The sequence below is a fragment of the Pseudonocardia nematodicida genome (assembly GCF_040105385.1).
Lineage (GTDB): Bacteria > Actinomycetota > Actinomycetes > Mycobacteriales > Pseudonocardiaceae > Pseudonocardia > Pseudonocardia nematodicida.
Genome location: NZ_JBEDNQ010000012.1, coordinates 1 through 115343 on the forward strand (window position 1 = coordinate 1; position 115343 = coordinate 115343).

Below are 115343 nucleotides of genomic sequence, written 5' to 3' on the forward strand. Positions count from 1 at the left end.
GGCAACGAACCGTCAAACAATCTGGCATAAAAACGCCAAACATAGCTCGACACACTGTTGAGTTCTCAAAGGACACCCACACCACATCACCGACCGATAAGCCGGATCCGAAGGTGGATCACCTTGGTACGCCCACGACCATAGTCGCACCGGAATGAACCGGCGTGACCGGGGGGTCGCACTGTCCGCGGGGCCTGTTGACCGGGCCTCCAGGGCCCGTTCTGTCCGGCTCACTCGCTGACAAGAAATAAGTTACAGCAGTGATCCGCCCCCGTTCACAGGGGGGGTCCCTCTTCGGCATCCGCGCAGGTCAGACGTTGATCTTGGCCGCACGGTCCGTCGAGTCCGGTCGCCCGGCCACCCGGCTTCGCCGGACCCGGTGCGCCACGTCGGGTCAGGCCGACCGGACGGTCACTGCCTAACGGTAACCGTGTCCGTTATCGTTCGCATGATGTCGACTCGTCCGGGCCCCTCCACCTCCCCCACCCCCCTGCTGTGTGTGCGCGGGCTGTCCGTGGTGATCGGCGCTCGCCCGGTCGTCGGCGGCGTCGATCTGGATCTCGGCCCCGGTGAGCGGGTGGCGCTGTGCGGGCCGTCGGGATCCGGGAAGTCGTTGACCGCGGCGGCGGTGCTCGGCCGGCTCCCCCCGGGCGCCGTCGCGGACGGGATCGTGGAGATCGGTGCGACGCCCGTGCTGCGGATCCCGGCGGCCCTGCGCCCCGGCTCCCCGCGGGTCGCCGCGATCGGACAGGACTCGCGTACCGCGCTGAACCCCCTGGTCCGGGTGGGCCGTCAGCTGCGGGCGTCGGTGCGCTCCACCGGTGGGGACGACTCGGACGGCTCGTTGCGCGCGCTGCTCGCCGACACCGGGCTCGAGGATCCGGCGCGCGTGCTGGCCGGTCACCCCGGTGAGCTCTCCGGCGGGCAGCGCCAGCGCGTACAGCTCGCGATGGCGCTGGCGGGCCGCCCGGACCTGCTGGTCGCCGACGAGCCGACGACCGCGCTCGACCCGGTCAGTCGCCGTCGGGTGCTCGACCTGCTGACCGAGCGGCTCGCCGGGACCGCGCTGCTGTTCATCAGTCACGACCTGGCCGCCGCACGGGAGCTGTGCGCCCGGATCGTGCGGATCCGCGCTGGCCGCACCGTGGCCGCCGGGCACCGACCCGACACCGGGATACCGGATCGGAACGAGGACGGGCGGGGTCCCACCGCCACCCGGGCCCGGTCCGTGGCCGTCGAGCTGCCGCGTGGCCCCGGTGCGGACGGTCCTGTCCGAGCGGACACCGCGGCGACGTCGCGAGCCGCGGACGGCGCGCCCGCTCCGGCGTTCCTCGCCGCACGCGGGCTGCACCGTGTCCATCCCGACCCACGCCCGCGCCGACCCTGGTCGCGCGCGCCGCGCCGTCCGGTGCACGCCCTGCGCGGAGCCGACCTCGCGGTGCACGCCGGGGAGCGGGTCGGGCTCGCCGGAGCCTCGGGCGCTGGCAAGTCGACCCTGCTGCGGATCCTGCTCGCCCTCGAGCGTGCCGACGACGGCACCGTGACCGTCGACGGTCACCCGGTGCGCCCCGGCCCGGTGCGCGGCCTGCGCTGGTACCGGCGCGCCGTCCAGTACGTCCCGCAGGACCCGGCGAGTGCCCTCGACCCCCGGGCGTCCGCGGGCGACCTGGTCGCCGAGCCGCTCGCCCGGCTGGCCGTTCCCGGTGACCACGCCGCGGCCGTCGCGACCGCCCTCGACCGGGTCGGGCTCGCCGGCACCGTGGCGGGGCGCCGGCCGGGTGAGCTCTCCGGCGGGCAGGCGCAGCGTGTCGCGCTGGCCCGCGCGCTGGCCGTCGGGCCGCGGCTGCTGATCGCGGACGAACCGCTGAGCGGGCTCGACCCCGAGCTGCGGAGCCGGATCGTCGAGCTGATCACCGGCACCTGCGCCGAGGACGGCACCGGCCTGCTCCTGGTCGCCCACGACCTCGCGCTGCTCGCCGCGCTGTGCCCGCGCGCCGTCGTCCTGCACGACGGCGCCGTCGTCGAGGACCGGCCGACCGCCGACCTGCTGGCGGCCCCGCGGCATCCCGCGGCGGCCGAGCTGGTGCGCGCGTCCGGTGCCGCGCCCGTCCGCCTGCCCGCCTGAACCGATCCACCCGGCCCCGAGACACCCGGCCCCGAGACCCCCAGAACGACCGGAGGAGACCCGTGTTCCCGATCCGCCGCGCGAGTGCCGCGCTGGCCCTCGGTACGTCCGTCCTGCTGCTGAGCGGCTGCTTCGCCGCGTCCGGGACCGCGGAGGGCGGCGGCGACGCGGGTGACCGCGTGTCCGTCGCGATGCTGCTCCCGCCCCGCTCCGGGCTGAGCCCGTTCAGCGACGACGCGTTCAAGCTCTCCCGCTGGCGGACCGCCGAGACCCTCGTGCAGCTCGACGCCGCGGGGGACGCGCAGCCGATGCTGGCCACCGGCTGGTCCCGTGTGGACCCGACCACCTGGCGCTTCGAGCTCCGCGACGACGTCACCTTCCACGACGGCACGCCGTTGTCGGCCGGACAGGTCGCCGACGTCCTCACCCGCGCGACGCGGGCGTCGCCGCCACCGCGGATCCTGGACGGCGTCGAGCTGACCGCCACCCCGGACGGCGAGGACGCCGTGCTGGTCTCCACCGCCGTCGCCGATCCGCTGGTCCCGCAACGGCTGTCCAGCCCGCAGCTGTCGGTGCTGGCCCCGGACGCCTACGGCCCGGACGGACGGGTCGACCCGGCCGGGCACGGCACCGGACCGTTCCGGCTCACCGACGTCCAGGGCACCGCCGGCGCCACCCTGGACCGCTACGACGGCTACTGGGGCGAGCCCGCCGGCGTCGCAGGCATCGACGTCTCCTTCGTCCCGGACGGCACCGCCCGCACCGCCGCACTGCGGACCGGCACCGCCGACGTCGTCGAGGCCATCCCGCCGGGACAGGCCCCGCTGGTCGACGACGAGCTGGTGCACGAGGTGCCGATGCCGCGGACCAACACCCTCTACCTGAACACCGACCGCGGGCCGTTCGCCGACCCGGCGGTGCGGGCGGCGGCGCGCGAGGCGCTGGACCGGGCGGCGCTCGTCGCCGGGGCCTACGAGGGGCGGGCGGACGCCGCGGAGGGCCTGCTCGGCCCGGCGCTGCCCTGGGCCGCCGGCCTGCGTGACGACCCCGCCTACACCGCGGCGCTGGAGAACCGTCCCGAGCCCGCGCCGGTCGACGGGGTCCCGATCACGCTGGGGACCTTCACCGACCGCGCCGAGCTCCCCGAGGTCGCGGTGCTGCTCGAACAGCAGCTGGAGGCCGCCGGGTTCGTCGTCACCCAGGACGTCCGCGAGTACTCCGCGATCGAGGCCGACGCGCTCGACGGCGCGTTCGACGCGTTCATCCTGTCCCGGGCCACCGTGCTGGACTCCGGGGACCCGGTCGCGTACCTGGCCAGCGACTTCGGCTGCGCGGGCGGGTTCAACCTCTCCCAGTTCTGCGACCCGGGCGTGCAGGCCGCGCTCGACGAGGCCGCCGGGCTGGAGGCCGGGCCGGAGCGCCGGGCCGCGACGAGCCGCGCGGAGGCCGCGGTGCTCGGCGCCGACGCCGCCGTCCCGCTGCTGCACGAGCGGGTGATCCAGGGCGAGTCGGCCCGCGTCGACGGCGTCGCCCGCGACCCGCGCGAGCGCGACCTGATCACGACCGGCACCGGGGTCGGCGCGCCGTGACGACCGGCGCCGGGATCACCGCGCTGTCCCGGGTGGTGGCCGGGGCGGGGGTGGTGTTCGTCGTCGGCGTCCTGCCCTGGCTGTCGCGGCGCTCCCCCGAGCTGGCCGTGCTGCGGGCGCGGTCGGCCGAGCAGGAGGCCACCCCGGCGGCGCTCGCGTCGGTCCGGGCCGAGCTCGGGTTCGACGACGGCCCGTGGGCGGTGTTCGGGCGCTGGCTCGCCGGTGCACTGACCGGCGACCTCGGGACGTCCTGGGTGTCCGGCGCCCCGGTGCTGCCGGCGGTGCTGGCCGGGCTCGGTGTCTCGCTGACGCTGATGGCCTTCGCCCTCGCCGTCGCCGCCGGGATCTCGGCGCTGCTGGTGGCACCGGTGCTGCGGCGGGTGCTGCGCGGCGGCGGTGCCGGCACGACCGGCGGCTCCGGCGCGACCGCCGCGGCGCTCACCGCGCTGCCGGAGTTCCTGCTGGCGGCGTTCCTGCTGGTGATCGTCGCGGTGTGGCTGGGCTGGGCGCCGCCGTACGGGTGGGCGGGTCCGCAGCACGCCGTCCTGCCTGCGCTCGCGCTCGGCGTGCCCGCCGGCGGCCTGGTCGGACGCCTGCTGGCCGAGTCCGTCGCCGCCGCCGCGACCGAGCCGTGGGTCGGGACCTGGCAGACCGCGCGGTTGTCCCGGGCGCGGACCGCGGCCGCCGTCGTGCGCCGCGCGCTGCCCGGGGTGCTGCCCCAGATCGGCCTGGTCCTGGTCGGGCTGACCGGGGCGGCGGTCGCGGTGGAGGAGGTCTTCGCCATCCCCGGTCTGGGCCGGACCACGCTGGGCGCGGCGTCCACCCTGGACCTGCCGCTGTTGCAGGGCGGCGCGCTGGCGTTGCTGGCGGTGGCCGCCGTCGCGGGGTCGTGCGCGGCGGCGGCCCGGCGCCTGGTGCTGGGTGCGGCGCTGCGGACCGGGGACGTCCCCGTCCCGTCGGTGCAGACGTCCGCGCGGCGCGGCCGGTTCGTCGTGCCCGGGACGGCCGGCGCGCTGCTGCTCGCCGTCGTCGTCGCCGGGCTGGGGCGGGACCCGTACACCTCGGCGCACCCTCGGCTGGCCCCGCCGTCGGCGTCGCTGCCGCTGGGCAGCGACGCGGTCGGCCGGGACCTGCTGGCCCGGGTCGCGCACGGCGCGCTGCCCACGGTCGGGGTCGCGCTGGCCGTGCTCGCGGCGACGCTGGCCGTCGGGGTGCTGCTCGGGCTCGCGCCGCGCGTCTCGACGGGACTCGCCGAGGTCGCCAACGCGGCCCCGCCGGTGCTCGCCGGACTGGTCGTCGCCGCGGTGCTCGGCCCGTCGGCCGGCGGCGCCGCGCTGGGCGTCGCGCTGGTCGGCTGGGCCCCGTTCGCGGCGCACACCGCGGCGCTGGTCTCCGAGATCCGGGCCCAGCCGCACGTCCGGCTGCTCCCCGTCCTCGGGGTCGGGCCCGTCCGGACGTTGTTCCGGCACGTCCTGCCCGCGGCCGCCGGACCGCTGGTCCGGCACGCCGCCCTGCGCCTGCCCGGGACCGCGCTGGCCCTGGCCGCACTCGGTTTCCTCGGCCTCGGGACGCAACCGCCGAGCCCCGAGTGGGGCCGGCTGCTGGCCGACGGGATGCCCTACGTCGAACGGGCCCCCTGGGCGGTGCTGGCTCCCGCGGGGATGCTGGTGCTGATCGCGGTCCTGGCGGTGTCTCTGGCGGCGGCCACCCGCGCCCGCCGACCCGGAAGCCGGCCCTCCTGCCCGGATTCGGGCAGGAAACTGGCCGAAACCGCCGCCCGCACCCCATGATCGGGCCGTGGATCCGGATCTCGTGCGGCACGTGGCCGCCACCACCGGGCTCCCCGGGGCGGTGGCGGCCCGGGTGGTCGCCGACATCGTCGCGCACTTCGGCGAGACCACCGAGGAGTTCGTCCGGCGGCGGCACCGCGAGCTGAAGAACGCGGACCGGCGCAACGACGAGATCTGGCCGCGGATCGCCGCCGAGCTGGAGGACCGGGTCGTCGCCCCCGGTGAGGTCTCGCTGCGCCGGCTGCGCCGGATCGTCTACGGCTGAACCGTCCACTGCGGAGGGAAACACAGGACATGTGCGGGATCGTGGGATACGTCGGGCCGCGGGAGGCCGCGGGCGTGCTGGTCGAGGGCCTGTCCCGGCTGGAGTACCGGGGCTACGACTCGGCCGGGCTGGCCGTCGCGCACCGGAGGAAGGTGACGGTGCGGCGTACCGCGGGCCGGGTGGACGACCTGCGCGAGCTGCTCGGGGACTCCCCGCCGCGCGGCACGACCGGCATCGCGCACACCCGGTGGGCCACGCACGGCGAGCCGACCGGGACCAATGCGCACCCGCACACCGACGCGTCCGGGCGGATCGCCGTGGTGCACAACGGGATCATCGAGAACGCGGACGTGCTGCGGGCCGAGCTGACCGCGCGCGGTGTCCGGCTGGCCTCGGACACCGACACCGAGGTGCTGCCGCACCTGATCGCCGAGGCCCTGGACGGCGGCGCCGGGTCGCCGGCCGAGGCCGTCCGGGCGGCGCTGTCCCGGGTCGAGGGCACCTACGGCCTGGCCGTGCTCGACGCCCGCACCCCGGGCGAGCTCGTCGTCGCCCGCAACGGCAGCCCGATCGTGCTGGGTGTCGGCGACGGCGAGATGGTCGTCGCCTCCGACCTGGCCGCGGTCGTGCGGCACACCCGGCAGGTGGTCTTCCTCGACGACGGCGAGCTGGTCACCGTCCGCGCCGACGGCATCGAGGGCTCCGCGAGGATCACCCCCACCACCGTCGACGTCGAGGGGGCCGACTACGCGCTCGGCGGGCACCCGGACTTCCTCGCCAAGGAGATCGCCGACCAGCCCGACGCCGTGCGCCGCGCCCTGGCCGGGCGCCTCGACACCCGCTTCTCCACCACCCGGCTCGGCGGCCTGGAGCTGGACCCGCGCGACCTGCGCGGGGTGCGCCGGGTGCTGTTCCTGGGCTGCGGGTCGGCGTACTACGCCGGCGAGATCGGCGCCGGACTCGTCGAGGAGCTCGCCCGGATCCCGGCCGGCGCCGAACCGGCCGGCGAGTTCCGCTACCGCAACCCGGTCGTCGACCCCGACTGCCTCTACGTCGCCGTCAGCCAGTCCGGCGAGACCGCCGACACCCTCGCCGCGGTGCAGGAGCTGCGCCGCAAGGGTGGCCGGGTGATCGGCGCGGTGAACGTGATCGGCTCGGCGATCGCCCGTGAGTGCGGGTCCGGGGTGTTCCTCCACTCCGGTCCGGAGGTCTCGGTCGCCTCCACCAAGGCCGTCACGAACATGACGGTGTCGTTCGCGATGCTGGCGGTGCTGCTCGGGCGGGTCCGGGACCTGTCGGTCGCCGACGGCCGCCGGATGCTCGACGGCCTGCAGGCACTCCCCCGGCACATCGACGCCGTGCTGGAGTCCGACGCCGCGATCGGCGAGGTCGCCAAGCGCTACGCGGACGCGTCGTCGATGTTCTTCGTCGGCCGCACCCGGTTCAGCCCGGTGGCCCGGGAGGGCGCGCAGAAGCTCAAGGAGATCTCCTACGTGCACGCCGAGGCCTACCCGGCCTCCGAGCTCAAGCACGGCCCGCTCGCGCTGGTCGACCCGGCGATGCCGAGTGTCGTCCTGGTGCCCGACGACGAGCTGCTGGCCAAGACCGTCGGCACCATCGAGCAGATCCGGGCCCGCGGCGGTCCGGTGATCGCGGTGACCGACGCCGAACTGCCGGACGGCCTGGCCGACGCCGTCCTCCGGGTCCCCCGCACCGAGCCCGAGCTCGCGCCGGCCCTGTTCGGCGTGCCGCTGCAGCTGTTCGCCCGGCACGTCGCCGTCGCGCTCGGCCGTGACGTCGACCGGCCGCGCAATCTCGCCAAGTCGGTCACCGTGGAGTAGGTGGAACCGGATCACTGTGGAGTGACACCACCGGTCACCGAACGACCGCGACCGGTCACCGCGGGTCGTCCCACGACACGCCGGATGTCGTTAACGATGGGCCCCGGGGGTCCGACTCCGCACCCGGACCACGACCGGGGGAGGACCCATCAGCATGCCCGTCGAGACCTTCTGGGACGGCCTGGAGCGACGTCTCGCCGGTGACGGCGGCATCGGAGACCTCCCCCTCCCGGAGGGCGTCACGGCGGTCGCGCTGCGGCGGGTGCTGGACTCCGAGGCGCACCACCTGCGCCACCCGGATTTGCACGGGAGGCCCGCGACGGCGGCCCAGCAGGTGCTCGCCGGCGCCGTCGCGGCCGGGGAGGACGCGCTGGCCGCCGCCGCGCGGGACCGGATCTCCGACCGCGGCCTGCGCGCGCTGGCCGGGCGCTGGCGGACCCGTCCGGCGTCGCCGGGACTGCGCCGTGCGCTCGACGGGCACGGCGACGCCGTCACCGGCCTCGCGCTGGACGCGGACGGCCGGCTGCTGTCGGTCGACGCCTCCGGCCAGACCGGGGCCTGGGACACCGCGACCGGCCTGCCCGCCGCGACCGATCCGCTCGCCGGCGGCACCGGCCCGGAGCGCGCCGTCGCCGGCCCACGGGCCCGTGCCGTCACCGTCTCCGGCGACGGCGGGCTGATCGGGGTCGCCGGGCCGGACCACGTCGTGCGCGTCCTGGCCGTCGGCGGGATCACCGTGGCCGGCCTCCGGGGTCACTCCGCCGAGGTCACCGTCCTGGCCTTCGCCACGACCGCCTCCGGGGCGACCCGGCTGGTGAGCGGGTCCGTGGACGGCACCCTGCGGATCTGGGACGTCGCCACCGGCACGGCGGTCGCGGTCACGGCCGGGCACGCCGGCCCGGTCCGGGCGCTCACCACCACCGGCCCGGGGACGGTCGTCTCCGCCGGTGCCGACGGCACCCTGCGGACCTGGGACGCCGGCTCCGGCGCGCTGCTCGCGGTGCTGGAGGGGGACGTGCCGGTCACGGGCGTGACCGCCGCCGGCCCGGAGACCCTGGTCGCCGGCACCGCCGACGGGGCCGTGCACGCGTTCACCGTCACCGGCGGGCTGCCGCACGACCCGGTCCGGACCCGGTCCTCCGCCGCCGGGGTCACCGGGGTGGTCGCGGCCGGGGCGGGCCGGGTGCTCGTGACCCGCGACGACGGGGCCGTCGAGGTCCTGCACACCGGCGACGACGGGAGCTGCGCCACCGTCCTGACCGGGCACCGCGCACCCGTACGGGCCGCCGCCGTCGCGCGGGTCGGGGACTCCGACGTCGCGATCACCGGCGACGACCACGGTCGCATCCTGGTCTGGGACCTCGGCGTCGCGACCGCCGCGGAGGACCGTCCGGGGCTGGCCTCCCCGGTGGCGGCGGTCGCCGTCACCCGCGGGCTCGTCGTCTCCGCCGCGCGCGGCGGCGCCCTCGTCGCGCACGACCGGGTGTCCGGCGACGAGCGCTGGCGCAGCCCGGACACCGCGGCCACCCACCTGTGGTGCACCAGCGGCGGGGGCCGGCTGTTCACCGCGGCGGCCGGGATCGTCACCGAACGGCACGCCGTCAGCGGCGTCGTGGCCGGGTCCGCGGCGGTGACCGGCACCGTGCTGGCCGGGCGGGGCACGCTCGTCGTGCTCGCCGACGGCGACCGGGTCGCGGTCGCGGACGCCCGGTCCGGCCGGGTCCTGCGCTCGGCCCGGCTGCCGACGCCGGCCCGCCGGGCGGCGCTGACGCCCGGCGGGAGCACCGTGCTGCTGGGCACGCACGACGCGCTGACCGCGTGGCGGCCCGCCGCCGGCGAGCTGAGCACCGTGGCGCTGCCTCCCGCGCTGCTGACCGGGGTCGCCCTCGACGACGACGGCTGCCACGCGCTCGCCGCCGACGCCGACGGCCGCGCCCACCTCTGGACGGTCGGGACGGACACCGTGACCACCCGGCGGGCCGACCCGGTGGGCGTCCGCGCGGCGACGGCGGCGGCCGGGCACCGCGCCGTGACCGCCGGCGCCGGCGGCACCGTCGCGCTGTGGGAGCTGGCGGACGCGGCCCTGCTGGCGCGGGCACCGCTGGACGCGCCGCTCACCGCGCTGGCCGTGGGGAACGCCTCCGTCGTCGTCGGCGACGGGGGTGGGGACACCCACGTCCTCGACCTGCTCGACGGCGCCCCGGTGCCGCTGCCGGCCGGCGCGATCCCGGCGCAGGGCACCCCGGTGCCCGCCGTGCCGGCCCAGGCCGTCGCCGCCGACCGTGCGTCCACACCGGACACGCAGCTCACCGTGGGGTCGCTGCCGGAGCCGCGCTCCGGGACGCCGCTGCTGCGCCGCCTCCTCGGTGGGTGAGGCGGCGCGGCCGGGCCGTCAGGTCGGCAGCGCGTAGGCGTCGAACCGCTCCCGCAGCGTCTTCTTGGAGAACTTGCCGACGCTGGTCTTCGGTACCTCGTCGATGAACTCGACCGCGTCGGGCAGCCACCAGCTCGCGACCCGGCCGGTGAGGAACGTGATCAGCTCCTCCGCGGTGAGCTGCTCGCCGTCGGCGACGACCACACAGGCCAGCGGCCGCTCGACCCACTTCTCGTGCGGCACGGCGATCACCGCGGCCTCGGCGACCTTCGGATGGGCCATGATCTCGTTCTCCAGGTCCACCGAGCTGATCCACTCGCCACCGGACTTCACCAGGTCCTTGGTCCGGTCGACGATCTTGACGTAGCCGTGGGCGTCGACGACGCCGACGTCGCCGGTGCGCAGCCAGCCGTCGGCGGTGAAGCGCTCGCCGTCGCCGTCGCCGCCGTGGTAACCGCGGGCGATCCACGGTCCGGCGGCCTGCACCTCGCCGGTCGCGACGCCGTCCCACGGCTGGTCCTCGCCGGTGTCCGGATCGGTGATCCGCAGCTCGACCAGCGGGACGGCCGGGCCCTGCAGGGCGCGGACGTCGGCCTTCGCGTCGTCGGACAGGTCCTCGTGCACGCTGCGCACGACACCGAGGGTGGCGACCGGGGAGGTCTCGGTCATCCCCCAGCCCTGCAGCACCGGTACGCCCAGCGCCTTCCGGAAGCCCTCGGCCATCGACTTCGGCACCGCCGAACCACCACAGAGGACGGACCGGATGGCCGAGAGGTCGTACTCGCCGAGCAGCGGCAGCATGCCCATCCAGATCGTCGGGACCCCGGCGGTGACGGTGACCCGGTGCTCGGCCAGCCGGGACAGGATGCCGCGCGGCGTCATGTCCGGGCCGGGGAGCACCATCGACGTGCCGGCGAGCAGGCAGCCGTAGGGCAGGCCCCAGGCGTTGGCGTGGAACATCGGCACGACGGGCAGGACCACATCGGACTCGCGCAGCCCGACGCCGTCGGCGAACAGCGTGGACAGCGAGTGCAGGACCGTCGAGCGGTGGCTGTAGACGACGCCCTTCGGGTTGCCGGTGGTGCCGGAGGTGTAGCACATCGCGGCGGCGGTGTTCTCGTCGTCCACGGTGAACCGTCCCGTGTGCGGCTCGGCGGCGGCGAGCAGCTCCTCGTAGTCCCGGATCCGCGGGTCGTCGGGGATGTCGGGACCGGCGCCGTCGTCGATCACGACGACGTGCCGGACGTCCGGCATCCGGTCGACGTGCGGCCAGAACACCCCCAGCAGGGACCGCTCGACGAACACCGCCTCGTCCCCGGCGTGGGTGACGACGTGGACCAGCTGGTCGGGGAACAGCCGCAGGTTCAGCGTGTGCAGCACCCGCCCGGTGCACGGCACGGCGAGGTAGAGCTCGAGGTGGCGGGCGGTGTTCCAGCAGAAGGTGCCGACCCTGGCGTCGGCGGAGAGTCCGAGCCCCTCCAGCGCGCCCGCGAGCCGGCGCACCCGCACCGCCCAGTCCGCGACGGTCGTGGTCGTCGTGTCCCCGGCCGGGGTGCCGGTGATCAGCTGCTTGTGCCCGAAGTACTGCTCCGCGCGGTGAAAGATGTGCGGCAGGGACAGCGGGCGGTCCTGCATGAGTCCGAGCATCGTCGTTCCTCCGGGCCGAGACGGTGAGACGCAGGCCACACACGGTACCGGCGGGACGGCCCGGACCGGGAGGTTCCGGACATCGGCGAGGAGGGCGCAGGTGATCGTCCGTCCGGATCAACACCGGCACCCGCCGCCGGTGCGGCTCACCCGCTCGCCTACTCTCTGCCCTGCGCGCACGGGATCTCCCGGGGCTGCGCCGAGCAGGGTCAAGCAACCGGCCCGCGTCCCCGGTCCGCCGGGGAACGATTCCGTCAGTGCACGTCAGCGCTGCCGGACGCGCCGGGACCCGGCACCGCGCCCGCGCGGTGCCTCCGTACTCCGCCGCCGTCCGCAGCGGCGGAGGTCGAGATGCTTTCCGGGTCTTGTGGGTCCTCGGACGCGCGCGTCCTGCGTGCCTGCCGCGACGATCTCGCGTTCCGTGCCACGCGCTCGCCCTACCTGCTCCTGGACCGGGACCTGCGGATGATCGGCGCCAACCCGGCCTACCTCGTGGCCACCCTGCGGACGCCCGACGAGCTCGACGAGCGGTCGCTGTTCGACGTCTTCCCGGACAACCCGGCCCTGACCGGTGCGGACGGGGTGGCGAACCTGGGCGCGTCGCTGGCGCGGGTGCTGCGGACCGGCCGGCGTGACCACATGCCGGTCCAGCGCTACGACGTGCCGGCCCCGGCCGGCGGGCCGGGGTTCGTCCAGCGTGTGTGGGTGCCGGTGAACTCGCCGGTCCGGGACCCGGACGGCCGGCTGGTCGGCGTCCTGCACCACGTGGAGGACGTGACCGGCCTGCTCGTGGCGGAGCCGGCTCCCGCCGAGGACCCCGGAGGGACGGCCGCCGCCGTGCTGGCGCGGACACTGGGCACCGAGAACCTGGCGCTGCGCAGCCGGTTCGACCGGCACGCGAGCATCGAGCAGGCCAAGGGCGTACTGATGGCGCAGCGCGGCTGCTCGGCCGACGAGGCCTTCACCCTGCTGCGGACGCTCTCCCACGACACCAACACCAAACTGCACCTGGTCGCGGAGGCACTGCTGGCGGACATGGCGGCGCGACGCGCCGAACCGTGATCGCTCGATCACGCGCGGCACGCGATCCTGCGGCACGATGAGCGGCCACCGACGTCGATCATCGGAGGCGACATGGCGTACGCGCGCACGATCGGGACCGGACCGGCCGGGGGGACCTTCACCGGTCGTTACCTGGTGGTCCTCGGCGACGACCTGCTGGGTGACGACGACGGCCCCGCCCGCGCCGCGGTCGCGGAGCTGACCGGGCTCGCCGACGTCACCAGCAGCCGGGACCTGAGTGGACCGCCCGGCGCCGACGGTGTGCACCCGACGCTGCTGGCCGAGCTCGGCGTCGCCGTCGCCGAGCTCGACGACGAGCACCTGCGCAACGCCCGCGCCGACCCGCGGGTGCTGGCCGTCGAGCCGGAGCGGGTGCAGCGGGCGCTGACCGGATCACCGACGTCCGGGCCGGGGCTGTCGGTCGACTACCTGCGCGGCTTCGCCGACGCCGCGGCGTTCCTGCGCGACCAGGCCATCGGGAACGGGGCCGGGACCGCGGTCACCGCCCGGTTCGCCGACACCGACGCGCTCACCTGGGGGCTGCAGGCCACCGGGGTGGACGCCGCGTCCGAGACCGGCGCCGGGATCGTCGTCGCGGTGCTGGACACCGGCCTGGACCTGACCCACCCCGACTTCGCCGGCCGGCAGATCGAGGCCCGCTCGTTCGTCGACGGCCAGGAGCCGCAGGACGCCCAGGGGCACGGCACGCACTGCACCGGCACCGCGGCCGGCCCGCTCACGCCGGGCTCGGGCCGCCGCTACGGCGTCGCGCACGAGGCGACGATCCTGATCGGGAAGGTGCTCGGCGACGACGGCTCCGGCACCGACGCCGGCATCCTCGAGGGCATCGAGTGGGCGATCACCAGCGGCGCGCACATCGTGTCGATGTCGCTGGGCGCGGACGTCGAGGAGGTCTCCCCCGCCTACGAGAACGCCGGCCGCCGGGCGCTGGACGCGGGCGTGCTGATCATCGCCGCGGCCGGGAACAACGCCGAGCGCAGCGCCGGGAACGTGGGCTTCGTCGGCACCCCGGCGAACAGCCCGTCGATCATGGCGGTCGGCGCCGTCGACGCGGACCTGGCGATCGCCGACTTCTCCGCGGCCAGTTCGTCGGTCGAGGGCGGCCAGGTGGACCTGGTCGGGCCGGGCGTCGACGTGTACTCGGCCTGGCCGATGCCCCAGCGCACCGACTCGATCTCCGGGACCTCGATGGCCTGCCCGCACGCGTCCGGGATCGCGGCGCTGTGGTCGCAGCGCACCGGGGCCCGCGGGCGCGAGCTGTGGACGCAGCTGACCGACTCCGCGCAGTCGCTGCCGCTGCCCACCGGTGACGTCGGCGCCGGCCTGGTCCGCGCTCCGGGAGAATGAGCGCCATGGCCTCCTCCGAGCGTGTGCTGGTGTCGGTCGCCGACGGGCACGAGATCGACGACGTCGTCGCGGCCTGCACCTCGGCCGGGATGCGGGTGGAGAAGGTGCTGCGGGCGGTCGGTGTCGTCGTCGGGACCTGCGACGGCGACCGCACCACGGCGCTGTCGGAGGTGACCGGCGTCGGCTCCGTCGAACCGGACCGCGAGGTCCGCCTCCCCCCACCCGACTCCGACGTCCAGTAAGCGCCCTTCCCTCCCACCCCCACCCCCACTCATGACGCTTTAGTTCGGCCAAACCGGACTAAAGCGTCATGAGTGGGGCTCCGGAGGCCCCGGGGGGCGCCGGCGGGCCGGCGCGGGTTTGGGGGGTCAGTTCCAGGGCTCGTCGCGCCAGAGCGGGTCCGGGCGCTCGTCGCGCACCTCGAAGACGATCTCCTCGGTGCCGGTGCGGCCGTGCCGGTCGGTGTGGGTGACGGTCGCGACGTGCGTCCCGACCTCGAGGTCGGTGGGTAACGGCAGCCGCCACAGGTGCTGGTTGCGGTTCGCGACGGCGTCCTGCTTCACGGCGCCGGGCGGCCCGGGGCCGAACTGCGCCCCGCGCAACGACTCGTAGCCCTGCGCGCGCTCGTCGCCGGAGGTGGACCGCTGTCCGAAGCGGGTGATCTGCAGCTGGCGCACCACCGAGAACGGGTCGGAGAACTCGACGCCGCGTTCGAGCTGCTCGCCCTGCAGCGGCTGGGTGTGCTCCATCGGCACCGGGTCGGCGTCGCCGAGCGTGGCGGTGACCGTCGACGCGGTCGAACCGTTCCACACGTTCGCCGACAGCGACACCCCTTCCCGGAGCTCGGCGGGGGTGAACAGCTTGGTGTCGCCGAGATCGTTCACGTTCACCGGCGGGACCGCGCCGTTGCCCGCGTCACCGGCGTGGAAGTCGGTCAGCGCGGTGTACCAGTCGCGGTAGGCGGGCGTGTCGAACGAGAGCCACATCTGCCGGTCGGTGCGGTGCCCGGAGGCGTAATAGGTCTCGGTCACCTCGGGGCCGTCGAAGTCGAGCACGTAGTAGCCGCGGGGCTCCCCGAACTGGGCGAGCGCCATCGGGATGCCGTCCACGTCGAGATCGCCCTCGAACCACAGCCCGCTCGGGGCACCGGCGATGAGGTGCGGGAACGCGGGCGTCTCGACGCCGACGGTGTCCGGCCACGAGCCGAGCCGGTCACCGGGCAGCAGGTTCTCGATGGAGTGCGTGTGCCCGGACAACGACAGCGCCGGACGGTCGCCCACGATCTCGTACAACCGTGCGACGTCGGCGGTCTGGTGCGTGGCCGAGTTCCCGTCCAGTGTGGACAGCAGTGGGATGTGGTGGCTGAGCACGATCAACGTGTCCTCGGGCACCGTCGCCAGGTCGGCCTCGAGCCAGGCGAGCTGCTGCTCGCCGATCGCGCCGGTGTAGGCCGGGGCGCCCTCGGGGTCGTCGCAGTGCGGACGGGTGCCGTCCGGGTTCTCGGCGGGCGTGCACGGGTAGACGACGTTGTCGAGGGTCACGAAGTGCACCCGGCCGACGTCGAACGAGTAGTAGGTCGGCCCGTAGAGGTTGCGCCAGCTGTCGGCCTTGTCGGCGTTCGAGGGCGCGTCGATGTCGAAGTCGTGGTTGCCGTGCGCGTAGTACTGCGGCAGGCCGATGCTCGACATCATCTCCATGAACCGCGGGAGCAGGCCGAGGTCGTCGCCGATCGCGTCGCCCAGCAGCAGCATGCACGCCATGTCGTCGGTGCCGCGGCGGGCCATGTCGGTCGCGATGCTGTCCCGGATGTAGCCGACCTCGGTGTTCGAGTAGGTCTGGGTGTCGCCCATCGCCAGGCACCGGAACTGATCGGTGACCGGCGCGGAGACCGTCGGGAAGTTGATCGCCGCGGGGAGCGGGCCGGTCGGGGGGAGCCCGCCGAAGCGGAACTCCTCCGGCGAACCGGCGGGCTTGTGCGCGTAGGCGAACTGCGGGACGAGGTTCTCGTCGAGCGGGACCGCCCGGTCGTTCGGCTTGGTGACGAACACCGTCATGTCGTCGCGGACCGGCAGGGTGTACCGCCCGTCGTCGTCGGTGCGGACGACCTCGCGTCCGTTGGAGACGGTCACGCCCGGCACGCCGGCCTCGCCGTCGTCGTGCACGCCGTCGCGGTTGACGTCGTCGAACACGACGCCGGTCACGGTGTCCCGCGGCGCCCCGTCGCCCGGGACCACCTCGATCGAGGCGATGTAGGAGTCGTCGACGACCGCCTGGTCGTCGCGGGCCGCGCTCGTCCCGGCGGCGACCGCCGCGACGAGCAGCACCCCGAGCGCGACCGGTCCCAGCAGTCGCACGGTGGTGCGGTGTCTCATCCGTCGGCTCCTACAAGATCGGGGAAGCAAGATCGGGGAAGGGCTCGTCGGGACGTTCGGATCACCCGGTTCCTCCGGATCGCGGAGAATCACCGAGGGCGCGGGTGACGGGACGGCCGGACACCCGCCTGTCATGATCGGCGGATGAGCGAGCGATCCGTGTCCGGTGGTGAGGCCGCCGCGGCCGAGTCACCCGACCTGACCCGCCCGAACGCCGCCCGTGCCTACGACCACCTGCTCGGCGGATCGCACAACTTCGCGATCGACCGGGAGTTCGCCGACCGGGTCGCGACGGCGTACCCGGGGGCGGTGTCGCTGGCCCGGGCCCACCGGCGGTTCCTGCAGATCGCGGTCCGGCACTGCGTGGACTCCGGCATCGACCAGTTCCTCGACCTGGGGTCCGGCCTGCCCACCGTCGGGAGCGTCCACGAGACGGCGTGGGAGCGGAACCCGGCCGCCCGGGTCGCCTACGTCGACGCCGAACCGGTCGCCGCCGCCTACGGCCGGGACCTGCTCGGCGACACCGAGCTCGCGACCGTCACCCGTGCCGACCTGCGCCGGCCGGACGACGTGCTGGCCGCCCCGGGCGTCGCCGGGCTGCTGGACTTCGAGCGGCCGATCGCGCTGATGCTGATCGGCGTGCTGCACTTCGTCTCCGGCGATGACGACCCGGCCGGCATCATCGCCCGCTACACCGCGGCGCTGGCCGAGGGCAGCGTGCTGATCCTCGCGCAGTCCAGTGCGGACCACCCCGAGCACCCGGAGCTGGCACGGGCGGTCACCGAGGCCAACGCCCGCTACGCCGGCACCAGTACACCCGGGTACCTGCGCAGCCGGGCCGAGATCACAGCCCTGTTCGACGGCTGGGAGCTGGCCGAGCCCGGCCTGCTCGACGTGGGCCGGTGGCCGGCCGAGCAGCGCGACGGCGACCCGCTCGGCGGGTACGGCGGGATCACCCGCCCGCTCGTCCGCGGCTGAGGCACCGCGGAGCCGACCGGGTCACCGGGTGCGGGCGGGTGCCCCGGCATCGCTCATCCGCAGGATCGCCTCCGCCTGGGGCTGATCGACGACGAGCTCGGTGACCAGCCCCGCCCGGACCGCGGCGATGGTCGACCGGGCGCGGTACTCCCCGAAGCTGGTCGCGATCCGCCGGGGCACCGCACGCAGCTGCTCGACGGTGATCCCGACGACCAGCTCGTCGAGACCGGCGTCGACGGGGCCGCCGTGCTCGTCGAACACCCGCCCGCTGATGTCGCCCACTCCCCCGCCGGCCGCGACCCGCTCGGCCAGTGCAGCGGGTACGAGCGGGTACACCGCCGAACCGTGCTCGCTCCAGTACCCGACCGAGACGACCGCGACGTCGAGCCGCGCGACGCGGTCCAGGCAGCGGGCGATCTCCGGCTGCCGGCGCAGGGCCTCCGCGGCACCCGGGTCGTCCACCACCAGCGGGGCGTAGAAGGGGAACGCGGTCCCGCCGGCGATCCGGGCGACCTCGCGGACCACCTCGACCGACCCGAGCCGGTCGCCGGGGAAGGTCAGCGCGCCCGCGAGCTGGACCACCTGGCACGGCGCGAGCCGGCGCAGCCGGCGCGGCAGTCGCTCGATCACCCTGCTCCAGGTCAGGCCGACCGACCGGCCCTCCTCCACGGTGGAGGCCAGCAGCTCGGCCAGCGCCTCGGTCACGGCGTCGAGGCCGGGCTCGTCCCCCGGGGTCACCGTGGCCGGGACCACCACGGCCCGGTCGACACCCAGGACCCGGACGAGCTCGGCCCCCACCTCGGCGCTCTCGACGGCCGGGTCCCCCACCTGGATCCGCACCACGCCGGACTCCCGCGCCTCGGCGAGCAGCCGGGCCACCTGCCACCGGCTCAGACCGGTCCGCTTCGCGATCTCCACCTTGGACAGGTCGTCGAGGTAGTAGGCGCGGGCGACCTCCAGAACGACGTGCGGTGCGATCGGCGCGGACCTGCCGTCCGGGACGCCACCGCTCAGATGAGCGTTCATGGGAACTCCGTCGAGAGGTATTGAGCCGACTGATTGCCTGGTGTTACGGTCCGCGCACCAGTGAGCGATCACTATCTCACAGATGAGGGATACGAGCAAACCTATGACGGACACAGCGACGACGACGCCGCGACAGTCCTGGAGGGCGGTTCGCGCCGCCTTCGGCGGCAGCTTCATCGAGTGGTACGACTTCTACCTCTTCGGCACCGCGGCCGCGCTGATCTTCCCGCGGCTCTTCTTCCCCGGCGACGACGGCACCGTCGGCCTGATCGAGTCCTTCGGCGCGTTCGCGGCGGGATTCCTCACCCGCCCGCTCGGCGCGCTGATCTTCGGTCACTTCGGTGACCGGATCGGCCGCAAGCCGATGTTGATGATCACGGTCCTGCTGATCGGCGTCGTCACCTTCGTCATCGGGCTGCTGCCGACCTACGAGACGATCGGGGTCTGGGCCGCGGTCGCGCTGATCGGCCTGCGGCTGCTGCAGGGCTTCGGGATCGGCGGTGAGTTCGGCGGCGGCTCGTTGCTCGCGCTGGAGTCGGCGCCCACCGGCAAGCGCGGGTACATGGGCAGCTTCCACCAGATGGGCACCCCGGCGGGCCTGCTGGTCTCCACCGGCATGGTGAGCCTGGTCAGCATGCTGCCCGACGAGCAGTTCTACACGTGGGGCTGGCGGATCCCGTTCCTGCTCAGCGGGGTGTTCGTGGTGATCGCGCTGATCGTGCGCGCCCGGATCCCGGAGACCCCGATCTTCCAGATCCGCAAGCAGAAGGCCGCCCGCGTCCCGCTCGCGGCGCTGCTCCGGGGCGAGTGGCGGCACCTGCTGCTCGGCATCGGCGCCCGGCTCGCCGACGCGGTCACGTTCAACGTCATCAACGTCTTCGCGATCTCCTTCGCCACCGTCCAGCTCGGACTCCCCGCGTCGATGATCCTCAACGGGTTCGTGCTGGCCGCCGCCGTCGAGCTGGTCCTCGTGCCCTTCATCGGGAAGCTCTCGGACCGGATCGGCCGCCGGCCCGTGTACCTGGCGGGGATCGTCGTCTGCGGAGTGGGCGGGCTGCTGTACTTCCCGGCCCTGGCGACCGGCAACGTCTACATCGTCTGGACGGCCATCGTGGTCATGGTCGCCGTCGGCACCGGCCTGATGTTCGCGATCCAGGGCGCGTTCTTCGCCGAGCTGTTCAGCACGAACACCCGCTACACCGGGCTCGGCGTCGTCTACCAGGGCTCGGCCCTGATCGGCGGCGCCCCGACCCCGGCCATCGCGCTCGCGCTCGTCGCGGCCTTCGGCTACTCGTACTGGCCGGCGGCGATCTATCTGGTCACGCTCTGCGCGATCAGTGCGGTCTGCGTGCTGCTGATCCGCGAGACCTACCGCGACGAGCTCGCCGACTCCTGATCCCCGACCCGTTCCCGACCGCTCGACCCCGGAGGACCCCGCCGTGCCCGACGGCCGCCCGAACATCGTCCTGATCATCACCGACCAGCAGCGCTTCGACTCGATCGCGGCGCTCGGCCACACCCACGTCGACACCCCGAACCTGGACCGGCTCGCCCGCGAGGGCACCGCACTGACCAACGCCTACGTCGCCTCGCCGTCCTGCGCGCCGTCCCGGGCGAGCCTGTTCACCGGGCTGTACCCGCACAGCTCGGGGGTGCTGCGCAACGACGACCCTTGGTCGCACTCCTGGGTCGAGGACCTGACCGCGGCGGGCTACCGCTGCACCAGCGTCGGGAAGATGCACACCTACCCCTACGAGGCGCCGGTCGGGTTCGCGGAGCGCCACGTGGTGGAGAACAAGGACCGGGCGCACCCGAGCCTGCCGTACTTCCTCGACCAGTGGGACAAGGCACTGTGGATCCGGGGCCACGAGAAGCCCAGCCGGGTCACCTACCGCCGCCGCGAGGACTACGCCGACCGGCTCGGCGCCTTCGAGTGGGAGCTGCCCGAGGACCTGCACGCCGACGTCTTCGTCGGCGGTCTCGCCCGGCACTGGCTCGACACCTACCCCGACGACGGCGCGCCGTTCTTCCTGCAGGTCGGCTTCCCCGGCCCGCACCCGCCCTACGACCCGCCCGCCCGGCACCTGGAGCCCTACCGGGATCGGGAGATGCCGGCCGCGCACAACTCCCGGAGCGACGTCGAGGCGCAGCCGGAGCCGCTGCAGGAGCTGCGGCGCAACCACATGGAGACCGACCACGACGCCGTCGTGCACCTCGACGAGCCGACCGCCGAGCAGGAGCAGCGCCGCCGCCGGCACTACTACGCCAACGTGTCGCTGATCGACGAACAGGTCGGCGCCCTGCTGGACGCGCTGGAGGCGCGCGGGGTGGGGGACGACACCGTCGTGGTGTTCACCTCCGACCACGGCGACGCGCTCGGCGACCACGGCCACAGTCAGAAGTGGACGATGTACGAGCCGAGCGTGCACGTCCCGCTGCTGATCATGGGACCGGGCGTGCGGCCCGGGCAGCGGCTCGACGGCCTGGTGTCGCTGATGGACGTCGGGCCGACGGTGCTGGAGCTGGCCGGGCTGACCCCGCCGCGGTGGATGGAGGCGGAGTCGCTGCTGCCCGCGCTGCGCGGCGAGGCGTGGTCCGGGCGCGAGGAGGTGTTCTCCGAGCACGCCCGCGACCTCATCCTGACCGGGACCGAGCTGATGACGATGGTGCGCGACCAGCGCTTCAAGCTCGTCGAGTTCGTCGACCACCCGCGCGGGCAGCTGTTCGACCTGGAGGCCGACCCGCACGAGGAGCACGACCTCTGGGACTCCGCGGACCACCGGGAGGTCCGCGAGCACCTGCTGGGCCGGATCCGGGAGTGGCGGGCGCGCAGCGCGATGCACACCGCGACCTGGGCCGCCGCGTACCGCTGAGCGTCCGCGAGGAGTACATCAGCGCCTGACGATCATGAGCAGGGAGCGCTGGTGTGCCCCTCACGGCGTGCGCGGCTACTCCACCGCCACGCCCAGGCGCTCGATCGAGGCGGCGAGGGCGTCGGCGTCGAACCGCGGGAAACGGGCCCGGAACTTCTCGTCGTGGACGCCGCTCCAGTCGTAGGTCTGGGTCACCTCGGTCCCGCCGCCGGGCGCGGGCGCCAGCGACCAGGTGTAGCTGTGGCCGGTGGCCTTCATGTCGCCGTTGACCGCGGTGTAGCCGTCGAGCGGGTACAGCTCGGGCGCCCAGCCGATCACCCGGTCCGGCTCGTAGGCGACGACGGTGTTGCGCATCCGGTAGTCGCCGAGCCGCTCGTTGTGCATGTCCATGACGAAGACGTCGCCGACCGCGCGCAGCACGCCACCCTCGGCCACTCCGCGTACGAACCCGGAGTCGTCGAACTCGATGTGTCGGCGCGGGTCGGCGAGCACGGCGAAGAGCGCGGCGGGATCGACGTCGACGGTGCGTGTCACCACGAGCTGGTCGGTCATGACCGCGATCCTCGCGTTCCCGGTGTCCCTCGTCCACCTCGGTGGCTCTCAGCCCTCCAGGCGCATCGAGAGCGGGAACTCCGGGCGCGTCCAGCTGCGCGCGTACTCCACCGCCGTCGACGACTGGTCGTGGGTGGTGCGGACCGAGGCGATCAGCGGGGCGCCGCGGCGGACGTCGAGCACCTTCGCCTGTTCCGTCGTGGCCGCGGCCGCCGACACCTCCATGTCGGCCCAGCTCAGCCGCAGGCCGTAGTGCTCGCGGATGGTGCGGTAGAGCGATCCGCCGGTGAGCTCGACCCGGGCCAGCAACGGCACCAGCGCGTAGGGCAGCCAGCTGACCTGCAGCGCGGCCGGCCGGTCGTCGATCAGCCGCAGCCGCTCGATCCGGATCGTCTCCCGCCCGGTGGGGAGCCCGAGGTGCTCGCGGACCTCCTCAGGCGCCACCGTGGTCTCCCGGGCACGGAGCTCGGTGCGGACCTGCGACTCGTCGGCCCCCATCTCCTGGGCGAACGAGCCGAGCCGGTTGAGCCGGCGGCGCTGGGCGTTCGGCCGGGTCACGAACGTGCCGGCTCCGCGCCGGCGGATCAGCAGGTGCTCGTCCTGCAGCTGGCGGACGGCCTGGCGGACGGTCATCCGGCTGACGCCGTAGCGCTGCGCGAGGTCGGCCTCGCTGGGGAGCTGCACGTCGGGGGCCAGCGCCCCGGAGGAGATCTGCGACGACAGGTCCTCGTAGATGACCTGGTAGCGCGGGATTCGGCTCACGTCCCCCTCATCCTCCGCCTGGTCGACGACGTCCGGCGCGCGTGATCGCGTCGGAGGAGAGCGTAACGGTTCGGACGCGCGCGTCCGGTTCGTCGCGTCCCGGGCCGCGCGTCGGAGCGATCCGGTCCGCGGCGCGCCGCGTCCCCGGCCACCGGGTCGCGGGTGACCGGGCCGGAGGTCACCGGGTCGCGCCGGGCACGGCCGCCGGTTCCGGGCGGTGCGCCGGTTCGTCCGGGGCGATCCGGGCGCGGGCCTCGAGCCAGGCCGGGTACAGCTCGCCGTAGCGGGCGGCCCGGGCGGGGTCCGGGTCGATGCGGTGCAGGCGGGGCCGCAGGTCCTCGAGCGCCCGGTCGAGATCCTGCCCCGCACCCGCGCGGGCCAGGGCCGCGGCGCCGAGCAGGGTGACGTCGGGGTCGTCGCAGACCAGGACCGGCCGGCCCAGCACGTCGGCGCGCAGCCGGGCGACCGCCGCCGAGCGGGCCGCGCCACCGGCGAGCATCACCGTCGTCGAGCCGGGCGGGTCCCCGGCGTCGAGCAGGTCGACGCCCTCGCGCACGGTGAAGGCCGCGCCCTCGCGGGCGGCGCGCAGCAGGTGCGCCGGTCCGTGGTCGGGCGACTGACCGAGCACGGCGCCGCGGGCGGCGGGGCGCCAGCGCGGGAACCGCTCGCCGGACAGGGCCGGGATCATCTGCAGCCCGTCCGCGCCCGGCTCGACGGCGTCGACGACGTCCTCGTCGACCTTCCCGGCGAGCTCGCGCCAGCGGGCGACCGCTCCCCCGGTGAGCCCGGTGGGGCCGCCGGCCACCCAGCGCCGGTCGCCCAGCGCGGGGTTGAGCAGGACCCCGCCGGCGGTCCCGGCCGGGTCGGTGCGCAGCCGGCCCAGCACGTCGGTGGTGCCGGCGACGTCGGCGATCAGGTCGGTGCGCCCGCCGAGCAGCAGCCCGATCCCGGCCGACCCGTCCGGCCCACCGGCGACGACCGGGAGCCCGGCGGGCAGCCCGGTCGCGGCGGCGACGTCGTCGCGCAGCCCGCCGACCACCTCCGCCGGACCGGCCGCCGCGGGCCACCAGTGCGCAGGCAGACCCAGCTCGGCGACGAGGTCGAGGTCCCAGGTGCGGGTGCGCACGTCGAACAGCAGCGTGTAGGCGGCGTCGACGGTGTCGGTGACCGGGGTGCCGATGCAGCGCGCGACGAGGAAGTCCTTCGGGGACAGCAGCGCGTGCACCCGGTCCACCAGCTCCGGGTGCCGGGCGTGCAGGTCCAGCGCGTGCGCGAGCCCGCCGGCCCCGGGCACCGGGCGGCCGCTGGTCTCCCGGATCCGGTCCAGGACCGGCCCGGGCAGCGCGGCGACCAGGTCCGCGCCGCGGGAGTCGGCCCACCCGGTGGCGGGCCCGACCGGGCAGAGGTCCCGGTCGACCGCCACCGTCCCGATGTGCCCGGCGATCCCCAGCGCGGACACGGCCCCCGGGGCGTCCGCGCGGGCCCGGCCCAGCGCGGTGACCACATCGGACCAGAGCTGCTCGGCGTCGAAGTGCTCGCCGCCGACACCGCCGGAGCGCGGCACCCGCACGCCTGCCTCGACCGTGCCGTCGCCGGCGACGACGGCGGCGCGCACCGCCGAGGTCCCGACGTCGACGGCGACGACCCGCGTCCCGCTCACACCGCTCCGGACGAGCGCAGCCGCTCCAGCTCCGCGTCGTCCATCCCGAGGATCGTGCGGTAGACGTGCTCGTTGTCCTCGCCGACCGTCGGCGGGGCCTTGCGCACGGTCGGCGGGGACTTCTCCATCTTGATCGGGTTGCCGGGCATCCGGATCGTGCCGAGCTTCGGGTGCTCGGAGGTCACCACCATGTCCCGGGCGGCGATCTGCTCGGACTCGGCGACCTCGGGCACCGTCGCCACCTTCGCGAACGGGATGCCGGCCGTCTCCAGGACGGTGCTGATCTCCTCGGCGGTCCGCTCGCGGGCCCAGTCCGCGACGACGGCCTCCAGCTCCGGGACGTGCGCCATCCGCCCGGGCACGGTCCGGTACCGCTCGTCGACGGCCAGCTCGTCGCGCCCGATGGCGTGGCAGAGCTTGGGCCACAGCGAGTTCGTCCCGGCCTGGATGTACATCTGCGCGTCGGCGCAGGCATAGACGTTGACCGGCGCGGTCAGCAGGTCCCGCGAGCCGTTGCGCGGCATCTCGGCGCCCAGCATCAGGTGGCTGATCAGCCGGGTGCCCAGGGTGGCGAACATCGAGTCCAGGCTGGCGACGTCAACCCGCTGGCCCTCGCCGGTCCGCTCCTTGTGCATGAGCGCGGCGAACGTGCCCAGCGCGGCCTGGTAGCCGGTGACGTAGTCGGCGATGTAGGTGCCGGTCAGGGTGGGCGGGCCGTCGGCCTCGCCGGTGGTGTCCATCAGCCCGGACGACGCTTGGGCGATCGCGTCGAACAGCGCCCGCCGCGACAGCGGCCCGGTCTGACCGAACCCGGAGATCGAGGTGAGGATGATGTCCGGCTTCAGCTCGGTCATCCGCTCGTAGCCGATGCCCATCTTCTCGATGGTGCCCGGCCGGTAGTTCTCGACCACCACGTCGGCCCACCGGATGAGCTGCTCGAGGATCCCGAGCGCGTCGGGGTGCCGGGTGTCGAGCGTGGCGCCGAACTTGTTGCGGTTGTAGAGCATCGTGTAGACGCTCTCGCCCTCGTAGTACGGCTCGTGGTGGCGCGCGTCCTCGCCGTCGGGACGCTCGACCTTGACCACCTCGGCGCCGAAGTCGGCGAGCATCTGCGCGCAGCTCGGGCCGGCGATGAACCGGGACAGGTCGAGGACGCGGACCCCGTCCAGCGGGCCGGGGGCGTGCGGGGCGGACTGCACTGTCTGTTCCCTTCCGGTGACCGGCCGCCGCCGCCCCGGGCGGGGCGGCGGCGATCCGGGCGATCGTTCGCGCCTCAGCCTGCCTGATGGGGCAGGAAGGCCTCGTAGGTCCACGCGTTGGCGGCACGGTCGAGGACGACGTCGACCAGGGCCGGGCGCCCGCTCGCGAACGCCTGCTTGACCGCGTCGACGAGCTCGTCGACGGTCGTCGCCCGCCGGCCGGGCACGCCCATCCCCTCGGCGACCTTGGCGAAGTCGACCTCGTCGAAGTCGACGCCGATGGTGCGGCCGTCGAAGTGCAGCTCCTGCTCCTGGCGGATGTTGCCGTAGCTGGAGTCGTTGAGCACGACGATGCAGACCGGGCCGCCGGTGCGGGCCAGGGTCTCGATCTCGCCGAGGCTCATGCCCAGCGAGCCGTCCCCGATCAGCGCGAGCACCGGGCGCTCCGGATCGTCGGCGACCGAGGCGATCGCCGCCGGCAGCGCGAAGCCCATGTTCCCGAAGCCGACCGGCTTGATGTAGCGGTAGGGCCGGGGCATCTCCCAGAGGAACGACCAGACACCGGGGTTGCCGGCGTCCGGGATCAGCACGGCCTCGGGGGGGGTGACCTCACGCAGCGCCCGCACGACGACGGCCGGGGACACGGTGCCCGGGGTCTCGGGCTCGCGGGACTCCGTGAGCGCCCACCACCTGCTCTCGGCCTCCCCCAGTTCGGCGACCCAGCCGGTCCGGGACTCCCGGGCCGCGGCGGCGCCACCGGCGGTCGCCTCGATCATCGAGGTGCAGAACGCGCCGAGGTCCCCGACCACGCCGGTGGTCGTCTCGGAGTAGTAGCGCCCGATCATGGTCGGGTCGACGTCGACCTGGACGACCGGCGGCAGCGGGGTCTTCCACCGCCTGGTGGAGACGGCGTTGAGGCTGTTGCCCAGCGCCAGCACCAGGTCGGACTCGGCGAGCACCCGGGAGGTGAGCGCGGTGCCCATCCGGGACAGCGCCCCGAACACCAGCGGGTGGTCGGTCGGGACCGCCCCCATACCGTTGAACGTGGTGATGACCGGGATGTTGAGCGCGTCGGCCAGCGCCAGCACGTCGTCGGCGGCCTTGGCGCGGTTGCCGCCGTTGCCGACCCAGATCACCGGGCGCTCGGCGGCCAGCACCCGCTCGGCGACCTCGGCGATCGCGGACGGAGCGGGGACCGGGCGGGTGCCGACCCAGTCCCGCGACGGGTGCGTCGCGGGTACCGCGGGCGGGGCGTCGACGACGTTCTCGATGGTGTCCCGGGCGAAGTCCAGGTGCACCGGACCGGGGTTGCCGGTCATGGCCGCGACGTAGGCCTCCTCCATCGCCTGCTTGATCGACGAGGCGTGCGCGACGAGCCGGCTGAACTTGGTGAACGGCTCGAAGATCTTGACGTGGTCGGCGTTCTGGGCGTCGTCCTTGTGGATGTTCTCGCCGTTGTTGTTGCAGGTGATGATGATCGCCGGGCTGGAGTCGCGGAACGCGCCGCCGACACCGGTGAGCAGGTTGGTGGCGCCGGGGCCGGTAGTCGCGATCGCGACCGCCGGGGTGCCGGTGAGACGTCCGTAGGCGTCGGCCATCACCGCGGCGGCGTTCTCGTGCCGGGTGTGGACCATCTCGATGCCGGGGGTGTCGATGATCGCGTCGGTGATCGCGAGTGTCTGCCCGCCGACGACGCCGAAGACGCGCCGGACGCCGAGCGACTCGAGCATCTTCACGACCAGCTGGCCGCCGGTCATCTTCTCCGACATGGGGAGTGTCCTTCCGTGGTACGGATGCGGTGGGGGGATCAGGAGGAGGTGCCGGCGGGCCGGTCGGCGGTGGCCGGGTCGACGATGTCGCTGCGGTGGGTCTCCTTGGACAGCACCGCGCACCAGGCGCCGACACCGAGCATCGCGATGGTGATCAGCACGACCGGCCAGGGATCTCCGTCGGTGGCGATGAGCAGCGACGTCGCGACGTAGGGCCAGACCCCGACGACCATGCTCGGCAACTGCGCGGCCATCGAGATGCCGGTGTAGCGGGTCCGGGTGCTGAACAACTCGGAGAACATCGCCGGCTGCACGCCGTAGAGCGCGCCGATGCCGATCGAGTAGGCCACCACCATCATGAGGACGACCAGCGGGAACGAGTTCGTGTCCAGGATCAGGAAGATCGGCCAGGTCATCACCGCGGCCACACCGGCACCGAGCAGGTAGACCGGGCGCCGCCCGATCCGGTCCGAGAGCCGGCCCATGAAGTAGTAGGTGAAGATCGCGACGCCGGCCGCGATGCAGCTCGCCCAGAGCACGTCCGAGCGGTCGAGGTCGGTGTAGTTCGCGGCGTAGGTCAGCACGAACGTCAGCAGGACGTAGCCGAAGATCCCCTCGCCGAGCCGCAGGCCCATCGCGATCAGCAGCGGGCGGCGCTCGAGGCGCAGCAGCCGGCGCAGCGGGATCTGCTCCTCCTCGGCCGGGGCGGCGCCATCGGCCTTCGCGGCCGCGGCCGCCTCCTGCGCGGCGACGAAGGCGGGGGTCTCGGTCAGCTTCAGCCGGATGAACAGCCCGACCGCGACCAGCACGATGCTGATCAGGAACGGGATCCGCCAGCCCCAGCTGAACAGCTGCTCGTCGGGCAGCAGGGCGACCAGGGCGAAGATGCCGGTCGCGGCGACCAGGCCGATCGCGTTGCCGATCTGGGGGGCGCTGCCGTAGGCCCCGCGCTTGCCCTCCGGGGCGTACTCGACGGCGACCAGCGCGGCGCCGCCCCACTCGCCGCCGACGCCGAAGCCCTGGATGATCCGCAGGAGCACCAGCAGGATCGGGGCCAGCACGCCGATCTGGGCCGTCGTGGGGAGCAGGCCCATGAGGAACGTGGCGATCCCCATCATCATCAGCGTGGTGACCAGGGCGCCCTTGCGGCCGAGCCGGTCACCGATGTGGCCGAAGACGATTCCGCCGAGCGGCCGGGCGAAGAACCCGACGCCGAAGACGGCGAACGCGGCCAGGGTGCCGGCGAGCGGGTCCTCGCTGGGGAAGAACAGTGCGCCGAAGACCAGCACCGACGCGGTGCCGAAGATGAAGTAGTCGTACCACTCGATCGCCGTGCCGACGAGGCTGGCGGTGGCGGCGCGACGCGCGAGGGCGGTGCGTTCCGCCTCGGTCTGCGGTGGCCGCGCGGCCGCGGGTGTGGTGCTCACACTGACTCCGTTGTCGTGAGGGGTCGGGGGCGCCGGGAGTCCGGCGAAGTTGTCTAGATCGCTAGACTTACCGAGAACAACACACCGGCCCATCACCGTCAAGGCCCGGGCCTCCGGGTGCCCGGCACCGGACCCCTTGACGGATCACAGTGTGGCGTGACTCAATCCAATTGAGTAGACGTCTAGCCTTTTGCGACGAGGAGGTCGCCGTGGCAGTGGACCATCAGTCACCCGGCGCGTTGGACGGCCTGCGGGTGCTGGACCTCTCCCGGTTCATCGCCGGGCCGCTGTGCTGCCAGATCCTCGGCGACATGGGCGCCGAGGTCGTCAAGGTCGAGCGCCCCGGTGGCGAGGACGGCCGGCGGCACCGGCCGTTCCACCGGGGGCACAGCCTCTACACGATGATGTTCAACCGGAACAAGCACGGGATCACCCTCGACACCCGCCATCCCGAGGCGCTCGGGATCCTCGAGGGGCTCGTGGCGCGCAGCGACGTGGTCGTCGAGAACTTCCGGCCGGGCACGCTGGAGAAGATGGGCATCGGCTGGGAGCGGATCCACGAGATCAACCCGCGCACCGTGCTCGTGTCGATCTCCGGGTACGGGCAGACCGGGCCGAACCGGGACCGCGCGCTGTTCGACGCGATCGCCCAGGCCGGGTCCGGGCTGATGAGCATGACCGGGTCCCCGGACGGCGAACCGACGATGGCCGGCGCGTTCCTGGCCGACCACACCGCGGGCTTCCACGGCGTGATGGGCACGATGATGGCGCTGGCCGCGCGCGAGCGCACCGGGCTCGGCCAGCACGTCGACATCGCCTGCATGGACGCGCTGTTCGCCTGCATGGGCACCCTGCCCAGTGCCTGGGCGATGCTCGGCGAGACCAGCGGGCGCACCGGCAACCGGGACCAGATCACCGTGCCCGCCAACACCTTCCCCACTGCCGACGGGTACGTGTACCTGCACGCGGGCACCGACGCGCTGTTCCCCCGGCTCGCCGCGGCGATGGAGGATCCCGGCCTCGCCGACGACCCGCGCTTCCGCGGCCAGGCCGACCGGCTGACGCACGTCGAGGCCCTGGAGGACATCGTGCGCGGCTGGACCCGCCGGGAATCCACCACGACGATCTGCGACCGGCTCGCCGCGGCCGGGATCCCGTCGTCGCCGGTCGCCACGGTCGCCGAGGTGACCGACTCGGAGCAGGTGAAGGCCCGCGAGATGATGATCGAGGTCGAGCACCCCGAGCTGGGCACGCTCGTCCTGCCGGGCATGCCGATCAAGCTGGGTGCGACGCCCGCGCGGGCCCGCAAGGCTCCCCCGACGGCCGGTGAGGACAACGCCGTGGTCTACGGCCGCCTCCTCGGGTACTCCGACGAGCGGGTCCGCGCGCTGGCCGACGCCGGCGCGATCTGACACTTCCCCACCCCCGAATCCGAGCACGCCCCCGAATCCGAGCACGCCCCCGAATCCGAGCACGAGGAGCACCGCCATGACCTGGCGCGACCTGACCGACCCCCGCGTGGTCGCGGACGGCGTCGACCCCGAGGCAGGCCTGAAGGAGCCGATCTTCGAGAACCTGGAGATCCCCGAGGCGCTCGGCCCGGTGACGCTCGTCGTCGACGACCACAAGATCAAGCGCTACGCCTTCACCCAGGACGACCACCACCCCTGGCACCTGCACGACAGCCCGTTCGGCGGCCGGATCGCGCACGCCGGGCTGCTGTCCAACGATCTCGTGCAGCTGTTCACCACCCGCTACGCGGCGAGCCGGACCGTCGGTCTGCACACCGAGGAGCAGCTCTGGTTCGACAGCCCGGCGTTCCTCGGTGACGAGATCACGCTTGCCGGCACCTACACCGAGAGCTACACCCGGCGCGGCCAGGACTACGTCGTGATGGAGGCGACCGCTTCCGGGCCGGGCGGGCGCAGCGTCCTGCGCCACCGCGGGGTGGAGATCCTGCGGACCCGGCCCGGCGACGTCGCCGGCCGGGGCTCCACCGGCGACGGCGGCTCCGGCGGCCCCGGCCGGATCTCCGGCACGGCCGACCCGGACCTGCCGGTCGCCCGGCTCGGCACCGACACCGTGGTGCCCGGCGCGGCGCTGCCGGAGCTGGAGTTCACGATCACCCAGGAGCAGGCCTCGGTCTTCTCCCGGTGCGGCGAGTACGTCCGCAACGTGCACTCCGACCTCGCCGTCGCCCGCGACGGCGGCCTGCGCATCCCGATCGTCCAGGGCCAGCAGCAGTGCGGCCTGGTGACGGCGATGCTGACCCGCTTCTTCGGCGAGTCGCTGTTCACCGGCGGCCGGCTGCGGGTCAAGTTCGTCGCCCCGGTCGAGGTCTTCGAGCCGCTGACGGTCACCGGCGTCGTCACGGCGGTCACCCCGTCGGACTCCGGCAGCCTCGTCGAGACCGAGGTGTGGGTCCGGCGCGCCGACGGCCGGCTGTCCACCGTCGGCTGGGCCAGCGCCACCGTGCCCGCCGGCGCGACCGGCGCCGAGCCGTCCACATCCACCCACCCGTGAGTGGATGTCGTGGTCAGAGCCACGACAACCACTCACGACCCGCTCCCGCAGGAGGATCCATGACGACCACCGAGCAGCAGCCCGCACTCATCGGCGGCACCACGACGCCCTGGTGGACGGGCACCAAGCCGGCCCTGTTCGAGAACATCGAGATCGGCGAGCAGTTCGGCCCGTTCGAGATCACCGTCGACGACCGGCTGGTCAAGAACTACGTCTTCGCCCAGGACGACCCGGCCGCCGGTGCGCTGACGCACGACGGCGCGCCGGCCGCGCACCCGGCGCTGCTCTGCAACGAGCTGCTGTTCCTCTTCTACGCCAACTTCGACGGCAACACCGCCGAGGGCCTGCACACCCACGAGAACATCAGCTTCCACTCCCCGATCCGGATCGGGGAGAAGGTGACGATCGGTGGCCGCTACGTCGAGACCTACGAGCGCCGCGGTCAGGGCTACGTGGTGATGGAGGCCGAGGCGCACGGCGAGGACGGCCGCCCGCTGGTCACCCGGCGCGGCACCGAGATCATGCACACCCGGGCGGCCGACGTCGTCGGCGGCTCGCGCGCCCCCGCCCCGGCCCGCGCGGTGACCGGCGAGGCGCTCGACGTCACCCCGGCCGAGCGGGCGTCGTTCGACCTGGCCGAGCGCACCCCGCTCGCCCCGGCCGCGACCCGGATCTCGCAGGAGCAGATGTACGTCTTCTCCTGGGGCGGCCGCGGCTTCTCCAACATCCACACCGACGCCGCCGGCGCGAAGAAGGTCGGGATGGACCGGACCGTCGCGCAGGCCATGCAGCAGGTCGGCTACCTGAGCCGGATGTGCACCGCCTTCCACGGCCCGTCCTTCGTGACCGGTGGGCACCTGTCGGTCAAGTTCGTCAACCCGTTCTACGTCGACGACCTGGTCACCGCGCGCGGCGCGGTGCTCGGCACGGTCGACCACGACGGCGCCCGGCACCTCGAGAGCGAGGTCTGGGTGGAGAACGAGGCCGGCCGCAAGACCGCCGTCGGCTGGGCGCACGCCCCGGTCGCCGAGGGCTGAGGCCCCATGTCCGGGACCACCGAGCCGGCCGGCTCCGCGCAGGCCGAGTCCGAGCAGAAGGCCGCACCGAGCACCATCCGCCGGGTCGCCACCGCCAGCCTCGTCGGAACCATGGTCGAGTGGTACGACTACTTCATCTTCGGCACGGCGTCGGCGATCGTGTTCAACCGGATCTTCTTCCCGGACCTGGACCCGGCCGTCGGGACGCTCGCCGCGTTCGCGACGCTCGGCGTCGGGTTCCTGGCGCGCCCGCTCGGCGCGGTGGTCATCGGGCACTACGGCGACCGGATCGGCCGCAAGTCGATGCTGGTGCTGACGCTGCTGGTGATGGGCGTCGCGACCTTCGCCATCGGCCTGCTGCCGACCTACGAGACCATCGGGATCTGGGCCCCGGTGCTGCTGGTGTTCCTGCGGCTGGTGCAGGGCTTCGGCGTCGGCGGTGAGTGGGGCGGCGCCGTGCTCATGGTCGTCGAGCACTCACCGCCGAGGCAGCGCGGCTTCTGGGGCACCTTCCCGCAGATCGGCAACGCGCTCGGCCTCATCGCCGCGACCGGGATCTTCGCGCTGTTCGCGCTGCTGCCCGAGGAGCAGTTCCTGTCCTGGGGCTGGCGGATCCCGTTCCTGCTCAGCGCGGTGATGCTCGCGGTCGGCCTCTACATCCGGCTCGCGGTCGCCGAGTCGCCGTCGTTCGAGAAGCTCAAGCGCGAGCAGCAGCAGGTGAAGCTGCCGGTCGTCGAGGTGTTCCGCACCCAGTGGCGCAGCATCCTGACCACGATCGGCCTGCGCAGCTCCGAGGGCGTGTTCTCCTACATCATCCTGACCTTCGCGCTGTCCTACGCGACCGGGAACCTGGACCTGCCCCGCACCCCGATCCTGCTGGCGACGACGGTCGCGGCCGCCTTCATCGCGATCGCCTACCCGCTGTTCGGGCTGCTGTCGGACCGGGTGGGACGACGCCCGGTGTACCTGTTCGGCGCCGTGTTCACCCTGCTGTTCGCGTTCCCCTTCACCTGGCTGCTGGAGAGCGGCTCGATGGTGCTGCTGTGGCTGGCGATGATCGTCGGCTACGTGTTCGCGATCGGCTCGACGTACGCGGTGCAGCCGGCGCTGTTCTCCGAGCTGTTCAGCACGAAGGTGCGCTACACCGGCATCTCGGTCGGCCAGCAGCTCGCCTCGGTCGTCACCAGCGGGCTCGCCCCGACGGTCGCGGCCGCGCTGACCATCTGGGCCGGCGGTGCACTGTGGCCGGTCGCGGTCTACGTCGCGGCCTCGGCGGTGATCACCATCGTGACGGTCGCCTGCACCCGCGAGACCTACCGCGGCACGGTCTGAGCCGCCCCCTCCCCGACCCGCCCGACACATCCGGGAGTCCCCCCGTGCACGACGACGACGTCGCGACCGCCGCGCCACCCGGCCGCGCGCACCTCCTGATCGACCGCTACCACCGGATCGTCCCCGTCCTGGACCGGGTCACGATCGGCGCCGCCGTCGCGCTGGTCACGACCGGTGTCGCGGTCACCGCGCTGGCCGTGGCCGCCCGCAAGATCCCCGCCCTGCCCTCGATGTCGTGGGCGTCCGAGCTGACGACCTTCTGCCTGGTCGCGGCCGTGCTGCTGGTGGTGCCGCAGGGCCTGCGGCAGAACACCCAGATGGCGGTCACGGTGCTCACCGACCGGCTCGGCGACCGCGGCTTCCAGGCCCTGACGGCGGTCAACCAGGTGCTCTCGGCCTGCCTGTTCGGGGTGCTGGCCTGGTTCGGCACCGAGACGGTGCTGATCCAGCAGGCCAGCCACACCCCGCAGCTCGGGCTGTCGATGGCCGTGCCGTACCTGGTCCTGGCCGTCGCCGCGGCGCTGATGCTGCTCGAGACCGTCGTCCGGTTCGCCGAGGCGCTGCTGGGCCGCGCACCGCGCGGCCCGGTGGGCGCCGACACTCCGGTGGAGGTCTGAGATGGAGATGCTGCTCCTGTTCGGGCTCCTGATCGGCTTCCTGGTGCTCGGCATGCCGGTCGCGGTGGCGATCGGCCTGTCCGCGCTGGCGGTGATCGTGCTGGCCGACCTGGCCGTCCCGCTGACGCTGGTGCCGCACCAGATCTTCGCCGGGATGAACAGCTACGCGCTGATGGCCGTCCCGTTCTTCATCCTCGCCGGCGAGATGATGAACGCCTCCGGGGTGACGCAGCGGATCATCCGGCTGGCGCTCGCGCTGGTCGGGCACGTGCGCGGAAGCCTGGCCCAGGTCAACACGGTCGGCTCGATCATGATGGCCGGCGTCTCCGGCTCCGGGGCCGCCGACACCGCGGCGCTGGGCAGCGTGCTGATCCCGGAGATGGAGAAGAAGGGCTACGACCGCGCCTACTCCGCGGCGATCACCGCGGCCACCGCCACGGTCGGCCCGATCATCCCGCCGTCGGTGCTGTTCGTGGTCTACGGCTCGCTCACCAACACCTCGGTCGGCAGCCTGTTCCTGGCCGGGATCCTGCCCGGGCTGGTGATGGGCGTGATCCTCATGGCGGTCGCCTACGTCACCGCCCGGCGGCGCGGCTTCCAGCAGGACCCCGAGCCCTTCAGCCTCGCCGCGCTCGGCGGCGCGGCGCTGGGCGGGCTCGCCGCGGCACTGGTCCCGGCGATCATCGTGGCCGCGATCCTCACCGGGTTCGCCACCGCGACCGAGGTCGGCGTGGTCGCCGTGCTCGTCGCCCTGCTGCTCGGGCTGGTGGCCTTCGGCCGGCTGCGCGGGTGGCGCGAGCTCACCGGCGTCGTCACCGCGGCCACCCGCACCAGCGCGGCGATCCTGTTCATCATCGCCACCTCCGGCCTGTTCGCGAACGTGCTGACCCGGCTGCGGTTCCAGGACTCCCTGCTCGGCGCGGTCTCGGGCATCTCGACGGACCCGATCGTCGTCCTGGTCCTGATCGTGCTCGCGCTGCTGCTGTTCGGGATGTTCATCGACGTCACCCCGCTGCTGATCATGTTCGCCGCGCCGGTCGCGGTGATCGGTGGCGAGCTCGGGCTCGACCCGCTGCACCTCGGCGTCGTCGTGGTGCTGACCGCCACCATCGGCGCGGTCACCCCGCCGGTCGGCGGCTACCTGATCATCGCCGGTGGCATCGCCCGGGTCCCGCTCACCGCGATGGTCCGGCCCCTGGTGCCGTTCTGGGGCGCGCTCGTCCTGAGCCTCGCCGTGCTGATCTCGTTCCCCGCACTGGCCACCGCGATCCCGTCGCTCGTCGGCGGATGAGGGAGTCGACATGACACGCGCCCGTGCCCTGCCGGCCGCGCTGCTGGCAGCGATCTGCCTGGTGCTCACCGCCTGCGGCTCCCCGGCGGGCGGTGAGGAACCTCTGGTGATCCGCTACGGCAACATCTACCCGGCGTCGACGACGTTCGGGAAGGCCGTCGACCGGATGGCCGAGCTCGTGGAGGAGCGCAGCGACGGCGCCGTCCGGATGGACGTGTTCCACAGTGGAGCGCTCGGCAGCGAGCAGGTCCACATCGAGGGCGTCCGCGAGGGCTCGCTGGAGATGGCGCACACCGGGACCGCCGGGATCGCGCTGTTCGTCCCGGAGACCGCGCTGTTCGAGCAGTGGTACGCCTTCGACGACCTCGACCAGCTCGCGCGGGCGTTCGACGACGCGACCCCGCTGCTGGAGCGGATGTACGCCGACAAGGGCTTCACCCTGCTCGGCACGTTCTACAACGGACCGCGCACGCTGATCTCGACCAGCCCGATCCGCTCGCTCGACGACGTGCAGGGCAAGCAGCTCCGGGTCCCGGGCAGCGATCTCTACGTCCGGATGGCCAACGGTCTCGGCGCCCGCGGAGTGTCGATGCCGCTCGGCGACGCCTTCACCGGCCTGCAGACCGGCACCATCGACGCGCTGGAGGGCTCGCCGGACGACCTGCGCAGCGGCGGCTACGGCTCGGTCGCGCCCTACCTCACCCTCGACGAGCACGTCTACCACCCGCTGTCGATCGTATACGGCCGCGACGCGTGGGAGGCGCTCGCGCCCGAGCAGCGCGAGCTGGTCCAGGCCGCCGTCGACGAGGTCTCCGCCGAGCAGCGCGCCGCGCTGGAGCAGGCCAATGTGGACGCCCTCACGGAGCTCGAGGAGGACGGCGTCGAGATCATCGAGATCACCGACCGGGAGGCCTGGGCGGACCGCGTCGCACCGACCTCGGCCGGGTTCGCGCAGCGCTTCGGCCCGGACGGGCAGCGCATCGTCGAGATCCTCGACGCCGCCGGCCGGCCCTGAGTACCCCGCAGTCGAAGGAGAGGACGATCGCCATGCCAGAACCCGCCGGAGCGCTCGACGGGATCCGCGTGCTGGACCTGTCCCGGTTCATCGCCGGGCCGTTGTGCGCGCAGATCCTCGGCGACCTGGGCGCCGACGTGATCAAGGTGGAGCGCCCCGGCGGCGAGGACGCCCGCGGGCTGGGCCCGTTCCTCGACGGCGAGAGCCTCTACGTCGCCACCTACAACCGCAACAAGCGGGCGATCACGGTCGACACCCGGCACCCGGACGGTGTGGCACTGCTCGCCGATCTGGTCACCCGCTGCGACGTCCTCGTCGAGAACTACCGGCCCGGGACGATGGCGGCGATGGGTCTGTCCCACGAGCGGCTGGCCGAGCTCAACCCGCGCCTGGTCGTCGTCTCGCTGTCCGGGTTCGGGCAGGACGGCCCGATGGCCGGCCGGGCGCTGTTCGACGCGATCGCGCAGGCCATGTCCGGGCTGATGAGCCGCACCGGGCGGGCGGAGGACCCGCCGCTGCCGGCCGGGACGTTCGTCGCCGACCACCTGACCGGCGTCTACGGCGCGCTCGGCGCGGTCACCGCGCTGCACCACCGGACGAGCACCGGGCGCGGGCAGGTGGTCGACGTCGCGTCGCTGGACGCGCTGTTCTCCTGCCTCGGCACGACGTCGGTGGCCGCCGCGAACGGTGTCGCCCCGGCCGAGCGCACCGGGTCCCGGGACCCGCTGAGCGGACCCGCGAACACCTTCCCCACCTCCGATGGGTGGATCTACCTGCACGCCGGGACCGACCCGCTGTTCCCCCGGCTGTGCGAGGCCATGGGACGGCCGTCCCTGGCGGACGGGACGTGGCGCGACGTGGCCGGCCGGATGGCCGACATCGAGGCCGTCGAGGCCGAGGTGAGCGCCTGGACCCGGGAGCTGTCCACCGACGAGGTCTCCGCGCTGCTGGACGCGCAGCGGATCCCGTTCGGACCGGTGCTGACCGTGGACGAGGCCGCCGCGCTCCCCCAGCTCGCCGCCCGCGGGATGCTCGTCGAGGGCGGGCACTCGGTGCTCGGGTCGATCACCCAGCTCGGGATGCCGGCCAAGCTCAGCGACGCACCGGGGACCGTGCGCCGGGGTGTGCCGGCGGTCGGTGAGCACACCGGTGAGGTGCTCACCGAGCTGCTCGGCCTCGACGACGCCGGGGTGGAGAAGCTGCGCGCGGCCGGGGCGGTCTGAACACCGGACAGTTCGCCGAGCGAACCGTCTAACAAATACGGAAATTCGCCTTGCGAACGGTTGTGTCGTCGGCGGTCATCACGTAGTTTCGTGACGCGATGACGGGCTGGTGACGCTCCTGACGAGCCCGTCAGCAGCAGGAACCGGTGCCACCGCACCGGTTCCGCTCCCCTGACGGATCGATATCACGAGGTCACCGCCGACCATGAGCGATTCCGAAAGACGGCTCAGCCGACGCCAGATGGTCGGCCTGCTCGGCGTCGTCGGCGCCGGTGCCGCCGCCCTCCCGCTACGGCACGCGTACGGCGCGCTCGCCGGCGGGCCGGCCGACGCCTCGGCCGGGGCGTACCCGACGGGCACGGTCGAGATCCTCGTCGGGTTCTCCCCCGGTGGGCTCACCGACACCGTCGCGCGGATGACCGCCGACTACCTCGGCCGGCAGTTCGGCTCCCCGGTCGTCGTGCTCAACAAGCCCGGCGCCGGGGGTGCGCTGGCGCTCAACGAGCTGGCCGGTGCCGCCCCGGACGGCCACACCCTGATGATCTCGTCGGTCGGCCAGATCGCGGTCCTGCCGCACACCTCGTCCGGGCTGCGGGTCGATCCCCGGACCGAGCTGAGCAACATCTCGCTGATCGGCGAGGGCGACTTCGTGTTCACCGTCCACCCCAGCCTCCCGATCCACACGGTCGACGAGCTCCGCGCGCACGTCCGCCGCGAGCCGCGCTCGCTGATCTACGGGACCTCGGGGGCCGGCGGGAACCTGCACCTCGGGACCGAGTACTTCCTGCAGCTCGCCGGGATCGAGATGGACGGTGTGCACTACCCGGGCTCGGCGACCCTCATCCCGGACCTGCTCAACGGCCAGGTGCAGTTCGCGATCAACGTCTACCCCGCCGTCGCCGACTACATCGAGCAGGGCGCACTGCGCCCGATCCTGGTGACCGGCCGGGACCGGGAGGTCGGCATCCCGGACATCCCCGCCTCGCCCGAGGTCGGCGTCGGGCCGCTCGCGGACTGCCAGAACTGGTTCGGCCTGCACGCCCCGCCCGGGACACCGGCGCCGGTCGTCGAGCTCCTCGCCGGGCACGTGGCCCGGGCGGTCGGGGCGCCACCGCTGAGCGAACGCCTGGTCCGCGGTGGCTTGCGCCCGCGCCCGCTCGGACCGGCGGAGTTCCAGCAACGGATCGAGCAGGACTACGTCCGGTTCGGCGACGTAGCCCGCCAGTCCGGCATGGCGGCGGTCTGATCGGGGTGCGAGCGCAGTCAGAGGTCCACACGAGACGGAAGGTGACCGGCACGATGGCGGAGACACTGCGGGTGGGGGTCGTTGGCTGCGGCATGATCAGCCGAGACCACCTCGTCGCCTGGCGGAACGAGCCGCGTGCGGAAGTCGTCGCGCTGTGCGATCCCGACCCCGCCCGCACGGCCGACCGGGGCGCGGAGTTCGGGATCGCCCGGCACTACACCGACGCCGCACGGATGCTCGACGCCGAGGACCTCGACGCCCTCGACGTGATCACCCCGCGACAGACCCACCGCGACCTCGTCCTGCTCGCCGCGGAACACGGCGTCCCGGTGCTGTGCGAGAAGCCGCTGTGCCCGACGCTCGCCGAGGCCGAGGCACTGGTCGCCGAGGTCGGCGGCCGCACCCGGGTGATGGTGAACGAGAACTGGCGGTTCCGGCCGTACTTCCGGCAGCTGCGGGAGTGGATCGACGCCGGCCACGTCGGCACGATCACCTCGGCGCGGATGTCGCTGACCCGCTCGAACCTCCTGGCCGACGCCGACGGCTCGATCCCGGCGCTGCGCCGCCAGCCGTTCTTCGCCGCCGAGGAGCGGCTGCTCGTCGCGGAGTCGCTGATCCACGAGCTGGACACCTTGCGGTACCTCCTCGGGGAGACCCGGGTCGTCGGCGCCGTCACCCGCCGGACCTCCCCCGACGTCGTCGGCGAGGACAGCGCGGCGATCCTGCTGACCACCGGCGACGGGCTCCCGGTCGTCGTCACCGGCTGCATGGTGGCCGCCGGGCACCACTACCGGGAGGGTGACCACCTCGTCCTGACCGGGACGCGGAGCAGTGTCACCCTCGACCGCTCGGTGCTGACGATCACCGGCGCACACGGGAAGACCGTCGAGTACGACGAGGCCACCGCCCGGCAGGACTCGTTCGACCACTCGGTCCGGCACTTCGTCGACCGGGTCCGCGACGGCGGCGAGTTCGACACCTCGATGGCCGACCAGCTCGCGACGCTCGCGCTCGTCGAGGACGTCTACCGCAGGGCCGGGTGACACCGGTGCCCGACATCGGGACGACCGGCTCCACCCGGACGATCACGGCTGCCCTCCCCGGGGCGCTGCTCGGCCTGCTCGGCGCGCTCGTCGTCGCGACGGCGCTCGGCACCTGGTTCACCGGCGGCGGCGAGACCACCCCCGGACTCGTCCCGCTGGTCACCGGGCTGCTGCTGCTCGGCGCCGGGTGCGCCGTCGCGGCCGGGGACATCCGGTCGCGGCCCGGCGCCGATACCGCGGCGGCGGGACCGGTGGCCGGCGAGGTCACCGACGTCGTCGTCGTGATCGGCTCGGTTCTGGTGTTCGCCGCGTTCGTCGGCGGGCTCGGGCTGCTGCTCACCGTGCCCGCGGTGGTCTACGTCCTCGCCACCCGGCTCGACTTCCGCACCGGCCGGGGCCTGGCCGCGACGATGGCGGGCCTGCTCGTGCTCGTCGTCGGCGCCTTCGTCCTGGGGCTGCGCCTCCCCCTCCCGATCCTGCCGACGGTGCCCTGACATGGACGACGTACTCCTCGGTCTCACCGCGGTCCTGCAGCCGCAGCTGCTGCTGTTCTGCCTGCTCGGCGTCACGCTCGGCACGCTGGTGGGGGTGATGCCCGGCATCGGCTCGCTCGCCGCGGTCTCCCTGCTGATCCCGATCAGCTTCCACGTCCCCCCGGACGCCGCGCTGATCCTGCTCGCCGGCGTGTACTACGGCACCCTCTACGGCGGCTCGACCGCGTCGATCCTGCTCAACCTGCCCGGCAGCCCGTCCTCGGCGGTGGCCTGTTTCGACGGATACCCGATGGCGAAGCAGGGCCGGGCCGGCCTCGCGCTGAGCATGACGACGATCGGCTCCTTCGTCGGCGCCGCCGCCGGGATCGTCCTGATGATCGCGCTGGCCCCGACGATCGCGGGCATCGGCCTGATGATGACCGCCGCGGACTACTTCGCGCTGCTGGTCGTCGGGCTGGTCGCCTCGCTGACGCTGGCGTCGGGGTCGAAGGTCAAGGGCCTGGCGATGATGCTCGTCGGGATCATGCTGGGCTTCGTCGGCACCGACTCGCAGACCGGCCAGGAGCGCTTCACCTTCGGCTCGCTGTACCTGGCCGACGGGATCAACCTGGTCGCGCTCTCGATCGGCCTCTTCGGACTCTCGGAGGTCATCGCGGGGCTCACCCGCGGGTCGGTGCCGGTGGTCCCGGCCGACCTGCGGCTCCGTTCGCTGCTGCCCACCCGTTCCGACCTGCGCCGTTCGGTCGCGCCGATGGGTCGCGGGACCGCGCTCGGCGCGTTCGTCGGGGCGCTGCCCGGCGCCGGGACGAACGTGGCGTCGTTCATGTCCTACGTGGTCGAGAAGCGGGTGTCGAAGACCCCCGAGCGGTTCGGGAAGGGCGCGCTCGAGGGCGTCGTCGCGCCGGAGACCTCGAACAACGCGGCGGCGCAGACGGCGTTCATCCCGACCATGACGCTCGGCGTGCCCGGCGACGCCACGATGGCGCTGCTGCTCGGCGTGCTGATCATGCACGGCATCCAGCCCGGGCCGACGTTCGTGGCCGAGGAACCGGAGATGTTCTGGGCGCTGATCATGAGCTTCTGGATCGGCAACCTGCTGCTGGTGGTGCTGAACCTGCCGCTGATCGGGGTGTGGGTCCGGATCCTCGCGGTGCCCCGGCGGGTGCTGATGCCGACGATCGTGGTGCTGATGTGCGTCGGGGTGTACTCGATCAACAACAGCGCCCTCGACATCGTGACCATGGCGTTCTTCGGGGCGATCGGCTACCTGCTGCTGCGGCGGGGCTTCGAGGTCGCGCCGCTGGTGCTGGGCTTCATCCTGGGCCCGCTGACCGAGGAGTACCTGCGCCGGGCGCTGACCCTGGCGCGCGGTGACGTGACGGCGATGGTCTCGCGGCCCAGCACCGCCGCGATCCTCGGTGTGGCCGCCGTGCTCCTGGTGGTCACCCTCGCCCGCGGGGCCCGCCCCCGGACGCGGCTCCCAGCCGGCACCGGGGGCGCCCCGTGATCGTCACACCGGACGAGGTGGCGCTGGGATACCTGACCCTGGCCGTCACCCCCGAGGAGACCGTGCGCGCGGCCGCCGCGGCCGGGTTCGCCGACTGCGGCGTACGGCTCACCCCCCGCAGCGCCGGCGGGCCCGGGGACCTCGAGGGTCTGCGGCCCGCTGCGGTGGCGGACCTGGCCGCGCAGGCCCGCGCGACCGGGGTGGGCATCTCCAACGTGACCTGCTTCCAGCTCAACCCGGCGCTGACCGGGGACGCCATGCGTGCCGTCGTCGACGCCGTGCACGGCCTCGGCGCACCCGTCCTCGTCGTCAACGCGTTCGACCTCGAACCCGGCCGGGCCGTCGAGATGTTCGCGCGATACTGCGAGCTGGCCGAACCCGCGGACGTACGGGTGGCGCTCGAGTTCATCCCGTACAGCTCGCTGACCTGCCTGGACGACGCGGTGGCCGCGGTCCGGCAGGCCGGGTCCCCGAGCGCGGCGATCACCCTCGACCTGCTCCACCTGCGCCGCTGCGGCGCCGGACCCGACGACGTGCGGCGGCTCGATCCGGGCGCGGTCGCGCTCGTCCAGCTGTGCGACGCCCCGGCCGACCCGACGGCGGGCGGCCTCGACGCGCTGCGCGAGGAGGCCCGCACCGCCCGGCTCCCGCTGGGCGCGGGCGGCCTGCCGGTGCGCGAGGTCGTCGCCGCCGTGCCCGGGACCTGCGACGTCGAGTACGAGGTGCCTTACGCCCCGCACGCCCGGCTGCCGCCGGAGGACAGGGCGCGCGCCGCGCGCCGCGACATCGACGACCATCTCGGGTGAGGAGAACGACCGAAGTGCATGCGCAGGGATCCGTGTCGATCGCGATCTGGAACGACATCGACACGGACTTCGACGACGAGTTCAACGAGTGGCACACCCGCGAGCACATGCCGGAACGCGTGAGCATCCCCGGATTCCTCCGCGGCCGGCGCTACGAGGCCATCGACGCCGACATCGCCTACTTCACCTACTACGAGCTGGCCGGGCCGGAGGTCCTCACCGGAGGCGACTACCGCGCGAAGCTCGACGCGCCGACCGACTGGTCGCTGAAGGCGACCCAGCGGTTCCGCAACAACATCCGCGGGGTCTGCGACGACCTGCTCGTCACCGGGGTGCAGCAGGGTGGGCACCTCGTCACCGCCCGGATCGACCTCGAACCCGGCACCGCGCCGTCCCCGGCGGCGACCGACCGGCTGGCCGCGCTGACCGAGGTCCCCGGCGTCGCCGGGGTCCGGCTGATCCGGTGCAACCCCGAGCTCAGCGGGACCCGGACCGCGCTGCAGAAGAGCCGGCAGATCGCGCTGCCCGAGACCGCCGTCTTCCTCGACTGCTACCGGCGGGAGCGGGCCGGCGACGTGGCGAAGCTCCTCACCGACACCGTCGCCGAGGTCTTCCCGGACCGGCCCGCCGTGGTCGGCACCTACCAGCTGCAGTGCGAGCTGACCGGGTCGTGACCACGCCGGACACCATCCTGCTGACCCACCGCACGACCGCCCGCGAGATGTGGTTCGGCGACGCGGCGGTGGCCGCGTTGCGCGCGTCCGGGCCGGTGCGGACCAACCCGGCGGACACGCCGTACGACGGGCCCGGGCTGGTCGAGGCCGCCCGCGGGTGCCCGGTCGTCGTCCTGGACCGGGAGACCGCGCTGCCCCGCGAGGTCCTCGCCGAGCTGCCCGACCTGGTCGCCGTGGCGCGCAGCGGGGTCGACTGCAGCCGGGTGGACGTCGAGGCGGCGAGCGCGGCGGGCGTGCTCGTCGTCCCCGCCGAGCCCGGGTACGTCGAGTCGACCGCCGAGCTGGTGCTGGCACTGCTCCTGTCGGCGGCCCGTGGGATCCCGCGCTACGCCCGCGCCTACGCCGTGGGCGCGCCCGCGGCGCCGGAGCTGGGCAGCGAGCTCGCGTCCTCGACCGTCGGGGTCGTCGGTCACGGCCGGGTCGGGCGCCGGGTCGCCCGGTTGCTGGACGCGTTCGGCGCGGACGTGCTGGTCACCGACCCGTTTCTCTCCGAAGTGGACGGCCGGTCGGTCGTGCCGTTGGAGGATCTCGCGTCCCGGTCGGACTTCGTCGTGCTGCTCACCGCGGCGACCGAACAGACCCGGCACCTGGTCTGCGAACCCGTCCTGCGGGCGATGCGGCCGGACGCCTGGCTGGTCAACTGCTCCCGCGGCCAGGTCGTCGACGAGGACGCCCTGCACCGGGCGCTGGAGCGGGGCGGGATCGCGGGCGTCGCGATGGATGTCGGCAGCGGGCACGATGAGATGCCGCACCCGCGCTTCCAGGGCCGCGACGACGTCATCGCCACCCCGCACATCGGCAACCTGACCGGGGCCGGGCTCGGCCGGCAGCCGATGAACACCGCGCACCACGTGGCCGAGCTGCTGGCCGGGCGGATCCCGGCGACGACGCTCGACCCGTCGGCCGACGCGCGCCTGCGCGCCCGCCACCCGCGCTGATCCTGCGACATCGATGGTCGACGGTTCCGGAGCGGAGCAACCGCCTGGCGAACGCTCCGCTCCGGAACCGGTGATCACCCACAGTCGTTCATCCGCCACCGCGCGACGGAGCCGCTGCGCTCCCGGCCGGCGCGCCGCTCACGATCTCGACACTGTCCCGGAACCCGGGACGGCAGGCCTTCAGCCACACCGGGACGTCCTCCGGCGGCGGGGTCGCGGCGCAGAGCAGGAGCCAGTGGCGGCCGTCCTGCGCGGGCATGCCGACGGCCTCCTCGACGGCGCTGTTCGGTGCCGCAGCGCCGTCCACCGGCTGGTCGACTGTCCACACGACCCGGGCGCCGGGAGTCGCGGAGACCAGCGCACCGCCCGCGCCCGGTGCCGGCGGCTCGACGACCTCCCAGCGGCCCCACGGCCGCCACGACGCGGCGAGGTCGTCCTCGTCCTGCTCGGCGAGATCGCCACAGGCTTCCAGCCACCCCTCGACGGCCGCCCGGAACCGGGCGAGCGTGCCACCGTGCGCGGGATCGGAGGCCAGGTTGTGCAGCTCGTGCGGATCCTCGGCGAGGTCGTAGAGCTCCTCCGCGGCGGGCTTGTGCTGGGCCACGACGACCCGCTGCCCGGGCGTGAGCAGGCTGCGGGGCTCGCCGACGGCCCGCTGGGCGGCCTCCGCGGACGCCAGCCGCCGCAGGTCCCGCCAGGTGTCGAGGGCGTCGGTGTACTCGCAGTGCGGCATCGGCGAGCGGTCGGGGTGGAAGTGGCGGACGTACCGGTAGCGGTCGTCGCGGGCGCTGCGGCTGCGGTCCTCGATCTCGATCAAGCGGTCCCGGCCGGCGAACACGTAGTCGTGCGGGTGCTCGACCACGGTCCCGTCCCGGGTGAGCAGCGGGACGCCGTGCATCGACGCCGGCACGTCGACCCCGCAGACCTCCAGCATCGTCGGGGCGAGGTCCATCAGGTGCACCGGGTCGGTGTGCACCGACCCGGCCGGCACCCGCCCGGGCCAGCGCACGACGAGCGGCACGTGCAGTCCGGAGTCGTTGAGCCAGCGCTTCGCCCGGGGCATGCCCAGGCCGTGGTCGCTCCAGAACACCACGATCGTCGAGTCGGTCAGCCCGTCCTCGTCGAGCTGGGCAAGCAGCTCACCGACCTGGTGGTCCATCTCGGTGATCAGATCGTGGTAGCGGGCCCACGCGGTGCGGAACGCCGGCGTGTCCGGGTGGTACGGCGGCAGCTCGACCCCGGCCGGATCATGCCGCTCGTGCGGGGCGACGTGCGGGATCCGCGCGGCGAACTCGTCGTCGTCACCGTAGAGCTGCGACTCGTGGGTGACCAGCCCGTGGAACGCGGCGAAGAAGGGGGTGTCCGTACTCGGCCGGTCACGCCAGTGCGCGGTCGCGGAGCAGTCATCGAACGCCGACGCGGGCACCGAGGTCTGGAAGTCGGTGAACCGGTTGTTCGTGGCGTGGTAGCCGGCTTCGCGGAGGTACTCGGTGAACAGCCGTACGTCCGGGGGCAGCACCGCCTTGGTGCGCATGTGCATCGTCCCGATCGCGGCCGGGTGGCAGCCCGTCATGATCGCCGAGCGGGACGGGCCGCACACCGGCGCGGCGGCGAAGGCGCGGTCGAACCGCATCCCCTCCGACGCCAGCCGGTCCAGGTGCGGTGTGCGGGCCTGCTCCGCACCCGGGTGCACCCCGGCGTAGCAACTCAGATGCGGGTTGATGTCGTGGGTGGAGATCCACAGGATGTTCGGCCGCCCCGTCGCGGCCCGCGGTGCGGTCACCGGGCCGCGGCCTCCCGTCGCTGCGCGCGCCGCTCGGCCTGCCGGTCCGGGTCCGGCACCGGTGAGGCGAGCAGCAACCTGCGCGTGTACTCGTGCCGGGGATCCCGGGTGACCTGCTCGGCATCGCCCTGCTCGACCAGCTCTCCCCGATAGAGCACCGCGACCCGGTGGCTGACCACCCGCACGACGTCGAGGTCGTGCGAGACGAACAGGTACGAGACCCCGGTGGTCTCCTGCAGCTCCAGGAACAGGTCGAGCACCCGGGCCTGGGTCGACAGGTCCAGTGCGCTGACCGGCTCGTCGCAGACGATCAGCTTGGGGCGCAGGGCCAGCGCCCGGGCGATGGCGATCCGCTGGCGCTGCCCGCCGGAGAACTCGCGGGGCATCCGGTGCATCGCGTCCTGCGGGAGGTGCACCCGGTCGAGCAGCGTCGAGATCCGGGAGCGGGCCTCCGCGCCGTCGATCCCCTGGACCAGCAACGGCTCGGAGAGCGTGTCGCCCACGGTCCGCGCGGGGTTGAGCGAGCTGTAGGGATCCTGGAACACGACCTGCAGGTCCCGGCTCAGCGCCTTGCGGGTCGACCGGTTCGCGGCCGCGATGTCCTGGCCGTCGAACCGGATCCGGCCCTCGGTCACCGGGGCCAGGCCGAGGACCGCGCGGCCGATCGTGCTCTTGCCCGATCCGGACTCGCCGACCAGCCCGAGCGTCTCGCCCGCTCCGACGTGCAGCGAGACCCCGTGCAGGGCCCGGAACGTGCGGCCGAACCGCTTCGCCCGGAACTCCACGACGAGGTCCTCGACAGCGAGCAGCGCGGATCCGGCCGCCTGGTCGCTCGGTGCACCCGCGGTGCCGGCGGGCTGGGCGTCGCTGATGGTGCCGGTCATCGTGTCGTCTCCAGGTTCTCCCCCGACGGGTTCGGGGTGGCCGGTGCGGCGAGCGCCTTGGCACGGCCCGGCTTGTCGGCGAGCATCGCGTCGAGCAGCGTCCGCGTGTAGTCCTCCTGCGGCTCACGCAGGATCGAGCGGACCTCGCCCTGCTCGACCACGGAGCCTTCCCGCATGACCACGACCCGGTCGCACAGGTCGGCGACCACGCCGAAGTTGTGGGTGACGAGCAGGACCGCCAGCCCCATCCGTGCCTGCAGGTCGCGCAGGACGTCGAGGACCTCGGCCTGGACGGTCACGTCCAGCGCGGTGGTCGGCTCGTCGGCGATCACCAGGTCCGGCTCGCACGAGATCGCACCGGCGATCAGGACCCGCTGGGCCATGCCACCGGACACCTCGTGCGGGAAGGACCGCATGACCCGCGCCGGGTCGGTGATCCCGACGCTGCGCAGGAGGTCCTCGGCCCGGCGTCCGGCCTCCTCGCGGGAGATCCCGAGCAGGTGCGTCATGGGTCGGACCAGCTGGTAGCCGATGCTGAAGGCCGGGTCCAGGTTGCTCATGGGCTCCTGCGGGATGTAGCCGATGCGCTTGCCGCGCAAGGGGCGCAGCCGTGCCTGGTCGACGGCCGTGTCGCCGGGGGCGACCGTGTGGGCGTCGTCGATCCGGATCGTCCCGCCGGTGATCAGGGCGTCTCCCGGCAGCAGGCCGAGGACCGAGAACGCGGTCTGGGACTTGCCCGAGCCGGACTCGCCGACCACGCCGAGCACCTCGCCGCGGTCGAGCGTCAGCGAGACCCCCGAGACGACCTCCTTGACCGTTCCGTCCGCCTGCGGGTACCCGACCCGCAGATCACGTACCTCGAGCAGGTGACCACCGGTGGAGCTGTCCGGCTCGTCCGCTCCGGCGCGGCGCCGCTCGGCGACCGCGGCCGCCGCGGCGGCACGGGCGCCACCGGACCCCGGCCCGGTCGGGTCGTCCAGCGCGTCGCGCAGCGCGTTGCCGAGCAGCACCAGGGCGCTGGTGGCCAGTGCGATCGCCAGCACCGGGAAGAAGAGGTTGAGCGGGGCGTCGTACATGCTGCGGAAGCCCTCGTTGAGCATCACACCCCAGGTGGGTACGGCCGAGTCGCCGAGGCCCAGGAACTCCAGCCCGGACTGGACGGCGATCGCCACACCGCACACCAGCGCGCCCTGGATGATCAGCGGGGCACGGACGACCGAGAGCACGTGCCGCCGCAGGATGCGCGCGTCGGACAGCCCCGAGACCTTGGCGGCGTCGATGTAGAGCTCGCTGCGCACGGACCGCACGGCGGTGCGGGCCAGGCGGAAGAACCCGGGCGACAGGATGAGCCCGAACGCGATCATCGACACCCAGACCGACGGCCCGACCGCGGCCCTCACGGCCAGCAGCACGATCATGCCCGGCAGCGCGAGGACGATGTTGGTGACCCAGGCGCCCGCCCCGTCGACGAGCCCGCCGTAGTAGCCGGCGAGCATCCCGGTGGGCAGCCCGACCACGATCGCGACGCCGGCGCACAGCAGCGCTGCGAGCAGCGTCGTCTGCCCGCCGACGAGCAGACGGCTCAGGATGTCGCGACCACCGCCGTCGGTCCCCAGTGGATGTTCGAGATCCGGAGTGGACAGGATGTTGCGGATGTCGGCGTAGTTCGGATCGAACGGGGCGATCACGTCCGCGAGCAGGACGGCCACGGCGATCACGCCCAGGAGGACGACGGCCGTCAGCCCCAGCGGGTTGCCCAGCAGGCGCCGCAGTGTCTCGCCACCGCGGCGTCGCGGGGCCGGACCGGTCGGCGTGGGCGGGACGGACGAGATCGAGTGCTCGCTCATGCGACACGCACCTTCGGGTTGAGCCAGCCGTTGGCCAGGTCGACGAGCAGGTTGACGACGACGACGATCACCGTCGTGTAGGCCACGACCCCCATGACCAGCGGGAGGTCGCCGGTGGTGGTCGCCTGGACGGCGAGCGTTCCGACCCCGGGGAGCGCGAAGACCTGTTCCAGCACGACGACGGCGCTGAGCATCCCGATGAACTGCAGGCTCAGCACGGTCAGCCCGGCCGGGGCGGCGCTGCGCAGCACGTGCCGGAAGAGGATCTCCCGTTCGGGCAGGCCGCGGCTGCGCAGGGTGCGCACGTGGTCACGGGAGAGCTGGGTGAGCACCGCACCGCGGACCTGCTGGGCCGACGCGGCCACACCGTTGATCAGCAGCGCGATCATCGGCAGCGTCAGCGAGGCCACCCACGCGCTCACCCCGGACCCCGGCGCGATGACGCTCACGGCGGGGAACCAGGGCAGCGCGACGACGAAGATGCTGACCAGGATCAGGCCGATCATGAAGCTGGGCAGGGCGTCGCCGATGGCGGCGCCGGTCTGCACGGCGCGGTCGGCCCAGCCGCGCCGGACCGCGGCGGTCATGCCGAGCGTCGTGGCGAGTACGCCGATCGCGAGGATCGCCACGGCCACCACGGTGAGTGTGACGGGCAGCCGGGCGGCGAGGGCGCCGACCACCGTCTCGTTGTTGAACCAGGACGATCCGAAGTCACCGCTCAGGACCGCCACCCACCAGTCGGCGAGTCGCTGCAGCAGCGGTTGGTCGAGGCCGAGCTCGGCGTTCTTGGCGGCGATCTGTTCGGGGGTCGCCTGCTCCCCGAGGATGTTGACGGCGACGTCGTCGGTGGAGAAGAACAGCAGCAGGAACGCCAGGCAGCAGACGGCGACGAGCACGACCGCACCCGACGCGAGCCGGCGGATCAGGAAGGGCAGCACGGCAGCCTCCGAGAGATGTCGAGGGCGGCGCTCAGCCGACCGGGTGGTAGTTGTAGATCGACGGGACGGCCTGGCCGATCTGCGGCTCCATCCGCACCTTGTCGGGGTCGACCGCGTTGGTGACGCCCATCCGGGCCCACGGGGCGAACCAGGCCTGCTCGGTCACGTAGCGGGCCATCTCCCGGGGGGCTTCCACGTCGTCCGGGTCGGCGGTGCGGATCCGGTCCAGGATCGCGGTCAGCTCGGGGTCCTCGGAGCGGAACGGGTTGTAGAGCGTCTCCGGCACCAGCAGCTGCTCGACCGCGACCCAGGTCGGCCCCTGGAAGATCTGGAAGTAGGCCGCCGGGTACCGGGCGCTACCGAGCTCGGCCTGGGAGTTCTGTGGCGGCACCGTCGTGATCCGGGCGGTGATCCCGATGTCGGCGAGCGGCTGGGCGATGAACGGGATGTTCTCGTTCATGCTGGCCGGCAGCGGCAGCGTCATGGTGAAGCCGTCGGGGTAGCCGGCCTCGGCGAGTAGCTCGCGGGCCCGCTGCGGGTCGTAGGGGTAGTAGTCGTCGAGCGCGGGGTCGTAGGCCGTGCTCGCCTCGCCGAACACCTGGCTGGTCGGGGTGCCGTACCCGTTGAGCACGCCGTCCACGGCGACCTGCCGGTCGAAGGCCATGTTGATCGCCTGGCGGACCCGTACGTCGGCCAGCTCCGGTGCGACGGCGCCGTCCCGGTCGAGCAGCAGGAGGCCCGCCCAGTTGGCGTCCCAGTTCACGATCTCGCGGCCCGCGTTCTCCGCCTGGGCGGTGTTGCGCGGGATGAGCTGGGTCGCGTCGATCTGTCCCGAGATCAGCGCGTTGACCCGCGCCGTCGAGTCGCTCAGGACCTTGAGCACGATCTCGTCCCATTGCTGCAGGTCCGGCGACCAGTAGTCGGGCCGGGCCCGAAATACGTAGCGGTCGCCGGCCACCGATCGGGCGGGGTCCATCACGTAGGGACCGGAGCCGACCGGGGTGCGGTCGGTCTCGGGCTTCCCCAGCGCCTCCGGGCTGGCCATCATGCCCGCGGCCTGGCTGAGGTAGAACTCCAGCGCCGGGTTCGGCCGCTCGAGCTCGACCTCGAGACGCTGCGGTCCGGTGACCCGCACCTCGGCGACGTCGGCGAGCTGGACGGCCTGCGGGCCGTTCGCGGTGCGGAAGTGCTCCATGTTCGCCTTGACCGCCTCGGCGTCCAGCGCGGCGCCGTCGCTGAAGGTGACGCCGTCGCGGATCTCCAGTTCCATCGTCGTCCGGCCGGCGTCGGTGTAGTCCCACGCGGTCGCGAGCATCGGGACGAGTGTGCCGTCGGGCTCGCGGCGGATCAGGGTGTCGTAGGCGGGCTGGAACGCGACCAGCCGGTGTCCGTTGTGACCCTGTCCGACGTCCCAGGTGATGACATCCTGGACGATTCCGATGTTCAGGACGCCGGGCGGCGCGGTGGACGCGCCGGCTGCGGCACAGCCGGATGCCATGAGCAGCCCGGCGACGGCGAGAACTGCAGAAAGAATCCTGCGGCCTGACTTCATCGTCAAAAACCTCGTGTGGTTGCTGAGGGCTCGGGGGCCCGCGACCTGCGCATCCTCGCGAATGCGCGTGCATGGATTACGACACGAGGGGGCGACTCACACCAATGTGTTGCCACGAGTTGCAAGGGGGGCGAGACCGTTCGAACAGCAATATTGCGTGACGCAACAATGAAACCACGGATACCCGCCGGATTCCGGGCGGGTACGCCCGGAATGCCGGAGTCGGGAGTCCGGTGGATCAGTCCGATCGGCGGTACCGGGGTGTCACAGCCAGCGCGGCAGGGCGGGGCGCTCCCCGGCGGCCAGCCGCCCGGTGAGCCACCCGGCGAGCCCGGCGGCAGGACCGCTCTCCCGGTGTGTCGCCTCCCCCACCCCGAGGGTCCAGGTGCGGTCCCGGTCGTCCGGGGCCAGCGTCAGCGCCGGGCAGCCGTCCTTCCCGGACAGCGCGCCGGTGACGTCGTCGAGCAGCAGGTCGACGACGCCGGCGGGCAGGTCCTCCACCGACGCGCCGGTGCCGAGGTCGACGGCGTGCAGCCAGACCTCGCGGATGCGCATCCACGGCAGCTCGGCGGCCGGGATGGCACGGCCGAGCGCGCTGCGCACCCCGGCCCGCCACTGGTCGCCGGTGAGCCCGGACAGGGCGTCGTCGAGGTCGGCGGCGGTAGCGGCCAGCTCGGCGCGCAGCGTCGACGGCGGCCGGCCGGCCGACTCCTCGATCTCCGCGGCCCGCTGCGCCGGGTCGGCGTACATCGGGGTCTCGACGCCGGTCCGCGCCCAGGCGGTGAGCCGCCCCAGAGCCTCGGCGTTGCGGGCCACGTGCCCGATCACGTGCGCCCGGGTCCAGCCGGGCAGCGTGCTCGGAGCGGTGAGCTCGTCGTCGGACAGCTTCTCGACGACGGCGAGCAGGTGCGTGGTGCCCGCGCGCATCCAGGGCAGCGTCGCCGTCGTGTCGTGCCGGGTGGTCACGCCGGGACCTCCGCTTCCATCCGCGCCGCGATGTCCGCGCGCAGCAGCTTCTTGTCGATCTTGCCTACCTTGGTGGCCGGGATCTCGTCGACCAGCACCAGCCGTTCCGGCAGCGTGTACCGGGCGACCCCGGCGGCCTCCATCGCCGTCCGGATCTCCGCCAGGGTGACCACGGTGCCGGATCGGGCGACGACGTAGACACACACCCGCTCGCCGAGCTCGGGGTCCGGCATCGCCACCGCGGCGACCTGGGCCACGGCGGGCAGCTGGTAGACGAGGTTCTCGACCAGCTCCGCGGAGATCTTCTCGCCACCCCGGTTGATCATGTCCTTGTCCCGGCCCTCGACGACCAGGTTCCCCTCCGGGGTGCGCCGGCAGATGTCGCCGGAGCGGTACCAGCCGTCGTCGGTGAAGGCGCGGGCGTTCTGCTCGGCGGCCTTGTAGTAGCCGCGCGGGGTGTACGGGCCGCGGGTGAGCAGCGAGCCGGGCTCGCCCTCGACCACGTCGTCGCCGGTCTCGTCGACGAGGCGGACCTCGTCGTCGGGACACATCGGACGGCCCTGGGTGCCGCACACGACGTCGTCCGGGTCGTCGAGCCGGGTGTAGTTGAGCAGGCCCTCGGCCATCCCGAAGACCTGCTGCAGCGTGGCGCCGAGCACCGGGCGGACCCGGCGGGCCAGCTCGTCGGCCAGCCGGGCCCCGCCGACCTGCAGCACCCGCAGCGGGGCGAGCTCGCCCGCGCCGTGCTCGGCCGCGTGGTCCAGCCACCGCCCGGCGACGGCCGGGACGACGGCGGTGTGCGTGACCCGCTCGGCGGCGATGGTGGCGAAGGCCCGGACCGGTTCGGGCGAGGGCAGCATGACGACCGTGCCCCCGGCCAGCAGGGTGCCGAGGATGCCCGGGCAGGCGAGCGGGAAGTTGTGCCCGGCGGGCAGGCTCACCAGGTACACCGTGCCCGAGTCCACACCGGACACCTCGGCGCTGCGGCGGGCGTTGTAGGCGTAGTCGTCGTGCGTGCGGGCGATCAGCTTCGGCAGCCCGGTGGTGCCGCCGGAGAGCAGGAACACCGCGACGTCGCCCGGGTCGGGTCCGTCGCCCGGCGCCGCGGGCCCGGGCCCGCAGAGCGCCCGCAGGTCGACGCCGCCGGGAGCGACGTCGGTCCCCGCGACGAGGACGTGCCAGGGGCCGCCGGTGCTCCCGGTCACCTCGTCGGCGAGGTCGTGCGCGAGCTGCTGGTGGTCGAAGTCCCGGATCCGGTCGGGGACGGCGATCGCGGTCGCCTCGGCGTGGGTGGCCAGGTGGGTGAGCTCGGCGCGGCGGTGCGCGGGCAGCGCCATCACCGGGACGATCCCGGTGCGCAGGCAGGCCAGCAGCAGCACGGCGAACTCGTAGCCGTTGCCGAGCTGCACGACGATCCGGTCGCCGCGGCGCAGCCCGAGCTCGCGGAGCCGGGCGCCGGCGGCGCCGGCCCGCCCGGTGAGCTCGCGGTGGGTCAGCCGCAGGCCGGCGAACGGGTCGACCAGCGCGAGCGCGTCCGGGGTCCGGTCGGCCACCTCCCGGAGCAGATCACCGAGTCCGACGCCGGCCCAGTAGCCCCGCTCGACGTACCGGGCCGCGGTATCGGCCGGCCAGGGAGTCGTGTGGTCACTGATCGGGGTGGGCATCGTCGGCCTCCCTGTCCTCGGGGGTGTGCGCGGCGGTGAGCACGACGGCGTCGAGGGCGACGAGGCCGCCGTCGGTCAGCCGGAGCGGGTTGATCTCGATCTCGTCCAGGCCGGGGTTCGCGACGAGCAGGTCACCGAGCCGCGCGGCGACCCGGCCGAGCTCGGCCGGGTCCAGGACGGGGCCGCCGCGCCAGCCGTCGAGCAGCGCGGCTCCGGCGAGCTCGGCGGGCATCGCGGCGGCGTCGGCGGCGGTCAGCGGGGCCGGGCGGATCGCGACGTCGGCGAGCGCCTCGGCCGTCGTCCCGCCCAGCCCCAGCAGCAGGATCGGGCCGAACACCGGGTCGCGGCGGACCCCGAGCACGAGGTCCACACCGGACGGGGCCATGGCCTCGACCAGGAGCCGGGTCGCACCGACCGCGGACAGCCGCTCCAGCGCGGCGTCCAGGCCGGCCGGGTCGGTGACGCCCAGGTGCACCCCGCCGATCTCGGTCTTGTGCAGCACGGCGGCGTCGAGGATCTTCACCGCGACCGGTCCGCCGAGCTCGGCCAGCGCGGCGTGCGCGGCGGCCCGGTCGGTACCGGCACACACCCGCCGCGCCGGGGTCGCGATGCCGAGAGACTCGAGCAGGGACTTCGCCCGGTCCTCGTCGTGCGGTCCGGTGATCCCGGCCGGGACGTCCGCCGGGGCGGCCGGTTCCGCGGCCGGGGACCGGGCCTCGGCCACCAGCGCGCCGACCGCCGCGGCGACCCCGCGCGGGTCGGCGGCGGTGGCGATCCCGGCGTCGAGCAGCGCCCGCCGGGTCGCGACGGCCGCCTCCCCGGTCCCGCCGACGCCGAGCACGACCGGCACGTCCGGGCGGTGGCCCTCCCGGGCGGCGGCGACGAGGTCGACGGCGTCCGGCTCGTACAGCGCGTAGCCGGCGACCAGGTCGACGCCCGGGTCGTCGGCGACGGCGCGCAGCACCCGCCCGGTCTCGGGGCCGGGACGGCCGGTGTCGACCGGGTTGGCCTGGTAGGTCAGCGGCGGCAGCAGCGCCGACAGCGCGTCCCGGGTGCCCGGCGCGAGGTCCGGGATCCGCATCCGGCGTCCGCGCAGGTCGTCGAGCAGCAGCAGCCCCGGTCCGGCCTGCGCGGTGACCACACCGACGCCGGCATCCGGTGTGGACCGCAGCCGGGTGACCGACAGCGCGCCGACCGCGTCGACGAGCTCGCGCTCGTCGTCGACCAGGACCGCGCCGGCGGCCGCCAGCACGGCCCGGGTGGTGCGCCACGAGGTCGCGAGCGCGCCGGTGTGCGAGGCGGCGAACGCGCCGACGTCGTGCCGGCCGACGACGAGCGCCACCACCGGTTTCACCGCGGCGCACCGGCGGAGGGCCGCGGCCAGCCGGGGCCCGTCGGCGACCGACTCGACGTGCAGCGCGACGGCGGCGGTGTCCGGGTCGTCGGCGAGGTGGTCGAGCACGTCGGGGGCGGTCACGTCGACCCCGTTGCCGATGCCGACGGCGAGGCTGATCCCGTGCCCGGCCTCGGTGAGCAGGAACGACAGCGCGTGGTTGACCCCGCCGCTGGCGGCGACGACGGCGACCCGGCCGGGCCGGACCTGCGCGACGCCGGGCACGAAGCTGGCGGTGAGCCCGGCGGGTGGGGCGAGGAAGCCGCTGGTGTTGGGGCCGAGCAGCCGGATGCCGGTGTCGGCGACGATCCCGGCGAGCGCGGCCTGCAGCGCGACGCCGTCGCCGCCGGCCTCGGCGAACCCGCCGCCGCAGATCACCGCGGCGCGGGCGCCCGCCCCGGCCGCCTCGGCGAGCACGGCGGGACACGCCTGGGCCGGCACGCAGATCATCGCGAGGTCGACGGGGCCCGTCGCGGCGGCGGCCGCGACGCTCGGGTGCATGGTCTCGTCGCGTGGGTTGACGAGCGCGAGGTGGCCGCCGCGGCCGGCGAAACCGTCGAGCGAGCGGGTCAGTGCGTTGCCGAGCTTGCCGGGGCTGCGGGAGGCACCGACGACGGCGATCCCGCGCGGCGCGAACAGTGGGGCGAGCGCGGCTCCGGCACCGGCGCGGTCGCCGGCCGGGCGCGGTACACCGGCGGCCCGGTCCGGGACCCCGGCGGCCCGGTCCGGCGCACCGGCAGCCCGGTCCGGGGCTCCGCCGGCGCAGGCTCCGTCGGGCACCTCGGCGGAGCCTGCCGGGACCTGCGGTCCCGCCGGACCGCTCGGCTGCGGGGCGCCGGTGGTGGAGCCGGCCGGATCCGGAACCGTGGCCGTCATGCCGGCACCCCCACCAGGTCGGACCGTCCGGACAGGACGGTCGTCAGCGCGCGGTCCCGGGTGGCCTCGTCCCCGGCGACCGCGTCCGGGTCGACCAGCAGCGCGGGTAGCCCGGCACCGAGCCGGGCCTGCTCGCAGACCAGGGTCCGGGTCAGCGCGGTCCCGCCGTGCACGACGACGACCGCGGGCGGCTCGGCGAGCCCGGCGAGCTCCGCGAGCCGCTGCTCCGCAGCGGGCAGGCCCGCCTCGCCGTCCGGGGCGCGGAGCACCGCACCCCACGCACCGCTCCCCGCCTCCCCCAGCGGCAGCGGCACGGCGCCGGTCACCTCGACGGGCACCCCGTCGTGCTGCCGCACCTCGGCGAGCCGGCCCTCGGACCGCCAGCCGTGCCGCTCGAACGGCGTGCCGAGCGGCTCGGTGCCGTGCAGGCCGGTCCAGCCGCGGTGGCTGTCGGCGACGAACTCCGGTGCGCGGCGGGCGATCCGGGAGTCGGTGATGCTGCGGGACAGGAAGTGGTAGGCGAACTGCCAGGGCTCGAACGCGTCGTGGTAGCGCCCGAAGTGCTCCCACCAGGCCAGGCTGGGCCGGGCGGAGTCCTGGATCCGCTCCACCGACGGCCGGGCCGCCTCCTCGTAGACGGCGAGCGCCGCGTCGAGCCCGCCGGAGCGTCCGGTGAGCGCGGCCGACAGCGCGATCGCGTCCTCCATCGCCATCTTGGTGCCGGAGCCGACCGAGAAGTGCGCGGTGTGCACCGCGTCGCCGAGGAACGCGATCGGCGGGGTCCCGCCGGCGGCGGGGACGTGCCAGCGCTTGGTGCGCCGGGTGCGGAAGTTGCCCCAGCGCGAGTTGTTGGTCAGCAGCCCCCGGCCGGCGATCTGGCCGGCGAACAGCTCCTCGAGGTAGGCCTTGCTGACCAGGTCGCTCGCGCCGGGCGGCTGCGTGACGTCGAAGCCGTCGAGGCCGGCGCGGCGCCAGGTCTGCTCGTCGGTCTCGACGATGAACGTCGACGCCTCCGCCGAGATCGGGTAGCCGTGCACCGCGAACACCCCGTGCGGGCCGCGTTCGTGCACGAACGTCAGCCCGTCGAACAGGAAGTCGGTGCCGAACCAGATGAACTTCGCCGACGCGGTCTCGGCCTCGGTGCCGAGGTCCGCGCCGCACTGCTCGCGGATCCGTGACCCGGTCCCGTCCGCGGCGACGACCAGGTCGTGGCCGCGCAGGTCGTCGAGCCCGACCTCGGTGGAGAACCGCAGCTCGGCGCCGGCCTCGCGGGCCCGGTCCTGCATCAGCGACAGCAGCGTGCCGCGCACGATCGCCGCCATGCCGTTGCCGCCACAGCGCAGCCGCTCGCCCTTGAGCCGTACCTCGATGTCGTCCCAGTGCCGGCCGTGCCGGTCGAGTGCCTCGCGCAGCACCGGGTCGGCGTCGTGGATGCCGGCCAGGGTCCGGTCGGAGAAGACCACGCCGAAGCCGAACGTGTCGTCGGCCCGGTTCCGCTCGAAGACGGTGACCTCGATCGACGGGTCGGCCCGCCGGAGCAGGGTGGCGAGGAACAGCCCTCCGGGGCCGCCCCCCGCGACGGCGACGCGCATCGCTCAGCCCCCTGCGACCAGGGTGTTGCGCTGCTCCCCCAGTCCCTCGACCCGCGTGAGGAGCCGGGAACCCGCGGACAGGTAGCGCGCGGGCTTGCGGGCGTGCCCGACCCCGCCCGGGGTGCCGGTGAGGATCAGGTCGCCGGGGGCCAGCGTGATCAGACCGGAGATGTAGGCGACCAGGTCGGCGGGCGAGAACACCAGGTCGGCGGTGTCGGCCTTCTGGACGACGTCGCCGTCGACCTCGCAGGAGATCTCCCCCGGCGTGCCCCCGTCGACGACCAGCCACGGGCCGACCGGGGTGCTGCGCTCGAAGGTCTTGCCCTGCAGCCACTGCACCGAGCGGTACTGGAAGTCGCGGCCGGTCACGTCGTTGGCGACGGTGTAGCCGGCGATCGCCGCGGCGGCCTGCTCGGGCGTGGCGTGCCGGACCTCGGTGCCGATCACGACGGCCAGCTCGGCCTCCCAGTCCACCTGCCCGGAGCCCGCCGGGAGCTCGACGTCGTCGTACGCGCCGACCAGCGCCCGGGCGAACTTCGCGAACAGCGTCGGGTACTGCGGCAGCTCGCGGCCCATCTCCAGGATGTGGCTGCGGTAGTTCAGCCCGACGCAGAACACCTTCTCCGGACGCGGCACGACCGGCGCGTAGTCGAGCCCGGCGAGCTCGTGGCGCGGGCCGTCGGCGGCGGCCGCCCCGGCCTTCCAGCCCGGCCGGGCCAGGAACGCACCCAGGTCGGGCGCGCCGAGCTCGACGGCCGCGTCGTCGTCGACGCGGACGGCGGCGGTTCCGGTTCCGGTGCGGATGGTCGCGAGCTTCACGCGCGGTCCTCTCGGGTGGTGCGGCCCAGGCCCAGGGCCTCGAGCACGGGTTCGTCGGAGAAGCGGAAGGCGTCCAGCCCGGTGTCGGTGTCGAACGCCAGGCCGGCCCAGGAGGGGACGCAGAACAGGTCGCCCGTGCCGACCTCGTAGCGCTCGTCGCCGACGGTCACGACGCCGGAGCCGGTGAAGACCTGCCAGACCGCGGAGCCGGCGGTGCGGGTCAGCGGGGTCGAGGTGCCCGGCCGCAGCCGGTGCATCTCGCAGCGCATGGTGGACAGGCAGTCCCCGGCCGTCGCCGGGTTGGTGAACCGGACGACCGCGTGCCCCGGGGACACGACGCCCGGGTGCCCCTCGGTCTCGAGCTCCAGCTGGGCGGTCAGCGCCGCGTCGGTGTGCTCCCAGCGGTAGGCCATCAACGGCGACGCCTTCGGGGCCGGCGCGCCGACCGGGGCCAGCCCGGGGTGGCCCCACAGCCGCTCGTTGCGCGAGGCGGCCGGGGTCTCCCTGGTGGCCAGCTCGTCCGGCCCGAACTCGAAGAACCCGGCGTCGATCGTGCGGACCAGCGGGATGTCCAGGCCGTCGATCCAGGCCATCGGGCGGTCGGTGGTGTTGTGGTGCTCGTGGAAGTGCATGCCCGGGGTGAGCAGCAGGTCACCCCGGCGCATCGCGACCGGGTCACCCTCCACGTTGGTCCAGACGCCCTCGCCGTCGACGACGAACCGGAACGCGGTCTGGGTGTGCCGGTGGGCGGGCGCCTCCTCGCGCGGGCCGAGGTACTGGATCGCGGCCCACAGCGTCGGGGTGGCGTAGGCGGTGCCGGGCAGCCCCGGGTTGGCCAGCGCGATCGCCCGCCGCTCCCCGCCGCGCCCGACCGGCACCAGCTCCCCGGCCCGCTCGGCCAGCGGCAGCAGGGTCGACCAGCGCCAGAGCATCGGCACCGAGTCGGACTTCGGGGTGACCGGCATCAGCCCGCCGATCTGCGTCCACAGTGGCGTCATGTGGGCGGCGGAGAAGGCGGCGTAGAGCTCGTCGAGCTGCCGCTGTTCCTCGGGCGTGATGTCGGTACTTCCCTGCGGGACGGTGGAGGTCATGCCCTCGTCTCCTTCGTCGGAGCGGCCGTCGCGGGACGGCGGTGCCGTGCGGTGCCACCGTGGCGGCCGCACACCGGAAACATACAACGCTTAATTGACGACCGTCCAGAAAACGTATCTACGACGTCAGCCGGCCTGCTCCTCCGGCGCCGCGGCCGACCCGGTCAGCTCGTCCACGCACGCCTCGGCCGGTGCCCGCAGCAGCGAGTGCGCCTCGAGGAACACCTCGTGCGCGACCCGCCCGTGCCAGCCCTCCGGCAGCAGCTCCGGCGGCAGGTCCGGGTCCCGGAACGGGAAGCGCCGGTAGTCGTGCACGAGCGTCATCCGCTCCCGCAGCGCCGCCACGCCCTCGTAGGCACCGGACCGGTAGGCGGCCAGCCGGGGCCGGTAGGTCGAGAGCCACCCGGCGTAGTCCCGGTCGAGCTCGCCGAGGTCCCAGGACCGGGCGGCGACGTCCCGGTCGTGCGCCGGGTTCTCGGACCGGGAGCGGAACACGTCGAGCCGGGCCGCCGGCTCGTCGGCGAAGGCCCGGCGGACCAGGCCGGCACGGTCGTGCGGGCTGAGCCAGACCGACGAGTTCAGCGGCCCGAAGCCGAACCAGGCGAGCTTCTTGCGCAGCTGCTCGCGCAGCGCCCGCTCCGACTCCGGGACCGAGTAGAGGACCATGTGCCACTGCCCGTCCCACGGGACCCGGACCCGGTCGAAGATCCGCTCGCGGCCCTCGTCGAGCAGCGCCCACGCGGTGGGAGTGAGGGCGTAGACCGTCTCCCGCCCCTCGCGGCGACTCGACAGCCAGCCCTCCTTGCGCAGCCGGGCGGCGACCACCCGGACCGTCGCCTCGGACACGTCGAAGCAGCCCATCAGCGACACCAGGGCCCGCAACCGCACCTCGCCGCCCCGGTACCGCAGGTGGTCACCGAACAGGTCGAAGACCAGCGACCGCGCCTTCACCGCTCCACCTCCACGGGCCGCCCCTGGTCGGTGGTCGGAATCCGGACGGCCGTCGCGGGATCGTCCCGGATCGCCGTCAGGTCCACAACCGGTCGGAGGCGATCCGGGCGCCCTCGGCGAGCGCGTCGAACTTGGCCCACATGACCCGCGGGTCGACCTCGGGACGGTAGGTCGCCTGCGAGGAGAACCCGCAGTCGGCACCGGCGACGACGTTCTCCCGGCCGACCAGCCGGGCGTAGCGCTCGAGGCGCTCCGCGATCAGCTCCGGGTGCTCGACGATGTTGGACGCGTGCGTGATCATCCCCGGCATGAGGACCTTGCCCTCGGGCAGCGCCACGTCCTCCCACAGGTGGTACTCGTGCTCGTGCCGCGGGTTCGCCGCCTCGAACGAGTAGACCCGCGCGTTCACCCGCAGGACCAGGTCGACGGTGTCGGCGAACGGGACGTCGAAGACCCGCGGTCCCTCGTTGATCGAGTAGCAGGTGTGGAACCGGACCCGCTCCGGGTCGATGCCGCGCAGACCGTGGTTGATCGCCTCGACGTACATCTCGCCGCGGCGCCGGCGGTCGGTCGACGACATGTCGGTGAAGGAGAAGATCTCGGTGAGGAACGGGTCGTCGACCTGCAGCTGGAACCCGGCGTCGACGATCGCCCGGTACTCCGTCGCCATCGCCTCGGCGACGGCGAAGAAGTACTCCTCCTCGCTGCCGTAGTGCTCGTTGACCCCGACCCCGCTCGGCGCGATCGAGGGCAGGAACGCCGAGGACCGGTCCACCCCGGCCGCGTCGCACGCGGCGGCGAGGTTGTCCAGGTCCCGGCGCAGCGCGTCCTCGCCCTGGTAGGTCAGCGGGCCGGTGCACACCAGCGGTTCCAGCGGGGCGACCGTCCCGCCGATCATCGCCTCGGCGAAGTAGCGCTCGTAGTACTCCGGGAAGGCCTTCTCCTCCGCCTCGAAGGTGAACGGGAACCCGGCACCCGGCTTCACCTCCAGCCCGCCCAGCCGCTCACGGACGTAGGCGAAGAAGCCGGGCTTGCTCATCTCACCGTCGGTGACGACGTCGATCCCGTGCTCGCGCTGGCGGGCGACGATGTCGGCGACGGCACCGCGCACGCGCTCCTGGATGACGCCCGGTTGCCGGTGCCCAGCAGCAGGTACGCGGGATAGGCGACGACCGCGGTGCCGACCGAGCCGGCCAGGATGACCGGCCGCCGCCCGATCCGGTCGGACAGGTGGCCGAACAGCGGGATGCTGACCGAGCCGAGGAAGGTGGCGAGCAGGATCGCCGGGAAGGCGACGCCCGGCGGGTACTCGAGCACCGCGGTCAGGTAGCTGACCACGAACGCGAGCACGGTGTAGGAGCAGACCGCGAAGCCCACGGTGATCCCGAACAGCGAGAACAGGCCGCGCCGCTGGGTGCGGACGGGACGGCGCTGCCGGCCGCGGATCCGGAAGCCGTGCGGGTTCCGCACGCAGCGGCCGGCGGTGTCGAACTCTGCGGCACGTGTGTCACCGGGGTGCTCGGCGGGGCCGTCGACCACCGGACAGCTTCCTCACCGACGACGAGCGCGACTGCGGCGACCGGATGTGCGTGTGCGTCTCCCGCGGCGCCGGAGCGGAACTGCGCCTCGATCTCTGAGACACCGATGAGTCCGGCGGCGGGCGGTGGTCCCCCCTGCGTACGCAGCAGACGCGACCGAGGGAGACGCCATGCCCACCACCACCGCCCTGCCGCCCGTCACCGACGCCGCGACCTGGCAGCGCGAGCTCGACGAGCTGCGCGCCCGGGAGAAGGCCGCGACCCGCGAGCTCGACGCGATCGCGGCGCAGCGGCGCCGGCTGCCGATGGTCGAGATGCCCGACTACGTCCTGGAGGGTGAGGACGGCCCGGTCCGGCTCGCCGACGTGTTCGACGGCCGGCCGCAGCTGATCGTCTACAACCACATGTGGTTCCCCGGCGAGACCTGGCAGTGCCCGGGCTGCACCGGGTTCACCAGCCAGTTCGCCCGGCTGGACCTGCTGGACGACTTCGACGCCCGGTTCGTGATCGTCACCCAGGGCCCGATCGACGAGGCGCTGGCCTACAAGCGCCGGGTCGGCAACGCGATGACCTGGTACTCGACCGCGAACAGCTCGTTCGGCACCGACGTCGGAGCACCGCCCGGCGGCGGGTTCGCCGTCAACGTGTTCCTGCGCGACGGCGACACCGTGTACCGCACCTGGCACACCGACGGGCGGGGCACCGAGCAGCTCTCCTACGGCTTCGCGCTGCTCGACCTGCTGCCCTACGGGCGCCAGGAGGAGTGGCAGGACTCGCCGGAGGGCTGGCCGCAGTCGCCGACCTACAGCCGGTGGCAGGGGTCGGAGAAGATCGCCGAGCTGTACGGGGACCCGCAGGCCTGACCCCGCCCGCGCCGCGAGCGGGCGCCGGCAGCGGCGCCGACCTCGTTCGCGGACCTCGTTCGCGGACCCCGGAGCCGTCGACCGCGTATGACGTGCGCCATCGACGGTGCGACGGAACGCGCGTCGCAGCTGGGCTCGACCATGCCGGTACGGCACGGTGGGAGGTGGTCGGTGCCGGTGTCAGGCGCACCGGTGAGTCGAGACGAGGTGACGGTCGTGGCCTGGAGCACCCGTGAGATCGCCGAACTCGCAGGTACGAGCCTGCGGGCGGTGCGGCACTACCACGAGGTGGGCCTGCTGGAGGAGCCCGAGCGGCGCTCCAACGGCTACAAACAGTACGGCGTCGCCCACCTCGTGCGCGTGCTGCGGATCAAGCGGCTGACCGACCTCGGGTTCTCGCTGTCCCAGATCGAGGCGATGGGCGACGACGACGAGCACCCGGAGGACGCTCTGCGCACGCTCGACGCCGAGCTGGCCGCGACCATCGAGCGACTGCAGCGGGCCCGGGTCGAGCTCGGGGTCATCCTGCGCCGGTCAGTGCCGGCCGACCTGCCCAGCGAGCTCGCCCCGGCGACCGCGGCCGACCCGGAGATGTCCGATGCCGACCGGTCGCTGGTCACCGTCATGAGCCGGGTGGTGGGACCGGACCGGATCGAGGCGCTGGCGACGATGCTGCGCGAGACGCCGCGCAACCCGACCGACCGGGAGCTGGACACGCTCCCCGCCGACGCCGACGAGGCCACCCGCCAGGACCTCGCCGAACGCATGGCACCGCACACCGCCGCGCTGTTCGAGGCCCACCCCGACGCGATCGCGCTGCACACCGGCGCCCCGCGCGGCGAGCGGTTCGCGGTGCAGACCGTGCAGACCGCGATGGCGGAGCTCTACAACCCGGCGCAGCTCGACGTCCTGAAGCGGGTCGGGACGCTGCTCCGGCTCCAGGAGAAGGCCGCCGGGGAGCAGAAGGCCACCGGGGAGCCGTGACGGAATCGTCCTGATCCGGCAGTGTGTCCTCCGACCGCGACGAGGCGGTCGGCGGCAGCCGGGGGGCTCGATGACGACCGGACACCAGCGCGACGGCTTCCTTCCCACCGGCCAGGGGGCACAGGCCTCCAACGCCGGCCGCGTCCTGCTCCTGCTGTTCGCGGCGAACACCTTCAACTTCTACGACCGGGCGATCCCGGCGATCCTGGCCGAACCCATCAAGGTCGAGTTCGCACTCTCCGACCTGCAGATCGGGATCCTCGCGGCGGCGTTCACCGTGGTGTACGCGCTGTGCGGGCTGCCGCTGGGCCGGCTCGCCGACCGCTGGTCCCGGGCACGGATCATGGGCTGGGGCATCGTCGCCTGGAGCATCCTGACCGCGGCCAGTGGCGCCGCCTGGAACTACTGGTCGCTGCTCCTGCTGCGGATCGGCGTCGGGGTCGGCGAGGCGAGCTACGCGCCGGCGGCCAACTCGACGATCGCCGACCTCTACCCGGCCGAGCGGCGGGCACGGGCGTTCGGGCTGTTCCAGCTGGGCCTGCCCGTCGGCCTCATCCTCGCCTACTTCTCGGTGGGCGCCGTCGCGGAGGCGTTCGACTCGTGGCGGGCGCCGTTCGTGCTGGCCGCGATCCCCGGCCTGCTGATCGCGATCGGCTTCTTCCGGGTCCGCGAACCGCGCCGCGGCGCGTCCGAGCCGGCGGCCACCGGGAGCGCGCCGGCCGGGCAGGAGCGCGTCGACCGGCCGTTCCGCCGCGTCGTGGCGGTGCCGACGATGTGGTGGCTCATCGTCGCGGGAATCGGCGCCAACCTCGCCGCCTACTCGGTGAACACCTTCACCGTGCCGCTGTTCCAGCGCTACTTCGGCGCCTCCCTCACCGGCGCCGCGGTGCTGACCGGGGTCGTCGTGGGGGTGACCGGGCTGGTCGGGCTCGTCGTCGGGGGCCGGCTCTCGGACCGGGCCGCGCGCCGGTCCCCCGGCGCACGCGTGCTCGTCGGCGCCGTGGCCACGCTGGTCTCGGTGCCGCTCACCCTGCTGGCCCTCACCGTCGGCCCGGAGGCGACCGGGACCTTCGTGCTGCTCTTCGGTGTCGGGTGGCTGCTGCAGTACCTCTACTACACCGCGGCCTACCCGGCGGTCGCCGACGTCGTCCCGCCGCGTCTGCGGGCGACCGCGACGGCGGTCTTCTTCGCGGCCTTCTACCTGCTCGGCGGCGCGATCGGCCCGGTGATCGCCGGTGCGCTGTCGGACTCCTTCGCCGCGGCCGCGCTGGCCGCGGGCGCCGGGCAGGCGGAGGCGGCCGCGGAGGGCCTGCGGCAGGCGCTGGCCGTGATCGTCCCGATCTCGATGGCGATCACCGCCGTCGGGCTGTTCCTCGCCGCCGGGACGGTGGGCGGGGACCGGGAGCGGATGCGGGCGGCGACGGTCGCGGGCTGACCCCGGCCCGGACGGTCGGCGGGAACATCCCGACCGTCGCCGGCGTCCGAATCCGACACACGTCGCACCCGGGCTTGACCATGCCGTGACGGCACGGTGTGAGGTGGTCCCCGCCGGCGCGAGGTGCGCCGGTGAGTCGAGACGAGGTGACGGTCGTGGCCTGGAGCACCCGTGAGATCGCCGAACTGGCGGGTACGAGCCTGCGGGCGGTGCGGCACTACCACGAGGTGGGCCTGCTGGAGGAGCCCGAGCGGCGCTCCAACGGCTACAAACAGTACGGCGTCGCCCACCTCGTGCGCGTGCTGCGGATCAAGCGGCTGACCGACCTCGGGTTCTCGCTGTCCCAGATCGCCGCCATGGGCGACGACGACGACCACCCGGAGGAAGCCTTGCGCGCCCTCGACGCCGAACTGGCCGCGACCATCGAACGCCTGCAGCGGGCCCGGGTCGAGCTCGGCCTGATCCTCCGCGAGTCCGTCCCGACCGATCTGCCCAGCGAGCTCGCGCCGGCCGCCGACGCGGAGATGTCCGAGACCGACCGCTCGCTCGTCGTCGTGATGAGCCGTGTGGTCGGCCCCGAGCGGCTGAAGGCCTATGCGGACATGCTGCAGAACATGCCGTCGGACCCCACCGACCAGGAGCTCGACGAGCTGCCGGCCGACGCCGACGAGGCCACCCGCCAGGACCTCGCCGAGCGCATGGCGCCCTTCGTCCGACGGATCAACGACGAGCACCCCGGCCTGCAGGACACCGGGACGGAGAGCCCGAGACGGTCCCGCTTCGCGGCGACGACGATGGCCAGGGCCATGCAGGACCTGTACAACCCGGCCCAGCTCGACGTCTTGCAGCGGGTCGGGAAGATGATGGCCGAGCAGGAGGAGCCGGCGGAGGACTGAGCCCGCGCCGGGTTCAGCGGAACGGCGCCGCCCACGACGCGGTCGCCATCTCGCTGTGCGCCCGCCACCGGGCGATCCGGAGCAGTAGCTCGTCGCGGGTCGCGCGGTGCGCCGGGTCGTCGAACAGGTCGTGCTCCTCGTGCGGGTCCGCGTCGAGGTCGAACAGCTGACCCTCGTCGGGGTCGAGGTACTCGACGAGCTTCCACCGCCCGTCGCAGACCATCGTCATCAACGCGGTGCCGGACAGGATGCGGTCCCGCGCGTGCTCGGAGAAGACCAGCTCGCGGCCCGGCCAGTCGCCCTCGCGCAGCGCGGGGACCAGCGACTCGGCCTCCATCCACTGCGGAGGCACGCACCCCGCCGTCTCCAGGATCGTCGGCCCGACGTCCATCAGGGAGGTGAGCCCGTCCCGCCGCACCCCGGCGGCCGTCACCCCGGCGCCCGGGCCCCACACGATCAGCGGCACGTGCACGCTGGGCTCGTACATCGTCCACTTCTGACTGTGGCCGTGATCGCCCAGGCAGTCGCCGTGGTCGGAGGTGAACACGATCAGCGTGCGGTCCAGCACGCCCCGGCGCCCGAGGGCCTCGACGATCGCACCGACCTGCTCGTCGATCATCGTGACGTTCGCGGCGTAGTGCCGGCGCCGGCGGGCCTCCTGCTCGGGCGTGGTGTCGATGCGGTGCACGACCGCGTCGTGGTCGACGGTCAGGTGCTGCTCGCGCAGCCGCTGCAGCGCGTGCGGCTGCGCGGCGATGTCCTCTGGAGTGTGGTGCGGCATCGGGACCTCGCGGTCCCGGTACGGGTCGAGCGCCTCCGGGGTCGGGTCGTAGGGCGGGTGCGGCCCGGGGAACCCGACCTGCAGGAAGAACGGCCCGTCACCACGCCAGCGGTCCAGCCACATCGACGCGAGCCCGCCGACGAACACGTCGGCGTGCAGGTCGGCCGGGGGCTCCCACTCGAAGGCGCCGAGCCGGTCGGCGTAGTCGTCGCGCTCGGCGTAGGTCACCCGGCTCGGCTTGCGGACCCCGCGGGCCCACAGCGCCTTGTCCCAGGTGTCGAGGTAGAACGGCAGCCTCGGGGTGTCCCGGTCCTTGTTCTCGACGACGTGCCGCTCGTGGAAACCGACCGAGGCCTCGTAGGGATAGGTGTGCATCTTGCCGACGTTCGCGCAGCGGTACCCGGCGTCGGCCAGCTGCTCGACCCACGAGTGGTGCCACGGTTCGTCGTTGCGCAGCACCCCGGTGGTGTGCGGGTAGAGCCCGGAGAACAGGCTGGCCCGCGACGGCGCGCAGGACGGCGAGGTCACGTACGTGCGGGTGAACGACACCCCCTCGGCGACGAGCCGGTCCAGGTGCGGGGTGTCGACGTGGTCGTGGCCGAGCGCGGCGATCGTGTCGAAGCGCTGCTGGTCGGTCATGATCAGCACGACGTTCGGGCGGTCGTCGGGCTGTGCGGTGGGACGGGCCGGGATGCGGCTCGCGGACAACGGAACTCCTCGGGACGTACGGGAAATGCAGGCGGGTCAGGCGGCCGGGACGCCGCTCACCTCGCGGACGAAGCGCTCGTGCAGCGGGTCGCCGTCGCGTGCCATCCAGGAACGCATCCGCGACCGGTAGTCCTCGAGCACCGTCCGGTACGCCGGGTCGGCCGCGAGGTCGGTCAGCGAGTGCGGGTCGGCGCGCAGGTCGTAGAGCTCCTCGGGGGCGCGGCGCAGGTAGAACTCGCGACGGCGGACGACCTCGGGGTCGTCGGAGTCCTGCATCGCGGGCCAGGACAGCCCGTCCATGTTCTCCGCGCGGTACTCGCGCTCGCCGTCGGACCAGGCGTTCCAGAGGTAGCCGAAGGAGGAGTCCTGGGCGCAGCGCATCTCGTAGCGCCCCTTGGCGGAGGTCTCGTGGAAGACGGTGAACGCGGTCTCGTCCGGCGTCCGCTCCCCCATCACGGCGGAGCGAAGGCTCGCACCCGTGGCCCCCTCGGGCACGGCGATCCCGGCCGCGTCGCAGAAGGTCGGCACCAGGTCGAGCATCGTGATCCGGGCGGTGTCCTGCACCGTGCCGGCCGTGGTGACGCCGGGCCAGACCAGGACGAACGGGGTCCGGGTGCTCTGCAGGTAGCAGTTCGCCTTGGCGAACGGGAACGCCATCCCGTTGTCGGACAGGAACGCGATCACCGTGTCGCGGGTGCCGCCGGACTCGCGCACCGCGTCCAGCACGGCGCCGACGACCTGGTCGCAGCGGCGCACCGAGGCGAGGTACTGGGCGTACTCGGTGCGGACACCGTCGATGTCGGGCAGGAAACCGGGTACCGGGTACTCGCCGGGGGCCGGGACCACGTCCGGGGCCGGGTACTGGGTGCCGACCGCTCCGCCGAACTTCTCGGTCTCCGCGGCGCTGCCGTGGAACGGGCGGTGCGGGTCGTGCATGTTGGCCATGAGGAACCACGGCCGGTCCGCGGCGACGGCGCCGGTCAGGAACTCGACCGCCGAGTCGCGGTAGCGCTGCGGGTCCCGGCCCTTCCCCAGGTCGTCCATGTCCCGCTGGTGGTCCCAGCCGAACCGCTCGACCGGGGCGAGGTGGGTGACCTTGCCCAGGATGCCCAGCGCGTACCCGGCGGCACGCAGCCCGTCGGTCAGGACAGGGACACCGTCGTGGATCGGTTCGAAGCCCTCCGCACCGTTCGCATGCGGGTAGCGCCCGGTCATGATCGCCGACCGGCTCGGCTGGCAGACCGCGGCCACGACGTGCGCATCGGTGAAGCGGGTTCCGGAGTCGGCCAGCGTGTCGATGTGCGGTGTGAGGCCCGGTGGGCCGCCGAACCGTCCCGGGCTGCGCGCGTCCATGTCGTCGACGGTGATCAGCAGGATGTTCGGTCGCTGGGCCGGCGTGCTCATGAGAAGTGTGAGACCTCCAGTGCCAGGGTGGCCGCGCCGCGGACGCTGGCCTCCTCGCTGCGATGTGCGGGTTCGAGCCGGAAGTCCTCGCGCAACAGCGGGAAGATCCGCTCCCGGATGAGCTCCCGCATGCGGGTGATGGTCGCCTCCGGAGCCTCGGCGACCATCCCGCCGACGAGGACGAGGTCCGGCGTGAAGAGATTGACGACGGTGGCGAGCGCGCCGGCGAGGTTCCGCACGACGTCGGTCTCGATCTCCACCGCGGCCGGGTCGCCCTGGGCTGCGAGCCGGCGCAGGCCCTCCAGCACCGGCCGGTCGGCACGCAGCACGTCCGCGTGGCCGGCGCGTTCCAGGCGGGCGCGCAGGTACGGCTCGGCGACGACGGTCTCCAGGCAGCCGCGGGCGCCGCACCGGCACAGCTCGCCGTCCTCGACGACCCGGGTGTGCCCGAGGTACGCCTCCCCCGCGGGCCCGACGGCGTAGCGCCCGCGCCCGGCCGGCGCGACGCCCAGGCCGACCCCGCGCCGCACGTACAGGTAGGCGATCCCGCTGCGCACCCGGTCGTCGAGGCGTGCCTCGGCCAGCGCCATCAGCCGGACGTGGTGGTCGACGACGACCGGGACCCCGAGCAGCCGCTCCAGGTGCTCGGCCACCGGCACGTCCCGCCAGCCGAGGTTGATCGTCAGCCGGTTGATCCGCCGGTTCTCGTCGACCGCCCCGGGGATCCCGACCGCGACGCCGACGCACGGGGCGCCGGTGTCCGCGTCGACCAGCCGCCGGACCTCGGTGGCCACCAGGTCGAGGACCTCCGACGGGGGCGCGGTCACGTCGAACGGCGCGGTACGCAGGGTGCGGATCCGGGACTCGGCGTCGGTCAGGCCGAGCCGGATGGTCCCGTACTCGATCTGGACGCCACAGACGGTCACTGCCTCCGGGGCCGGGACGAGGGTGACCGCCGGCCGGCCCATCCGCGGCTCGGCGACGGCGCCCTCGCGCAGCAGGCCCTTGTCGACCATCGCCGACACGGCCTTGCTGATCGTGGCCGCCGAGAGCCCGGTGATCTCACCGATCCGGGTGCGCGAGGCCGGTCCGGACTCGCGGAGGGTGCGCAGCAGGACCGCCTCGTAGGACCCGCGTTCCAGATCGCGACTCAGCGTGGCCAAGCCCGGCTCCTTCCGTTCGCACCGTAGCGACGAGTGGACCTTAGCAGCCGGATACTTCACAGCAAGAAAAAACATCCACGCAGTACAGAAGCACTCTCTTGCTCGATTCCGTGGCGGAGTCGACCTTGACTCGACTCGAACGGCGGGATTACTTTCCAGCTCGCAGAAAGTCTCCCCACCACCTCGACCTCAACGACGAGGAGCCTCATGCCAGCCCGTCCACGATCGCGCCGACCCGCCGTCCGGTGGCGGCTGATCGTCGCGATCGTCGCCCTCGTGGCGACCGCCGGTGCCTGCACCTCGGCGCGGAACCTGCAGAACACCCAGGGTGAACGCATCGAGGGCGGCACCCTCACCTATGCGATCGCGCTCGACGCCCGCCCGGCCGGGCTGTTCCAGACCCTGGCGCGCAACAACCCGTGGGTGGAGAACGTCTTCCAGCCGCTGGTCCGCCTCGACGCGACGACCCGCGCCGTCGAGCCCGTGCTCGCCACGAGCGTCGACATCTCCCCGGACGGCCGCACGGTCCGGATCGCGCTCCGCGAGGGGGTCACCTTCCACGACGGCCGGCCCTTCACCGCCGACGACGTGAAGTTCACGTTCGAGACGACGGCCGGCAAGGAGGCCGGCTCGAACCTCGGCAACGTCCCGCGGGCGTTCACCTCGATCGTCGTCGAGGACCCGACCCACCTGACGGTGACCGCGGACGCGCCGCTCGGCGACGCGCTGTTCGACTACCTGAACCAGACCCCGATCGTCGACCCGGCGACCTACGACCAGGTCGCCGACGGTTCGGAGCTCAACGGCACCGGTCCGTTCCGGTTCACCCACTGGCAGCCGGGCGCGGGCTTCACCCTGGAGCGCTACGACGGCTACTGGAACCGGGACGCGGTCCAGCTGCAGCGCATCGAGTTCGTGGTCACCGCCGACGCGACCGCCCTGCTCTCCGCGCTGCGCAGCGGCCGGGCCCAGCTGGCCTGGGGACTGACCCCCTCCGACGCGCGCCCCTACTTCGGCGACGACCGGTACACGATCATCGACGCAGGCGGCACGGTGTACCCGCTGGGCCTGGACACCACGGTCGCCCCGTTCGACGACGAGCGGGTCCGGCAGGCCGTCGGCTACGCGCTGGACCGCCAGCGGATCCGCGACCAGATCTTCGCGGGGACCGGCGCGGTCTCCTCGCTGCCGTTCCCGGTCGGCGCCGAGGGCGTGCCGCAGGCCCAGGTCGACCACTACGACTACGACCCGGACCGGGCCCGCGAGATGATCCGCGAGGCCGGTGCCGAGGGCGCCCGGGTCCCGATCTCCTACGGCGCCAACCCGACCGTGCGGGCGATCTTCGAGGTCGTCGCCAACAACCTCCGGGCGATCGGGCTCGACCCGGTCGGCGTGACGCTGGACCAGCCGACCTTCCAGACCGGGCAGAACCAGGGTGAGCTCGGCGCGGCGTGGATCTCGCTGCACTCGCAGATCACCCTCGCCCCGTCGACGATCATCGACTCGATCCCGGTACTGCGCGACGGGAACCCCTCCAAGGTCGACAGCCCGGAGTTCGAGTCGCTCAAGGCGGCGCTGCGGACGGCGACCCCCGGCTCACCGGAGGCGGACGCCGCGGTCGCCGCACTCGGCGAGTACCTGATCGACCAGGCCTTCCTGCACCCGGTGGTGCAGGCCCCGGAGATCCTGGTCGCCACCAACAAGACCGGCGACGTCGGCGTCACCATGCGGGGCGTCACGCTGCTCGAGAACGCCTACGTGACGGGCTGAGTGATGATCCGCTTCCTGATCGGCAAGATGCCGTCGTTCCTGCTGGTCGCGTTCGTCAGCTCGGTGATCGCGTTCGTCCTGCCCCGGCTGGCGCCGGGGGACGCGGCCGTCGAGCTCGCCGGACCGGACGCCACCCCCGAGCTCGTCGAGGGCATCCGAGCCGAGCTCGGCCTCGACCAGCCGTTGTGGCAGCAGTACCTGATCTGGATGGGCGGGGTGTTCCGGGGCGACCTCGGGCAGTCTTACATCCTCGGCCGCCCGGTCACCGAGCTGATCGGCGGCCGGCTGGAGAGCACCGTCGAGCTGGCCGTGCTCGCGACGATCATCATGATCGTCGTCGGGCTGGTGCTCGGCGTGCTCGGCGGTTCGCCGCGCTCCACGGCGGCCCGCTCGGTGATCGACGGGTTCAACACCGTGTTCCTGGCGATCCCGCCGTTCCTGACCGGTCTGCTGCTCATCCTGCTGCTCGGCCTGGCGATCCCGCTGCTGCCGGTCAGCGGCGAGATCGCGCTGTTCGACGACCCCGAGCTCGGCATCCAGTACCTGATCCTGCCGGCGGTCGCACTCGCCCTGCCGCAGGCCGCGGTCGTGGCCCGGCTGCTGCAGACCTCGATGCTGACCGCCCGCGGCGAGGACTTCGTCGACCTGGCCAGGGCCAAGGGCGCCCGGCCCAGCCGGGTCACCCGCAAGCACGTGCTGCGCAACAGCTTCGGCACCGTCGTGGTGGTCATCGGACTGCGCATCGGCGACCTGCTCGGGGGCGCGATCGTCGTCGAGGCGATCTTCGCCCGGAACGGGCTCGGCACGCTCGCGGTGACGGCGGTCCAGTCCCGCGACTACCTCGTGGTCCAGGCCCTGATCCTCGGGGCGGTGCTCATCGCGGTCGTGATGCAGCTGCTGTCCGAGATCGTCCTGGCCGCCCTCGACCCCCGCGTCCGGCTGGGAGGCTGACCGATGACGACCACGGACCCCACCACCCCCGTCCTGAGCGCCGAGGAGCCGGACACCGGTCGCCGCCGTATCCCGGGCGCGCGCTACCTGCAGGCGTTCCGCACCCCCCGCGGGATGGTCGCCGCCGTCCTCGTCCTGGGCCTGGCGCTGCTCGCCGGACTGGCTCCGGTGCTGTTCCCCGGCGGCTACGACGAGCAGACCCCGGACGCGCTGCTCCCGGTCTCGCTCGCGCACCCGTTCGGCACCGACGAGCTGGGCCGCGACATCTTCGTGCGCAGCATCTACGGGCTGCGCACCGACCTGGCCCTGGTCCTCTACGCGGTCCCGGCCGCGATGGTGATCGGCACGATCCTCGGCCTGCTCGGCGCCGTCGCCGGCTGGCTCGGGACGCTCGTGCAGCGGATGCTCGACATCATCGTCGGGTTCCCGGGCCTGATCCTGGGTATCTCGGTCGTGCTCGTGGTCGGCACCGGGTTCTGGGGCCTGGTGATCTCGATCGTCCTGATCGGACTGCCGACGTTCGGCCGGCTGGCCCGCCAGGTCCTGCTGACCCAGCAGAACCGCGAGTACGTGCTGGCCGCCCGCACCCTCGGGATCGGCCGCTGGCGGATCATGGTCCGGCACATCCTGCCCAACACGCTGGACCCGATCCTGGTCCAGGGATCGGTGTTCATCGTGCAGGCGGTGTTCCTCGAAGCCGGCCTGTCCATCGTCGGCCTGGGCATCCAGCCCCCGGAGCCCTCGCTCGGCTCGCTGCTCAACCTGGGCATGCGCTACGTCGAGCAGGCCCCCACCTACATCATCGGGCCGATCGTGGTCCTGCTCCTGCTGGCGCTCGCGTTCAGCCTGCTGACCGACGCCCTGAACGAGGCGGTGAACCGCAAGTGACCAGCACCCCCACCGCGACCCGGACCCTGATCGACGTCCGTGGCCTGACCGTCGCCTTCCCCACCGACCGCGGCGTCGTCCGCGCGGTGAACGACGTGTCCTGGCAGCTGCGCGAGGGCGAGATCCTCGGCATCGTCGGCGAGTCCGGCTCGGGTAAGTCGGTGACCGCCCGGGCGATCATGGGCATGCTCCGCTCCCCCGGACGGATCGACTCCGGCACCGTCGAGCTCGCCGGACGCGACCTGCTGCCGCTCGGCGAGCTCGCGATGTGCGCGGTCCGCGGCCAGGAGATGGCCATGGTCTTCCAGGACCCGCAGGCCGCGCTCAACCCGGTGATGCGGGTCGGCGACCAGATCGCCGAGGCGCTGCTGGTGCACGGGGTCGCCAAGGAGACCGCGCGCGCCCGGGCCGCCGAGCTGCTGGCCCAGGTCGGCATCCCGGACGTCGAGCGCACCATCGACCTCTACCCGCACGAGTTCTCCGGCGGCATGCGCCAGCGGGTGGTCATCGCGATCGCCCTCGCCAACAAGCCCCGCCTGCTCATCGCCGACGAGCCCACCACCGCCCTCGACGTCACCATCCAGGCGCAGATCCTGGAGCTGCTCGTCGAGCTGCGCCGCGACCTCGGCATCGCGATCGTGATGATCACCCACGACATGGGCGTGGTCGCCGAGCTGTGCGACCGGATGCTGGTGATGTACGGCGGGCGGGTCGTCGAGTCCGGCCCGGTCGCCGAGGTCTTCGCCGCGACGCGGCACCCCTACACACACGCCCTGCTCAACGCGGTCCCGCGCGCCGACGCCGGCACCGAGGCGCTCCCGGCGATCCCCGGCGCACCGCCGGACCCGGCCCGGCTCCCCACCGGCTGCGCCTTCCATCCCCGGTGCGCGGTGGCCCAGGACGTGTGCGCCGCCGAGCGTCCCGAGCTCTCCGCGCGGGGCGACGGCCGGGTCGCCGCCTGCTGGGTCAGCGAGCGCGGCGGCACCGTCACGGTGCTGCCCACGCCGACCGTGCGGTCGCGGTCCGTCCCGGCCAGCAGCACCCCGATCCTCGAGGTGACCGACCTGGTCACCGACGTGGGTTCCCGCTCGCGCGGGCTGTTCGGCCGCACCCCGCCGGTGTACGCCGTCAACGGGATCTCGCTGCAGGTCGCCCCCGGCGAGACGCTCGGGCTGGTCGGCGAGTCGGGCTGCGGGAAGTCCACCCTGTCCCGCACGATCGTCGGCATCAACCGGCCCGCCTCGGGACGGGTCGTCGTCGACGGCCGGGACGTCACCGCGATGGACCGCGCGGCACTGGCCCAGGTCACCTCCACCGTCCAGTACGTCTTCCAGGACCCCTATGCCTCACTCAACCCGCGGCGCACGATCGGCCAGTCCCTGACCGAGGCCCTCGGCGTCGCCGGTGTCACCGGGCAGGCCGCCCGCACCCGGGCCGCCGAGCTGATGGACCGGGTCGGGCTCAACCGCGGGCATCTCGACCGCTACCCGTTCGCCTTCTCCGGCGGGCAGCGCCAGCGCGTCGGCATCGCCCGCGCGCTCGCCGCCGAGCCGAAGATGCTGATCTGCGACGAGCCGGTGTCCGCACTCGACGTCTCGATCCAGGCGCAGATCATCAACCTGCTCGAGGACCTGCGCAACGACCTCGGGCTGGGCTACCTGTTCATCGCGCACGACCTCGGCGTCGTGCGGCACCTGTCGGACCGGGTCGCGGTCATGTACCTGGGCCGGATCGTCGAGACCGGCCCGGCCGAACAGGTCTACGGCTCCCCGCAGCACCCCTACACCCGGGCGCTGCTGTCCTCGACCCCGGAGCCGGAGACCGGCGCCCGGGACCGCGAGCGCATCGTGCTGTTCGGGGACATGCCGAGCCCGGCGAACCCGCCCAGCGGGTGCGCGTTCCGGACCCGCTGCCCGATCGGGCCGCTGCACCGCTCCGGCCGGGAGATCTGCTCGCGGACCACCCCCGAGCTCGGCGTCACCCCCGCCGGGCAGCTCGCCGCCTGCCACTACCCCGGGGAGCTGTGAGCCGGTGACCAGACCCGACATCCTCGTCGTCCTGGCCGACGACCTCGGCTACTCCGACCTCGGCTGCTACGGCGGGGAGATCGACACCCCGCACCTGGACGCGCTGGCGCGGGACGGCGTGCGCATGTCGTCGTTCTACAACACCGCCCGGTGCAGCCCGTCCCGCGCCAGCCTGCTGACCGGCCGGGACCCGCACGGGACCGGGATCGGGATCCTGACCGACGACCAGCGCCCGCACGGCTACCCCGGTTCGCTGGACCCGGCGGTGCCGACGATCGCCGAGCACCTGGCGGCGACCGGGTACCGCACCTGTCTGTCCGGCAAGTGGCATCTCTCGGCCGACACCGCGACGCCGAACGACACCTGGCCGACCCGGCGCGGGTTCGACGAGTTCTACGGCATCCTCGGCGGCGCCGACGACTACTTCCACCCGCGCGGGCTGTTCCACGGCGAGCAACGCCAGGAGATCCCGGGCGAGGGCTACTACGTCACGGATGCGGTGAGCGACCACGCCGCGGAGTTCGTCCGGACCGCCGGCGACGACCCGTTCCTCCTCTACCTGGCCTACACCGCACCGCACTGGCCGCTGCACGCCCCCGAGGAGGTCGTCCGGCGGTACGAGGAGCGCTACCTCGCCGGGTGGGACGCGCTGCGCGAGCGTCGGCTGACCCGGCTGCGGGCCGCCGGCCTGCTCGGCGACGAGGCGCCGCTCAGCCCGCGGGACCCGCGCGAACAGGCCTGGGACGACACGGGCGACAAGGAGTGGCAGGCCCGGCGGATGGCCGTCTACGCCGCCCAGGTCGAGATCATGGACGCCGGCATCGGGCGGGTCGTGAGCGCGCTGCGGGAGTCCGGCCGGCTGGAGAACACGCTGATCGTGTTCCTCGCCGACAACGGCGGCTGTGCCGAGGAGCTGCCGCCGCCGGACGCACCGCACTTCCGGACGCGACAGCCGTCGCACACCCCGGACGGGCGGCCGATGCAGCTCGGCAACGAGCCGGCGATCGTGCCGGGCCCGGCCGACACCTTCGCCAGCTACCGCCGGGCCTGGGCGAACCTGTCCAACACCCCGTTCCGGCACTACAAGCGCTGGGTGCACGAGGGCGGCATCGCCACCCCGATGATCGTGCACTGGCCGGGCGGCGACCTCGCCGACGGCACCGTCCGCGGCGCGCCGTTCCAGCTCGTCGACGTCGCGCCGACACTCGCCGAGGCCGCCGGCGCGGAGCCGGTCGAGTCCCGCGGGGTGTCGATGCTGGACACCTGGCGGGGCGGCGAGCCGCCCGCGGACCGGGCGTTGTGCTGGGAGCACATCGGCAACGGCGCGATCCGGGTCGGTGCGCTGAAGCTGGTCCGCCTCGCGGGCGGGGACTGGGAGCTCTACGACCTGGACCACGACCGCTCGGAGCTGCACGACCTCGCCGCCGACCGGCCGGACGACGTCGCCCGGCTCGCCGCACGCTGGCAGGACTGGGCCGGCGGCGCCGGCGTCCTGCCCTGGCCCCTCTCCACCCCCCGGAAGGACCGATGAGCACGACCGCCCGGCGACCGAACGTCGTCATGATCCTCACCGACGACCACGCCTCGCACTCCATCGGTGCGTACGGGTCGCTGGTGAACAGCACCCCGCGGATCGACGAGATCGGCCGCGACGGCGTCCGGTTCGACCACTGCTTCGCGACCAACGCGCTGTGCTCGCCGAGCCGGGCCAGCATCCTGACCGGCACGTACAGCCACGTGAACGGGGTGTCCACTCTCGTCACCCCGATCGACGCGAGCCAGCCGACCTTCGTCTCCGCGCTGCGGGACGCGGGCTACCGCACCGCGATGATCGGCAAGTGGCACATGGGCGACGGCGACGGCCACGACCCGCAGAACTTCGACTACTGGGACGTGGTCATCGAGCAGGGCGAGTACTGGAACCCGCGGTTCCTCTCCCCCGAGGGCCTGCGCACGGTCGAGGGCTACGCCACCGACATCATCACCGACCTCGCGTGCGAGTGGGTCGAGTCGCTGCCCGGCGACGACCCGTGGTGCGTGCTGATCTACCACAAGGCCCCGCACCGGCCGTGGGAGCCGAAGCCCGAGCACGCGGAGCTCTACCGCGCCCCCGTCCCGCTGCCGGACACCTTCCACGACGACCTGTCCACCCGCAGCTCGTCGGCCCGGCGTGCGCTGATGCGGCTGGCGGACAACCTCAACACCGAGGACCTCAAGGTCGGTCCGCCGGAAGGGCTGAGCTACGAGCAGCTGGCCGTCTGGAAGTACCAGCGGTTCATGGAGGACTACCTGGCCTGCGTGCACAGCGTCGACGAGAACGTCGGCCGGGTGATCGACTTCCTGAAGGCCCGCGGCGAGCACGACGACACGCTGCTGATGTACGCCTCCGACCAGGGCTTCTTCCTGGGCGACCACGGCTGGTTCGACAAGCGCTTCATGTACGAGGAGTCGCTGCGGATGCCGATGCTGCTCAGCTACCCGGCCCGCGTTCCGGCCGGCGGGGTACACGACGGCATCGTGACCAACGTTGACTTCGCGCAGACGATCCTCGAGGCCGCCGGCGTCGCGCCGCACGAGCGGATGCAGGGCCGCAGCTTCTGGAACGACCTCTCCGGCGAGGCACCCGCGCCCCCGCCCGCCGAGGGCATGTACTACCGGTACTGGGAGCACGACGACGTCTTCCACCACGCCCCGGCGCACTACGGGTACCGGGACTCCCGCTACAAGATCATCTACTACTACAACGACGGGCTCGGGATCGCCGGGACCGGACCGTTCCGCTACCCCGGCGAGTGGGAGCTGTTCGACCTGGAGACCGACCCGCAGGAGCTGCGCAACGTCCACGACGATCCGGCCTACGCCGAGGTACGGGACCGGCTGAAGATCGCACTGTGGCGGGAGCAGCACCGGCTCGGCGACGTCGCGCACCCGAGCCAGCCGGCGCCCGGGGGCGTCACCGGCGTCACCGCGGTCGGTGCGTGAACCGATGTTCGTGCTCACCCGCTGACTGCCCGGCGTCCCGCACGCCTAGTGTCGGAGGCGCCCCGGCATGCCCGCCCGTCACCGAAGGAGCCATCGAGATGCCCGGCTGCTGCCCGCCCGGGCGGTCACCTCTCCCGGACGACGCCGCGACGGCCGTCCCGCCCGGACCGGTCGACCCCGAGCCCGGTGGAGGGCTCGTCACGCTGCCTGGTGGGACGTTCCGGATGGGCACCGACGACGCCGACGGGTTCCCGGCCGACCACGAGGGCCCGGTCCGCGAGGTGACGGTCGAGCCGTTCGCGATCGACGCCTGCGCCGTCACGAACACCCGCTTCGCCCGGTTCGTCGAGGCCACCGGCTACCGCACCGACGCGGAGCGGTTCGGGTGGAGCTACGTCTTCGCCGCGTTCCTGCCGGCCGTACTGCGGCGCGGAGCGCCGCGGCCCCAGCAGGCGCCCTGGTGGTGCGGCGTCCAGGACGTGACCTGGTCCCGTCCCGAGGGGCCCGGCAGCGACCTCGACGACCGGTGGGACCACCCCGTCGTCCACGTGTCCTGGAACGACGCCGAGGCCTACTGCCGGTGGGCCGGCCGGCGGCTGCCCACCGAGGCCGAGTGGGAGTACGCCGCCCGCGGCGGCCTCGACCAGGCCCGCTACCCCTGGGGCGACGAGCTCACCCCGGACGGCGAGCACCGCTGCAACATCTGGCAGGGCAGCTTCCCGGTGCGCAACACCGCCGAGGACGGGTACGCCGGCACCGCACCCGTCGGCAGCTTCCCCGCCAACGGGTACGGGCTCCACGACGTCTCGGGCAACGTGTGGGAGTGGTGCGCCGACTGGTTCGACCCGGCCCGCGCGAACCGCAGCATGCGCGGCGGCTCCTACCTCTGCCACGACTCCTACTGCAACCGCTACCGGGTCGCGGCCCGCACCGCCAACACCCCGGACAGCTCCAGCGGCAACACCGGCTTCCGCACCGTCGCCGACCTCTGAGCACCGGCGCCGGTCCCCCGGGGCCGACCTATGCTCGTCCGGTGCCACCCCTGGAGATCGCCGGGTCGCTGACCGCGTCGGCGACGGAGTCCGGCCCGCAGCACCTGCTCCTCACCGTGCTCGGCGACTACTGGTTCCCGCACGCCCACCCGGCCCCGTCCGGCGTCCTGGTCGGCCTGCTGGGCGAGTTCGGGATGTCGGAGGCGAACACCCGTGCGGCGCTGAGCCGGATGTCGCGCCGCGGGCTGCTCGACACCGGCCGGCAGGGCCGGCGCACGACGTACGCGCTGAGCGACTCCGCCCTGCGCACCCTGCAGGACGGCACCCGGCGGATCTTCACCTTCGGCGACCGGGACGAGACCTGGGACGGCACCTGGACGATCGTCCTGTTCTCGGTCCCCGAGTCCGACCGCGCGGTCCGCTCCGCGCTCCGGGTCCGCCTGGGGTGGGAGGGCTTCGCGCCCATGTTCGACGGCGTCTGGGTCGCCCCGGGCGTGCGGGACGGCCAGGCCGCGGCCCTGCTCGCCGAGCTCGAGGTGACCACCGCGTCGGTCGTCGTCGGACACTCCTCGACGCACTTCCCCACCGGCAACCCGGCCCGGGCCTGGGATCTCACCGACATCCACGACCGGTACTCCCGGTTCGCCGCGACCTTCGCACCGCTCGACGACCCCGCCGTGCTGGCCCGCCTCGGGCCCCGGGAGGCGTTCCTCGCCCGGACCGTCCTGATGGACACCTGGCGCGAGTTCCCGGCCGCGGACCCGGAGCTGCCCCGCGCGCTGCTGCCCGACGACTGGCCGCTGGCCGAGGCGCACGACCGCTTCACCCGGATCTACGACGCCCTGGGCCCGGCGGCGGAGGGCCACGTCCGCTCGCTGCTGGCGGCCCACGACGACGACCTCGGCGCGACCGTCTCCCACCACACCTCCCGGACGGCTCTCACGCTCTGCTGACGATCGCACACGCTACTTGTTCGCAATGCAAAGCTAGACGCGACCATTGACGGTCGTCGTCATTACGGTCTAGCTTTGGTCGCGGCACGACGAAGGCAGGTGGCGATGACGCACGCAGACGTCCGTGAGCAGTACCGGCTGGCGAACCAGTACAAGGCGCTGGCTTTCCAGGACCGGCCCTACCTCGGGTCCCCCGGCGCCCCGGCGCAGGACGAGACGAACACCAGCAGCACCTGGGCCCACCTCAACGGCGGGTTCCTGGTCGGCTACGAGTACACCCGCTGGTGGCGGGAGAACCGCGCCCTGCGCACCGCCGCCGTGATCGGCGACTGGAGCTGGCTCAACAAGGTCCGGATCACCGGTCCGGACGCGGAGACCTTCCTCGACCGCATCTCGGTGAAGGACCCCACCCGGACCGAGGTCGGGCACACCCTGTTCACGCCGATGACCGGCACGGACGGCCGGATCGCGATCGAGGGCCTCGCGCTGCGCCTCGGCGAGCAGGACTTCCTGTTCACCCAGTCCGGCGCCCAGTACTGGCTGGCCGTGCAGCACGAGCGCCTCGGCCTCGACGTCACGCTGGAGGACCAGACCGCGGACTGGTCCTGCTTCGCGGTACAGGGACCGCGCTCGCCGGAGGTCCTCGAGGTCGCCCTCGGCGAGTCGTTCCGCGACCTGCGCTTCTCCCGCTGGCGGCGCACCGAGTTCGCCGGCTGCGAGCTGATCGTGCAGCGCCAGGGCGTCACCGGCGAGATCGGCTACGAGCTGCTCATGGACACCTCCCGGGGCGCGGCACACGAGCTGTGGCGCGCGGTGCGGGAGGCCGGGGCCGCCGTCGGGCTGCGCGAGCTGGGCTTCAAGGCGCAGCTCATCGGCCACACCGAGTCCAACATGCCGACGATCATCCGGGACTTCCTCCCCGACCGGTTCGACCGCGCGAAGCTGTCCCGGTTCGCCCGGCTGTGGATCACCCCGGAGGAGTTCGACGTCCTGGACCAGGACCTCACCGAGCACCTCGTGACCCCGGCCGAGGTCGGCTGGGGCTACACCGTCGACCTGGACCGCGACGGCCGGGCGCGCGCGTTCCCGGGCCGCGACGAGCTGGCCCGCGAGGCCGGCCACGGCGGACCGGCGTGGACCTTCCGTGGACTGGTCTGGAACCCCGACGACGTCGGCGAGCTGTTCGCCGACCAGTTCCGCGACGCACCCGCACCTCCCCCACCGGACCTGCCCTGGGGCCAGTTCCGGATGTCGTTCCTGCGCGCCCGCACCGGCGACGACCAGGTCGGCTGGGCCAGCGCCTGGGCCTACAGCCCGACGCTGCGGCGGCTGATCAGCAACGCCCGGCTGGACCGGGAGATCCCGCTCGGCGCCGAGGTGACGGTGGACTGGGGCGGACCGGGCGCGGGCGGTGTCCCCGGCGAACCGACCCGCCGGATCCGGGCGACCGTCGCCGAGCAGCCCTTCATCCCGCACCACCGCCGGGACGACGTCCCCGTCGGTTCGCCGGGGACGCCGACGTGAACGAGCTGACGATCGCGGCGATGCTGCGGCGCGCCGTGCAGTGCTCCCCGGACCGGGAGATCGTCTCCCGGAACGCCGACGGCTCGCTGCACCGCACCACCTGGGCCGGCATCGACGCGCGTTCCCGCCGGCTGGCCTCGGCGCTGCTCGGCCTGGGCCTGTCCCCCGGCGCCCGGGTCGCGACGCTGTGCGTGAGCCACCACCGGCACCTGGAGCTGTACTTCGCCGCCCCGCTCGCCGGGCTGGTGCTGCACCCGCTCAACCACCGGCTGCACGACGACGACATCGCCTACATCGCCACGCACGCCGGCGACGAGGTGCTCGTGGTCGACGAGGCGTTCCTGCCGCTGGTCGAGCGGATCCGGGACCGGACGCCGCTCCGGCACGTCGTCGTGGTGGCCGAGAACCCCGACCCGGCCGACGGGTACGAGGGCTTCCTCGCCGGTGGGGACCCCGCCTGGCAGCCCGGCGACCTCGACGAGCACGCCGTCGCGCTGGTCGCCTTCACCAGCGGCACCACCGGCCGCCCCAAGGGGGTGGAGGTCACCCACCGGGCGATCGCGCTGCATGCCCTGTCCACCTCGCTGCCCGGCTATCTCGGGATGCGCGACACCGACGTCGTCCTGCCCGTGGTGCCGATGTTCCACGCGCTGGCCTGGGGCTGGCCCTACACGGCCGCGCTGCTCGGCGCGACACTCGTGCTGCCCGGGAACCGGCTCGACCCGGCCGGGCTGCTCGAACTGATCGACGGCGAGCGGGTCACCCTGACCGGCGGCGTGCCGACCGTCTGGCTGGGCGTGCTGCGCACCCTCGACGCCGACCCCGGCGCGTTCGACGTGTCCTCGCTGCGGATGGTGCTGTCCGGCGGGTCCACCGCCCCGCCGGCGATGATCGACGGCTTCGCGCGGCGGCACGGCGTCCCGCTGGTGCACACCTGGGGGATGACCGAGCTGCTGATGGGCGCGGTCGCCGAGCTGTCGGCCGACCTGCTGGACGCCGACGCCGAGGAGCAGCACCGGTACCGGCTGACACAGGGCCGGCCGATGCCCCTCACCGAGATCCAGGCCCGCACCGACGCCGGCGGCCTCGCCCCCTGGGACGGCCACACCCCCGGCGAGCTCGAGATCCGCGGCCCCTGGGTGGCCGGCTCCTACCTCGACGCGCCCGAGGCGAGCGCCGAGCGCTGGACCGGCGACGGCTGGTTCCGCACCGGCGACATCGTCACCATCGCCCCGGGCGGCTACCTGGAGATCACCGACCGGGCGAAGGACGTCGTCAAGTCCGGCGGAGAGTGGATCTCCACGCCGGCCCTGGAGAGTGCTCTGATGGCTCACCCGGCGGTCGCCGAGGCCGCGGTGATCGGGGTCGCCGACGACCGCTGGGGCGAGCGTCCGCTGGCCGTCGTCGCCGCCCACTGCGGGAGCGTCGTCACCGCCGCCGAGCTGCGCGAGTTCCTCGGCGGCCGGGTGGCGCGGTTCTGGATCCCCGAACGGGTCGAGTTCGTGGCCTCGGTGCCGAAGACCGCCGTCGGCAAGTTCGACAAGGTCGCGCTGCGCCGCGACCACGTCGTCGGGGACGGGGCCGGCACGCACGGGGCAGGCACGTGAGCGCCCCGGCCGACGACTTCCGGCCGCTGCACGTCGAACCCGTGCGCGTCGCGTGGGTGGACACCGACGCCGGGGGCCGCATCCACTGGTCGGTGGTGTTCCGCTGGGCGGAGCTGGCCGAGCACGCGTTGCTGCGCAAGCTCGGCCGGGACGCCGACGACGCCGGCCCGTACCCGCGCCGCTCGGCCGGCGTCGTCTACCACCGCGCCCTGAGGTTCGACGACGAGCTCGAGGTCCGTCTCGGGATCGGGCGGGCCGGGCGCACGTCGGTGACCTTCGCGTGGCAGCTGGCCCGGGGCGACGAGCTGTGCGTCGAGGGCCACCACACCGTCGTGCACGTCGACGACACCGGCCGGCCCGCCCCGTGGCCCGGCCGGCTGCGCAGCGGCCTCGGGATCGACTGACCCCGGGCACAGGAGCTCTCCGCTCCCCAGCGGACACCGGCCGGCGTCGCCGACCGGTGTCCCGTCCCCGTGGGCAGGGGTCACCCGACCCCTGCCCGCGGGCAGCACCGCCACCACACCCCCCGTGCACGTCCTGGACAAGGGAGTCCCGATGTCAACCGCACCCATCGACGCGGTCGTGGGCAGGGCGCCCCTCAACGCGTTCCACGCCTGGGTCGTCGTGATCGCCGCCCTGCTGATGGTGATCGACGGCTACGACCTCGTCTCCTTCGGATCCGCACTGCCGCACATCATCGCCGACTGGGACGCCGACCCCGTCCTGATGGGGCTGGTCGCCTCCTCGGCGCTGCTCGGGGTCTTCGTGGGCGGCCTGGTCGTCGCCCCGCTCGCGGACCGGCACGGGCGCCGCCCGGTCATCGCGGCCACGATCCTGGCCGCCAGCGTCGCGTCGTTCCTCTGCGGCTTCGTGCACGACCCGTACACCCTCGCGGCGCTGCGGTTCGTGGTCGGACTCGCGATCGGCGGGCTGATGCCGAACTTCATGGCGCTGACGGCCGAGGTCTCCCCGCTCCGGTACAAGTCGGTCTTCGTCGCGCTGGTGTCGGCGTTCTACGCGATCGGCGGGCTGATCGCCGCGTTCGTCGGGATCCTGCTGGAGCCGGTCTTCGGCTGGCGGGTGATCTTCTTCGTGGCCGGCGCCGGGGTGCTCATGGTGCCCGTCGTGCTGCGGCTGCTCCCGGAGTCACCGGAGTACCTGCTCGTCGTCGGGGACCGGGAGCGGCTGCGCGCGGTCGTCGGCCGGATCGTCCCCGGCTTCGCGCCCGGCGACATCGACGCGATCTCGGTGCCGATCCGGTCCCCGCGCTCCCCCGTCGCCCGGATCCTGTCCCGCCGCAACGCGCTCGCGACCGTGCTCATCTGGGTCTTCTTCGTGATGACGATGGTGCTGAGCTACGCGCTGCTGACCTGGCTGCCGGTGCTGATGCGGGGTGCCGGGTTCGCGCTGTCGTCGGCGATCTGGACGCTGGTGGTGCTCAACCTGGGCGGCTTCGTCGGCTCGGTGCTGGGCGGCTGGCTGGCCGTGCGGTTCACCTTCCGCCGCACGCTCGTCGGCTACTTCACCGCCGCGGTGACGGCCTTCGTCGGGCTGTCGTTCAACCCGCCGGCCGCCGTGCTCTACGCGTGGCTGTTCGTCGCGGGCGCCGCGGTGATCGGCATCCTCGCGATCATCCACGCCTTCGCCGTCGAGTTCTACCCGGCGTCCGTGCGCAGCACCGGGGTCGGCTGGGCGACCGGCGTCGGGCGGATCGGGGCGATCGCGGGGCCGATCATCGGGGGCATGCTCGTCGCGGCCCAGCTGCCGCTGCAGGTCAGCTTCCTGGTGTTCGTCGTGCCGGCGGCGATCGGCTGTCTCGCGGTGATCCTGGTGGCCCGGCGGTCCTTCGTCGGCGACGGGACCGACGCGTCCCCGCGGGTCACGACCCGCTGAGCCGGCCGGGCGGGTTCGGCCACTCCCTCACGGTGGTCCGGCGCCGAACCCGTCCGGGTAGTGCCGCTCCCCGCCGAGCTCCCGCCCGAGCGCCAGGGCGGTGCCGGCCAGCGCCCGGAACGCCGCGGGCGCCTCGGGCACCGGCAGGGTCCGGGCCGTGCCGATCAGCGCGATCGTCGCGCACAGCCCCGACTCGTCGAAGACCGGTGCGCCCGCCGCGGTGATGTCGGAGTCGGCGAGGTGCGTGGTGGCCAGCCCCGTCCGGCGCACCCGCGTGACCCGGCGGGCCAGGTCGCCGCCGTCGTCGTCGTCCTCGTCGAGGATCCGCGACGCCCGCGCCCGGTCGCCCATGAAGGCCAGGAACACCTGGTTCTGCGCCGAGTCCACCGGGAGCTGGTGCCCGACCCGCACCGACACGACGACGGTGTTGGTGCTGTCCTCCTCCACCCGGGCCACCACCGGGCCGGCCGAGCCCCACAGGCTCAGCGCCGCGGACAGGCCGGTCCGCCGCGCGAGCCCGGCCAGGTGGGCCGGCGCGAGGTCGACGACCGCCCGGCGGCCGAGCGCGAACGTGCCCAGCTGGACCAGCAGACCGCCCGGCCCGTAGGTCTGGCCGTCCCGGCCGCGCTCGAGCATCCCGGCCGACACCAGCGTCGCGAAGTAGCGGTGCGTGGTCGTGCGGTTGAGCCCGAGCTCCAGCGCCGCGGAGGCCACCGTCAGGTGCGGCCGGCCGGGCCGGAACAGGGCGAGGATCTGGCTCGCCCGGGTCACGGCCTGGATGTCGGTCGTCCCCTCGGTGCCACGACGCGCCGTCTCGCTCACGAGGCCTCCCCGGCTCGGCTTGACGCCATTGTTGCGCAGTGCAACCCTCGTCGCATCACGAAATCCGTTTTCACGATGTGAACACCCTCGCTGCGAGGGGGCAGCATGAGCTACGAGTCGAACGATCCGCGGTCGGCGCTGGCGTCGAGCCCACCGGCGCCCGCACGGGCCAACATCCCGGCGCAGTACCTGGACTTCTCCGCGCTGCCGCCGGACGAGATCAGTCCACTGGGGAGCCGGACCTGGTGGGCCCGCGCGCAGAACGTCGTCGTCGGGCACTCGCTGGTCCGCGCCGGGGAGCACCTGGAACGCGCCGGTCAGCCCGACGAGTACCTGGTGCTGTTCCCGGACGCCTCGGCGGCGGCCGAGGTGGTCTGGACGGGATCCGGTTCGGACAAGGCGCGGGTGACCGGCCGGTCGGTCGTCGTGGTCCCGCCCGGGGACAGCCGGATCGAGGTGCAGGCCGACACGAGCGTCGTACGGCTGTTCTCGCCCCGCGCGACCGACCTGGCCGCCCGGTGCCGCAACCGGTGCGCCTACACCGAGCCGGACCCGAACGTGGCCGCGTTCGCGCCCTGGCCGGACCCGGTCGACGGGTTCCGGATCCGGGTCCACCCGATCGACGAGTTCCCCTACGAGCAGGGCCGGTTCGGCCGGATCTTCCGGTGCAGCACGATCATGGTGAACGTCTTCGACCCGGACTACGGGCCGCGCGACACCGCGCACCTCTCGCCGCACCACCACGACGACTTCGAGCAGGTCTCGCTGGCCCTCGACGGCCGGTACACCCACCACATCCGGACGCCGTGGACCCCGGACCTCGCTGCCTGGCGCGCCGACGAGCACGTCGAGGTGGGGAGCCCGTCGGTCACCGTCATCCCGCCGCCGGCGGTGCACACCAGCAACGCGGTCGGGCAGGAGCGCAACCAGCTCGTCGACGTGTTCTGCCCGCCCCGGCTGGACTTCTCGCAGCGGCCCGGCTGGGTGCTGGCCGCCGAGGAGTACCCCGTTCCCGGTGCCGCGTCGTGACCGTCGCGGCGTCAGGGTTCCGCGACCTGCTGTCCGGGGGGCAGCAGGTCGTCGGGACCTGGATCAAGCTGCCGGTGACCGACAGCGTGGAGCTGGCCGCGGCGGCGGGCTTCGACTTCCTGGTCGTCGACACCGAGCACGCGCCGCTGGACCTGCTCACGGTGCACCAGCTGCTCGGGGCGGCCCGCGGGTGCGGGGTCCCGGCGCTGGTCCGCGTCCCCGACTCCTCGGCGACGACGATCGGCCGGGTCCTCGACTCCGGCGCGGCCGGCGTGCTGGTCCCGCACGTCGACTCGCCGGCCGACGCCCGCGTGGCCGTCGGGCACGGCCGGTTCCCGCCGCACGGCACCCGCGGCTACGGGCCGACGGTGCGGGCCGGCGGGTGGGGCGCCGACGCGGCGGGTTACCTGGCCTCGGGCGAGCGGGTCGTCGTCGTCCCGCAGATCGAGAGCGCCGAGGCCGTCGCGGCCGCCGACGACATCGCGGCGGTGCCCGGGCTGGGCGCGCTGTTCGTCGGGCCGGCCGACCTCGCGGTGGCCACCGGCCTGGACGCCGGCTCGGCCGAGTTCGGGCACCTGCTCGACCGGGTGCGCAAGGCGGCCGACGCGCACGCCGTGCCGCTCGGCACCGCGGTCCCCTCCGCCGCCGCGGCGGCGGCGCTGGGGCAGCACTACGACTTCGTCCTCGTCGGCAACGACGCCACGATGCTCGGTCAGGCCGCGCGCACCACCGTCCGCGACCTGCGAGCCGGGGTGAGGGGGCAGCCATGACCTTCCCGACCCACGACGACCGCCCGGGCGCGACCGCGCCGACGACGGCCGCGGCACCCGGCGATACGCGGCGGGCCCGGCGCCGCGCGCTCGGTGGCGGCGTCGGCGGCTACTTCGTCGACCAGTTCGACATCTACGTGCCGGTGATCGCACTCGCCCCGGCGATGTCCTACTTCGTCCCCCGCGACCTCGACGCGAGCACGCGCGTCATCGTCGCCGCCTTCATCTTCACCGCGACCCTGCTCGGCCGCCCGATCGGCGCGGTGATCTTCGGATTGCTCGCCGACCGCACCGGCCGGCGCCGGTCGACGATCATCGCGGTCGCCGGGATCGCGGTGACCACGCTGCTCATCGCGCTGCTGCCCGGGCACGGCGCCGTCGGGCTGTGGGCGGTGGGCCTGCTCATCGCGCTGCGGTTCCTGGACGGCGTGTTCCTCGGCGGGGAGTACACCGCCGCAATCCCGCTCGCGATGGAGTGGGCCCGCAAGGACCGCCGCGGGCTCGCCAGTGGACTGATCACGATGACGTCGCCGCTGGCGCTGTGCGTCATCTCGCTGCTCACCCTGGGGCTGCTGCAGATCGCGCCGGCCGGGGCGCCCGACTCGGCGTACTCGACCTGGGGCTGGCGGGTGCCGTTCGTCGTCGGCGCGCTGCTCGCGGTCGCGATGCTGGTCTACTTCGTCCGCTACGTGCCCGAGTCCGAGGGCCGCGCCGAGCAGGCGGCCGCGCAGCACGTCTCGCCGCTGCGCGAGCTCTTCGCCGGGGCGCACCGGCGCAGCCTGCTGCAGGTGTTCGTCCTGATGACCGGGATCTGGACCGTCCTGAACGTCACCGTGTCCGTCCTCCCCGGACTGACGTCGTCGGCCGCGGGGTTCAGCGCGACCCAGGTGACGGTGGTGCTGGCGGTCGGCTCGCTGATCAGCGCGGTCACCTATCCGCTGGCCGGGATGCTGAGCCAGGTGATCGGGCGTCGCTGGTTCTACGTCGCGACGGGCGTGCTGGTCGTCGTGGCGTCCGGCGGGACCGTCGCCGTCATCGGTACCGCGACCGGGCTCGGTGGCGGATCCGCCGCCGTCCTGCTGTGCGTCGCGTTCGTCGTCGGGTTCATCGCCTTCGGCCCGATCGCGGCGTACCTGACCGAGCGCTTCCCCGGGCCGATGCGGGCCTCCGGGTACGGCATCGGCTACAGCCTGGCGCTGGTCCTGCCCGCGTTCTTCGCCTACTACCTGCTCTGGCTCGCCTCGCTGGTCGGCACGGCGCTCGCCCCCGCGGCGCTGGTCGTCATCGGCGGGGTGCTCATCGCGGTCGGCGCGCTGCTCGGCCCCGAGACCCGCGACGCCGACATGACCGCCGCCTGACGGCCTGGAGAGAGGGAGTCATCATGACCGCCGCACCGAGCCCGGCCGTCGACGCGGTCCTGGACGGCCTCGTCGACCCGCACTGCCACTCCGGACCGTCGCCGATGCCGCGCGAGTTCGACCACGCCGGCGGCGCCCGGGACGGCTGGGAACGGCTGCGGATGCGGGCGATGGTCGCCAAGTGCCACCACCACAACACCCAGCTGGACGTGCTCGCGCAGCAGGCGCTGCTCGCCGACATCCCCACCGAGGTGATCGGCGCCGTCGCGCTCAACAGCACCGTCGGCGGGCTGAACCTCGCCCAGGCGCAGCTGTGCCTCGGGCTCGGCGGGAAGGTCGTCTACCTGCCGACGGTCTCGTCGGGCCGGCACATCGACTGCCACGCCGAGAACCTCGGCTTCCCGACCCCGACCGTGCAGCTCACCGCGGAGCGGGTCGAGGTCGTGCGGGACGGGAACGTCGTCGACGAGCTCGTGCCGATCTTCGACCTGATCGCCGAGCACGACGCCGTCCTCAACGGCGGGCACCTGCATCCGGACGACATCGCGGCCTGCTTCGCGCTCGCCCGCGAGCGCGGGGTGCGCCGGTTCGCGGTGTCCCATCCGGACTTCGTGATCGGCGCGGATCCCGCACAGTGTGCGCGGTTCGTCTCGGAGGGTGCCTTGATCGAGCACGAGATGCACATGTACGACCCGGGTGCCCGGATGCGCTGGCCGGTCACCCAGCTCATGGAGTGGATCTCGGCGCTCGGGCCGGAACACACGCTGCTCGGGTCCGACCTCGGCCAGGCCGGGTTCCCGCGACCGGTCGACGCGTTCCGCCGGGTCGCCGCGGCGCTGCTCGACCTCGGGCTGGAGGAGAAGGACCTGCGGCGGATCGTGCACGACAACCCGCGCGAGCTGCTGGGGATCTCCGACTGATTCCCTTGACCATGCCGCACGGGCATGGTGTCGGCTCGTCCCGGCACGGACATCCGATCCGAGGGGACGACGCATGGACACCCGCACCGCGCCCGACGAACCCGCCACCGACGTCGCCGACGTGCTCGGTGGCTGCCCGGTCACCGGTTTCGGCCGGCTCCGCGAGCAGGCCCCGGTGGTGGACATGCCCGGTTTCACCGACCTGCCGGCGGCCCTGATCACCCGGCACGACGACGTCCGGGCCGTCCTGCGCGACAGTCGGTTCCGCTCGGACGCGAGCACCGTGGCCGGAGCCGAGAACGCGCTGCCGGGTATCTACGAGCGGCTCGGGGTCCCACCGGAGCTGGATTTCCTGAGCCACGGCCTGCTGGCCCGCGACGGTGCCGACCACGCCCGGCTGCGCACGCTGGTCTCGCGCGCCTTCACCGTCCGGCGGGTGAACGCCCTGCGCCCGCGGGTCGAGGAGCTCACCGACGGCCTGCTCGACGAGATCGCCGCCGCCGGTGCGGACAGCAATCCGGTCGACCTGGTGGCGACCTTCGCCTACCCGCTGCCGATCGCCGTGATCTGCGAGCTGGTCGGCGTGCCCGAGCCCGACCGGCCCCGGTGGCACGAGCTGGGCGGTCTGCTCGTCGCACCGGACCCGGACCGCATGCCGGAGGTCATCCGGGACGTGGTCGCGCAGATCCGCGCGCTCGCCGAGGCGCGGCGGGCGGTCCCCGCCGACGACCTGGTCACCGGGCTGGTGCAGGCCCAGGCCGACGGCGGCGACCGGCTCACCGAGGACGAGCTGATCACCATGATCTTCGACATCGTCACCGCCGGCTTCGAGACCACCGCGCACCTGATCACGAAGTCGGTGCCGGCGCTGCTCACCCGCCCGGACCAGCTCGCGGCACTTCGCGCGGACCCCGGCCTGTGGCCGCAGGCGGTGCACGAGCTGGTGCGCACCTGCGGCCCGATCCCGGTGAGCCTGCCCCGCTACGCCGCGGAGGACGTCGAGATCGGTGGGGTCATCGTCGCGACCGGCTCCACGGTGATCGCCGGGATCCTGAGTGCCAACTTCGACCCGCAGCACTACGACGACGCGGAGGTCCTGGACGTGCGACGGGACGGCGGCCCCGGGGAGGGGCACGTCGGGTTCGGCCAGGGTCCGCACTACTGCCTCGGCGCCGCGCTGGCCCGGCAGGAGACCGAGGTCGCGTTGCGGGCGCTGGTCGAGCGGTTCCCGGACCTGCGGCTCGCGGGGGACGACACCGGGCCCTCGGCGCTCGGGTTCGGGCGGGTGTCCGAGCTGCCGATCCTGGTCTCCTGACGGGGTCACCCCCGAGTGATCCTTCTCTGCGGAACCGACACGCCACTGTGGCCCGCCGGAGGCTCCACAGAGAAGGATCACGCGGCCACCGCGCCGCAGCTCGACGGCTCCGCGGCTCGATGGCTCGGCGCCCGGACGTAGGGTCGGGCCCATGCGCGGATACGGGTTCCTCACCGCAGGCGGGCCGGAGCAGCAGTCGTTCCTCGACGTTGCCGAGCCCGAGGCCGGGCCCGGTGAGTTGCTCGTGCGGGTCCGCGCGGCCGGGGTGAACCCGGGCGACTGGCGGGTTCGCGACGGCTCCTACGGCGTCGAGGGCCCGGCCGTCCTGGGCCGCGAGGTGGCCGGGACCGTGCTCGCGGCCGGAGACGGCGTCGTCGCCTTCGCCCCCGGCGACGAGGTGTTCGGCGGCTGCCCCGGGATGCTCGGCGGCTGGGCCCCGGTCGCCCGGGTGACCGCCTCGTTCGCCGCGCTCCGGCCCGAGGGCGTGTCCCCGGAGCAGGCCGCGGTGCTGCCGGTCGCGGCCGGCACCGCCTACGACTTCCTGGAGAACGTGGCGCTCGACGCCGGCGCGACGCTGCTGGTGAACGGGGCCGGCGGCGGGGTCGGGCTGCCGCTGGTGCAGCTCGCCCGAGCGCGCGGCCTGCGCGTCGTCGGTACGGCGAGCCCGGGCAAGCACGAGCTGCTCGCCGGGCTCGGTGCGGTCCCGGTCGCCTACGGCGAGGGCGTCACCGACCGCATCGCGGCCGCCGCCCCGGACGGCGTCGACGGCGCGCTCGACCTCGTCGGCGGGGACGCGCTGCGGACGGTCGCCCCGCTGGTACCGGCCGGCCGGCTCTACTCGATCGCGGACAAGCCGCTGGTCGCCGAGCTCGGCGGGCGCGACGTGCCCCGGGACCGGAGCACCGCGGTGCTCGCCGAGCTCGCGCGGCTGATCGCCGCCGGTGAGCTCGACCCGCTGGTGCGCGAGGTCCGGCCGCTGGACGAGGCGGGCGAGGCGCTCGCCGCCGTCGAGGGCGGGCACGTGACCGGCAAGATCGTGCTCCTACCTTGACCAGCCGGTCGGGACAGGCCAGCTCAGAGGAACGGCAGCCGGTAGGCCGGCCAGAACTCGTTCGCGACCACCCCGGTGCCCGCGATCGAGAGCGTGACCTGCCGAGTTCTGCGACCGGCACGACCTGATGCTGATCTCGATCGAGGACCTGGTCGTGCACCTGCAGAACGGCTGACCGCGGCCGCTCCGTCCCGCTACCGGCCGGCCGCGTCCGCCCGGCGGCTGAGCTCCTCCCACCGGGTGTACTCGGCCCACCGGGCCCGCTCCAGCTCCGCGACCATGTCGAACGCCGCCCCGCCTAGGATGATCCGCGCGGGCGGCTCGTCGGCGTCGACGACCTCGCGCAGCGCTCGCGCCGCGTCGGCCGGGTCGTGGTCCACGGAGACCCCCCACAGCTCCGCGAGCCGGGCCCGCAGCCCGTCGTAGGCGGGGATCGGCTCGGTCGCCGTCAGGCCCTGGGTGAACAGGCCGGTCTCGTAGCCACCCGGCCCGACCAGCGTGACCCGCACCCCGAAGTCGGCGAGCTCCATCGCCAGCGCGTCCGAGATCGCGCCGACGGCGGCCTTGCCCGCGCCGTAGAGCCCGGTCGTCGCGAACCCGCCGGCCGAGCCCATCGACGAGATCATCAGCAGCCGGCCCGAGCCCTGCTCGCGCAGGTACGGGGCGACGGCCTGGGCCACCCACAGCGCGCCGAACAGGTTCGTGTCCAGGTGCCGGCGCGCCTGCTCCTCCGAGATCTCCTCGATCGCGCCGAGGAGCACGCCGCCGGCGTTGTTCACCACGACGTCGAGCCGTCCGAACGTCTCCGCGGCCCGCCGGACCCCGGTCACGACGGCGTCGCGGTCGGACACGTCGAGCGCGAACGTGATCAGCCGGCCGTCGGCGGCCGCGACGAGATCCTCGAGCGGCGTCACGTCCCGGGAGACCCCGACGACGCGGTCCCCTGCCGCCAGCGCCTCCTCGGTGAAGGCCCGCCCGAGGCCCCGGCTCGCGCCGGTCACGAACCAGACCCGCCCCTGCACTGCGTCCCCCGTCACCGTTTTCCTTCCGTCTCGACGAGACGGACCGTCTCGTTTCGCCGAAGGATGCCACGACGCTCTTCGAGACGCAACGTCTCGTCTCGGATATGCTCGGCGCGTGGACGGAACAGGCCCGGATCCCGGGCGCCGCAACCCCCGGTCGCGGGACCGGATCCTGCAGGCCACCCGCGAGCTCGTCACCGACCACGGATTCGGCGCGCTGAGCATCGAGGCGATCGCCGCCCGGGCCGGCGTCGGGAAGCAGACGATCTACCGGTGGTGGCCGGGCAAGGGCGCCGTCGTCTTCGACGCGATCCTCGCCGCGAACGAGAACCCGGCGGGCCGGATCGACCTGCCCGACACCGGCGACATCGACGCCGACCTGCGGACGGTCCTGCGGGCGACCGTCGCCGAGTTCGCCGACCCGGTGTTCTCCGCGCCGCTGCGGGCGCTCTACGTCGAGCTGCTCACCGATCCGGCGCTCGCGGCCGACTACCGGGCCCGGCTGGAGGGGCCGATGACCGAGGCGAAGCTGCGGCGGCTGCGCGGCGCGCAGGCGGCCGGGCAGATCGACGACGACGCCGACCTCGACCTCGTCGTCGACCTGCTCTACGCCCCGCTCACCCAGCGCTGGCTGCTCGGCACCGGGCCGCTGGACGAGGAGTTCGCCGACCGGCTGGTCGCCGCCGCGTTGCGGGCCGCGCGGCCGGGTCAGTGACCGCGGAACGCCTCCGCCAGCCACCACGACGGCTCGTCGGCGACGACCTTGGCGTCGACCAGCAACGGCCGGTCCCGCGGACCGGCGAGCCACTCGGTGACCGCTCCGAGGTCGGCGGTCGAGCGCACCGTCGCCGCCACGCACCCGTGGCCGCGGGCGATCGCGGCGAGGTCGGTGTCGCCGAACCGGACGCAGGTGTGGTCGTCGTCGGCGAAGTGGTGGAACTCGGCGCCGTAGCCGCCGTCGTCGTAGACCACGATCACCATGCCGAGTCCGAGGCGTACCGCGGTCTCCAGCTCGCTGATGCCCATGAGGAACCCGCCGTCGCCGCAGGCCGCGACGGCCACCCGGTCCGGGCGCGCGATGGCCGCGCCGATCGCGGTCGCGAGGCCGAGACCGATGGACTGGAACGCCTGGGTGAAGCAGAACCCGGCGGCGTCCGGCACGCGCAGGTAGCCGGCCGGGTAGCCCATGAAGTTGCCGGAGTCGACGGCGACGGTCCGCTCGACCGGCAGCAGGTCGTCCAGCGCCGCGGAGAGCACCCGCGGGTCGATCCGCTCCCCCACCACCTCCGGCGGAGCCCCGTGGCGGGCGTCGGTGCGCAGCCGCGCGGCGACGGTCCCCGTGCGGTAGCCCACGCGCTGCCCGGCGACGACGGCCAGCACGTCACGCGCGGTCGCGGCGACGTCGCCGAGGACCGGGAGGTCGACGGGCCGCTGGGCGCCCAGCGCGCTCGCGGTGTCGTCGACCTGGACGACGGTGGCCGCCTCGCCCAGCAGCGCACCGTGCCGGGTCGTCCACATCGTCAGCGAGGCACCCCAGGCGACGACGAGGTCGGCGTCGGTGATCAGCTCCGCGGCGAGCGGCGTCGCGAACCCGCCGGCGATCCCGAGCGACCACGGGTCGGTGCCGAACAGGCCGTGCGCGACGGCCGACGTCGCGAGCAGCGCGCCGCACCGGTCCGCGAGCGTCGCGAGCTCGTCGCCGGCAGCCCGTGCCCCGCGTCCGGCGATGAACACCGGGCGTTCCGCGGAACGCAGCAGCTCCGCGAGGCGGGCCACCGCGGCGGGGTCGGGACGGACCGGGCTCCAGGTGGTCGGCCCTGGCACGGTAGCCGGGACGGCGGGCCGGGCCTGCACGTCCAGCGGGAGGTTGAGGACGACGGTCCGGCGCTCGTTCCGGCACGTCGTGTAGGCCCGCAGGACGTCGGTGGCCGCCGACTCGGGCGAGTGCACCCGCTCGGCGACGGCGCCGACGCTGCGCACCAGCGCGTCCTGGTCGATCCGGAAGTTCGAGCGCACCGCCGACGACGCGGTGTCCGCGGCCAGCACGAGCAGCGGCGTGCGGCTCTTCGCGGCCTCGGTGATGCCGGTGAGCGCGTTGGTGAGCCCGCAGCCCTGGTGCAGGGTGGCCACCGCGACCTCGCCGCTCGTGCGGGCGAAGGCGTCGGCCATGGTCACCGCACCGCCCTCGTGCCGGGCGGCGGTCCAGCCGACCCCGGCGTGCCGTAGCGCGTTGGTGACGTGGAAGTTCCCGCTTCCGACCACGCCGAAGGCGTGCCCGACCCCCAGCCCGGCGAGGAGCGAACCGACCTGCTCGGCGACGGTGTCCGTGTTCACGCCGACGATCATCGCTCCACGAGGGCGAGCACCCGCGCCGGGCTGCCCGAACCGCCGACGATCGGCAGCGGGCACACCACCAGCACCGCGCCCTGCGGCGGCAGCTCGCCCAGGTTCCGCAGGCTGGTCAGGCCCCACTTGCCGGCGCCCATCAGGAAGTGGTGGCAGGCGAACGGCGGGTCGAAACCGGCCGCGCCACCCGCGTCGGTGCCGACGGTCTCGACGCCGAACCCGGCGACCGGCGACTCCTCGGCGATCCACCTCGCGCACTCGGCGGACACGCCCGGGGTGTGCGGGCCGGCGTCGTCGGTGTTGAGGAACTCCTCCTGGCTGCCGCCCCGGGACTCCCACCCGGTCCGGAGCAGCAGCCAGCCGCCGTCGGGCAGCGGGCCGTACTCGGCTTCGAAGGCGCGCACGTGGTCGACCTCGAGCAGGAAGTCGGGATCCTGGGCGACCGCGGCGGTGACGTCGAGGACCGCCGCGGGCGCGATCATCGTCTGCAGCGGGGCCTGGGAGACGTCGGCGCCGTCGCGGCCGGTGACCCAGTGGTTCGGCGCGTCGAGGTGGGTGCCGACGTGCTCGCCGGTGTGGATGTCGTTCCAGTACCAGGCCGGCCCTCGGTCGTCGTAGCGCGAGATCTCCTCGAGCCGGAACCCGCTGGTGTTGGCGAACGGCTCGGGGAGCTGCAGCACCGGGGTCGACTCCTGCAGCGGGGTGGTGAGGTCGACGATCTCGACGCCGCCGGAGCGGCTCGCCTCGAGGAGGGCGGACAGGACGGACACGGGGCCTCCGCGGCTCGCTGGTCTGGGGCCGCTCATCCTTCCCGTTCGACACCCACCGGACCACCTCCGCCGCTCAGCCCGCGGTCCTCCCGTCGATCGACTCGCGGATGATGTCGGCGTGCCCGGCGTGCTGCACCGTCTCGGCGACCAGGTGGATCAGGATCCGGCGGGCGCTGCGGACCGCGCCGGGCTCGTTCCACGGGGCCTCGGGCAGCGGGTGGACCACCGAGAGGTCCGGCAGCGTCCGGACCAGCTCGTCGGTGCGGACGGCGACGTCGGCGTAGTGGGCGAGCACCGACGCCGCGGTGTCACCGGGCAGCATGGTGAAGTCGTTCTGCCGGTCGATCAGGAACTGCGGGAGCTCCCGGGCGGTCCCGGCGAAGATGTCCGCCCAGGCGACGCCCTCGGGCATGTCGGCGGTCATCGCCGACGGGTCCCCGGTGAGCAGGCGTGCCCAGCCCTCCTCGGTGGAGGCGACGTGCTTGATCAGCCCGCCGAGGCAGAGTGCGCTCGCGGTCGGGTGCTCGCCGAGCTGGCCGTCGGACAGCCCGTCGACGGTGGCGGTCAGCGCCGCGCGGGCCGCCGCGAGCTCGGTGAGCAGGTCGGTGCGCTCGGCGTCGAGGGTGGTCGTGGTCATCGGATGTCCTTCCGGCGGGAGTCGCGTTGTCAGAAGGAAGGTTTCCCGCAGAAGCGGCCAATGTGTGGCCGCTACTTCGGGCAGAGTGGAATTCGTGCCCACCACGTCCGCACGGCTGCTCGCGCTGCTGTCGCTCCTGCAGGCCCGCCGGGACTGGCCCGGTGCGCTGCTCGCCGAGCGGATGGCGGTCAGCCCGCGCACGGTGCGCCGCGACGTCGACCGGCTGCGCGAGCTCGGCTACCCGATCCGCGCGATCAAGGGACCGGACGGCGGGTACCGGCTCGACGCCGGCGCGGACCTGCCCCCACTGCTGTTCGACGACGACCAGGCGGTCGCCCTCGCGGTCGCGCTCCGGCTCGCGACCGTCACCGGCGCGGGGATCGAGGAGGCGGCGGTCCGGGCGCTGGGCGTCGTCCGGCAGGTCATGCCGGCCCGGCTGCGACACCGGGTCGACGCCCTCGAGGTCACCGCGGTCGAGCAGCCCGGTGGCCGCCCGCGGACCCAGGCCGATCCCGGGACGCTCATGGCGCTCGGCGCCGCCGTCCGGGCGTGTGAGGTGCTCCGTCTCGACTACGCCGCACCGAGCGCCGACGGTTCAGCGCGCAGAGTGGAACCGCACCATCTCGTCACCTGGAAGGGCCGCTGGTACCTCGTCGCCTGGGACCTCGACCGCGGCGACTGGCGGACCTTCCGGGCCGACCGGATCACCCCGCGCATCCCGACCGGACCGCGGTTCGTCCCGCGCACGGTCCCCGGCGGCGACGTCGCCGCGTTCGTCGCCGGCCGGTTCACCGGCACCGGAGCCGACGGCCGGCTGCCGTGCCGCGGGGAGGTGATCCTGCACCTGCCGGCCGCCGACGTGCTGCCCTACGTCCGCGACGGCGTCGTCGAGGCGCTCGGGCCGGACCGCTGCCGGGTGGTGCTGGAGTCGTGGTCGTGGGTGGGACTGGCCGCATCGCTCGGGGCACTCGACGCGGACATGGAGGTCGTCGGCCCGGCAGAACTACGCGACGCCTGCACCCGCCTCGCCCGCCGCTACGCCGCTGCAGCCGGGTGAGGTCCTCGTTCATCGCTCCCGACGGGCGCGGTGCGGGTCGCGCCGCCGACTTTTCGGATAGTCTGACTATCCGCTTACTGAGACTCCTGGAGCCCTGATGACCACGCCGACCGACCGCCGCCCGTCACGAACCCGTCCGCACACCACGCTCATCGCGGTCTACGGCGTGCTCGCGGTGCTCGGCCTCGTCGGCACCTGGTACTTCAACATCGCCTTCATGGCATCCGGTGGTGGGAGCTATCTGGGCGGCTGGTTCGCCAACGACGCCAGCTCCTCGGCCGCGGTGGACATCCTCGTCGTCGCGCTGGCCGCGTGCGTCCTGTTCGTCGTCGAGGGCCGGCGACTGGGCTGGGGCATGCCGCCGATCGTGGTTCTCGTCGTGCTGAGCTTCGCGGTCGCGGTGGCCTTCACCTTCCCGCTGTTCCTCGCGCTGCGGGAGCGCTCGCTCGCGAGGACCGGCCCGGGCGCCCCCGCAGCCCGGGCCGGCGGGTCTCACCCGTCGTAGGACCGCCCGCCCAGGTGCTCGGCGAGGAACCGGTCCGCGGCGCGGAACATCGTGACCAGGTTCTCCGGGTTGACGATGAAGTGCCCCTCGTCGTCGAACACCAGGTACTCCACGTCGACCCCGCGCTCGCGCAGGGAGGCGACGATGTTGTCCGACTCCGCGCGCACGACCCGCACGTCGTTGGCGCCCTGCACCACCATCAGCGGGGTGCGGATGTCGTCGACCCGGGTGATCGGCGAGCGGGCCAGCATGTCCTTCTCCTGCTCCGGGTCGGCCGGGTCGCCGACGTAGCGGAACCAGTTGTTGATCAGGCCCGGCTTGGCGAACTCCGGCACGTTGCGCATGAAGTTGGCCAGGTTGGAGATCCCGACGTACTCGACCGCGGCCGCGAATCTGTCGGGTGTGAAGGTCACGCCCACCAGGGTCGCGTAGCCGCCGTAGGACCCGCCGAAGATCGCGACGCGGTCGGGGTCGGCGTAGCCCTGCTCGACGGCCCAGTCGACGGCGTCGATCAGGTCGTCGTGCATCTTCCCGGCGAGCTCGCCGACCGCGGCCTCCATGTGCTCGCGGCCGAAACCGGCCGAGCCGCGGAAGTTGGTCTGCAGCACCGCGTAGCCGCGGTTGGCCCACAGCTGGACACTGGGGTCGAAGCCCCACCAGTCCCGGGCCCACGGTCCACCGTGGACCATCAGGACCAGGGGCAGCCCGGCCGGGTCGGCACCGAGGGGCAGCCCGGCCGGGTCGGCACCGACCGGCAGGGTCAGGTAGGACGGCAGCGCCCGCCCGTCCCGGGCCGGGATCGTGACCGGGGTCTTCGGCGCCATGTCCGCCGGGTCGTGCTGCGGGTGGGACCGGAACAGCAGCCGTCGCTCGCCCGTGGTGTGGTCGTAGAACCAGGTCTGCGGGTCGCGGTCGTGCTGGAACGACACGACCCAGCGGCGGCCGTCGACGTCGCCGGAGATCGTGCCGATGTCGCCGTCGTGCAGGCTCGTCAGCTCGGCCAGGACCTCGGCGAACCGCGGGTCGAGGGCGTGGATCTCCTGACGCTCCCCCAGGTACTGGACCCCGAGCAGCTCACCGGTGCGGCGGTGCCGGATCAGCGGCGACGGGAGGCTCGTGAAGACCTGCGCCCGGATGTCGATGTCGGCCGACGGGTGCCGGTCGACCTCGGTCTCCTCCCCGGTGGCGAGGTCGAGCCGGGCCAGGTGCAGCTGGTCGGTGCCCCGGTAGGAGCCGAACCAGATACCGGTCCCGTCCGGTGTGGACTCGAACGGGTACACGCCGACCGGGTAGGCGTCGCCGTCGAACGTGGTGATCTGCGTCCGCTCGCCGTCCGGGCCGTCCAGCCGGTACAGCGCCGCCGTCCCGTCGTCCTCCAGTGTGGACTCCAGGAGGCTGTCGCCCGCGAGCATCCAGCCGGAGGCGACGCCCGGGCTCTCGCCGAGCATCGTGACCTCGCCGGTGGCGATGTCGATCTCGTAGAGGTCGAAGCGGGTGGCCTCACGGGCGTTGAGCTGCACGACGACCTTGCCGGGCCGGTCGGCCGGGAACTCGGGCCCCAGCGCCGTGGCCCCCGGGTACGGGGTGAGGTCGACGGCGGGTGCGTCCGCGTCGTCGAGGTCGATCCGGAAGATGTGCCAGTTCTCGTCGCCGCCCGAGTCCTGCAGGTACAGCAGCCAGCGCGGGTCGTCGGTCCAGTGGTAGCGCTGGACCGGGCGCGTCTCGTCGGCGGTCACGCACCGGGGCTCGGCGGCGGGGTCGTCGATATCGGACACCCAGACGTTGAGCCGGGTCTTCCACGGGGCCAGGAACGCCAGCCGGGAGCCGTCCGGCGAGATCGTCGCGGCGGTGCGCTCCGGCGGGCGGAGGAAGTCCTCGACGGCGATCAGGTCGGGCAGGGCCATGGCGTGCTCCTTCAGTCGTTCGTCCGCTCAGTTGTTCGTCCACTCAGTTGCTTGTCCACAGCGTTTCGGCGTCGAGCACCCGGTTCCGCCGCCAGGTCAGCACCCGCTCGACGGCGGCCAGCGCGCCGGCCACGAGCAGGGTGGTGTTCAACCACGCCGGCAGCGTGACCGGCGAGACGAAGGTGCCGACGTGTTCGGCGACCCGGGGCAGCGAGGTGAGGATCTCGAGCGCCTGCGGCGCGGCCAGCACGAGGTTCACCGCCAGGATCACGACGGCGGTCGCGGCGATCGCCCGGCTGACGCCCGGCCGGCGGTGGGCCAGCCGGGCCCGGCGGTGCTCGAGGGTGCCGGGCACCGGAGCGAGCCGGTGCTCGCCGTCGGCGGTGACCAGGTGGACCCGGGTGACGCCGTAGAGACCGGCGTCGACCTCGATCCGGCCGCCCGGGACGGGCAGCGCGGCCGGCAGTTCGGCGGCCGCCGCCCGGTGACCGTCGCGGTAGAGCCGGGCCTCCCAGTCACCGCTGACGTCGACCTCGACGGTCCAGGTCACCGGCCGGCCGCCGGCGTCCGGGAGGTCCACCCGGTAGAGCGAGCGGTGCAGGATCTCGTGGGTGCGCAGCGGCCGGAGGACCGCGGTCACCGCGACGTCCCGACCAGGCGCTTGGTGCTGCGCCGGAACGCCCAGAAGACGACGAGCCCGGCCAGGACGGTCAGCGGGGTGCCCATGGCGATCCGGGCGACCCCCAGCCCGCCGATGCTGTCGGCGACGTAGAGCCACTGCTGGATCACGAAGCGGGACCCGAAGACCAGCGCGGCGGCCAGCGTCGCGAGGTCGTGCGCGCGCAGCACCACGCGGTCGGCACGCCAGTCGTGCGTGCCACCGTGCACCGCGTTCCAGATGACGCCGGTGATCGGGCGGCGCGCCAGCACCGACCCGAAGGTGACGACGAACCCGGCCAGCGCGGCCCAGATGCCGATCGCGAAGAAGTCCCGCGACGACCCGGTGATCGCGACGATGCCGGCCGCGAGGGCGACGCCGAGCAGGCTGCCGACCGCCTGGGCGAACTTCTCGCCGCGCAGCAGCCGGAACCCGAACAGGGCCAGCCCGGTGCCGATCGCGATGCCGATCGTGAGCCCCAGGGACAGGAACGCGTTGGCCGTCACGAACACGATCACCGGGATCGCCGAGTAGACGAACCCCATGGGGCCGCCCATCTGGTCGAGCAGGGTCGGCTCCTGCTTGCCGGTGTTCACGGTCTTCTCGGTGCGCACGGTCTTCTCACTGCGCGGCGACGGGTTCCGGTGCTGATCCGTCATCGTCATTCGCCCTCCGTGGTCGATTGCGTGACCACAAGGAAAGGCCGTGCCGCTGCGGCACACTCAAGCGCGGACGACGTGAGCCGGGTCACTCCCGTCGAGGGATTGACCGTGCCGCAACGGCACGGTGTCGGGTGGGGCTCGGAGACCGTCACACGCGATCAGGAGGGACGCCAGATGGCACACAGGTTCGAGCACCGGGTCCTGAAGTACTCCTATGGCTGGAAGGGCTTCGACTACTCGCAGATGGAGGCCGATCTCGCCGAGCTCGGAGCCGAGGGCTGGGAGGCCGTCGGGACCATCGTGCCGAGCGTCGGGGCCGGGCAGACGATCGAGATCGGCCTCATCGTGAAGCGGGCGTCGGGCTGAGGGCCGTCCCCGCTACGCGCCCCCCGCTCTCCCTTGCACCGCACGAGGGGGTTTCGTATTCATGGAGCGACACCGATCGACCTGGAGGAACCCCATGACCGCGAACCAGGCCGTCCCGGCCCCCGAGCAGGACCTGCTGGCCCGGCTGCGCTCGCTGCCCGCCGCCAACGTCGGGGACGCGCAGGAACGGCTCAACGTCATGGAGCCGGAGATCTCCGCGATGTGGCGGGGGGCGAGGGTGGTCGGCCCGGCCTTCACCGTCCTCACCGCGGGCGGCGACAACGCCGCGATCCACCAGGCGCTCGAGGAGGCGTCCGCGGGAGACGTGCTCGTGATCGACGGGCAGGCGGCGACCCATCGGGCGCTCATCGGCGAGCTGATCGCCGGCCGCGCGCGGGCCAAGGGGATCGCCGGTTTCGTGATCGACGGCGCGGTGCGTGACGTGCACGATCTCGAGGAGCTCGGCTTCCCGGTCTGGGCCCGGGCCACGACGCCGGCCGGGCCGTACCGCAACGGTCCCGGGTACCTGCAGCGCGACGTGAGCGTCGGCCGGGTGGTCGTCCATCCCGGCGACGTGATCGTCGCCGACGACGACGGCGTGGTCGTCGTCCGGCACCAGGACCTGGCCGTCACGACCGAGGCGGCCGAGGCCAAGTACGCGCAGGAGAGCGGGCAGCGCGACGCCATCGTGTCGCCGGCCTGACACCGGAGCGGCGTGGCGCCGGGGCCCTGTCGGTGTCCGGCCGAACCTGCGATCGACATCCGGCGGCGCCCGGACCGTCTCACCCGCTCCGGATGAGGATCCCCCCTCGCATTCACGCAACGATCCGCACCGGGGCCAGCGGGGCCGGGCGGGCAGGGGGGACACATGGCGACGCACGACGCGGACGGACCGGTGACCGGAACGCCGCCACCCCCCGACGTGGGCACGGCACCGGCGCGGACGACGGGCCGGAGCTACGTCACCTGGACCGCGCTGGCCCTGATGACCGTGTCGTCGGTGGCGAGCCTGCGGCCCGCGCCGACGATGGGGGTCTACGGCCTGGCGGCCGTGTTCCTCTACGTCCTGCCGGCCATCGTCTTCCTCGTGCCCACCGCGCTGGTCTCGGCCGAGCTCGCGTCGGGCTGGTCGGGGGGCGTCTACCGGTGGGTGACCGAGGGCATCTCGCCGAACATGGGGTTCGCCGCGGCCTGGCACCAGTTCGCCATGACGATCTTCTACTACCCGACGCTGCTGTCGTTCGTGGCGGCCACGCTCGCCTACGTCATCAACCCCGATCTCGCGTCCAGCGGGGTGTTCACCGCGGTCGTGATCATCGCCGTGTACTGGCTCGGGGTGCTGCTCGCGATGCGCGGCGGGATCGGGGTGATCGCCAAGCTGGCGTCCAGCGGCGTGCTGATCGGCACGCTGATCCCGGGTGCGCTGCTGGTCGGCCTCGGGATCATCTACCTGCTGCAGGGCAACCCCTCGGCGGCACCGATGACCACCGGCAGCCTGCTGCCGGAGTGGGCCGGCATCGCCAGCATCGTGCTCATCGTCAGCAACTTCGGCGCCTACTCCGGCATGGAGATGAACGCCGTCCACGTCAACGAGCTCGAGAAGCCCTCCACCCAGTTCCCGAAGGCGATGTTCCTCGCCGTGGCGCTCGTGCTCGTCGTGCTGATCCTCCCGCCGCTCGCGATCAGCTGGGTGGTGCCGGCGCAGGACATCAGCCTGACGGCGGGGGTCATGCAGGCGTTCGAGGCGGTGTTCGCGCACTTCGGCCTGCAGTGGCTGGTCCCGGTCGTCGGGCTCGCGATCGTCGTCGCGTCGCTCGCCGGGTTCATGACGTGGCTGTCCGGGCCGTCGCGCAGCCTGCTGCTCGTGGCGCGCAGCGGCGGTTACCTGCCGCCGTACTTCCAGCGGACCAACGCCGCGGGCGTCCAGGTCAACATCCTGGTCGTGCAGGGCTGGGTCACCACCGGGCTGGCGCTGCTGTTCGCGTTCGTCCCGGCGGTGTCCAACGCCTACTGGATCTTCATGACGATCACGACGTCGGTGTACCTGCTCGTCTACCTGTGGCTGTTCATCGCCGCGTACCGGCTCCGGAAGCTGCAGCCGAACCACCCGCGGGGCTACCGGGCGCCGGCGCTGCCGCTGCTGTGCGCCGTCGGGTTCACCGCGTCGATCGCCGCGATCGGGATCAGCTTCGTGCCGCCGTCGCAGTTCGGCGGCGGGAGCCCGTTCATGTTCGTCGGGATCGTCGGCGGCGGCATCCTCGTACTGGGGCTGATCATCCCGTGGGTGCTGGTCCTGATGCGGAAACCGAGCTGGAAGCTGCCGGAGGCGTCGTCGTGAACGCCCGGGTGATCTACGCGAGCGTCGGGGCACTGCTGGCGGCGCTCCTGGTGGTGATGCTGGTCAGCTACGACTACAACCGGTCCGACGAGGTCGCGCTCGGCAAGGCCGACGAGCTGATCGGGGCCTACCGGGCCGCCGGTCTCGCCACCCCCGCCGACGCCGGCCAGGTCGCGCAGGTGCTCGGCGACGACGGTGGCGCCGTCTGCGCCACGGCGGGGAGCCCGCACCAGCTGGGGCTGCTCAAGACCCGGCTCGGCGTGGGCGGGGAGTTCTACCTGCGCCCGGCCACGGTGGACCCGCGCACCGTGCAAGGGCTGGAGCTCGTCGTCGCGACCTACTGCCCGGAGGACCTGCCCGCGGTCGAGCAGTTCGTCGCGGGGCTCGACGTCCGTCCGGCCGCGGCCGGCTGAGCGAGGAGGCACCGTGACCGACACGGCACTGCAGGACATCTCGGCGTTGATGCCCCGGGCCCGCAACGACCTCGCCGAGATGGTGGCGTTCCGCTCGGTGCACGACGCCGCGCAGTTCCCGCCGGCGGAGTGCGACCGGATGGCCGACTGGGTCATCGGCGCGTTCTCCGAGCTCGGGTTCAGCGACGTGGCTGCGTACCCGACCCCGGACGGCAGCAAGGCCGTCTGCGGCCGGCGGCAGGGCCCACCCGGCGCCCCGACCGTGCTGCTCTACTTCCACCACGACGTGCAGCCACCACTCGACGACGACGCCTGGCGCACCCCGCCCTGGGAGCTGACCGAGGTCGACGGCCGCTGGTACGGCCGGGGCGCGGCCGACTGCAAGGGCAACATCGCCATGCACCTGACCGCACTGCGGGCACTCGGCGACGACCTGGGGGTCACCGTCAAGATCGTCGGCGAGGGATCGGAGGAGCAGGGCACCGGCGGGCTCGAGGCGTTCGTCCCGCTGCACGCCGACCTGCTGCGCGCCGACGCCATCCTGGTCTGCGACGCCGGCAACGCCGCGGTCGGCGAGCCGAGCCTCACCACCAGCCTGCGCGGCCTGGCGAACGTCGTGGTCACCGTCGAGACGCTGGCCGGCCCGGTGCACTCCGGGATGTTCGGCGGCGCCGCCCCGGACGCGCTCGTCGCACTGATCGACATCCTGGCGACGCTGCACGACGAGCACGGCAACACCACCGTGCGCGGTCTCGACGCCTCGCAGACCTGGTCCGGGGCCGACTACCCGGCCGACCGGTTCCGCACCGACGCCGGTGTGCTCGACGGGGTCGATCTCGTCGGCACCGGCCGGGTCGGCGACCTGCTGTGGGCGCGACCGGCGCTGACCGTGCTGGGCATGGACTGCCCGCCCGTCGTGGGGTCGTCGGCCGCGATCCCGCCCACCGCGCGCGCCCGGCTCAACCTCCGGGTCCCACCGGGTACGGACGCGGTCGAGGCGCAGACCGCGCTGATCGAGCACCTGCGGGCCGTCGCCCCGTGGCACGTGCGGATCAGCTGTGAGCGAGAGGCGGCCGGGCAGCCGTTCACCGGGTCGCTCTCGGGCCCGGCCGTCGACGCGATGTCGGCCGCGATGAAGGACGTCTACGGCCGCGACGTCGTCCGGCAGGGGCAGGGCGGGTCGATCCCGTTGTGCACGGTCCTGCAGCAGACGTTCCCGGACGCGGAGATCATGCTGCTCGGGGTGGAGGAGCCGAAGTGCCTGATCCACGCGCCGAACGAGAGCGTCGATCCCTCGGAGATCGAGAACATGGCCGCGGTGGAGGCCGGGTTCCTGCGCCGGTTCGCCGGCCGAACATGAGGCCGACAGATTGCGCAATGCAACCGAGGCGGAGTAGACGGTGTCCTACGCCCTGACGGGCGCCGGGACAGCGGAGGAGCTCGGATGAAGACCATGACCTGCCGGCAGCTGGGTGGCCCGTGCGACCACGCCCTCCACGGTGAGACCGCCGACGACGTCATCAAGGCCCAGGACAAGCACCTGCGTGACGTGGTCCGGGCCGGCGACACCAACCACGAGGCGGCGCGCAAGGAGATGAAGGGGCGCTGGCGGCACCCGATCGCGGGCCGTGGCTGGTACCGCGAGGTGAAGCGGACCTACGCGGAGCTGCCCGAGGACAAGGGCCGCTCGTAGCGGTCCGGGTGCGTCGGGAGATCGGGCTGCATAGGGTTCGCGACCATGCGTCCTTCGCCCCGCTCCCTGAAGCTCGGCTGGCTCTCCCCCGCGATCGGGAACGCGGGCAGCGACCACCAGCCGATCGCCGCGTACCAGGACCGGCACATCCTCCCGACGGCGCTGCCGCACTTCGACTCGCTCTGGCTGGCCGACCACTTCTACGGCTTCGACCGGAAGCAGGACCCGTTCCTCGAGGCCTGGACGACGCTGACCTGGCTCGCCGCCCGGCACGAGAACGTCATGCTGTGCCACCACGTGCTCGGCCACGGGTACCGCCCGCCCGCGCTCACCGCGAAGATGGCCGCCACGCTGCAGCACCTCAGCGGCGGCCGCTTCATCCTCGGCATCGGTGCCGGGTGGCGGGCCGAGGAGTACGCCGCCTACGGCTACCCGTTCCCGTCGACGCCCGTGCGGATGGCGCAGCTCGAGGAGCTCGTCCAGATCTGCCGGCTCATGTGGACACAGGCGGAGCCGACGTTCTCCGGGACCTACTTCCAGATCGACGGAGCGGACGCACCGCCGCTGCCCGACCCCGTCCCGCCGGTGTGCATCGGCTCGGCCGGGGAGAAGTTCGGGCTGCCGCTGGTCGGGCGGGTCGCGGACATCTGGCACGCGGCACGGGTCGGGTCGGCCGAGGACTGGACGCGACGGCTCGGGATCGTGCACGACTCGGCCGAGCGGGCCGGCCGCGATCCCGCGGCGATCGAGGTCGCGATCACGCTGGAGCGCCCGCTGCCGGAGACCGACGCCGACTCCGCCGCATTGCTCGACGAGCTCGCGGGGCTGCCGGAGCGCGGCATCCACCACGCGGTGATGGACTTCGGGCACCCGACGTCGACGGAGCCGGTGCTGCGGTTCGCCGAGCAGGTCGTCGCGGAGCTCTGACGGACACGCCGGCCCGCCGACGGCTTTGCCGCGATACGCCCGAACTGTCCGACCCTCCCGGCATGCTGCACCCGATCGTGATCGACGACGGGACGGGGACGCGTGTCCGAACCACTGCGTGCGGGTGCCCCACGAGCGCCTGCGCACCGCACGACTCGACGCCGCCCTGGCGCAGGTCACCGAGCTGACCCCGCGCTGGGACGGGGTCGAGGGCGCGACCCAGCCGAGGGTGCTGTCCCGGCACGTCGCCGCCGTCGTCGAACAGGCGCTGGCCGGGCGTGACACGGAGCAGCGGCTCGACCTGGTCAACCGGCTGCTCGGCCTCGTCGAGCACGACGAACGCCTGCACGACGACCTCGCGCAGCTCATCGCGCTCACCCGCGAGGTCGCGCCGGGCGTGCACGAGGTCCGGCACCCGATCACGCCGCTGTCCGACGCCGCGCTGTTCACCAACGCGGCGGGCGAGCCGAAGCTGCACAGCGCGCTGGCCTCCGAGCTGTCCAGCGCCGACCACGTCGACCTGCTGTGCGCCTTCATCCGCTGGCACGGCATCCGGCTGCTGGAACGCGAGCTCGACGTGCTGCACGAGCGCGGCGTCCCGTTCCGGGTGATCACCACGACGTACATGGGCGCCACCGAGCAGCGCGCCGTCGACGAGCTCGTCCGGCGGCACGGCGCCCGCATGAAGATCAGCTACGCGAGTGCGACGACCCGGCTGCACGCCAAGGCGTGGCTGTTCCGCCGGGACTCCGGATTCGACACCGCCTTCGTCGGCAGCTCGAACCTGTCCCGCTCCGCGCTCGTCGACGGGCTGGAGTGGAACGTCCGGCTGTCCTCGGTCGCCACCCCGGACCTGATCCGCAAGTTCACGTCCACGTTCGACACCTACTGGGCCGCGCCCGACTTTGTCCCCTACGACCCGGCCGTCCCCGCGGACTCGCAGCGACTCGCCGACGCGCTCGGCCGGCAGCGGGACGACGACACCCCACTCACCGGGCTCGAGGTGCGGCCCTACCTGCGGGAGTCCGGCGCCGAGCTGTCCGATGTGTACCGCAGCAAGGGGTCGTGGACGGCCGTGCGGCGCGACGCCGGGTTCACCGTGCCCGACGCCGGCCCGGACGAGACCGCGCTGCTGCGTCGGGCGGCGACCCTGACCCACGTCGACGACCCCGAGCGGGCCGAGGTCTACGCCCGCGTCGCCGACCCGTCCGGCCCCGGCTACGCGCAGCTGATCGATCGGGAGCAGCGGCTGGCCCGGATGCTGTTCTTCCAGCTCTGGCCCGACCGCGGCGGGTTCGCCGGCTACCAGGCCGGGATCGAGCACCTGCGGCGCCACCCCGCGGTGTGCGCCGAGATCCGCGAGCTCACCGCGTACACCCTCGACCAGGCCCGGCACCTGCCGCGCCCGCTCGGTGAAGGGCTGCAGCACGTGCCGCTGCGCAGCCACGCCCACTACCGGCGCGAGGAGGTCCTCGCCGGGCTGGACTGGGCGTCGCTGGAGCGCAAGGCGGCCGGCCACGCCGGCGGTGTGGTCTGGGCGCCGGAGACGCGGGTCGACGCGCTGTTCGTCAACCTCACAAGACCGAGCGCGACTTCTCCCCCACGACCATGTACCGCGACTTCGCGCTGCAGCACGCCCTGTTCCACTGGGAGTCGCAGAACGCCACCTCCCCGGAGTCGGGGACCGGGCGTCGGTACCTCACGCACCGGGATCAGGGCAGTCACGTGGTGCTGTTCGTGCGGGCCGCGCCGAAGGACGACATCGGGGACGGCGCGCCGTTCCTCTGCCTGGGGGCGTGTGACTACGTGTCGCACGAGGGCAGCAAGCCGATCGCGATCACCTGGAAGCTGCGGCGGGCGATGCCCGGGGAGACCTTCCGGGCCGCGAGCGTGGTGGCGTCGTGAATTCTCGCGGCGCCTGGACCGCCGGCGAGCTGAACTCGTTCTGTCGTCGTTGCCACGCCACGCCCCGCACCTGGTAGAACCGAGTCACCGTGGACAAGATTGGCCGGTGGCGACCGGGTGGGGGCGATGGTGAGCAGCGGAATCACCGGGCGGACGTTCACACTCGAAACTCTGTTCCTGGGCAAGACCACCTACGCCATCGAGTACTACCAACGGGAGTACGAGTGGGGTCCGGACGAAGTACAGACCCTGCTCCACGACCTTGTCGAGGAGTTCAAACGCGCGGACGGAGCACGCAAAGCCCGCTGGTGGTCGCAGCAATTAACCCAGCACTTTCTCGGCCCCTTCGTGTACACGGACGAGCCGGGAGACAAGCGATTCCTTGCCGACGGCAAGCAACGCTTCACCACTCTGCACCTAATCTTTCTCCACCTGCTTCGCGCACTCCCTGATTCGGCGTCGAAGAAGATCGAACGCAGGCTGACGGGAGCAGTCGTCGCCGGCTACCACAGAGATCGCCCTCGGTTCCGCTTGGAGCTCGATGAACGACAACAGGCGATGGAGGCCTTGCTGGACGACCACCATTACGAGGTGCCACTAGGCGCCTCGTTGAGCTTGCAGAACCTGTGGGCCCGCAGTCAGCAGATCGCTGGAGACCTGTCGCAGCAGTTTGATTCCGACCAGCTGGACCCCTTCGTGGACTGACTACTCGACGATGTCGTGATGGTCGGAATCGAGGCGTCCGATCGCGACAGCGGGTTTCGCATCTTCGAGTCGATGAACGATCGCGGTGCTCGGTTGACGTCAGTCGACCTCATGAAGAGCTTCTTGCTCTCCCGTGCGAAAGACGGACAGCAGGAGCTGAACGCGTCATGGCGGGCAATGATCGCCGAGGTCACCCGCCAGCGCGGTGACGCGGACGCACCCAAGGAGTTTCTACGCGCCTATCTCATCAGCCAGCATGCGGATATCGCCTCAGGGTCTGACGTCCAGGAGATCATCAACGCTCCGCACATCTGGGCTCGCCGGAACCTGAAGACCCTCGGTCTCACCCAGGAGGGTGAGCCCTACCAGGCCTTCGTCAGCAACTTGATCGACCTCGGCCGAGTATTGGGAAAGCTCACTGCCGCCACAAAGCAGCCATACGAGATGAACGGCGCCAGCTCCCTCTACTACAATCACGTCAACGGGGCCACCGCACAGATGGCGCTGATCCTGGCGACGATCTGCTCCGGAGATCTGACATCAACCATCGACGAGAAGGCGCGAATCGCCGCGAATTTCGTCGACCTACTCGTCGTACACCGGACTGTCAACGACGAGTCGACTCGGCAAGACGATCTGAACGCCGAGATACACGGCCTGATCCCGCTCGTTAGAAGGTGTCCGACACCCACAGCTCTCTCCTCAAAACTGGGCGCACTCGTACCCCCGGACAGCTTCGATGGCCTCCCGAATTTCGGCCTGCGCGGCGACAACCGCTCGCAGTTCCGCTACATCCTGGCCCGGCTCACGGCATACACAGAGATCGAGATGGGCCACAAGGACGCGATCGACCAGTACCTGAGTTCCGATGACCCGTGGCATAGCGAACATCTATTCGCCGACCACCCCGGACGGCGCCCGAATTTAGTTCCTCGCGAATTCCGTGCTGTCCGCAACCGGATCGGCGGGCTCGGCCTTCTCAAAGATTCGGACAACCCCAGCATCAGAGACTTGGCCTACGCGGATAAGATTGAATGGTATCGCAGCCGCAATACGCTACTCGCCGCCCTGTCACCTCATCTCCACCGCAATAACCCATCGCTTCGCAGGTTTCGCTCGTCCCATGAACTCGATGGCGTTCTCCGGGCATTCAAAGCGGACGAGGACATCCGGGAAGTCGTCGAGCAGCGTGGGCGTCTCTACCGCGCACTTGCTGGTCGGGTGTGGAGCCATCGACGACTCGGGCTGACCCCGCCCCCCGCCGACGCGACCGAATCCGGAGGCAGATCCACACCCCATCTCCCTACTCCGGGGCCGCCTGCCTGATCGCGCCGCACACCACTCGCAGGTCTGGTCGCCACGGGACGGCTACCGGCTGGCACCGTCGTACACGGCATCCACCGCGATGAGCGCCACGAGGCTCGAGTGGACCACGCAGGTCGGTTGTGGATCGACGAGGACTCGTATCGCCTGCCCGATGACGCGGCCCGGACGCCACAGGGTTGGAAGTTCTGGCGAGTCGACCTCGTCAACGGAACGACGGTCTCTCTCGGCGAGATCCGTGACGACCGCACCCTGGTCGTCGGGCCGGTGCGACCGTGAGCGCGAGCAACGTTGGTGAGGCACGATGAACGCATGAACAGCGCGGCATCACGGCGTCCCGGTTGGGTCCGCGATGTCGCCGTGCCCGACTCGATCGACGAACTCGCCGGACCCCTGAGCGGGCTCCTCGACTTGCCCACTCGCCTCTTCTGGTCCGGCCCCACCCCGAACGCGGTCCGCTGGGATCTTGCCAACCGCGATCGACGACGTGACCTGCTCTGGCGGGCTGCGGCGACGTCGCGGCGGAACTCGGCCGGGAACGGCTTGGGCACGATGACGATCCTTCCTGTGAGGTGCTCGTCCTCACAGGTCAGGAGTCAACTGAAGTCTTGGGTAGTCCCCTTCATTTTGCGTCGACTTCTCGAGCCATGTCGCTCATTCGTTCAAGAATTCAAATCCCCGATATTCTCGTCTCACCTGCGCTCCACTCAGCTTTGCCCCGGACAACCAATACGCGGAAATCTTCCAGTCTCTGGTTTCAGGATCCTGCGTGACAGGATCTAGCACAACCCGATGCTGGATGCGATCTGAAACGACTGGGTACCCGATTGTTTCGGCGACGATCTCGATTGCGTCGCCGCTGCCCGTCGTTCCTGGCTCCAGAACCCAATCGCCACCTGGTTTCGCCACCACCCAATCGAACGGTAACGACTCTCCGGGCTCGATCACGACCCCTGATAGCGGAGCAAATTGGCCGTCGCCTTCGCCATTCTCCATAGGTCGACGAAAAGGGCGCCGATCGCCTAGACCCGCATCAAAGGTGACCGATGAGCTACCCCCGACTACAACCGCACTCAGCCGACCCTCGTTCTTGACGACACCGCGTCCAAATATTGCAATAACATAATCGCCAGCATCTGATCTACTGATTCGAGCAAAACTACGTCGGCGCCGTAGTGATTGCTCTCCGAACGGATCGAGCGTATCGGATCGAGCCAACAAAAATGGCTCTTCAGTTGGCTCATTGAGCACCGAGACCAGGACTGGACCACGATCATCGAGTCTCGCCCTGATGCTCTCACGGGCCGTAATCAGCGCATTGTCAGCTGACTTCTGGGCCAAACGCACTTGAGCTTGAGCTGCTATCGCTTGACTGTTCCCAGCCCTGGCAGCATCTCTAGCAGCCCTCGCCGCCATCCATCCCACGAACGCAGCGGCGAATGCTGCAATTGCGGAAACAGACTCGACCCACTCACCGAATCCGGGCGTCACGGCAAGATATCCGGCGTCGTAACAAACTCATATCCATCAGTCAAGGTAGCGACAAAACCCCGGATAGCGCGATCGCGAAAGAAGTCCACGTACGGCACCACCGCGCCTTTCGGGCTAACGAAGTCCTTCTCGCTAAACGGGCTGCGCACCCCTTCCGGGCTAACGAACGAGTCTCCGATATACGTGAATGTAAACCACAAGCTCGACCATTCGTTATTACTGGGGGCCGACACCTGATAATTCTCGCGTCGTTTCGCCTCTTCCGGCCCAACCCACCGATTGACCATGTAACTAATTCGACCGAATGCTTTCGGATCTTGGTCTCCGGAAGGAGCCAACCGACCATGCGCGTCAGGGAGAAGTACGAATGCGCGCTTCATCAGCTCGGAGTTTACAGAGCTCTCGCGGGAATTTGCGCGGCGGAATCGATAGCCGATTATCTGGAACTCATAATGCGCTTGCTGCATAGCAATCGACTCCAGCTCATCAGAGTCGGCACGCCTAAGACCAGCGGACTCACCGAGCTCTTCGCGAATACACGAGCGAATTGTATTCAAGACATTCTGCATTGCTGGCATGAGACTTACATACCACTCATGGAACCTTTCCAGCGATGATCCATCTCGCTCGACTTCAACCCAGCCGGTCTCGGTTACGGTAATGATGAACCCGTACTCAGGGTCGGCGTAGGAAATTCGGAACTTGCCTTCTCCATGAAGAACTTCTAGATCCTCTGGTTGGTGAAATCCGCACGCATGCAGCGTCCTAAGAAGATGGTAGTATAGCTTTTGCGAGATCTTGCGGGCTTCATCCTTATTCTCCTGCCAGCGGCCTGTATACCCGAGCTTCACAACTAGCCGAAACTTGGCGATGTTGCGAACAGAGTTGAATATTCCAGGCTCTGAAAATTTCTTCCATTCCAGATCACGGACGTCGGCAACGTCCACCTCGTGAATATCGCTCATCGCTTACCAGCCCTTCCGAAGCTGTGCCTTACAGAGTTCTCGTGTAACGATGACCGTTGCCTGATCGCCATCTTCGTGATCAAGAGATAACCGAGCCAGCATCGGAAAGATTACCTGTTGCAAACCTCTTGCGCCCATATTCAGCTTCTCGGCCTGTTCGGCAATTAGAATCTTCGCTTCCGTCTCAATTA

General features: G+C 72.9%; 99 protein-coding genes and 1 pseudogene (1 of these 100 running past the window's edge). 63 read left to right on the forward strand and 37 right to left on the reverse strand.

The features are described from left to right. Positions 1–451 precede the first annotated feature (451 nt). The 6 genes from WIS52_RS25215 to WIS52_RS25240 all read left to right on the forward strand — a co-directional run bounded on the left by WIS52_RS25215 (position 452) and on the right by WIS52_RS25240 (position 9984). Positions 452–2125, forward strand: a complete 1674-nt coding sequence (locus WIS52_RS25215; RefSeq protein ID WP_349300863.1) for an ABC transporter ATP-binding protein — start codon at positions 452–454, stop codon at positions 2123–2125. Positions 2126–2187: 62 nt separating this feature from the next. After that, complete coding sequence (locus tag WIS52_RS25220; protein ID WP_349300864.1) at positions 2188–3714, forward strand: ABC transporter substrate-binding protein; 1527 nt, start codon at positions 2188–2190, stop codon at positions 3712–3714. Further along, positions 3711–5504 (forward strand): ABC transporter permease subunit, encoded by a 1794-nt coding sequence (locus WIS52_RS25225; RefSeq protein WP_349300865.1) that lies wholly within the window; start codon positions 3711–3713, stop codon positions 5502–5504. The genes WIS52_RS25220 and WIS52_RS25225 overlap by 4 nt, the downstream gene beginning before the upstream one ends. A gap of 7 nt (positions 5505–5511) precedes the next feature. Next, complete coding sequence (locus tag WIS52_RS25230; protein ID WP_349300866.1) at positions 5512–5769, forward strand: hypothetical protein; 258 nt, start codon at positions 5512–5514, stop codon at positions 5767–5769. A gap of 29 nt (positions 5770–5798) precedes the next feature. Continuing rightward, entirely contained in the window at positions 5799–7610 is a 1812-nt protein-coding gene (glmS, locus tag WIS52_RS25235; RefSeq protein WP_349300867.1) for a glutamine--fructose-6-phosphate transaminase (isomerizing), read from the forward strand. 154 nt (positions 7611–7764) lie between these two features. Then, the gene (locus tag WIS52_RS25240; RefSeq protein ID WP_349300868.1) at positions 7765–9984 is read left to right on the forward strand and encodes a hypothetical protein; all 2220 of its coding nucleotides are present in this window, start codon (positions 7765–7767) and stop codon (positions 9982–9984) included. Between the two features lie 18 nt (positions 9985–10002). On the opposite strand, the gene WIS52_RS25245 is transcribed toward WIS52_RS25240, so the two are convergent. Then, on the reverse strand, positions 10003–11631 hold the full coding sequence (locus tag WIS52_RS25245) for a long-chain fatty acid--CoA ligase (protein WP_349300869.1): 1629 nt from the start codon (positions 11629–11631) through the stop codon (positions 10003–10005). A gap of 351 nt (positions 11632–11982) precedes the next feature. On the opposite strand from WIS52_RS25245, the gene WIS52_RS25250 reads away from it, so the two are divergent. The 3 genes from WIS52_RS25250 to WIS52_RS25260 all read left to right on the forward strand — a co-directional run bounded on the left by WIS52_RS25250 (position 11983) and on the right by WIS52_RS25260 (position 14303). Next, positions 11983–12693 (forward strand): ANTAR domain-containing protein, encoded by a 711-nt coding sequence (locus WIS52_RS25250; protein WP_349300870.1) that lies wholly within the window; start codon positions 11983–11985, stop codon positions 12691–12693. Positions 12694–12765: 72 nt separating this feature from the next. Next, positions 12766–14061, forward strand: coding sequence for a S8 family serine peptidase (locus WIS52_RS25255; RefSeq protein ID WP_349300871.1), 1296 nt, complete (start codon positions 12766–12768; stop codon positions 14059–14061). A gap of 5 nt (positions 14062–14066) precedes the next feature. Further along, on the forward strand, positions 14067–14303 hold the full coding sequence (locus WIS52_RS25260) for a hypothetical protein (protein WP_349300872.1): 237 nt from the start codon (positions 14067–14069) through the stop codon (positions 14301–14303). A gap of 126 nt (positions 14304–14429) precedes the next feature. On the opposite strand, the gene WIS52_RS25265 is transcribed toward WIS52_RS25260, so the two are convergent. Next, positions 14430–16433: a calcineurin-like phosphoesterase family protein gene (locus WIS52_RS25265; RefSeq protein WP_349300873.1), complete on the reverse strand. Its 2004-nt coding sequence runs from the start codon at positions 16431–16433 to the stop codon at positions 14430–14432. 144 nt (positions 16434–16577) lie between these two features. On the opposite strand from WIS52_RS25265, the gene WIS52_RS25270 reads away from it, so the two are divergent. Further along, on the forward strand, positions 16578–17411 hold the full coding sequence (locus WIS52_RS25270) for an SAM-dependent methyltransferase (protein WP_349300874.1): 834 nt from the start codon (positions 16578–16580) through the stop codon (positions 17409–17411). A gap of 21 nt (positions 17412–17432) precedes the next feature. Here WIS52_RS25270 and WIS52_RS25275 read toward each other — a convergent pair whose 3' ends face one another. Beyond that, complete coding sequence (locus WIS52_RS25275; RefSeq protein ID WP_349300875.1) at positions 17433–18437, reverse strand: sugar-binding transcriptional regulator; 1005 nt, start codon at positions 18435–18437, stop codon at positions 17433–17435. Between the two features lie 103 nt (positions 18438–18540). Between WIS52_RS25275 and WIS52_RS25280 the strand changes: the two genes are divergently transcribed. Together WIS52_RS25280 and WIS52_RS25285 are read left to right on the forward strand one after the other, a co-directional pair. Continuing rightward, the gene (locus tag WIS52_RS25280) at positions 18541–19833 is read left to right on the forward strand and encodes an MFS transporter (RefSeq protein ID WP_349300876.1); all 1293 of its coding nucleotides are present in this window, start codon (positions 18541–18543) and stop codon (positions 19831–19833) included. Between the two features lie 43 nt (positions 19834–19876). Then, complete coding sequence (locus WIS52_RS25285) at positions 19877–21310, forward strand: sulfatase family protein (protein WP_349300877.1); 1434 nt, start codon at positions 19877–19879, stop codon at positions 21308–21310. 75 nt (positions 21311–21385) lie between these two features. Here WIS52_RS25285 and WIS52_RS25290 read toward each other — a convergent pair whose 3' ends face one another. The 6 genes from WIS52_RS25290 to WIS52_RS25315 form a co-directional block, all read right to left on the reverse strand. Next, positions 21386–21862, reverse strand: coding sequence for an SRPBCC family protein (locus WIS52_RS25290; protein WP_349300878.1), 477 nt, complete (start codon positions 21860–21862; stop codon positions 21386–21388). Positions 21863–21910: 48 nt separating this feature from the next. Beyond that, positions 21911–22624, reverse strand: coding sequence for a GntR family transcriptional regulator (locus WIS52_RS25295; RefSeq protein ID WP_349300879.1), 714 nt, complete (start codon positions 22622–22624; stop codon positions 21911–21913). 178 nt (positions 22625–22802) lie between these two features. Then, positions 22803–24284, reverse strand: coding sequence for a xylulokinase (locus WIS52_RS25300; RefSeq protein WP_349300880.1), 1482 nt, complete (start codon positions 24282–24284; stop codon positions 22803–22805). Then, entirely contained in the window at positions 24281–25483 is a 1203-nt protein-coding gene (locus WIS52_RS25305) for a CaiB/BaiF CoA transferase family protein (protein WP_349300881.1), read from the reverse strand. Before WIS52_RS25305 ends, WIS52_RS25300 begins: the two co-directional genes overlap by 4 nt. 74 nt (positions 25484–25557) lie before the next feature. After that, positions 25558–27252, reverse strand: a complete 1695-nt coding sequence (locus WIS52_RS25310; protein WP_349300882.1) for a thiamine pyrophosphate-binding protein — start codon at positions 27250–27252, stop codon at positions 25558–25560. 38 nt (positions 27253–27290) lie between these two features. Beyond that, positions 27291–28679 carry an MFS transporter gene (locus WIS52_RS25315; protein WP_349300883.1) on the reverse strand — a complete coding sequence of 463 codons (1389 nt, stop codon included), beginning with the start codon at positions 28677–28679 and terminating at the stop codon, positions 27291–27293. Positions 28680–28888: 209 nt separating this feature from the next. Between WIS52_RS25315 and WIS52_RS25320 the strand changes: the two genes are divergently transcribed. From WIS52_RS25320 to WIS52_RS25390, 15 genes are all read left to right on the forward strand, one after another. After that, positions 28889–30091 carry a CaiB/BaiF CoA transferase family protein gene (locus tag WIS52_RS25320; RefSeq protein WP_349300884.1) on the forward strand — a complete coding sequence of 401 codons (1203 nt, stop codon included), beginning with the start codon at positions 28889–28891 and terminating at the stop codon, positions 30089–30091. Between the two features lie 76 nt (positions 30092–30167). Further along, entirely contained in the window at positions 30168–31202 is a 1035-nt protein-coding gene (locus WIS52_RS25325; RefSeq protein WP_349300885.1) for a hypothetical protein, read from the forward strand. Positions 31203–31261: 59 nt separating this feature from the next. Continuing rightward, positions 31262–32239 carry a MaoC family dehydratase gene (locus WIS52_RS25330; protein ID WP_349300886.1) on the forward strand — a complete coding sequence of 326 codons (978 nt, stop codon included), beginning with the start codon at positions 31262–31264 and terminating at the stop codon, positions 32237–32239. A 6-nt stretch (positions 32240–32245) separates the two neighbouring features. Continuing rightward, positions 32246–33571, forward strand: coding sequence for an MFS transporter (locus tag WIS52_RS25335; RefSeq protein ID WP_349300887.1), 1326 nt, complete (start codon positions 32246–32248; stop codon positions 33569–33571). A gap of 44 nt (positions 33572–33615) precedes the next feature. Further along, complete coding sequence (locus tag WIS52_RS25340; RefSeq protein WP_349300888.1) at positions 33616–34188, forward strand: TRAP transporter small permease; 573 nt, start codon at positions 33616–33618, stop codon at positions 34186–34188. Between the two features lies 1 nt (position 34189). Beyond that, complete coding sequence (locus WIS52_RS25345) at positions 34190–35479, forward strand: TRAP transporter large permease (protein ID WP_349300889.1); 1290 nt, start codon at positions 34190–34192, stop codon at positions 35477–35479. A 10-nt stretch (positions 35480–35489) separates the two neighbouring features. Next, entirely contained in the window at positions 35490–36494 is a 1005-nt protein-coding gene (locus WIS52_RS25350; protein ID WP_349300890.1) for a TRAP transporter substrate-binding protein, read from the forward strand. 32 nt (positions 36495–36526) lie between these two features. Next, positions 36527–37717: a CaiB/BaiF CoA transferase family protein gene (locus tag WIS52_RS25355; RefSeq protein ID WP_349300891.1), complete on the forward strand. Its 1191-nt coding sequence runs from the start codon at positions 36527–36529 to the stop codon at positions 37715–37717. Positions 37718–37922: 205 nt separating this feature from the next. Further along, positions 37923–38963 (forward strand): Bug family tripartite tricarboxylate transporter substrate binding protein, encoded by a 1041-nt coding sequence (locus tag WIS52_RS25360; RefSeq protein WP_349300892.1) that lies wholly within the window; start codon positions 37923–37925, stop codon positions 38961–38963. Positions 38964–39016: 53 nt separating this feature from the next. Beyond that, complete coding sequence (locus tag WIS52_RS25365) at positions 39017–40006, forward strand: Gfo/Idh/MocA family protein (protein ID WP_349300893.1); 990 nt, start codon at positions 39017–39019, stop codon at positions 40004–40006. Continuing rightward, a complete protein-coding gene (locus WIS52_RS25370; RefSeq protein WP_349300894.1) occupies positions 40003–40500 on the forward strand; it encodes a tripartite tricarboxylate transporter TctB family protein in 498 nt (165 codons plus the stop codon). Before WIS52_RS25365 ends, WIS52_RS25370 begins: the two co-directional genes overlap by 4 nt. A gap of 1 nt (position 40501) precedes the next feature. Continuing rightward, on the forward strand, positions 40502–42007 hold the full coding sequence (locus tag WIS52_RS25375) for a tripartite tricarboxylate transporter permease (RefSeq protein WP_349300895.1): 1506 nt from the start codon (positions 40502–40504) through the stop codon (positions 42005–42007). Continuing rightward, complete coding sequence (locus tag WIS52_RS25380) at positions 42004–42813, forward strand: sugar phosphate isomerase/epimerase family protein (RefSeq protein ID WP_349300896.1); 810 nt, start codon at positions 42004–42006, stop codon at positions 42811–42813. The genes WIS52_RS25375 and WIS52_RS25380 overlap by 4 nt, the downstream gene beginning before the upstream one ends. A 32-nt stretch (positions 42814–42845) precedes the next feature. Next, entirely contained in the window at positions 42846–43487 is a 642-nt protein-coding gene (locus WIS52_RS25385) for a hypothetical protein (RefSeq protein WP_349300897.1), read from the forward strand. Further along, on the forward strand, positions 43484–44485 hold the full coding sequence (locus tag WIS52_RS25390; protein ID WP_349300898.1) for an NAD(P)-dependent oxidoreductase: 1002 nt from the start codon (positions 43484–43486) through the stop codon (positions 44483–44485). Before WIS52_RS25385 ends, WIS52_RS25390 begins: the two co-directional genes overlap by 4 nt. An 88-nt stretch (positions 44486–44573) precedes the next feature. Here WIS52_RS25390 and WIS52_RS25395 read toward each other — a convergent pair whose 3' ends face one another. The 14 genes from WIS52_RS25395 to WIS52_RS25460 form a co-directional block, all read right to left on the reverse strand. Further along, positions 44574–46268: a sulfatase family protein gene (locus WIS52_RS25395; protein ID WP_349300899.1), complete on the reverse strand. Its 1695-nt coding sequence runs from the start codon at positions 46266–46268 to the stop codon at positions 44574–44576. Next, entirely contained in the window at positions 46265–47152 is an 888-nt protein-coding gene (locus WIS52_RS25400) for an ATP-binding cassette domain-containing protein (protein ID WP_349300900.1), read from the reverse strand. The genes WIS52_RS25395 and WIS52_RS25400 overlap by 4 nt, the downstream gene beginning before the upstream one ends. Continuing rightward, entirely contained in the window at positions 47149–48999 is a 1851-nt protein-coding gene (locus tag WIS52_RS25405; RefSeq protein ID WP_349300901.1) for a dipeptide/oligopeptide/nickel ABC transporter permease/ATP-binding protein, read from the reverse strand. Before WIS52_RS25405 ends, WIS52_RS25400 begins: the two co-directional genes overlap by 4 nt. Next, positions 48996–49937, reverse strand: a complete 942-nt coding sequence (locus WIS52_RS25410) for an ABC transporter permease (protein WP_349300902.1) — start codon at positions 49935–49937, stop codon at positions 48996–48998. The genes WIS52_RS25405 and WIS52_RS25410 overlap by 4 nt, the downstream gene beginning before the upstream one ends. 31 nt (positions 49938–49968) lie before the next feature. Beyond that, positions 49969–51489 carry an ABC transporter substrate-binding protein gene (locus WIS52_RS25415; RefSeq protein ID WP_349300903.1) on the reverse strand — a complete coding sequence of 507 codons (1521 nt, stop codon included), beginning with the start codon at positions 51487–51489 and terminating at the stop codon, positions 49969–49971. A 264-nt stretch (positions 51490–51753) separates the two neighbouring features. Beyond that, positions 51754–52455, reverse strand: a complete 702-nt coding sequence (locus WIS52_RS25420) for a maleylpyruvate isomerase family mycothiol-dependent enzyme (RefSeq protein WP_349300904.1) — start codon at positions 52453–52455, stop codon at positions 51754–51756. Then, positions 52452–54119 (reverse strand): (2,3-dihydroxybenzoyl)adenylate synthase, encoded by a 1668-nt coding sequence (locus tag WIS52_RS25425; RefSeq protein WP_349300905.1) that lies wholly within the window; start codon positions 54117–54119, stop codon positions 52452–52454. The genes WIS52_RS25420 and WIS52_RS25425 overlap by 4 nt, the downstream gene beginning before the upstream one ends. Continuing rightward, on the reverse strand, positions 54100–56388 hold the full coding sequence (locus tag WIS52_RS25430) for an acetate--CoA ligase family protein (protein WP_349300906.1): 2289 nt from the start codon (positions 56386–56388) through the stop codon (positions 54100–54102). The genes WIS52_RS25425 and WIS52_RS25430 overlap by 20 nt, the downstream gene beginning before the upstream one ends. After that, complete coding sequence (locus WIS52_RS25435) at positions 56385–57980, reverse strand: FAD-dependent monooxygenase (RefSeq protein ID WP_349300907.1); 1596 nt, start codon at positions 57978–57980, stop codon at positions 56385–56387. The genes WIS52_RS25430 and WIS52_RS25435 overlap by 4 nt, the downstream gene beginning before the upstream one ends. 3 nt (positions 57981–57983) lie before the next feature. After that, on the reverse strand, positions 57984–58799 hold the full coding sequence (locus tag WIS52_RS25440; RefSeq protein WP_349300908.1) for a fumarylacetoacetate hydrolase family protein: 816 nt from the start codon (positions 58797–58799) through the stop codon (positions 57984–57986). Beyond that, positions 58796–59890 carry a cupin domain-containing protein gene (locus WIS52_RS25445; protein WP_349300909.1) on the reverse strand — a complete coding sequence of 365 codons (1095 nt, stop codon included), beginning with the start codon at positions 59888–59890 and terminating at the stop codon, positions 58796–58798. Before WIS52_RS25445 ends, WIS52_RS25440 begins: the two co-directional genes overlap by 4 nt. A gap of 126 nt (positions 59891–60016) precedes the next feature. Then, positions 60017–60841 carry a PaaX family transcriptional regulator gene (locus WIS52_RS25450; protein ID WP_349300910.1) on the reverse strand — a complete coding sequence of 275 codons (825 nt, stop codon included), beginning with the start codon at positions 60839–60841 and terminating at the stop codon, positions 60017–60019. 76 nt (positions 60842–60917) lie between these two features. Continuing rightward, positions 60918–61952, reverse strand: a complete 1035-nt coding sequence (locus WIS52_RS25455) for a uroporphyrinogen decarboxylase/cobalamine-independent methonine synthase family protein (protein ID WP_349300911.1) — start codon at positions 61950–61952, stop codon at positions 60918–60920. Then, a complete protein-coding gene (locus tag WIS52_RS25460) occupies positions 61877–62380 on the reverse strand; it encodes an MFS transporter (protein ID WP_349300912.1) in 504 nt (167 codons plus the stop codon). The genes WIS52_RS25455 and WIS52_RS25460 overlap by 76 nt, the downstream gene beginning before the upstream one ends. 169 nt (positions 62381–62549) lie before the next feature. Between WIS52_RS25460 and WIS52_RS25465 the strand changes: the two genes are divergently transcribed. The 4 genes from WIS52_RS25465 to WIS52_RS25480 all read left to right on the forward strand — a co-directional run bounded on the left by WIS52_RS25465 (position 62550) and on the right by WIS52_RS25480 (position 66557). Next, entirely contained in the window at positions 62550–63242 is a 693-nt protein-coding gene (locus WIS52_RS25465; RefSeq protein WP_349300913.1) for a DUF899 domain-containing protein, read from the forward strand. Positions 63243–63458: 216 nt separating this feature from the next. Then, the gene (locus WIS52_RS25470) at positions 63459–64226 is read left to right on the forward strand and encodes a MerR family transcriptional regulator (protein ID WP_349300914.1); all 768 of its coding nucleotides are present in this window, start codon (positions 63459–63461) and stop codon (positions 64224–64226) included. A gap of 70 nt (positions 64227–64296) precedes the next feature. Next, entirely contained in the window at positions 64297–65661 is a 1365-nt protein-coding gene (locus WIS52_RS25475) for a spinster family MFS transporter (RefSeq protein WP_349300915.1), read from the forward strand. A 155-nt stretch (positions 65662–65816) separates the two neighbouring features. Further along, entirely contained in the window at positions 65817–66557 is a 741-nt protein-coding gene (locus tag WIS52_RS25480; RefSeq protein WP_349301114.1) for a MerR family transcriptional regulator, read from the forward strand. 13 nt (positions 66558–66570) lie between these two features. Here the strand turns inward: WIS52_RS25480 and WIS52_RS25485 are convergent, their stop codons facing one another. From WIS52_RS25485 to WIS52_RS25495, 3 genes are read right to left on the reverse strand one after another with little or no spacing between them, the layout of a single operon-like run. Continuing rightward, positions 66571–68046, reverse strand: coding sequence for a sulfatase family protein (locus tag WIS52_RS25485; RefSeq protein WP_349300916.1), 1476 nt, complete (start codon positions 68044–68046; stop codon positions 66571–66573). Positions 68047–68082: 36 nt separating this feature from the next. Then, entirely contained in the window at positions 68083–69450 is a 1368-nt protein-coding gene (locus tag WIS52_RS25490; RefSeq protein ID WP_349300917.1) for a sulfatase family protein, read from the reverse strand. Further along, on the reverse strand, positions 69447–70613 hold the full coding sequence (locus tag WIS52_RS25495; RefSeq protein ID WP_349300918.1) for an ROK family transcriptional regulator: 1167 nt from the start codon (positions 70611–70613) through the stop codon (positions 69447–69449). Before WIS52_RS25495 ends, WIS52_RS25490 begins: the two co-directional genes overlap by 4 nt. Before the next feature lie 207 nt (positions 70614–70820). Between WIS52_RS25495 and WIS52_RS25500 the strand changes: the two genes are divergently transcribed. The 12 genes from WIS52_RS25500 (at position 70821) to WIS52_RS25555 (ending at position 86200) form a co-directional block, all read left to right on the forward strand. After that, complete coding sequence (locus WIS52_RS25500) at positions 70821–72383, forward strand: ABC transporter substrate-binding protein (RefSeq protein WP_349300919.1); 1563 nt, start codon at positions 70821–70823, stop codon at positions 72381–72383. 3 nt (positions 72384–72386) lie between these two features. Next, entirely contained in the window at positions 72387–73334 is a 948-nt protein-coding gene (locus tag WIS52_RS25505; protein WP_349300920.1) for an ABC transporter permease, read from the forward strand. 3 nt (positions 73335–73337) lie between these two features. Continuing rightward, a complete protein-coding gene (locus WIS52_RS25510; protein WP_349300921.1) occupies positions 73338–74222 on the forward strand; it encodes an ABC transporter permease in 885 nt (294 codons plus the stop codon). Continuing rightward, entirely contained in the window at positions 74219–76249 is a 2031-nt protein-coding gene (locus tag WIS52_RS25515) for an ABC transporter ATP-binding protein (RefSeq protein ID WP_349300922.1), read from the forward strand. Before WIS52_RS25510 ends, WIS52_RS25515 begins: the two co-directional genes overlap by 4 nt. Positions 76250–76253: 4 nt before the next feature. Further along, the gene (locus WIS52_RS25520) at positions 76254–77780 is read left to right on the forward strand and encodes an arylsulfatase (RefSeq protein ID WP_349300923.1); all 1527 of its coding nucleotides are present in this window, start codon (positions 76254–76256) and stop codon (positions 77778–77780) included. Beyond that, positions 77777–79231, forward strand: coding sequence for a sulfatase family protein (locus WIS52_RS25525; RefSeq protein ID WP_349300924.1), 1455 nt, complete (start codon positions 77777–77779; stop codon positions 79229–79231). Before WIS52_RS25520 ends, WIS52_RS25525 begins: the two co-directional genes overlap by 4 nt. A gap of 98 nt (positions 79232–79329) precedes the next feature. Continuing rightward, positions 79330–80223, forward strand: coding sequence for a formylglycine-generating enzyme family protein (locus WIS52_RS25530; protein ID WP_349300925.1), 894 nt, complete (start codon positions 79330–79332; stop codon positions 80221–80223). Positions 80224–80264: 41 nt separating this feature from the next. Further along, positions 80265–81176, forward strand: coding sequence for a PaaX family transcriptional regulator (locus WIS52_RS25535; RefSeq protein WP_349300926.1), 912 nt, complete (start codon positions 80265–80267; stop codon positions 81174–81176). A 105-nt stretch (positions 81177–81281) separates the two neighbouring features. Beyond that, on the forward strand, positions 81282–82700 hold the full coding sequence (locus WIS52_RS25540; protein WP_349300927.1) for a hypothetical protein: 1419 nt from the start codon (positions 81282–81284) through the stop codon (positions 82698–82700). Beyond that, a complete protein-coding gene (locus WIS52_RS25545; protein ID WP_349300928.1) occupies positions 82697–84307 on the forward strand; it encodes a long-chain-fatty-acid--CoA ligase in 1611 nt (536 codons plus the stop codon). The genes WIS52_RS25540 and WIS52_RS25545 overlap by 4 nt, the downstream gene beginning before the upstream one ends. Next, the gene (locus tag WIS52_RS25550; protein WP_349300929.1) at positions 84304–84711 is read left to right on the forward strand and encodes an acyl-CoA thioesterase; all 408 of its coding nucleotides are present in this window, start codon (positions 84304–84306) and stop codon (positions 84709–84711) included. The genes WIS52_RS25545 and WIS52_RS25550 overlap by 4 nt, the downstream gene beginning before the upstream one ends. 151 nt (positions 84712–84862) lie before the next feature. Then, complete coding sequence (locus WIS52_RS25555; RefSeq protein ID WP_349300930.1) at positions 84863–86200, forward strand: MFS transporter; 1338 nt, start codon at positions 84863–84865, stop codon at positions 86198–86200. A 27-nt stretch (positions 86201–86227) separates the two neighbouring features. Here the strand turns inward: WIS52_RS25555 and WIS52_RS25560 are convergent, their stop codons facing one another. Beyond that, a complete protein-coding gene (locus WIS52_RS25560) occupies positions 86228–87022 on the reverse strand; it encodes an IclR family transcriptional regulator (RefSeq protein WP_349300931.1) in 795 nt (264 codons plus the stop codon). 105 nt (positions 87023–87127) lie between these two features. Here WIS52_RS25560 and WIS52_RS25565 point away from each other — a divergent pair, with 105 nt between their 5' ends. The 6 genes from WIS52_RS25565 (at position 87128) to WIS52_RS25590 (ending at position 93465) form a co-directional block, all read left to right on the forward strand. Continuing rightward, positions 87128–88051 carry a cupin domain-containing protein gene (locus WIS52_RS25565; protein ID WP_349300932.1) on the forward strand — a complete coding sequence of 308 codons (924 nt, stop codon included), beginning with the start codon at positions 87128–87130 and terminating at the stop codon, positions 88049–88051. After that, a complete protein-coding gene (locus WIS52_RS25570) occupies positions 88048–88821 on the forward strand; it encodes an HpcH/HpaI aldolase family protein (RefSeq protein WP_349300933.1) in 774 nt (257 codons plus the stop codon). The genes WIS52_RS25565 and WIS52_RS25570 overlap by 4 nt, the downstream gene beginning before the upstream one ends. Then, positions 88818–90179, forward strand: coding sequence for an MFS transporter (locus WIS52_RS25575; protein ID WP_349300934.1), 1362 nt, complete (start codon positions 88818–88820; stop codon positions 90177–90179). Before WIS52_RS25570 ends, WIS52_RS25575 begins: the two co-directional genes overlap by 4 nt. A gap of 23 nt (positions 90180–90202) precedes the next feature. Continuing rightward, positions 90203–91099, forward strand: a complete 897-nt coding sequence (locus tag WIS52_RS25580; RefSeq protein WP_349300935.1) for a DUF6282 family protein — start codon at positions 90203–90205, stop codon at positions 91097–91099. 73 nt (positions 91100–91172) lie between these two features. Next, positions 91173–92414 carry a cytochrome P450 family protein gene (locus WIS52_RS25585; protein ID WP_349300936.1) on the forward strand — a complete coding sequence of 414 codons (1242 nt, stop codon included), beginning with the start codon at positions 91173–91175 and terminating at the stop codon, positions 92412–92414. 151 nt (positions 92415–92565) lie between these two features. Next, the gene (locus WIS52_RS25590; RefSeq protein ID WP_349300937.1) at positions 92566–93465 is read left to right on the forward strand and encodes an NADP-dependent oxidoreductase; all 900 of its coding nucleotides are present in this window, start codon (positions 92566–92568) and stop codon (positions 93463–93465) included. A 194-nt stretch (positions 93466–93659) separates the two neighbouring features. Here the strand turns inward: WIS52_RS25590 and WIS52_RS25595 are convergent, their stop codons facing one another. Next, the gene (locus tag WIS52_RS25595) at positions 93660–94502 is read right to left on the reverse strand and encodes an SDR family NAD(P)-dependent oxidoreductase (protein ID WP_349300938.1); all 843 of its coding nucleotides are present in this window, start codon (positions 94500–94502) and stop codon (positions 93660–93662) included. Between the two features lie 100 nt (positions 94503–94602). Between WIS52_RS25595 and WIS52_RS25600 the strand changes: the two genes are divergently transcribed. Then, a complete protein-coding gene (locus tag WIS52_RS25600; RefSeq protein ID WP_349300939.1) occupies positions 94603–95202 on the forward strand; it encodes a TetR/AcrR family transcriptional regulator in 600 nt (199 codons plus the stop codon). Here WIS52_RS25600 and WIS52_RS25605 read toward each other — a convergent pair. The 3 genes from WIS52_RS25605 to WIS52_RS25615 all read right to left on the reverse strand — a co-directional run bounded on the left by WIS52_RS25605 (position 95196) and on the right by WIS52_RS25615 (position 98240). Beyond that, positions 95196–96821 carry a thiamine pyrophosphate-binding protein gene (locus WIS52_RS25605; protein ID WP_349300940.1) on the reverse strand — a complete coding sequence of 542 codons (1626 nt, stop codon included), beginning with the start codon at positions 96819–96821 and terminating at the stop codon, positions 95196–95198. The genes WIS52_RS25600 and WIS52_RS25605 overlap by 7 nt on opposite strands. An 8-nt stretch (positions 96822–96829) precedes the next feature. After that, on the reverse strand, positions 96830–97603 hold the full coding sequence (locus tag WIS52_RS25610; RefSeq protein ID WP_349300941.1) for a cyclase family protein: 774 nt from the start codon (positions 97601–97603) through the stop codon (positions 96830–96832). A gap of 73 nt (positions 97604–97676) precedes the next feature. Beyond that, entirely contained in the window at positions 97677–98240 is a 564-nt protein-coding gene (locus WIS52_RS25615) for a DinB family protein (RefSeq protein ID WP_349300942.1), read from the reverse strand. Positions 98241–98334: 94 nt separating this feature from the next. Here WIS52_RS25615 and WIS52_RS25620 point away from each other — a divergent pair, with 94 nt between their 5' ends. After that, the gene (locus WIS52_RS25620) at positions 98335–99297 is read left to right on the forward strand and encodes a helix-turn-helix transcriptional regulator (protein WP_349300943.1); all 963 of its coding nucleotides are present in this window, start codon (positions 98335–98337) and stop codon (positions 99295–99297) included. A 97-nt stretch (positions 99298–99394) separates the two neighbouring features. Next, positions 99395–99802: a DUF2834 domain-containing protein gene (locus WIS52_RS25625; protein WP_349300944.1), complete on the forward strand. Its 408-nt coding sequence runs from the start codon at positions 99395–99397 to the stop codon at positions 99800–99802. On the opposite strand, the gene WIS52_RS25630 is transcribed toward WIS52_RS25625, so the two are convergent. The 3 genes from WIS52_RS25630 to WIS52_RS25640 are packed head-to-tail and all read right to left on the reverse strand — an operon-like array spanning position 99790 to position 103023. Further along, positions 99790–101706: a S9 family peptidase gene (locus tag WIS52_RS25630; protein WP_349300945.1), complete on the reverse strand. Its 1917-nt coding sequence runs from the start codon at positions 101704–101706 to the stop codon at positions 99790–99792. The two genes, WIS52_RS25625 and WIS52_RS25630, sit on opposite strands and share 13 nt — an antisense overlap. Positions 101707–101749: 43 nt before the next feature. After that, complete coding sequence (locus WIS52_RS25635; protein ID WP_349300946.1) at positions 101750–102346, reverse strand: hypothetical protein; 597 nt, start codon at positions 102344–102346, stop codon at positions 101750–101752. Further along, positions 102343–103023: a DUF3159 domain-containing protein gene (locus WIS52_RS25640; protein WP_349300947.1), complete on the reverse strand. Its 681-nt coding sequence runs from the start codon at positions 103021–103023 to the stop codon at positions 102343–102345. The genes WIS52_RS25635 and WIS52_RS25640 overlap by 4 nt, the downstream gene beginning before the upstream one ends. A gap of 177 nt (positions 103024–103200) precedes the next feature. Between WIS52_RS25640 and WIS52_RS25645 the strand changes: the two genes are divergently transcribed. The 11 genes and pseudogenes from WIS52_RS25645 to WIS52_RS25695 all read left to right on the forward strand — a co-directional run bounded on the left by WIS52_RS25645 (position 103201) and on the right by WIS52_RS25695 (position 112699). Continuing rightward, the gene (locus tag WIS52_RS25645) at positions 103201–103392 is read left to right on the forward strand and encodes a hypothetical protein (RefSeq protein WP_349300948.1); all 192 of its coding nucleotides are present in this window, start codon (positions 103201–103203) and stop codon (positions 103390–103392) included. Between the two features lie 94 nt (positions 103393–103486). Then, positions 103487–104095, forward strand: coding sequence for an RraA family protein (locus WIS52_RS25650; RefSeq protein ID WP_349300949.1), 609 nt, complete (start codon positions 103487–103489; stop codon positions 104093–104095). Positions 104096–104260: 165 nt separating this feature from the next. Beyond that, positions 104261–105730 (forward strand): APC family permease, encoded by a 1470-nt coding sequence (locus WIS52_RS25655; protein WP_349300950.1) that lies wholly within the window; start codon positions 104261–104263, stop codon positions 105728–105730. Then, positions 105727–106143 (forward strand): hypothetical protein, encoded by a 417-nt coding sequence (locus tag WIS52_RS25660; RefSeq protein WP_349300951.1) that lies wholly within the window; start codon positions 105727–105729, stop codon positions 106141–106143. Before WIS52_RS25655 ends, WIS52_RS25660 begins: the two co-directional genes overlap by 4 nt. A 13-nt stretch (positions 106144–106156) precedes the next feature. Further along, a complete protein-coding gene (locus WIS52_RS25665; RefSeq protein WP_349300952.1) occupies positions 106157–107503 on the forward strand; it encodes a dipeptidase in 1347 nt (448 codons plus the stop codon). Positions 107504–107587: 84 nt separating this feature from the next. Then, a complete protein-coding gene (locus WIS52_RS25670) occupies positions 107588–107836 on the forward strand; it encodes a hypothetical protein (protein ID WP_349300953.1) in 249 nt (82 codons plus the stop codon). 45 nt (positions 107837–107881) lie between these two features. Next, the gene (locus WIS52_RS25675) at positions 107882–108763 is read left to right on the forward strand and encodes an LLM class flavin-dependent oxidoreductase (RefSeq protein ID WP_349300954.1); all 882 of its coding nucleotides are present in this window, start codon (positions 107882–107884) and stop codon (positions 108761–108763) included. 625 nt (positions 108764–109388) lie between these two features. Continuing rightward, positions 109389–109595: pseudogene (locus WIS52_RS25680) on the forward strand (phospholipase D-like domain-containing protein); the annotation flags it as partial. 776 nt (positions 109596–110371) lie between these two features. Beyond that, the gene (locus WIS52_RS25685) at positions 110372–110668 is read left to right on the forward strand and encodes a DUF3427 domain-containing protein (protein WP_349301115.1); all 297 of its coding nucleotides are present in this window, start codon (positions 110372–110374) and stop codon (positions 110666–110668) included. A gap of 126 nt (positions 110669–110794) precedes the next feature. Continuing rightward, positions 110795–111373 (forward strand): DUF262 domain-containing protein, encoded by a 579-nt coding sequence (locus WIS52_RS25690; RefSeq protein ID WP_349300955.1) that lies wholly within the window; start codon positions 110795–110797, stop codon positions 111371–111373. A gap of 18 nt (positions 111374–111391) precedes the next feature. Next, positions 111392–112699, forward strand: coding sequence for a hypothetical protein (locus WIS52_RS25695; RefSeq protein WP_349300956.1), 1308 nt, complete (start codon positions 111392–111394; stop codon positions 112697–112699). A 651-nt stretch (positions 112700–113350) separates the two neighbouring features. On the opposite strand, the gene WIS52_RS25700 is transcribed toward WIS52_RS25695, so the two are convergent. The 3 genes in view from WIS52_RS25700 to WIS52_RS25710 are tightly spaced (at most 21 nt apart) and all read right to left on the reverse strand, a layout consistent with a single transcriptional unit that may run on beyond the window. After that, entirely contained in the window at positions 113351–114187 is an 837-nt protein-coding gene (locus WIS52_RS25700) for a hypothetical protein (RefSeq protein WP_349300957.1), read from the reverse strand. Continuing rightward, entirely contained in the window at positions 114184–115134 is a 951-nt protein-coding gene (locus tag WIS52_RS25705) for a hypothetical protein (protein ID WP_349300958.1), read from the reverse strand. The genes WIS52_RS25700 and WIS52_RS25705 overlap by 4 nt, the downstream gene beginning before the upstream one ends. A gap of 21 nt (positions 115135–115155) precedes the next feature. Further along, positions 115156–115343, reverse strand: the end of a protein-coding gene (locus WIS52_RS25710; RefSeq protein WP_349300959.1) for an AAA family ATPase. 967 nt of this gene lie beyond the right edge of the window; only the last 188 of its 1155 coding nucleotides appear in the window; its start codon lies beyond the right edge, outside the window; the stop codon is at positions 115156–115158.

Bases quoted from the DNA above. Each gene is read 5' to 3' on its own strand.
- WIS52_RS25215 (WP_349300863.1), top strand. From the start codon at position 452: ATGTCGACTCGTCCGGGCCCCTCCACCTCCCCCACCCCCCTGCTGTGT.
- glmS (WP_349300867.1), top strand. From the start codon at position 5,799: ATGTGCGGGATCGTGGGATACGTCGGGCCGCGGGAGGCCGCGGGCGTG.
- WIS52_RS25240 (WP_349300868.1), top strand. From the start codon at position 7,765: ATGCCCGTCGAGACCTTCTGGGACGGCCTGGAGCGACGTCTCGCCGGT.
- WIS52_RS25245 (WP_349300869.1), bottom strand. From the start codon at position 11,631: ATGCTCGGACTCATGCAGGACCGCCCGCTGTCCCTGCCGCACATCTTT.
- WIS52_RS25250 (WP_349300870.1), top strand. From the start codon at position 11,983: ATGCTTTCCGGGTCTTGTGGGTCCTCGGACGCGCGCGTCCTGCGTGCC.
- WIS52_RS25255 (WP_349300871.1), top strand. From the start codon at position 12,766: ATGGCGTACGCGCGCACGATCGGGACCGGACCGGCCGGGGGGACCTTC.
- WIS52_RS25260 (WP_349300872.1), top strand. From the start codon at position 14,067: ATGGCCTCCTCCGAGCGTGTGCTGGTGTCGGTCGCCGACGGGCACGAG.
- WIS52_RS25265 (WP_349300873.1), bottom strand. From the start codon at position 16,433: ATGAGACACCGCACCACCGTGCGACTGCTGGGACCGGTCGCGCTCGGG.
- WIS52_RS25270 (WP_349300874.1), top strand. From the start codon at position 16,578: ATGAGCGAGCGATCCGTGTCCGGTGGTGAGGCCGCCGCGGCCGAGTCA.
- WIS52_RS25275 (WP_349300875.1), bottom strand. From the start codon at position 18,437: ATGAACGCTCATCTGAGCGGTGGCGTCCCGGACGGCAGGTCCGCGCCG.
- WIS52_RS25280 (WP_349300876.1), top strand. From the start codon at position 18,541: ATGACGGACACAGCGACGACGACGCCGCGACAGTCCTGGAGGGCGGTT.
- WIS52_RS25290 (WP_349300878.1), bottom strand. From the start codon at position 21,862: ATGACCGACCAGCTCGTGGTGACACGCACCGTCGACGTCGATCCCGCC.
- WIS52_RS25310 (WP_349300882.1), bottom strand. From the start codon at position 27,252: ATGTCGGAGAAGATGACCGGCGGCCAGCTGGTCGTGAAGATGCTCGAG.
- WIS52_RS25325 (WP_349300885.1), top strand. From the start codon at position 30,168: ATGACCTGGCGCGACCTGACCGACCCCCGCGTGGTCGCGGACGGCGTC.
- WIS52_RS25330 (WP_349300886.1), top strand. From the start codon at position 31,262: ATGACGACCACCGAGCAGCAGCCCGCACTCATCGGCGGCACCACGACG.
- WIS52_RS25335 (WP_349300887.1), top strand. From the start codon at position 32,246: ATGTCCGGGACCACCGAGCCGGCCGGCTCCGCGCAGGCCGAGTCCGAG.
- WIS52_RS25345 (WP_349300889.1), top strand. From the start codon at position 34,190: ATGGAGATGCTGCTCCTGTTCGGGCTCCTGATCGGCTTCCTGGTGCTC.
- WIS52_RS25350 (WP_349300890.1), top strand. From the start codon at position 35,490: ATGACACGCGCCCGTGCCCTGCCGGCCGCGCTGCTGGCAGCGATCTGC.
- WIS52_RS25355 (WP_349300891.1), top strand. From the start codon at position 36,527: ATGCCAGAACCCGCCGGAGCGCTCGACGGGATCCGCGTGCTGGACCTG.
- WIS52_RS25360 (WP_349300892.1), top strand. From the start codon at position 37,923: ATGAGCGATTCCGAAAGACGGCTCAGCCGACGCCAGATGGTCGGCCTG.
- WIS52_RS25365 (WP_349300893.1), top strand. From the start codon at position 39,017: ATGGCGGAGACACTGCGGGTGGGGGTCGTTGGCTGCGGCATGATCAGC.
- WIS52_RS25375 (WP_349300895.1), top strand. From the start codon at position 40,502: ATGGACGACGTACTCCTCGGTCTCACCGCGGTCCTGCAGCCGCAGCTG.
- WIS52_RS25400 (WP_349300900.1), bottom strand. From the start codon at position 47,152: ATGACCGGCACCATCAGCGACGCCCAGCCCGCCGGCACCGCGGGTGCA.
- WIS52_RS25405 (WP_349300901.1), bottom strand. From the start codon at position 48,999: ATGAGCGAGCACTCGATCTCGTCCGTCCCGCCCACGCCGACCGGTCCG.
- WIS52_RS25415 (WP_349300903.1), bottom strand. From the start codon at position 51,489: ATGAAGTCAGGCCGCAGGATTCTTTCTGCAGTTCTCGCCGTCGCCGGG.
- WIS52_RS25425 (WP_349300905.1), bottom strand. From the start codon at position 54,119: ATGCCCACCCCGATCAGTGACCACACGACTCCCTGGCCGGCCGATACC.
- WIS52_RS25430 (WP_349300906.1), bottom strand. From the start codon at position 56,388: ATGACGGCCACGGTTCCGGATCCGGCCGGCTCCACCACCGGCGCCCCG.
- WIS52_RS25435 (WP_349300907.1), bottom strand. From the start codon at position 57,980: ATGCGCGTCGCCGTCGCGGGGGGCGGCCCCGGAGGGCTGTTCCTCGCC.
- WIS52_RS25445 (WP_349300909.1), bottom strand. From the start codon at position 59,890: ATGACCTCCACCGTCCCGCAGGGAAGTACCGACATCACGCCCGAGGAA.
- WIS52_RS25465 (WP_349300913.1), top strand. From the start codon at position 62,550: ATGCCCACCACCACCGCCCTGCCGCCCGTCACCGACGCCGCGACCTGG.
- WIS52_RS25475 (WP_349300915.1), top strand. From the start codon at position 64,297: ATGACGACCGGACACCAGCGCGACGGCTTCCTTCCCACCGGCCAGGGG.
- WIS52_RS25490 (WP_349300917.1), bottom strand. From the start codon at position 69,450: ATGAGCACGCCGGCCCAGCGACCGAACATCCTGCTGATCACCGTCGAC.
- WIS52_RS25500 (WP_349300919.1), top strand. From the start codon at position 70,821: ATGCCAGCCCGTCCACGATCGCGCCGACCCGCCGTCCGGTGGCGGCTG.
- WIS52_RS25505 (WP_349300920.1), top strand. From the start codon at position 72,387: ATGATCCGCTTCCTGATCGGCAAGATGCCGTCGTTCCTGCTGGTCGCG.
- WIS52_RS25510 (WP_349300921.1), top strand. From the start codon at position 73,338: ATGACGACCACGGACCCCACCACCCCCGTCCTGAGCGCCGAGGAGCCG.
- WIS52_RS25525 (WP_349300924.1), top strand. From the start codon at position 77,777: ATGAGCACGACCGCCCGGCGACCGAACGTCGTCATGATCCTCACCGAC.
- WIS52_RS25530 (WP_349300925.1), top strand. From the start codon at position 79,330: ATGCCCGGCTGCTGCCCGCCCGGGCGGTCACCTCTCCCGGACGACGCC.
- WIS52_RS25540 (WP_349300927.1), top strand. From the start codon at position 81,282: ATGACGCACGCAGACGTCCGTGAGCAGTACCGGCTGGCGAACCAGTAC.
- WIS52_RS25555 (WP_349300930.1), top strand. From the start codon at position 84,863: ATGTCAACCGCACCCATCGACGCGGTCGTGGGCAGGGCGCCCCTCAAC.
- WIS52_RS25565 (WP_349300932.1), top strand. From the start codon at position 87,128: ATGAGCTACGAGTCGAACGATCCGCGGTCGGCGCTGGCGTCGAGCCCA.
- WIS52_RS25575 (WP_349300934.1), top strand. From the start codon at position 88,818: ATGACCTTCCCGACCCACGACGACCGCCCGGGCGCGACCGCGCCGACG.
- WIS52_RS25580 (WP_349300935.1), top strand. From the start codon at position 90,203: ATGACCGCCGCACCGAGCCCGGCCGTCGACGCGGTCCTGGACGGCCTC.
- WIS52_RS25585 (WP_349300936.1), top strand. From the start codon at position 91,173: ATGGACACCCGCACCGCGCCCGACGAACCCGCCACCGACGTCGCCGAC.
- WIS52_RS25590 (WP_349300937.1), top strand. From the start codon at position 92,566: ATGCGCGGATACGGGTTCCTCACCGCAGGCGGGCCGGAGCAGCAGTCG.
- WIS52_RS25615 (WP_349300942.1), bottom strand. From the start codon at position 98,240: ATGACCACGACCACCCTCGACGCCGAGCGCACCGACCTGCTCACCGAG.
- WIS52_RS25625 (WP_349300944.1), top strand. From the start codon at position 99,395: ATGACCACGCCGACCGACCGCCGCCCGTCACGAACCCGTCCGCACACC.
- WIS52_RS25630 (WP_349300945.1), bottom strand. From the start codon at position 101,706: ATGGCCCTGCCCGACCTGATCGCCGTCGAGGACTTCCTCCGCCCGCCG.
- WIS52_RS25640 (WP_349300947.1), bottom strand. From the start codon at position 103,023: ATGACGGATCAGCACCGGAACCCGTCGCCGCGCAGTGAGAAGACCGTG.
- WIS52_RS25645 (WP_349300948.1), top strand. From the start codon at position 103,201: ATGGCACACAGGTTCGAGCACCGGGTCCTGAAGTACTCCTATGGCTGG.
- WIS52_RS25650 (WP_349300949.1), top strand. From the start codon at position 103,487: ATGACCGCGAACCAGGCCGTCCCGGCCCCCGAGCAGGACCTGCTGGCC.
- WIS52_RS25655 (WP_349300950.1), top strand. From the start codon at position 104,261: ATGGCGACGCACGACGCGGACGGACCGGTGACCGGAACGCCGCCACCC.
- WIS52_RS25670 (WP_349300953.1), top strand. From the start codon at position 107,588: ATGAAGACCATGACCTGCCGGCAGCTGGGTGGCCCGTGCGACCACGCC.
- WIS52_RS25675 (WP_349300954.1), top strand. From the start codon at position 107,882: ATGCGTCCTTCGCCCCGCTCCCTGAAGCTCGGCTGGCTCTCCCCCGCG.
- WIS52_RS25685 (WP_349301115.1), top strand. From the start codon at position 110,372: ATGTACCGCGACTTCGCGCTGCAGCACGCCCTGTTCCACTGGGAGTCG.
- WIS52_RS25690 (WP_349300955.1), top strand. From the start codon at position 110,795: ATGGTGAGCAGCGGAATCACCGGGCGGACGTTCACACTCGAAACTCTG.
- WIS52_RS25695 (WP_349300956.1), top strand. From the start codon at position 111,392: ATGGTCGGAATCGAGGCGTCCGATCGCGACAGCGGGTTTCGCATCTTC.